This is a genomic window from uncultured Methanobrevibacter sp. (genome assembly GCF_934746965.1).
Classification (GTDB): Archaea; Methanobacteriota; Methanobacteria; order Methanobacteriales; family Methanobacteriaceae; genus Methanocatella.
Genome location: NZ_CAKVFS010000006.1, coordinates 57672 through 168407, shown reverse-complemented (window position 1 = coordinate 168407; position 110736 = coordinate 57672). Strand labels below are relative to the sequence as shown.

General features: G+C 28.5%; 117 protein-coding genes and 1 tRNA gene (1 of these 118 cut by a window edge). 41 read left to right on the top strand and 77 right to left on the bottom strand.

Features of this window, described 5'->3' with window-relative positions; translation table 11 throughout:
• Positions 1–568 precede the first annotated feature (568 nt).
• The 3 genes from Q0984_RS06615 to Q0984_RS06605 all read right to left on the bottom strand — a co-directional run bounded on the left by Q0984_RS06615 (position 569) and on the right by Q0984_RS06605 (position 4047).
• Positions 569–1606: a TIGR01177 family methyltransferase gene (locus tag Q0984_RS06615; RefSeq protein ID WP_299525397.1), complete on the bottom strand. Its 1038-nt coding sequence runs from the start codon at positions 1604–1606 to the stop codon at positions 569–571.
• 30 nt (positions 1607–1636) lie between these two features.
• A complete protein-coding gene (locus Q0984_RS06610) occupies positions 1637–2680 on the bottom strand; it encodes a PH domain-containing protein (protein WP_299525394.1) in 1044 nt (347 codons plus the stop codon).
• 131 nt (positions 2681–2811) lie between these two features.
• Entirely contained in the window at positions 2812–4047 is a 1236-nt protein-coding gene (locus Q0984_RS06605) for a proteasome-activating nucleotidase (protein ID WP_299525418.1), read from the bottom strand.
• 221 nt (positions 4048–4268) lie between these two features.
• Here Q0984_RS06605 and Q0984_RS06600 point away from each other — a divergent pair, with 221 nt between their 5' ends.
• Positions 4269–4748 (top strand): multiprotein bridging factor aMBF1, encoded by a 480-nt coding sequence (locus tag Q0984_RS06600; RefSeq protein WP_299525391.1) that lies wholly within the window; start codon positions 4269–4271, stop codon positions 4746–4748.
• Here the strand turns inward: Q0984_RS06600 and Q0984_RS06595 are convergent, their stop codons facing one another.
• From Q0984_RS06595 to Q0984_RS06540, 12 genes are all read right to left on the bottom strand, one after another.
• Positions 4749–5183 carry a DUF356 domain-containing protein gene (locus tag Q0984_RS06595; RefSeq protein ID WP_299525388.1) on the bottom strand — a complete coding sequence of 145 codons (435 nt, stop codon included), beginning with the start codon at positions 5181–5183 and terminating at the stop codon, positions 4749–4751. It lies immediately after the preceding gene.
• A 44-nt stretch (positions 5184–5227) separates the two neighbouring features.
• Positions 5228–6451, bottom strand: a complete 1224-nt coding sequence (locus tag Q0984_RS06590; protein WP_299525386.1) for a hypothetical protein — start codon at positions 6449–6451, stop codon at positions 5228–5230.
• Between the two features lie 56 nt (positions 6452–6507).
• Complete coding sequence (locus tag Q0984_RS06585; protein WP_299525384.1) at positions 6508–6942, bottom strand: hypothetical protein; 435 nt, start codon at positions 6940–6942, stop codon at positions 6508–6510.
• A gap of 84 nt (positions 6943–7026) precedes the next feature.
• The gene (locus Q0984_RS06580; RefSeq protein WP_299525382.1) at positions 7027–8463 is read right to left on the bottom strand and encodes a Mur ligase family protein; all 1437 of its coding nucleotides are present in this window, start codon (positions 8461–8463) and stop codon (positions 7027–7029) included.
• Between the two features lie 37 nt (positions 8464–8500).
• Positions 8501–9583, bottom strand: a complete 1083-nt coding sequence (locus Q0984_RS06575) for a glycosyltransferase family 4 protein (protein WP_299525415.1) — start codon at positions 9581–9583, stop codon at positions 8501–8503.
• A gap of 69 nt (positions 9584–9652) precedes the next feature.
• On the bottom strand, positions 9653–10756 hold the full coding sequence (locus Q0984_RS06570; RefSeq protein ID WP_299525379.1) for a carbamoyl-phosphate synthase: 1104 nt from the start codon (positions 10754–10756) through the stop codon (positions 9653–9655).
• Positions 10753–11172 (bottom strand): hydrogenase maturation peptidase HycI, encoded by a 420-nt coding sequence (hycI, locus tag Q0984_RS06565; RefSeq protein WP_365907166.1) that lies wholly within the window; start codon positions 11170–11172, stop codon positions 10753–10755. Before hycI ends, Q0984_RS06570 begins: the two co-directional genes overlap by 4 nt.
• A 62-nt stretch (positions 11173–11234) precedes the next feature.
• A complete protein-coding gene (locus Q0984_RS06560; RefSeq protein ID WP_299525376.1) occupies positions 11235–12002 on the bottom strand; it encodes a methyltransferase domain-containing protein in 768 nt (255 codons plus the stop codon).
• Positions 12003–12020: 18 nt separating this feature from the next.
• Positions 12021–12470 carry a nickel-responsive transcriptional regulator NikR gene (gene nikR / locus Q0984_RS06555; protein ID WP_299525373.1) on the bottom strand — a complete coding sequence of 150 codons (450 nt, stop codon included), beginning with the start codon at positions 12468–12470 and terminating at the stop codon, positions 12021–12023.
• A gap of 94 nt (positions 12471–12564) precedes the next feature.
• Positions 12565–13032, bottom strand: coding sequence for a hypothetical protein (locus Q0984_RS06550; protein ID WP_299525370.1), 468 nt, complete (start codon positions 13030–13032; stop codon positions 12565–12567).
• Positions 13033–13196: 164 nt separating this feature from the next.
• A complete protein-coding gene (locus Q0984_RS06545) occupies positions 13197–14990 on the bottom strand; it encodes a succinylglutamate desuccinylase/aspartoacylase family protein (RefSeq protein WP_299525368.1) in 1794 nt (597 codons plus the stop codon).
• Between the two features lie 163 nt (positions 14991–15153).
• On the bottom strand, positions 15154–15735 hold the full coding sequence (locus tag Q0984_RS06540) for a hypothetical protein (protein ID WP_299525365.1): 582 nt from the start codon (positions 15733–15735) through the stop codon (positions 15154–15156).
• Positions 15736–15968: 233 nt separating this feature from the next.
• Between Q0984_RS06540 and Q0984_RS06535 the strand changes: the two genes are divergently transcribed.
• Positions 15969–16520: a DUF2115 domain-containing protein gene (locus Q0984_RS06535; RefSeq protein ID WP_299525362.1), complete on the top strand. Its 552-nt coding sequence runs from the start codon at positions 15969–15971 to the stop codon at positions 16518–16520.
• Positions 16521–16522: 2 nt separating this feature from the next.
• Here the strand turns inward: Q0984_RS06535 and Q0984_RS06530 are convergent, their stop codons facing one another.
• The 5 genes from Q0984_RS06530 to Q0984_RS06510 form a co-directional block, all read right to left on the bottom strand.
• The gene (locus tag Q0984_RS06530) at positions 16523–18013 is read right to left on the bottom strand and encodes a glutamate synthase-related protein (protein WP_299525359.1); all 1491 of its coding nucleotides are present in this window, start codon (positions 18011–18013) and stop codon (positions 16523–16525) included.
• A gap of 19 nt (positions 18014–18032) precedes the next feature.
• Positions 18033–18707 carry a GXGXG domain-containing protein gene (locus Q0984_RS06525; RefSeq protein ID WP_299525356.1) on the bottom strand — a complete coding sequence of 225 codons (675 nt, stop codon included), beginning with the start codon at positions 18705–18707 and terminating at the stop codon, positions 18033–18035.
• Between the two features lie 9 nt (positions 18708–18716).
• The gene (locus tag Q0984_RS06520; protein ID WP_299525353.1) at positions 18717–19634 is read right to left on the bottom strand and encodes a glutamine amidotransferase; all 918 of its coding nucleotides are present in this window, start codon (positions 19632–19634) and stop codon (positions 18717–18719) included.
• Positions 19622–20209, bottom strand: a complete 588-nt coding sequence (gene pdxT / locus Q0984_RS06515; RefSeq protein ID WP_299525350.1) for a pyridoxal 5'-phosphate synthase glutaminase subunit PdxT — start codon at positions 20207–20209, stop codon at positions 19622–19624. The genes Q0984_RS06520 and pdxT overlap by 13 nt, the downstream gene beginning before the upstream one ends.
• Positions 20210–20460: 251 nt before the next feature.
• A complete protein-coding gene (locus Q0984_RS06510; protein ID WP_299525347.1) occupies positions 20461–20928 on the bottom strand; it encodes a HEAT repeat domain-containing protein in 468 nt (155 codons plus the stop codon).
• A 105-nt stretch (positions 20929–21033) separates the two neighbouring features.
• On the opposite strand from Q0984_RS06510, the gene aksF reads away from it, so the two are divergent.
• Both aksF and Q0984_RS06500 read left to right on the top strand, forming a co-directional pair.
• On the top strand, positions 21034–22032 hold the full coding sequence (gene aksF, locus Q0984_RS06505) for a homoisocitrate dehydrogenase (RefSeq protein WP_299525345.1): 999 nt from the start codon (positions 21034–21036) through the stop codon (positions 22030–22032).
• The gene (locus Q0984_RS06500) at positions 22033–23511 is read left to right on the top strand and encodes a class I adenylate-forming enzyme family protein (protein WP_299525342.1); all 1479 of its coding nucleotides are present in this window, start codon (positions 22033–22035) and stop codon (positions 23509–23511) included.
• A gap of 36 nt (positions 23512–23547) precedes the next feature.
• On the opposite strand, the gene argB is transcribed toward Q0984_RS06500, so the two are convergent.
• From argB to Q0984_RS06450, 10 genes are all read right to left on the bottom strand, one after another.
• A complete protein-coding gene (gene argB, locus Q0984_RS06495; protein ID WP_299525339.1) occupies positions 23548–24426 on the bottom strand; it encodes an acetylglutamate kinase in 879 nt (292 codons plus the stop codon).
• Positions 24427–24488: 62 nt separating this feature from the next.
• On the bottom strand, positions 24489–25511 hold the full coding sequence (locus Q0984_RS06490; protein WP_299525336.1) for a ribitol-5-phosphate dehydrogenase: 1023 nt from the start codon (positions 25509–25511) through the stop codon (positions 24489–24491).
• Positions 25508–26212, bottom strand: coding sequence for a 2-C-methyl-D-erythritol 4-phosphate cytidylyltransferase (locus Q0984_RS06485; RefSeq protein ID WP_299525333.1), 705 nt, complete (start codon positions 26210–26212; stop codon positions 25508–25510). Before Q0984_RS06485 ends, Q0984_RS06490 begins: the two co-directional genes overlap by 4 nt.
• Before the next feature lie 5 nt (positions 26213–26217).
• On the bottom strand, positions 26218–26832 hold the full coding sequence (locus tag Q0984_RS06480; protein WP_299525331.1) for a class I SAM-dependent methyltransferase: 615 nt from the start codon (positions 26830–26832) through the stop codon (positions 26218–26220).
• A 358-nt stretch (positions 26833–27190) separates the two neighbouring features.
• Complete coding sequence (gene argJ, locus Q0984_RS06475) at positions 27191–28411, bottom strand: bifunctional ornithine acetyltransferase/N-acetylglutamate synthase (RefSeq protein ID WP_299525328.1); 1221 nt, start codon at positions 28409–28411, stop codon at positions 27191–27193.
• Positions 28412–28426: 15 nt separating this feature from the next.
• Complete coding sequence (locus Q0984_RS06470; RefSeq protein ID WP_299525326.1) at positions 28427–28693, bottom strand: hypothetical protein; 267 nt, start codon at positions 28691–28693, stop codon at positions 28427–28429.
• Positions 28694–28716: 23 nt separating this feature from the next.
• Positions 28717–29919, bottom strand: coding sequence for a hypothetical protein (locus Q0984_RS06465; RefSeq protein WP_299525323.1), 1203 nt, complete (start codon positions 29917–29919; stop codon positions 28717–28719).
• Entirely contained in the window at positions 29912–30937 is a 1026-nt protein-coding gene (locus Q0984_RS06460; RefSeq protein WP_299525320.1) for a Zc3h12a-like ribonuclease, read from the bottom strand. Before Q0984_RS06460 ends, Q0984_RS06465 begins: the two co-directional genes overlap by 8 nt.
• A 79-nt stretch (positions 30938–31016) precedes the next feature.
• Positions 31017–31760: a metallophosphoesterase family protein gene (locus tag Q0984_RS06455; protein WP_299525317.1), complete on the bottom strand. Its 744-nt coding sequence runs from the start codon at positions 31758–31760 to the stop codon at positions 31017–31019.
• A 9-nt stretch (positions 31761–31769) separates the two neighbouring features.
• The gene (locus Q0984_RS06450) at positions 31770–32120 is read right to left on the bottom strand and encodes a nascent polypeptide-associated complex protein (RefSeq protein WP_299525314.1); all 351 of its coding nucleotides are present in this window, start codon (positions 32118–32120) and stop codon (positions 31770–31772) included.
• A 152-nt stretch (positions 32121–32272) separates the two neighbouring features.
• Here Q0984_RS06450 and Q0984_RS06445 point away from each other — a divergent pair, with 152 nt between their 5' ends.
• Positions 32273–33697, top strand: coding sequence for a B12-binding domain-containing radical SAM protein (locus tag Q0984_RS06445; RefSeq protein ID WP_299525311.1), 1425 nt, complete (start codon positions 32273–32275; stop codon positions 33695–33697).
• Between the two features lie 495 nt (positions 33698–34192).
• Here the strand turns inward: Q0984_RS06445 and Q0984_RS08895 are convergent, their stop codons facing one another.
• Both Q0984_RS08895 and Q0984_RS06440 read right to left on the bottom strand, forming a co-directional pair.
• Complete coding sequence (locus tag Q0984_RS08895) at positions 34193–34306, bottom strand: symporter small accessory protein (protein WP_365907151.1); 114 nt, start codon at positions 34304–34306, stop codon at positions 34193–34195.
• Positions 34303–35916 (bottom strand): sodium:solute symporter, encoded by a 1614-nt coding sequence (locus Q0984_RS06440; RefSeq protein WP_299525308.1) that lies wholly within the window; start codon positions 35914–35916, stop codon positions 34303–34305. Before Q0984_RS06440 ends, Q0984_RS08895 begins: the two co-directional genes overlap by 4 nt.
• Before the next feature lie 123 nt (positions 35917–36039).
• Here Q0984_RS06440 and Q0984_RS06435 point away from each other — a divergent pair, with 123 nt between their 5' ends.
• Positions 36040–37341 carry a phenylacetate--CoA ligase family protein gene (locus tag Q0984_RS06435; RefSeq protein ID WP_299525305.1) on the top strand — a complete coding sequence of 434 codons (1302 nt, stop codon included), beginning with the start codon at positions 36040–36042 and terminating at the stop codon, positions 37339–37341.
• Between the two features lie 9 nt (positions 37342–37350).
• The gene (locus tag Q0984_RS06430; protein ID WP_299525303.1) at positions 37351–37782 is read left to right on the top strand and encodes an amino acid-binding protein; all 432 of its coding nucleotides are present in this window, start codon (positions 37351–37353) and stop codon (positions 37780–37782) included.
• Positions 37783–37797: 15 nt separating this feature from the next.
• On the opposite strand, the gene Q0984_RS06425 is transcribed toward Q0984_RS06430, so the two are convergent.
• From Q0984_RS06425 to iorA, 4 genes are read right to left on the bottom strand one after another with little or no spacing between them, the layout of a single operon-like run.
• Positions 37798–38121 carry a hypothetical protein gene (locus Q0984_RS06425; protein ID WP_299525300.1) on the bottom strand — a complete coding sequence of 108 codons (324 nt, stop codon included), beginning with the start codon at positions 38119–38121 and terminating at the stop codon, positions 37798–37800.
• 23 nt (positions 38122–38144) lie between these two features.
• Positions 38145–38423, bottom strand: a complete 279-nt coding sequence (locus tag Q0984_RS06420) for a hypothetical protein (RefSeq protein ID WP_299525297.1) — start codon at positions 38421–38423, stop codon at positions 38145–38147.
• Between the two features lie 56 nt (positions 38424–38479).
• Positions 38480–39064 (bottom strand): indolepyruvate oxidoreductase subunit beta, encoded by a 585-nt coding sequence (locus Q0984_RS06415; protein ID WP_299525295.1) that lies wholly within the window; start codon positions 39062–39064, stop codon positions 38480–38482.
• Position 39065: 1 nt separating this feature from the next.
• Positions 39066–40964: an indolepyruvate ferredoxin oxidoreductase subunit alpha gene (gene iorA, locus Q0984_RS06410; RefSeq protein WP_299525292.1), complete on the bottom strand. Its 1899-nt coding sequence runs from the start codon at positions 40962–40964 to the stop codon at positions 39066–39068.
• 115 nt (positions 40965–41079) lie between these two features.
• Here iorA and tfrB point away from each other — a divergent pair, with 115 nt between their 5' ends.
• From tfrB to glyS, 7 genes are all read left to right on the top strand, one after another.
• The gene (tfrB, locus tag Q0984_RS06405; RefSeq protein WP_299525289.1) at positions 41080–42561 is read left to right on the top strand and encodes a fumarate reductase (CoM/CoB) subunit TfrB; all 1482 of its coding nucleotides are present in this window, start codon (positions 41080–41082) and stop codon (positions 42559–42561) included.
• An 11-nt stretch (positions 42562–42572) separates the two neighbouring features.
• Positions 42573–43478: a TrmJ/YjtD family RNA methyltransferase gene (locus tag Q0984_RS06400; RefSeq protein WP_299525286.1), complete on the top strand. Its 906-nt coding sequence runs from the start codon at positions 42573–42575 to the stop codon at positions 43476–43478.
• Complete coding sequence (locus Q0984_RS06395) at positions 43475–44296, top strand: ferredoxin (RefSeq protein ID WP_299525283.1); 822 nt, start codon at positions 43475–43477, stop codon at positions 44294–44296. Before Q0984_RS06400 ends, Q0984_RS06395 begins: the two co-directional genes overlap by 4 nt.
• Before the next feature lie 252 nt (positions 44297–44548).
• The gene (locus tag Q0984_RS06390; RefSeq protein ID WP_299525280.1) at positions 44549–45835 is read left to right on the top strand and encodes a uracil-xanthine permease family protein; all 1287 of its coding nucleotides are present in this window, start codon (positions 44549–44551) and stop codon (positions 45833–45835) included.
• Positions 45828–46454, top strand: a complete 627-nt coding sequence (upp, locus tag Q0984_RS06385; RefSeq protein WP_019264286.1) for a uracil phosphoribosyltransferase — start codon at positions 45828–45830, stop codon at positions 46452–46454. Before Q0984_RS06390 ends, upp begins: the two co-directional genes overlap by 8 nt.
• A gap of 102 nt (positions 46455–46556) precedes the next feature.
• Positions 46557–47141 (top strand): dCTP deaminase, encoded by a 585-nt coding sequence (dcd, locus tag Q0984_RS06380; RefSeq protein WP_299525276.1) that lies wholly within the window; start codon positions 46557–46559, stop codon positions 47139–47141.
• Positions 47142–47156: 15 nt separating this feature from the next.
• The gene (glyS, locus tag Q0984_RS06375) at positions 47157–48851 is read left to right on the top strand and encodes a glycine--tRNA ligase (RefSeq protein ID WP_299525273.1); all 1695 of its coding nucleotides are present in this window, start codon (positions 47157–47159) and stop codon (positions 48849–48851) included.
• Positions 48852–48863: 12 nt separating this feature from the next.
• Here glyS and Q0984_RS06370 read toward each other — a convergent pair whose 3' ends face one another.
• The gene (locus Q0984_RS06370; RefSeq protein ID WP_299525270.1) at positions 48864–49655 is read right to left on the bottom strand and encodes a winged helix-turn-helix domain-containing protein; all 792 of its coding nucleotides are present in this window, start codon (positions 49653–49655) and stop codon (positions 48864–48866) included.
• Positions 49656–49849: 194 nt separating this feature from the next.
• On the opposite strand from Q0984_RS06370, the gene Q0984_RS06365 reads away from it, so the two are divergent.
• The gene (locus Q0984_RS06365; RefSeq protein WP_299525267.1) at positions 49850–50605 is read left to right on the top strand and encodes a TatD family hydrolase; all 756 of its coding nucleotides are present in this window, start codon (positions 49850–49852) and stop codon (positions 50603–50605) included.
• 8 nt (positions 50606–50613) lie between these two features.
• Here the strand turns inward: Q0984_RS06365 and sepF are convergent, their stop codons facing one another.
• Together sepF and Q0984_RS06355 are read right to left on the bottom strand one after the other, a co-directional pair.
• Positions 50614–51063: a cell division protein SepF gene (gene sepF, locus Q0984_RS06360; protein WP_299525265.1), complete on the bottom strand. Its 450-nt coding sequence runs from the start codon at positions 51061–51063 to the stop codon at positions 50614–50616.
• Positions 51064–51068: 5 nt separating this feature from the next.
• On the bottom strand, positions 51069–52115 hold the full coding sequence (locus Q0984_RS06355; protein WP_299525262.1) for a DUF1611 domain-containing protein: 1047 nt from the start codon (positions 52113–52115) through the stop codon (positions 51069–51071).
• Positions 52116–52334: 219 nt separating this feature from the next.
• Between Q0984_RS06355 and Q0984_RS06350 the strand changes: the two genes are divergently transcribed.
• Positions 52335–53279, top strand: coding sequence for a 3H domain-containing protein (locus tag Q0984_RS06350; RefSeq protein WP_299525259.1), 945 nt, complete (start codon positions 52335–52337; stop codon positions 53277–53279).
• Entirely contained in the window at positions 53272–53853 is a 582-nt protein-coding gene (locus tag Q0984_RS06345; RefSeq protein WP_299525257.1) for a ZPR1 zinc finger domain-containing protein, read from the top strand. Before Q0984_RS06350 ends, Q0984_RS06345 begins: the two co-directional genes overlap by 8 nt.
• A gap of 11 nt (positions 53854–53864) precedes the next feature.
• Here the strand turns inward: Q0984_RS06345 and Q0984_RS06340 are convergent, their stop codons facing one another.
• Complete coding sequence (locus tag Q0984_RS06340) at positions 53865–54305, bottom strand: hypothetical protein (RefSeq protein ID WP_299525254.1); 441 nt, start codon at positions 54303–54305, stop codon at positions 53865–53867.
• A gap of 250 nt (positions 54306–54555) precedes the next feature.
• Positions 54556–58800 carry a hypothetical protein gene (locus tag Q0984_RS06335; protein ID WP_299525251.1) on the bottom strand — a complete coding sequence of 1415 codons (4245 nt, stop codon included), beginning with the start codon at positions 58798–58800 and terminating at the stop codon, positions 54556–54558.
• A 451-nt stretch (positions 58801–59251) separates the two neighbouring features.
• Between Q0984_RS06335 and Q0984_RS06330 the strand changes: the two genes are divergently transcribed.
• The 8 genes from Q0984_RS06330 to Q0984_RS06295 all read left to right on the top strand — a co-directional run bounded on the left by Q0984_RS06330 (position 59252) and on the right by Q0984_RS06295 (position 65543).
• Positions 59252–60382, top strand: coding sequence for an adhesin (locus tag Q0984_RS06330; protein WP_299525248.1), 1131 nt, complete (start codon positions 59252–59254; stop codon positions 60380–60382).
• Positions 60383–60545: 163 nt separating this feature from the next.
• Positions 60546–61025: a MarR family winged helix-turn-helix transcriptional regulator gene (locus Q0984_RS06325; RefSeq protein ID WP_299525245.1), complete on the top strand. Its 480-nt coding sequence runs from the start codon at positions 60546–60548 to the stop codon at positions 61023–61025.
• Positions 61018–62403, top strand: a complete 1386-nt coding sequence (locus Q0984_RS06320) for an MATE family efflux transporter (protein ID WP_299525242.1) — start codon at positions 61018–61020, stop codon at positions 62401–62403. Before Q0984_RS06325 ends, Q0984_RS06320 begins: the two co-directional genes overlap by 8 nt.
• 260 nt (positions 62404–62663) lie before the next feature.
• On the top strand, positions 62664–63341 hold the full coding sequence (gene pyrH, locus Q0984_RS06315) for a UMP kinase (RefSeq protein WP_299525239.1): 678 nt from the start codon (positions 62664–62666) through the stop codon (positions 63339–63341).
• 13 nt (positions 63342–63354) lie between these two features.
• Positions 63355–64146: a TatD family hydrolase gene (locus tag Q0984_RS06310; protein WP_299525236.1), complete on the top strand. Its 792-nt coding sequence runs from the start codon at positions 63355–63357 to the stop codon at positions 64144–64146.
• 16 nt (positions 64147–64162) lie between these two features.
• A complete protein-coding gene (locus Q0984_RS06305; RefSeq protein WP_299525233.1) occupies positions 64163–64354 on the top strand; it encodes a DUF2116 family Zn-ribbon domain-containing protein in 192 nt (63 codons plus the stop codon).
• 9 nt (positions 64355–64363) lie between these two features.
• Positions 64364–64687, top strand: coding sequence for a YbjQ family protein (locus tag Q0984_RS06300; protein ID WP_299525231.1), 324 nt, complete (start codon positions 64364–64366; stop codon positions 64685–64687).
• A 1-nt stretch (position 64688) separates the two neighbouring features.
• Positions 64689–65543, top strand: a complete 855-nt coding sequence (locus Q0984_RS06295) for a hypothetical protein (RefSeq protein ID WP_299525228.1) — start codon at positions 64689–64691, stop codon at positions 65541–65543.
• Positions 65544–65570: 27 nt separating this feature from the next.
• Here Q0984_RS06295 and Q0984_RS06290 read toward each other — a convergent pair whose 3' ends face one another.
• Positions 65571–66383, bottom strand: coding sequence for a sulfite exporter TauE/SafE family protein (locus Q0984_RS06290; protein WP_365907164.1), 813 nt, complete (start codon positions 66381–66383; stop codon positions 65571–65573).
• 164 nt (positions 66384–66547) lie between these two features.
• Between Q0984_RS06290 and Q0984_RS06285 the strand changes: the two genes are divergently transcribed.
• Together Q0984_RS06285 and Q0984_RS06280 are read left to right on the top strand one after the other, a co-directional pair.
• Positions 66548–67513, top strand: coding sequence for a hypothetical protein (locus Q0984_RS06285; RefSeq protein WP_299525409.1), 966 nt, complete (start codon positions 66548–66550; stop codon positions 67511–67513).
• A 40-nt stretch (positions 67514–67553) separates the two neighbouring features.
• Positions 67554–69458 carry an MJ1255/VC2487 family glycosyltransferase gene (locus Q0984_RS06280; RefSeq protein WP_299525222.1) on the top strand — a complete coding sequence of 635 codons (1905 nt, stop codon included), beginning with the start codon at positions 67554–67556 and terminating at the stop codon, positions 69456–69458.
• Between the two features lie 12 nt (positions 69459–69470).
• Here the strand turns inward: Q0984_RS06280 and Q0984_RS06275 are convergent, their stop codons facing one another.
• The 3 genes from Q0984_RS06275 to Q0984_RS06265 all read right to left on the bottom strand — a co-directional run bounded on the left by Q0984_RS06275 (position 69471) and on the right by Q0984_RS06265 (position 71606).
• Complete coding sequence (locus Q0984_RS06275) at positions 69471–70403, bottom strand: transcription initiation factor IIB (RefSeq protein WP_004032173.1); 933 nt, start codon at positions 70401–70403, stop codon at positions 69471–69473.
• A gap of 47 nt (positions 70404–70450) precedes the next feature.
• Positions 70451–70738 carry a Gar1/Naf1 family protein gene (locus Q0984_RS06270; RefSeq protein ID WP_299525219.1) on the bottom strand — a complete coding sequence of 96 codons (288 nt, stop codon included), beginning with the start codon at positions 70736–70738 and terminating at the stop codon, positions 70451–70453.
• 130 nt (positions 70739–70868) lie between these two features.
• Entirely contained in the window at positions 70869–71606 is a 738-nt protein-coding gene (locus tag Q0984_RS06265) for an RraA family protein (RefSeq protein ID WP_299525216.1), read from the bottom strand.
• Between the two features lie 430 nt (positions 71607–72036).
• Here Q0984_RS06265 and dnaG point away from each other — a divergent pair, with 430 nt between their 5' ends.
• From dnaG to Q0984_RS06235, 6 genes are all read left to right on the top strand, one after another.
• Entirely contained in the window at positions 72037–73296 is a 1260-nt protein-coding gene (dnaG, locus tag Q0984_RS06260) for a DNA primase DnaG (protein ID WP_299525213.1), read from the top strand.
• An 11-nt stretch (positions 73297–73307) separates the two neighbouring features.
• Positions 73308–74246: a site-specific tyrosine recombinase/integron integrase gene (gene xerA / locus Q0984_RS06255; RefSeq protein WP_299525210.1), complete on the top strand. Its 939-nt coding sequence runs from the start codon at positions 73308–73310 to the stop codon at positions 74244–74246.
• Between the two features lie 54 nt (positions 74247–74300).
• Complete coding sequence (locus tag Q0984_RS06250; RefSeq protein ID WP_299525207.1) at positions 74301–74906, top strand: biotin transporter BioY; 606 nt, start codon at positions 74301–74303, stop codon at positions 74904–74906.
• 42 nt (positions 74907–74948) lie between these two features.
• The gene (locus Q0984_RS06245; RefSeq protein WP_299525204.1) at positions 74949–75338 is read left to right on the top strand and encodes a DUF1284 domain-containing protein; all 390 of its coding nucleotides are present in this window, start codon (positions 74949–74951) and stop codon (positions 75336–75338) included.
• A gap of 70 nt (positions 75339–75408) precedes the next feature.
• A tRNA-Gln gene (locus Q0984_RS06240) sits at positions 75409–75480 on the top strand.
• A gap of 31 nt (positions 75481–75511) precedes the next feature.
• Complete coding sequence (locus tag Q0984_RS06235; protein ID WP_299525201.1) at positions 75512–76687, top strand: ATP-grasp domain-containing protein; 1176 nt, start codon at positions 75512–75514, stop codon at positions 76685–76687.
• On the opposite strand, the gene Q0984_RS06230 is transcribed toward Q0984_RS06235, so the two are convergent.
• From Q0984_RS06230 to Q0984_RS06180, 11 genes are all read right to left on the bottom strand, one after another.
• The gene (locus tag Q0984_RS06230; protein ID WP_299525198.1) at positions 76667–76819 is read right to left on the bottom strand and encodes a hypothetical protein; all 153 of its coding nucleotides are present in this window, start codon (positions 76817–76819) and stop codon (positions 76667–76669) included. The genes Q0984_RS06235 and Q0984_RS06230 overlap by 21 nt on opposite strands.
• Positions 76820–76967: 148 nt before the next feature.
• Positions 76968–77636: a V-type ATP synthase subunit D gene (locus Q0984_RS06225; RefSeq protein ID WP_299525196.1), complete on the bottom strand. Its 669-nt coding sequence runs from the start codon at positions 77634–77636 to the stop codon at positions 76968–76970.
• Between the two features lie 25 nt (positions 77637–77661).
• A complete protein-coding gene (locus Q0984_RS06220; RefSeq protein ID WP_299525193.1) occupies positions 77662–79050 on the bottom strand; it encodes a V-type ATP synthase subunit B in 1389 nt (462 codons plus the stop codon).
• Positions 79051–79052: 2 nt separating this feature from the next.
• Positions 79053–80807: an ATP synthase subunit A gene (locus Q0984_RS06215; RefSeq protein ID WP_299525190.1), complete on the bottom strand. Its 1755-nt coding sequence runs from the start codon at positions 80805–80807 to the stop codon at positions 79053–79055.
• On the bottom strand, positions 80804–81121 hold the full coding sequence (locus Q0984_RS06210; protein ID WP_299525188.1) for a V-type ATP synthase subunit F: 318 nt from the start codon (positions 81119–81121) through the stop codon (positions 80804–80806). Before Q0984_RS06210 ends, Q0984_RS06215 begins: the two co-directional genes overlap by 4 nt.
• Positions 81118–82272, bottom strand: a complete 1155-nt coding sequence (locus tag Q0984_RS06205; protein WP_299525185.1) for a V-type ATP synthase subunit C — start codon at positions 82270–82272, stop codon at positions 81118–81120. Before Q0984_RS06205 ends, Q0984_RS06210 begins: the two co-directional genes overlap by 4 nt.
• 11 nt (positions 82273–82283) lie before the next feature.
• Positions 82284–82910, bottom strand: coding sequence for a V-type proton ATPase subunit E (locus tag Q0984_RS06200; RefSeq protein ID WP_299525182.1), 627 nt, complete (start codon positions 82908–82910; stop codon positions 82284–82286).
• A gap of 12 nt (positions 82911–82922) precedes the next feature.
• Positions 82923–83408: a V-type ATP synthase subunit K gene (locus Q0984_RS06195; protein ID WP_299525179.1), complete on the bottom strand. Its 486-nt coding sequence runs from the start codon at positions 83406–83408 to the stop codon at positions 82923–82925.
• Between the two features lie 54 nt (positions 83409–83462).
• On the bottom strand, positions 83463–85466 hold the full coding sequence (locus Q0984_RS06190; RefSeq protein WP_299525176.1) for a V-type ATP synthase subunit I: 2004 nt from the start codon (positions 85464–85466) through the stop codon (positions 83463–83465).
• Between the two features lie 10 nt (positions 85467–85476).
• The gene (locus tag Q0984_RS06185; protein ID WP_299525173.1) at positions 85477–85791 is read right to left on the bottom strand and encodes a V-type ATP synthase subunit H; all 315 of its coding nucleotides are present in this window, start codon (positions 85789–85791) and stop codon (positions 85477–85479) included.
• A gap of 227 nt (positions 85792–86018) precedes the next feature.
• Positions 86019–86366, bottom strand: a complete 348-nt coding sequence (locus Q0984_RS06180; protein WP_299525170.1) for a hypothetical protein — start codon at positions 86364–86366, stop codon at positions 86019–86021.
• 71 nt (positions 86367–86437) lie between these two features.
• On the opposite strand from Q0984_RS06180, the gene Q0984_RS06175 reads away from it, so the two are divergent.
• On the top strand, positions 86438–86773 hold the full coding sequence (locus Q0984_RS06175; protein WP_299525167.1) for a hypothetical protein: 336 nt from the start codon (positions 86438–86440) through the stop codon (positions 86771–86773).
• A gap of 1 nt (position 86774) precedes the next feature.
• Here Q0984_RS06175 and Q0984_RS06170 read toward each other — a convergent pair whose 3' ends face one another.
• The 9 genes from Q0984_RS06170 to Q0984_RS06130 form a co-directional block, all read right to left on the bottom strand.
• Positions 86775–87113, bottom strand: coding sequence for a hypothetical protein (locus Q0984_RS06170; protein ID WP_299525164.1), 339 nt, complete (start codon positions 87111–87113; stop codon positions 86775–86777).
• Between the two features lie 6 nt (positions 87114–87119).
• Positions 87120–87626, bottom strand: coding sequence for a nitroreductase family protein (locus Q0984_RS06165; protein ID WP_299525406.1), 507 nt, complete (start codon positions 87624–87626; stop codon positions 87120–87122).
• 4 nt (positions 87627–87630) lie between these two features.
• Positions 87631–88434 (bottom strand): citryl-CoA lyase, encoded by an 804-nt coding sequence (locus tag Q0984_RS06160; RefSeq protein ID WP_299525161.1) that lies wholly within the window; start codon positions 88432–88434, stop codon positions 87631–87633.
• 46 nt (positions 88435–88480) lie between these two features.
• A complete protein-coding gene (locus tag Q0984_RS06155; protein ID WP_299525158.1) occupies positions 88481–89353 on the bottom strand; it encodes a fumarate hydratase in 873 nt (290 codons plus the stop codon).
• A gap of 4 nt (positions 89354–89357) precedes the next feature.
• Positions 89358–90260, bottom strand: coding sequence for a peptidase (locus Q0984_RS06150; RefSeq protein WP_299525155.1), 903 nt, complete (start codon positions 90258–90260; stop codon positions 89358–89360).
• Between the two features lie 5 nt (positions 90261–90265).
• Positions 90266–91660, bottom strand: a complete 1395-nt coding sequence (locus tag Q0984_RS06145; protein ID WP_299525152.1) for an MmgE/PrpD family protein — start codon at positions 91658–91660, stop codon at positions 90266–90268.
• Positions 91661–91724: 64 nt separating this feature from the next.
• Positions 91725–92216: a hypothetical protein gene (locus Q0984_RS06140; RefSeq protein WP_299525149.1), complete on the bottom strand. Its 492-nt coding sequence runs from the start codon at positions 92214–92216 to the stop codon at positions 91725–91727.
• Positions 92216–93127, bottom strand: a complete 912-nt coding sequence (locus Q0984_RS06135; protein ID WP_299525146.1) for a DUF3100 domain-containing protein — start codon at positions 93125–93127, stop codon at positions 92216–92218. The genes Q0984_RS06140 and Q0984_RS06135 overlap by 1 nt, the downstream gene beginning before the upstream one ends.
• A 208-nt stretch (positions 93128–93335) precedes the next feature.
• Positions 93336–94601, bottom strand: coding sequence for a tRNA(Ile)(2)-agmatinylcytidine synthase (locus Q0984_RS06130; protein ID WP_299525143.1), 1266 nt, complete (start codon positions 94599–94601; stop codon positions 93336–93338).
• Between the two features lie 61 nt (positions 94602–94662).
• Between Q0984_RS06130 and Q0984_RS06125 the strand changes: the two genes are divergently transcribed.
• Positions 94663–95601, top strand: coding sequence for a transcriptional regulator (locus Q0984_RS06125; RefSeq protein WP_299525140.1), 939 nt, complete (start codon positions 94663–94665; stop codon positions 95599–95601).
• A gap of 7 nt (positions 95602–95608) precedes the next feature.
• Positions 95609–96007: a hypothetical protein gene (locus tag Q0984_RS06120; RefSeq protein ID WP_299525137.1), complete on the top strand. Its 399-nt coding sequence runs from the start codon at positions 95609–95611 to the stop codon at positions 96005–96007.
• Here the strand turns inward: Q0984_RS06120 and Q0984_RS06115 are convergent.
• Both Q0984_RS06115 and Q0984_RS06110 read right to left on the bottom strand, forming a co-directional pair.
• The gene (locus Q0984_RS06115; protein WP_365907161.1) at positions 96004–96753 is read right to left on the bottom strand and encodes a hypothetical protein; all 750 of its coding nucleotides are present in this window, start codon (positions 96751–96753) and stop codon (positions 96004–96006) included. The two genes, Q0984_RS06120 and Q0984_RS06115, sit on opposite strands and share 4 nt — an antisense overlap.
• A gap of 61 nt (positions 96754–96814) precedes the next feature.
• Positions 96815–97156 (bottom strand): heavy metal-binding domain-containing protein, encoded by a 342-nt coding sequence (locus Q0984_RS06110; protein WP_299525131.1) that lies wholly within the window; start codon positions 97154–97156, stop codon positions 96815–96817.
• Between the two features lie 145 nt (positions 97157–97301).
• Between Q0984_RS06110 and serA the strand changes: the two genes are divergently transcribed.
• A complete protein-coding gene (gene serA, locus Q0984_RS06105; RefSeq protein WP_299525128.1) occupies positions 97302–98876 on the top strand; it encodes a phosphoglycerate dehydrogenase in 1575 nt (524 codons plus the stop codon).
• Between the two features lie 136 nt (positions 98877–99012).
• Here the strand turns inward: serA and Q0984_RS06100 are convergent, their stop codons facing one another.
• The 6 genes from Q0984_RS06100 to Q0984_RS06075 all read right to left on the bottom strand — a co-directional run bounded on the left by Q0984_RS06100 (position 99013) and on the right by Q0984_RS06075 (position 104189).
• Complete coding sequence (locus Q0984_RS06100; protein WP_299525125.1) at positions 99013–100155, bottom strand: aldo/keto reductase; 1143 nt, start codon at positions 100153–100155, stop codon at positions 99013–99015.
• Positions 100156–100800: 645 nt separating this feature from the next.
• The gene (locus Q0984_RS06095) at positions 100801–101133 is read right to left on the bottom strand and encodes a hypothetical protein (RefSeq protein ID WP_299525122.1); all 333 of its coding nucleotides are present in this window, start codon (positions 101131–101133) and stop codon (positions 100801–100803) included.
• A 365-nt stretch (positions 101134–101498) separates the two neighbouring features.
• Complete coding sequence (locus tag Q0984_RS06090) at positions 101499–102209, bottom strand: Mov34/MPN/PAD-1 family protein (protein ID WP_299525119.1); 711 nt, start codon at positions 102207–102209, stop codon at positions 101499–101501.
• Positions 102210–102219: 10 nt separating this feature from the next.
• Positions 102220–102939 carry a tRNA(His) guanylyltransferase Thg1 family protein gene (locus tag Q0984_RS06085; RefSeq protein ID WP_299525116.1) on the bottom strand — a complete coding sequence of 240 codons (720 nt, stop codon included), beginning with the start codon at positions 102937–102939 and terminating at the stop codon, positions 102220–102222.
• Positions 102940–102941: 2 nt separating this feature from the next.
• On the bottom strand, positions 102942–103706 hold the full coding sequence (locus Q0984_RS06080; RefSeq protein ID WP_299525113.1) for an aspartate dehydrogenase: 765 nt from the start codon (positions 103704–103706) through the stop codon (positions 102942–102944).
• A 75-nt stretch (positions 103707–103781) separates the two neighbouring features.
• Positions 103782–104189 (bottom strand): PRC-barrel domain-containing protein, encoded by a 408-nt coding sequence (locus Q0984_RS06075; RefSeq protein ID WP_299525111.1) that lies wholly within the window; start codon positions 104187–104189, stop codon positions 103782–103784.
• Positions 104190–104387: 198 nt separating this feature from the next.
• Here Q0984_RS06075 and Q0984_RS06070 point away from each other — a divergent pair, with 198 nt between their 5' ends.
• Entirely contained in the window at positions 104388–105110 is a 723-nt protein-coding gene (locus tag Q0984_RS06070) for a tRNA-binding protein (RefSeq protein ID WP_299525108.1), read from the top strand.
• 2 nt (positions 105111–105112) lie between these two features.
• On the opposite strand, the gene Q0984_RS06065 is transcribed toward Q0984_RS06070, so the two are convergent.
• Entirely contained in the window at positions 105113–106525 is a 1413-nt protein-coding gene (locus Q0984_RS06065) for a lactaldehyde dehydrogenase (RefSeq protein ID WP_299525105.1), read from the bottom strand.
• Between the two features lie 70 nt (positions 106526–106595).
• Here Q0984_RS06065 and Q0984_RS06060 point away from each other — a divergent pair, with 70 nt between their 5' ends.
• Positions 106596–107177 (top strand): TMEM175 family protein, encoded by a 582-nt coding sequence (locus Q0984_RS06060; RefSeq protein ID WP_299525103.1) that lies wholly within the window; start codon positions 106596–106598, stop codon positions 107175–107177.
• Positions 107167–107730, top strand: coding sequence for a TMEM175 family protein (locus Q0984_RS06055; RefSeq protein WP_299525100.1), 564 nt, complete (start codon positions 107167–107169; stop codon positions 107728–107730). The genes Q0984_RS06060 and Q0984_RS06055 overlap by 11 nt, the downstream gene beginning before the upstream one ends.
• Here Q0984_RS06055 and Q0984_RS06050 read toward each other — a convergent pair.
• The 3 genes from Q0984_RS06050 to Q0984_RS06040 all read right to left on the bottom strand — a co-directional run bounded on the left by Q0984_RS06050 (position 107723) and on the right by Q0984_RS06040 (position 109930).
• A complete protein-coding gene (locus tag Q0984_RS06050) occupies positions 107723–107908 on the bottom strand; it encodes a class III signal peptide-containing protein (RefSeq protein ID WP_299525097.1) in 186 nt (61 codons plus the stop codon). The two genes, Q0984_RS06055 and Q0984_RS06050, sit on opposite strands and share 8 nt — an antisense overlap.
• Before the next feature lie 8 nt (positions 107909–107916).
• The gene (locus Q0984_RS06045; protein ID WP_299525094.1) at positions 107917–108837 is read right to left on the bottom strand and encodes a type II secretion system F family protein; all 921 of its coding nucleotides are present in this window, start codon (positions 108835–108837) and stop codon (positions 107917–107919) included.
• Between the two features lie 64 nt (positions 108838–108901).
• Positions 108902–109930, bottom strand: coding sequence for an aminopeptidase P family protein (locus Q0984_RS06040; protein WP_299525091.1), 1029 nt, complete (start codon positions 109928–109930; stop codon positions 108902–108904).
• Positions 109931–110057: 127 nt separating this feature from the next.
• Here Q0984_RS06040 and Q0984_RS06035 point away from each other — a divergent pair, with 127 nt between their 5' ends.
• Positions 110058–110736, top strand: the 5' portion of a protein-coding gene (locus Q0984_RS06035) for a hypothetical protein (protein WP_299525089.1). The gene runs 74 nt beyond the window's last position; the window shows 679 of its 753 coding nt (coding positions 1–679); it begins with the start codon at positions 110058–110060; its stop codon lies beyond the right edge, outside the window.

Here is a 110736-nt window from a genome sequence, read left to right as displayed (position 1 = left end):
AACAGAATTGAATGATAAAAGCAGATATCATAAAAAAGCTAATTTATGAAGTACGCTAAAAAAATATAGACGAGTAAATACACTAATTTGATAACACTTATGAAATCAAATTCACCACATCTACAAAACCAACATCACACTCAAAAAACTCAAGTGCTCATTAAATATGTTTAGCTACATGTGGAAAAGCAGTCATCATAGTTATAATTGTCAATACAATGTAACTTAGACCAACGCCATATAACACATAGCACATCTAATAGACAGAGAAATTATATTAACAAAATTAATTAAAAACTATTGCAAAAATTAGTTAAATAGAATAATATTAATTAAAAAATTATAAAACAATAAAATAGAATAAATAATCTAATAATTGCTCTAAAAATAAAATTTAATTAAATATGAAATAGCAATTTTTGAAACCGAAAAACAAAACAAAAAAATTAAAGGAATAAATACAAAAAAAGAATTTATGAAAAAAAGAAATATTATTTATAAATAAACAAATTACATTAACAAACCAATATATAAATTTACTTATTTACTTATAAATTAAATAAAAAATCTAAATATTTTTCTTATGAATAACTGAAATCACTCTTGTTAAACTTCTATGCATTTTAATTTTATATTGCTCAACTAATTCAAATCCAACTTCAGCAATCATAGGATTTAAATCAACATAATGTGGACTTGCCATACACAAATATGCATCATCTTTCATATTATCATAAATAGAACGGAAAAATTCATTGAATATTTCATCTCCATTAACATCACCAGTTGAAGTAGAAATTCCATAAGGTGGATCTGTAACTACACTATCTACTTTTTCATACATTTTAAGTTCACGAACATCAACATTAAAAGTTCGATAATCAGTTATTCCACAATATTCTAAGTTAATTGCACTCCCATTTTTCATTTTCCAATTAACATCAGATCCCACAACTTTACATCCAATTAAACCAGCTTCAATAAGAATTCCTCCGGTTCCACAAAATGGATCTAAAACTAAATCTCCAGATTTCGCACGTGATAAGTTAACCATACATCTAGCTAATTTAGGACTCATTGAACCTGGATAAAAAAATGGTCTTTTATGAGGTTTTATTTCTTCAAAATGTTTTTTATTAAGTTTAAATTTTTCAATAGCTATATAAACAGTATTTTCATAAGCAATTAATCTTATTAATGAATCGGGTTTATTTAAATTTACTTTTATATTAGTAGATTTAGATAAAATTAATGATCCAACATTCCTTTCAGTAGCTACTGTGTCAATTGAAGAATTAAATCTTTTAACTCTTACTGCAAAAGTTTTAGATATATATTTGTTCCATTCAATAGATAAAATATCATCTTCTAAGGTATCTAAAGAAGATTTTAATATTATTTCATCAACCTCATGAGTGTATCCTAATCTTTTTACAAGTGTTTGATAATAATTATCTAAAGTTTCATTAGAAATATCAGTTAATAGAATTAAACCATCAGTTATTTTAGATATATCTAACTTCATATTTTCACATTTAACAACTGCATTTAATTCTGCAAGAGGTAATTCATCATGTTCCTGAGACTGTATACATAGTAATTCCATTAACTTCACCTAATACTTTTTTAAAAAAAATTACTTTTTAAATTTATCAAAATGTCTTCTAATAATAGTTTCCTTAGAATCATTTGCTTGGTGGTGGTGAGTTTCTTCAAGTTGAGTGTCTTGATTATCTGGATCATTATAATAAAGTTCACCTTCATTTTCAACATAATAATCTTCATCACCATAAGAATAATCATTCATAGTTTCATTATACTGGTTTCTATCTGGATAATCATTATCCAGATTATCAATAGCTTCCCCAATATTTCTTTCCAAATAGTCATCATGATAAGGTTCATATTCATAATTATGTCTTTTTTCTTCTTCAAAATTCAATTCTTCAGGATAATATTCATAATTTCTACTTGGTTCTTTTTCATAATAGTCATCATAAGATTCATAATTTTCATTATCATCCAAATAAAAGTTCTGAGAATAATCTTCTTTATAAGATTCATAATAATCATTATTAGGATGATACTCTCTTTTTTGAATATTATTATGTTTATATAATCTATCACGAGTAAAATTATTTGAATGATACTCCTGAGTGTGATTAGATATTCTTGAAAAAATTATATCTTCCACTTCACTAACATTAGAAATATTAGCTAATTTCATCTGATTATTATCATAAGCACTATAAACCGAAATTGTTCCAACATTTAATATTTTAGCCATAATACTTTGAGAACTACTTACATCCTGAATTGTTCCATAAGGCATGTAATTTTTTTTAGTATAAAGTACACCAGATTTAACAATAATTCTTGAATCTGTTAAAATATATTCCATATAATACCAGTTAATCAATTGTCCTATTATGTACAAAATAATAAAAAGAATAATTACAAAGAGTGCTATAGCAGCATATCTAGTTAAAGATAACTTAACATAAGATATTAAATACACTTGCATTTCACCAATGAAAGAAATAATTGGTGATGCAACAGATAAAACAACTATTAACAAAATAACCCCGAAAATAGCCTTTTTACATCCTAAAAGCATATTAGGTTTAGTTTGATAAATAATTTTTTCATTAGCTATTTTATCATTTTTATTGAACAACATATTATAATATTTGAATTTAATTTTAAATAAAGTTTTAGAAAAAAAATAAAATTTAAAAAGTAAGCCTCAGCTCGCCCATCATTCATCACATATCAGAGCTCATAGGGTTCATCATTGGCTTAGTAAATTATTTAAGCAAACATTACGCCTGCTTCTTTAGTAAATTCATCATCACGTTCTTTATCAAGAACTTTTTCTACAGCATCCATGAAATCAGTTACATTAACTTTATCTCTTTTTTCACGAATAGCAAACATACCTGCTTCAGTACAAACTGCTTTTAAGTCAGCTCCAGAAAGACCATCTGTTAACTCAGTAAGTAAATCAATGTCTGCTTCTTCGTCTAAAGACATATTTTTAGTATGGATTTTTAAGATTTGTTTTCTTCCATCATCATTAGGAAGTGGAACTTCTATAAATCTATCAAAACGACCTGGTCTTAATAATGCAGGATCTAATATATCTGGACGATTAGTTGCACCAATAATTCCAATATCTCCTCTAGATTCAAATCCATCAAGTTCTGCGAGTAATTGCATTAAAGTTCTTTGAACTTCCCTATCCCCACTAGTTGAACTTTTAAGTCTTTTAGCTGCAACAGCATCAAGTTCATCGATAAAGATAATAGCTGGTGCTTTTTCTTTAGCCAATTCAAATACTTCACGAACAAGTCTAGCTCCTTCACCAATGTATTTTTTAACAAATTCAGAGGCTACAATTTTAATAAAAGTTGCATTTGTTTCATTAGCTACTGCTTTTGCTAGTAAAGTTTTACCAGTTCCTGGAGGACCATATAATAATATTCCTTTAGGAGGATCAATACCTATTTTTTCAAATAATTCTGGTTCTTTTAAAGGAAGTTCAACAGTTTCTTTAACTTCAATTATTTGTTCTTCAAGACCACCAATTTTATCATAAGTAATATCAGGTTTTGCTTCAATTTCCATACCTGAAACATTAGCATCTTTTTCTGATGGTAAAACTTCTACAATACCAAATGTTTGTTGATTTAAAGCCACTCTGGAACCCGGCACCAATAATTTTTCATCTAAAAATTTTGAATAATTAACTAAAAAACTAGGACCAGTACTGCTTTTAACTGTCATTCTATGGTCATCTAAAACCTCAGTAATAGTAGCTAAAACTAATGGAGGGGATCTAAATCTTTCTACTTCAGAACGTAAGGATTTTGTTTCCCTCTCTAATCTAATTTTTTCATTTTCAATTAGGACTTTATCTTTTTCTAATTTCCTAACTTTCCACATTAAATTACTTTTAGCTCTGGAGTTTTCTTCTTTTAATGAATCTATTTCTTCTTGCATTGATTCAACTTTTTCAACTAACTGCTCTTTTGAAGAATTCTCCAAATCATTAATATTATCCATGTGATTCATCTCCAATAATATTGATTGAAAATTTTCATAATTTCGACATCTATGTTACTTTAATAACCATTAGTAACATTAACATATTTAAATGTATTTGTTATGGTATTTAATATATGATAATATTTAAAATTTATGGGAAATTAATTAATATATTAACCAATAAATACTAACTTAACTAAATTAGGAAAAAACTGATTAATATGGAATGCGAAATTTGTGGTAAACAAGTATCTGACAATCCAACAAAAGCAAAAATTGAAGGATCTGTTATGATTGTTTGTGAAGAATGTGCTAAACTTGGAAAAATACAAAAAGCACCTCCAAAACCAAAATTTAGAAAATCAAAAAAACCTAAAACTAAAAAAACTAAACAAAATTATTCTAAAGATGAACCAAAAGAAGAACTAGTTGAAGATTTCAACATAAAAATTAGAAAAGCTAGAGAGTCTAAAAACTTATCTAGAGAAGAATTAGGGCATGAAATTTATGAAAAAGTTTCAGTTATAAATAGAATTGAATCTGGTAAAATGATTCCAGATATAAGATTAACTAAAAAACTAGAAAATGCTTTAAATATTACATTAATTGAAAATGTGGAAGAATTAGACTTAAGCCAATATATGGGTAATTCATCACAAGGACGTACCCTTGGTAATGTTGTTAAAATTAAAAAAAGATAGCTATTTATTTGAATAGCTATTTATCTTCTTATTTTCAATATGTTTTACTTTTCCTTTTACTTTATAGTCTATTTTTCCACCATTTTTAGCTTTATGAGAATAATATCCTTTAAAATCAGAAGCATTATTTAATTTATTTTTTAATTGATTAAAAACATCATACTCATCACTAACAACCACAACATGAGCTGGAGGATGGATTTTTTTAATCTGCATAATACTTAATGTTATATCCTCTTTGACAAAAAATGCAGTAGCAACTTTAGAACTAGTTCTAAGTTTAGAGTTTAAAATTTTTTCAACTAAAGAATCTGCAAATTTTGAATCAATTACTTTTGGTTTAGTTGCTAAATTTAAATTTCCATGTCTTTCCATGTCTGCTATTGCATTTAGTAGTTTTGAATTGTTTTCTCCTCTTATTAAGACCAATGCCATATTATCACTGTTTTTTTAAAAAAATAATTAGTGGTGAAAAAATTTCACCTATTTTGGAACGATTTTAGTAGCCTACTTCTAAATACTACAAGTAATATTAAAATTACTCCTATTGCAGTTTGTACACTGCCTAAAATATTCAATACACTTGCATCAACTGGTAAATCCCATGATGGAGAAGATTTATCTCCATTTAAAGCTGTGAAATACACACCAACTGCTTTAGAATCTTTTTTAACATTAATATCTTTAGGTTCTACATGATCCACTCCAACTAAAAGACCATTATTAATACCTTTATTAATTGAAGTTGCAATGGCTGATGCATCATATCCATTTTTAGCAACAGATGCTTCAACAATTTGTTGAGTAGTTGATGCAAGTCCTTGTTTTTCACTTCCATATACTGAAACACTCACAGAATCCGAAGTAACAGTAATGGCATTTCCCAGCGCTTCATATGCATAAATTGTTGTTAATGGACCATTACAAACTGGACAAACTTCATAATTCTCAGATGATGGATAACCTACAGACCATCCACAATCATCACAAGACTTTGAATAAACTTCATTCATAGGATAACCAGATTCATTTAATTCTTTAGGAGTGAACATATCCCCAGTAGATAATCCTGATACAAGGTTTACTGCACCCCCACCATATTTTTCACCAGAATCATTAGCTACTTCACCCATAGCTTCAGAAACAATAGTAGTTGCAGGATATCCGTCCCTAATCATTTTTCCAATATTAATTGCAGTTTGTTTACGAACAGTAGCTGCAGTACCATATAATGGATTTCCTTCTGAATTTCTTAAGTGAATAATAGCTCCTTTTTGTCCAGGTTCTAAAGTAGCCATCCCACCAGAAGTTGAGGAATAAGGAGTTACAGTAATAGAACCATTACCATCTACAGTAACAACATATGCATCAAAAGAACCACCAATAGCAATACCTATATCAGGACCACCTACAATAAGACGAGCCCCCTGATATTTACCAGCAATTGATGCTGCAGAAGCTGCAGAAGCATTATTCTCCAAAGATGCTACAGCTTGAACAACTGAATCCAACCTAGAATCAGAACCACCAGTACCCCCTGAAAGAACTGCAAAATGATGTTCTTTAGACATTAAAAATGTTGACTGGAACATGTTATCTGCAAATGACATACTTCCAGCAGCAGCACCATTGGGATCCTTACCCGTAGGATCAGTAATAACCATTACATTACAAGTAGCAGCTACACTATTTATACACATCATAAATATTATAAAGAAAATTATTGGTATACTCTTTTTCAAACTATCCCTCTATTCTCTTAATTTGTTGTATTCGTTAATTCAACTGACGAGAAATCCTCTATAACCGTTACTGTAACAATACCTGTGTTTTTATCCACCTGAACATCTGCTGCAGAAATAGGTGCAACGGAAGTTCCTGGAACTGTTGACCGTTTTGCAAAATCTTGAGCCGTCTGTATCGAATCCTGCAACGAAACTTCTTTCTTAGAAGTTTGTAAAATATCTCCATGAATTACACTACCATCCCTTAAACCAGACTGCATAACATTAGATCTAATAACATCTACAGGCACAACATCATTACCTTTAACAATGATTCCAGAAATAGGAACACCATCCGTAACTTCATCAGAGGATGCATAAGCAACATAAGTTATTAAACGACCACAAAGAATCAAGATAAATGCTAATAATAAAATTATTAATGTATCTCTTCTTATCTTTATAAACATGTTTTTGTCCTCTAAATTTTTCCATTAGTATATAACTAGAAAAACAAATTACAATTAATATATTAAAATTTTGTAATATTTAAATTATTTCCTTAAAATATTTTCCAAAATACCGCTTGCAGGGTCCATTCCTTGAGCACCAATTAATAAAATAATATCTTCTGCATCAGCACAATCATAGGTATTTTTTAAACAATCATTTAAATTATCAAAATGAGTATAATCAATATTATTTTGATTTAATACTTTAAAGAAAATTTCACGTTCCTCATCTTCAACAAAATTTAAATTGTCTACAACATCATTACTTGAAGATAAAATTAATTTTATATTATCATTCATAGATTCTACTAATGCTTCAACATTTAACTTATTGATTTCAACACCCCTAGAACCTCTAATAGAACATACAACATATAAAATTTGGTTTTCATGAAGTAATTTAAGAGTTTCAGCAATTGTAGCTTTTATACCATCAGGATTATGTGCAAAATCATCCAGAATTAATGGATTATCATTAAGCTTTGAAAATCTTCTATTTAATGCTTTATAAGATTTAACACCCTCAATAATATCATCCATAGAAATATCTAAAGAAATACATGCTGCAACTGCAGATAATATATTTTGAACAAAATGATGAGAAGTAAAAGGCAAATCTTTATTTTCTAAAATTAATTCTCCACCATAAAATATTCCATTATCATAATAAATATTATTATTTTTTGAATCAAGTTTATTCATAGAACATAAAAATGGATGTTTCGGAGATAATTTCATCACTAATTCATCATCATAATTTAACACTGTAACTCCATCACCAATAGCTTTAGGAACTTGATTTATTTCATTGAAAACTTCACCAACAGAATTTACAAGACCAATATGATCCATAGCTATGTTTGTTATTACTCCAACACTAGGATTAACTGCATTAGCCATCAAATAAGCATGATGTTTCATTAAATTCCCTAACCATCCTTGAACTTCTGAAACTTCAATAACTAAATAATCCAATTTTCCATTAGATTTAACTTCATCAGAAATTAATTTAGAAACCATTGGATCAATTAAAGTATTAAATTCTGATTCACTATCAGTATTTGTAAGAACATGAAAACCTGCATTTTTTAAAATGTGATAAATTAAATGAGATGTTGTTGATTTTCCATTAGTTCCAGTTATAATAATATTTTTTGAATCTGGAGAAAAATTTTCAATAGTCCATTTAAGAGCAAATGCTGTAGCTAACTCAATTTTATCCACAATTATTAAAGGAAATTCCAATTCCCTTGCTTTATCACAAGCATCATCTTGTGGAGTCTGTGTAATCAAACATGCTGCCTTTTTATCAGCTGCAATTTCAACACCTTTACCATTAATTTTATGTCTTATTACAATATCTCCCTCTACAGCATCATTTAAAAATGTAAATCTTCCAGTAAATCCATTATTATCAAAAAAATCATTTTTTCCAATAATATTGCCATTAATAAAATTAGTTAAATCTTGAATAATCATTTGAAATCACCAAAAAAAGAAAAAAGAAAAAAAGTAATTAGAATATATACAATTTAGCAAGAATTCCAATTACACATAATAATATTGTAACGCCCCAATAGCTAAATACAATCTTACGTTCAGACATACCATAATGATTTAATGTATGATGTAATGGTTCAACAGGCAATTTAATAATATGTGCCCTATGTAACAAACTAACTACAACAGATGCTATTGGAACACCTAATGCAAGAACTCCAAAATAAGGAATATCTGCTATAAGAACAGCTGCTGCATAACCAGTACCTAACACAAATGATCCAGTATCTCCCATGAATATAGATGCTGGATATTTGTTAAATACTAAAAATCCTAAACATAATCCAGTTAAAATTAAAAATACCGGAATACTCCCAATGTCTCCAAATAAATATAAGTAACAACAGCAAGCAAATGAAGCAATAGCTACAATTCCTGCAGCTAAACCATCCATACCATCTATTAAATTCACACAATTAATACAACCTAAAATAGCTATAATAACTACTGGAAATGCTAAAATTCCCAAATTAAATCCACCAATAGTAGTTACAACACCAGTTATACCTAACAATACCCCTAAAAGAATTTGACAGATAATTTTTTCAAATTCTCCAGGTTCCGTCTTAATTGGAACTTCGCCAATAACTTTTACTTTACCATCTTTAAGTAATTTATCAACTTCTTTTTTAGCTTTTGGAGTAGCTACTCTAACTTCTTCATCAGGTTCAACATCAAGCCTACCTAAAGTAATTATTTCATCACAACAATTTACAACAATTTTCTGAATTTCTTTAACTTTAAGACCCATTAAATCATCTATTAAACCTACAATACCACCTGCAAGCATAATATAAGACATGATTAAAATTGGAGTATTATTATAGTAAATAGCAATAATCACTAATATTACAAATAAAAATGCAATACCTCCCATTGTTGGAGTACCGCTTTTATGTCTATGTTCACTTACAATTGGATTATCTGCTATCCTTGCTTTGAGTAATATTCTTTTAACACAATATGTAAAAATTATTGCACCACATACTGTTATTAAAAAAAGAACTAACATATCCCCATTATTCATTTTACCACATATAAAATTATATATCATATTAATTTTAGTGTTAATATTATATAAAATTAATTTAATAGTGTCAAGTTGTTATTAAATCAAATCTTTAACAAGATTATCTAATTCTTCTTTTGAATTCGCCCTAATTGTAATTCTTTGATATCCTTCAGGACCATGAACTACAAAATCATTATTTCTAAAAGATTTTAAAGGTTCATTTAAATCTGGACCATCATAATTTCCAATTGGAATTTCAGTAGCATAATAATAACCTAATTTATCCTGAACAGCTCCAATAGAAAATTTACCCATTGCCATATTTACTAATTCACATAATGAATTAACACCACATGTAGCAGTTGTTAAATATCTAGTTCCATTTGGTCTTGTGTTAACTTCAATTGCATATAATTTTTGTTCTGTTTTAGAAAACATAAAATCCATTTCAAAAATACCATCAGAATTTAAATTTTTAGCTACTTTATATGCTGTTCTTTGAATAAGATTATTATCTAATCCTTCAATCAAACAAGGAGCACATTTAACTTTATTTAAAGGATGTGTTCCTTCCAAAGTTGTTTCACCTTTATAAATCGGAGATAAAGGTATATATTCCCCATTATAACCTAATACTTCAATAGAAATTTCAGATCCTTCAATGAACTTTTCACATAATGCTTGATTAAATTCTTCAAAGTATTCATTAATATCATCTAGACATTTAGCTACTTTAATATCTTTTCCACCTTGTCCATAACCTTGTTTTAAGACAACCGGAAATTCAATATCCAATTCATCTTCAAAGTTATCTTTAGTTAAAATTTGATATTGAGGAGTATCAACACCAATTTCCCTGTAAAATTTCTTAGTTTGTATTTTATCAGAAGTTAAAGTAACTGCACGAACATTAGCTGCAATTACTGGAATATCAGTTTCATTTTCAAGTTCTTCTTTCATTTTAGCTACTTCTATCAAAGGTGGATCAATACCAATTAAAGGTACAATAGCATCTACATCCAAACTAATTGCTATTTGTTTTGGACTTTCCATACCTCTAGGAACAATAAAAACTTGATCAGGTAAATCTAAATTAATAGCGTCTTCATTAGATTCAGTAATTATACTTTCAACACCATTTTCTTTGACATAATAATCTATATCATCATACAATCTTGAACCAATAAATAAAATTTTCATAAAATCTCCCTTAAAATATTTATAAATTTATAAGCTCCATTTTGAACTATTTGTGTTAATTTATCAGAATAATCCATAGATTCAGGTTCAATACCCACAAATATTATTTTAAAATCATTATCCCGTTCTAAATATTTAACAAAATAAGATAAAGACATAGAATGAGTTGAAATTCCAATATTAACAAAATCATTCTTATTTACAATTTTAAATTCTCCAGGATTACAACCCATTAAACAAGCATCCACAAGAATTACATGGGTCGGTTGTTCTTTTCTAATTTTACCTGTAAAATTTTCAGGAACTGTTTGACCATTAATTATTATCAAATTAGGATTTGATAAATCTTTTAATTCATTAACTACAAAAGGACCAACCCCATCATCACATTTAAGTTCATTTCCAATCCCTAAAATAATTACTTTTTCACTATCTTTTAAAAATTCTTCTAATTGATTTTTAAATGAAATAAAATCACCTAATAATAATTTGCTTCAATAGTTCCAATTCCTTTTCCCATAATATATTTTAATTTAACCTTAATTAAATCATTGCATTTGACATTTTTTTCATCTAAAGGAATTAATAATGGTGGATTTAACATAGGTGTAGGTCCACAAACCAAATTATCATTTAATTTAGTGATTGTTGTAATTTTTATCCCATTAACTAAAGAATTTTTATTAGCTTTTAAAGTTATAACTTTTTCAAAATTAGGATTAATTTCATCTAAAAAATTAATTTCATCATAAATTACCGGATTTGACAGGATTTCACAATTAACATTTTCATCATAATGAATATAATTCCTTTCCAAACTTGCAAGTTCAACAATATTAATAATCCCTTCAGGAATTATTTTACCATCTTTTTTTAAGCATTTTCTTGCATGATTCAATACTGGAACTTCTTCTTCATCAATAAGTGCAGTATCTAACATTTCACAAACAATTAAATCAGCTTTTCTAGAAAAATCATGAGTTAAAACATCTTCATTTAATACATGAATATTATTAAATTGTTTTAAATTATCTTCAGCACAGATACTTGATTTAACATCTTGTTCAATAGCTATAATTTTATTAAAATAAGGGTTTAAGAAAAAAGATAAAATTCCACTCCCACACCCTAAATCATAAGCCAAATCATGATTATTTTCCAAAGCATTAATAGCTTCATAAAATGCAGAAATTCTTTCCCCATCTTTTAATAAATCAAAATGATAAGGAGTTGTTTTAAATTTCATGTTAAAAAAAAAATAAAATTAATGATGATGTGGATGATTATGATTATGATCAGGATCACTAAATTCTTCACCATTAGCAGTAGTTGTGAGTTTTACGTGTTCTACTCCTTTAAGTCTCATTATTTTATCGGTTAATTCACGAATTTCGCCAATATCTCCATTAACAACAACAATTTCCATACAATATTTTTCAGTCATATGAAGATGCATATTCATGTTAATTTCATTTCTGAAACTATGTTGAATATCTGCAAGATTTTCCATAACTCCAGTATAATGATGATCATAAATAATAGTGATGATTCCTATCCTTTCTCCTTCCATTTCATTCATCCATTGATGTCTTACAATATAATCTTGAAGTGCATCACGAATACCTTTTGAACGAGACTGGTACCCTCTTTCTTTTAAAACTTCATCAAAATCAGCCAATAATTTTTTTGGTAATGACATACTTATTCTCATCATATTAAAACCTTCACAATAAAGTGATTTAGATATAATATTAAATTTAACATATATAAATGTTATGAAAAAATAGAAAATTTATATTACTAAAATTTTATCCAACAAGCAAATAATAATCCCCATCATCCTTTTTAATAGGTTTTAAGAGATTTTTATTTTCTAAAGACAGAATAATATGATATACTTTAAAATTTGAAAGCTTTAAATCACCATATAATAAATGTCCTTCTAAAGAATACTTAGAAACTAAATTTTTATCATCAACTAGCTCTTTAATCAAATTATAAGATTCTTTTTCTTGGATATTTAATTCAATTTCTTCAACATCTTTTTTGGATTTAACTGCATTAATCTCCTTATCAGAAATAGTTAACTTAACTGCATTTTCATTAAATTCAACTAACTTTTTTTCAGTTAAAGTCTTTAAGATTTGAACTAAATCATACTCATGAAATCCCAATTCCTCTTTTAAAATCCTAATAGGAACTCCCTCTGAATACTCTTGATTAAATATCTCAACTTGATTTAAAACAACTTCCTCTTTTTTTGTAATTGCAATCATAAATAATCAATTATAATATAACAGTTATCATTTTTAAAATTTTTGACAAATATTTACAAAAATAATTACAATCCTTAAAAATGTTTAAGAGAGATTCTTCTTTTATTATCAATCAAAAAAAAGACTAACAAATCACATGAAAAAGAAAAAAGAAAAAATTATATTTAAATTAATTTATTATACTGTAATAATGATTTCATCATATTAAATGATTTATCCACACTACCACTATCTATTGTACCATGAGGAGTTACTACCTCACAAGTAACTGCAGGAATACCTCTTATATTAACTGTATCTTCCATAGCTCCAGAATATTCTTTTCCAGCAACATCATAAATTAATACATCATAGCCTGTTTTTTTAGAAATATAATTAGCTATTCTAGCACTTTCAGACAATGGATGATTTGAGCCCATAGCTACATTTTTACCAGGATCCCCTCCAGGCATAGTACAATGAAAATCACCATAAGAATCACATTTTAATGAAAAAATCAATTCAACTGCATTATTAGATATTGATCCTGGAACATTTGCTTTTGAATTTAAATTAATATCATTATAATTTCTTACGTTATTTGCAGTTGCTTTTGGCTGGATAACTGGAATAATATAGACTGTTCCTTTAATTGGAGTATTTTCTAAATAATTTATTAAATTCAATGCAGCCACTTGAGAGGATAATTCTGATCCATGAATACCTGCAGTTATAAATACTGTTTTTCCTTCCCCACCTTTAAAAGTTAGCATAGGAGTTCCAGACTTTGCTGCATTAATAATTTGGTTGATTAAATCAGATTTAGGCAAATTATTTTTTATCAATGAATTTTTAGTAATATCTGCACCAGTATTCCAATTTAAAGTAGTTAAAGAATAATAATTTTTAACACTATAACTATTACTATTAAAAATATCATCAACATAGTAAGTTATAATATAATTTCCTGCAGAATTATTTAAATTAATTGTAGCAATTCCATCATCATTAGTGTATGCTGTTACAATTTTTCCAGCAATATTAAAATTAATTAAATTATTGTCTGCAGGATTTCCTCTTGAATCAACAAGTTTAACTGAAAATTTAACTGAATTTCCATAAATTGATGAAATATCATTTCCAGATAATCTATTTAAAACATTTATTGTATAACCCATATCTAAATCATCATAATAAACAGTTATTATATATTTCCCCGGATTTAAACCAATATTTAACTTTGCTATTCCAGAACCATTTGAAACTCTATAATAAAAAACACCATTAATATTCATTTTAACAGTTTTGTTAACTAAAGTATTTCCAGATTTATCTAAAAGCTTAACTAAAAACTGAGAATCATTATGATAATATTTAACCAAATTATCACTCTGTAAAAAAGATAAAACTGTAATGTTATTACTAACTTCCAAATTATCATAAATTAATGTGATAATATACTTTCCAGGTCTTAAACCAATATTTAATTTACCAAAACCAGAATCATTTGTATTTCTATGATAAAAAACCCCATTAATATTCAAAGTTACACTAACATTAAGAACATTAAATCCTGTAGATTTATCAATAACTTTAAATATAAACTGAGAATCATTATGATAATATTTAACCAAATTATCACTTTGTAAAAAAGATAAAATAACAATATTATTTTTAACAGTGGTATTTTTATAAGAAGTAATAATTGAATAATTACCTGGCATTAAGTTAATATTCAATTTACCATTTCCATGATTATCTGTAACTCTTGTATAATTATTACCATTAATATTTAAATTAACATCAACACCACCTACTGGCAAACCATTTTCTTTTATATTAAATTCAAATTGAGAATCATTTTGATAATATTTAACCAAATCACAAGTCGTAATTTCAACATTATCATTTGAAATTATTTCATTTTCAGATATTGTAACATTATCTTCAGCAAAAACAACATTTAAACTAAATAACATTAAAATTAGAAAACTTAGAAAAAAATATCTCTTTTTCATTTTTATATAAATCCTCCTTTTATCAAAATAAATTAAAAAATATAATTCAATTAATTATATTCCTATTTTTATTAAAATATTTAAACACAAACTATTTCCATAGACAACTAAATAGAATTTTAAGTTAACCTATAGGACCATACTTTTCAAGTGCTTTTTGATTATAATAATTTACTTTGTTTTGATCAATATTATCATATTCATCCAATACTGATTTATCTGAATTAGGATCAGTTGAATACACAATTCCATCATCATAATCATTATTAATTGTTGATGAACTAGAATGATAACTTGATTCAGGACTATTTGTTTTTATAATTATTTCCTCAATAGTTAAATTTTGTAATGCAAATGAATATTTATAATCTTTATCACCACTAAAACTAACATTAACAGTATAATTATCTGGATTAAGGTTAATTGTAAAGTTACTTCCACCTTGAGAATCAGTAGTGATATTAAATGAGGTGGTCTTCTTATTAGAATCCGTTAAATTAATATTAATAACTTTATTCTCAATTCCATCACCACTTTCATTGGTTAATTTTACAGAAAATATATCTCCATTTGTTAAATTATTATCACTAACTATTGTCAAATTAGTTTTTTCACCAGAATCCACCATAAAATAACCATGACTAATTAAAATCACACTAATAATCATCAATACCATAACAATTATTACAAATTTTTTCATATCCATGAAAATAGTATGATTTAACTAGTCTTATAATTGATGGGAAAATTAAATTTTCATAATTTATTCAAATTCCAAAAAAAGAAGTTCTAGTAAAAAAATTAAATTAATGCCAATTCATTAAATTAGAATAAAACACGTTAATTTCATTAAAACATATAATCATTTAAATGCATATAATTTCAGTAGAAACTTAGATATAAAAAACTTATAATACTTTAACTATAAATTTAACATACATGAAAGCTACAGACATATTTCAAGATTTACGCAATATTTCATTAAAAGAAAAAATAACAAAAACCGAATTACTAAATCTTTTAAAAAAATATTGTAAAATAATATCACCTTATGATTTAATGCTTGCAACAGCTAGGATGAGGGAGGAAGGAAAATATGTTCAAGCTAATTATCGTGAGAAATACTTAAAAGTATATGTAAAATACTTTATCATGCGTGTAAAAGAAATACTTGATGATGAGAATTATCTAGATGACATTATTGATAAGGCAAGTTTTGATAAATCTTTTAGTTTATTAGAATACCAATTTGAAAAAGAAAGAAAATATAATGTTGAAGAAGATAAATTTCCTCTAATTTACATTATTGTTGCTCTTTACACAACTTTTATTTTAGAAGAACCTATACACCCTGTTGGAAGTGAATTCCCAGGAAATTTAAAAGTAGAAAAAAGAAATGGAGTGTTTTATTGTCCAGTTAAAGACAAACAAAAAGATAATAAAAATGCTATTTGCAATTTATGTCTAGCTGAACAAACTCCAGAGATTTAATTTTATTTGTTTTCAGAGCCAGCCATTGGAACACCAGTTAACATTGATGCCTCCATAGTTAAAGCTCTTAAATTTTGTTTTTCTAATTTTGTAATATGAGTATTACCTGCTTGTTGAACAAGCATACATGCTTCATCAGTCATTGCATTTATATAATTAGCTACTGATTTACCCATCTCTTTATAATCAAGTCTGTGTCTTAAAGATAAATCTTGAGTAGCTATTCCTTTACTACAATTACCTTTATAACACATTTGACAGACCCTACATCCTATTGAAATCAATGCTGCTGTTGCAATATATACTGCATCTGCTCCAAGAGCTAATGCTTTAGCTAAATCTGCACCAGAACGAATTCCTCCAGCTGCTACTAAACTCACATCTTCTCTTAAGTTAACTTCTTTTAATGCTTGATCTGCTTCTACAATAGCTGCAAGTGATGGAATACCTGAATGTTCCATGATAACATCTGGTCCTGCACCAGTTCCTCCTTGCATACCATCTACAACAATTATATCTGCTCCACCTTTAGCTGCAATTTTTACATCAGAAGCTACTTTACCTGAAGCAAATTTAACAATAATTGGAACTTTCCAATCAGTAATTTCACGTAATTGAGAAATTTTCATACTTAAATCTTCAGGTCCTACAATATCCATGTGTCTTGCAGGAGATAAAGCATCAGATCCAACTGGTATTTTCCTAATTCTAGATACTTCTGCAGTTACTTTTTCACCAAGTAAATGACCACCCATTCCAGATTTTGCTCCTTGACCTATCTTAATTTCTACTGCATCACCCTGTTTAAGATAATCTGCAGATACACCAAATCTTCCAGATGCATATTGAGCTATAAGTTTATCAGCTAGTTCCCTTTCTTCAGGAAGCATTCCTCCTTCCCCAGTGTTTGTTACAGTTCCTGCAAGTGAAGAACCAATAGCTAAAGCCATTTTGGCTTCCTTACTTAATGCACCGAAAGACATAGCCCCAATCATTACTGGAGTATCTAATTTTAAAGGATTTTCTGCATATCTATCACCTAATACAACATCAGTTCCACATGGTTCCCTATATTTATCAATAGGAGGTCTTGATACTTGTGCAGGGATTACAACTAAATCATCAAAGTCAGGGATTTTTCTTAAAGCACCAGTACTTCTAATTTTATATGATGCTGATTGAGCTTTTCTTACAATTTCAACAACATCTGGGAATCCCCATGCTTCTCTTGCATCTTGTGGAATTGCATTTACTTCAATAGCTCTACTTGGACACATTTCTAAACAAATTCTACAGCCAACACATTTTTCTTGGTTTAATGGATATGGATCTCCCTGAATAATTTCATAAACTCCATGAGGACAATTATTATAACATGAGAAACATTTTCCACAGATTTTTTCATCCCTGTCATCACATAAATACCAACAACAACCCGGTCTTCCAAAGTTTTTCTTACATAAATCTGGATTTCTCTCTACTCTATATGGCATATATTTACCTCCCATTCAATTAGTGACCGTAAAATGGTCTTGTACTTTCAGGAACTATTTTTTTAAATTCATCATATTCTTCATCTTTTAAATTAAAATCATATTTTTCCAATAATTCTCTTAACTCAAGTTTATCTTCCCAAGTTAATTCATCAATTTTAGCATTGTATCCTAAGCTTTTAACTTCTCCTTTAACATATATAACTCCACGAATAATAGATTCAGCTACATCTTCACCTACATCACCAAGAATAACAATACGTCCACCCATCATGAATATTCCAGTCATGAATCCAGAATTTCCACCAATAACAATAGTACCGTTTTTCATGATTTCTCCAGTTCTTGAACCTACTGATTTACGAACAACAACTGTTCCACCATATATTCCTTGTCCTGCACCATCACCTGCAGATCCTTCAACTATAACTTCACCATCAGTGAGATTATCTCCAACAAACCAACCAGCATTTCCTGTAATTTTAATCTTTGGACCATCACACATAGTTCCAGTAAAATAACCTACAGAACCATCTAATTCTATATCTACTTCATCAGTCACTCCTGCAACTAAATAATGCATTGCATTAGGATTTTTAATAAGTATTTTATCATATTCACTTGCAGAATCTTTAACTTGTGAATTTAATTCACGTGGAGAAAGTGATGCAGCATCTAACTCTTTTACTTTCATTAAATCACCTTAAATTTCATACACCATTACTTCACCAGGAGATATTTGTTCGATATTTTGAGTATCAACAACTTCTCTCAAGGACACTTCTTCAGATGCAATTGCAAAAACATCATCAGTTTCTGCCATTACTCCAGGACGTAAACCTAATTTATCTTTAGCTATTCCAATACCATTAGGAGTTCCTATAATATATGAAAATGGACCATCCATATCTTCTACAGATTGTTCTAATGCTTCTTCTAATGAATAGCCAGTATCTAATTTATCTGCAATATAATGAACTAAACATTCAGTATCATTAAATGTTTCAAAAACATGCCCTTTTCTTTCTAAAGGATCCCTAATATTCCAATAATTTGTAATTTGACCATTGTGAACAACAGAGACATCTTTAACAATGTAAGTTTCAAATGGGTGTGCATGATATCTATCTACACCACTTTCTGTTGAAAATCTTGTATGACCTATAGCATGAGTTCCTTTAACATCACGAACATCATATCTTTTTGCAATATCTAATACTGAACCTACATCTTTAATCATTTCAAAATCCTGACTTCCATTAATTACAATAACATCATCAATTGTATCAACAGTAGATATAAGTGGTTTAAGTTCTGAAAAATTATCTAATTTAACCTTACATTTGTAGATAAATGAATCCCCAACTGACGGAAGAACATCATCACTTTGAATTGGAGTAACAAAGTTTATTGTATCTTTTACTGTTTCAAGTAATCTTGGTTGTTCTTTTACTTGGATTTTTAATATATATTCATCATCTTTAAGACCTGTTCCTCCATAAATTGAATAACCTGCAGAATCAGGACCTCTATGCTGAAGTTGATGAAGCATATTAGTCATATCATTACCTGCGCAATGTAATTTTTTATCTTTATAAACTATACCTGCTATTCCACACAATTTAAAACCTCCTGTATAAAATATTCATGAATTCTAGTATCATCAGTTAATTCTGGATGAAATGCAATTGCAATATTTGATCCTTGCTGAATAGCTACTATTTCATCATCTAATTTTGATAAAATTTTAATATCATCTTTGGATTTATCATAATCATCAAGTGATGGAGCTCTAATAAAAACTCCTAAATAATCTTCACCCAAAATAGAAATCGGACTTTCAAATGAATCTACTTGTCTTCCAAATGCATTTCTTTTAACTGAAATGTCCATAATTCCTAATAATGGTTGGTCAAAATCAGTTTTTTTACCAAGCAAAACCATTCCTGCACAAGTTCCAAAAACAGGAATATTGTTATCTTTAATAACTTTATCTATCCCTCTTTCTTTTATGATTTTCCCTATTACTGTACTTTCACCACCGGAAATGATTACACCATCACAAATAGCTACCTCATCAGCATACCTTACAGAAATTGCTTCTGCTTCAATACCCATATTTTCAATAGCTTTTTTTGTAATGTCATAATGTTCACTTACGGCACCTTGTAAATTTAGTATTCCTATTGTAATCATATAACTCACTAACCATTGTAAAAATATTATTCTAAAAAATAGCAGTAATTCTAAAAGTTATAGTAAAAATTATTAAGATATAGAATATTTGCTAATATAATATTTATCCATTCATATTATATAAATGTAGTGGAAAAGTACTTCCGACTAAAAAAAATTCTGAAAAAAACTATGAATATATCAATAAAAATATATAATGTTCAAAAAAAATCTTAAAAAAAAGGAAAAAATGAAGAAAATAACAAATATAGTTATTCTTCTTTAATAGTATTTATTGCATTTAATGCACCAGCTTTAACATAACCACTTTCATCATTTAAAAGCGCTTTGAGTGGTTCAATAGCTGCTTTATCTTTTAAATTTCCTAAAGCCCAAGCAGCTGCACCTCTAACTCTCCAATCTTCATCATCCAAAATATCAATCAAAGGATCAACAGCTAATTGCCCCATACGACTTAAAGCAGTAGATGCTTCCCTTCTAACTAATTTATTACTATCTCTTAAAGTTAAAATTAAAGCATCAATAGCTTTAGGATTAGACATAATTCCTAAAATTTTTGCTGCATTTAAACGAACATTTTTTTTCCTGTGAGATAAAGCAGACATTAAAGCATCAACAGATTCTTCCCCCATTATTTCTAATTCACCAATAGCAGCTTCAACAACAAATTCATCTTGGTTATTTAAGTCTTCAATTAATTCTTCAACAGATTTTGACATAAACATCCCTCACTAATATTTAATAAACTGTAAACATATAATAATTATATCTAACTATATAAATATATTTCGAAAATATACGAACAAAATTAACTAAGTGAAATAATGTATAAAATTGCAATAATCCCCGGCGATGGAATTGGAAAAGAAGTAATGGAATCTGGTGAATATTTATTAGATAAACTAGATTTAAATTTTAGTTTTGAATATGGTGAAGCTGGTTTTGAATGTTTCAACAAGACTGGAACCACATTACCTGAAGAAACTATTAAAATAGCTAAAAATTCAGATGCAACATTATTTGGAGCAATTACAAGTACAGCTGGACAACCAAGCCCGATTATAAATCTTAGAAAAGAACTTGATGTATATGCAAATTTAAGACCCATAAAATCTTACAAAGGCGTTAAATCAATAGCCAAAGATATTGATTTTTTAATAGTTCGTGAAAACACCGAAGGTCTTTACAGTCAAATAGAATATGAACAAGACAACAAATTAATAGCTAATCGAGTTATTACCAAAAAAGCCAGCGAAAAAATATCCGAAGTTGCTTTTGAACAATGTAAATCTAAACAAAAACAAAAAGTAACATGCGTACATAAAAGCAATGTTTTGAAAAAAACAGACGGTGTATTTAAAGAAAGTTTTTATAAAATAGCTAAAAACTACCCACATATTAAAACTAATGATTTATATGTTGATGCAACAGCAATGTATCTTATTACACAACCACAATCATTTGATATAATTGTAACCAGCAATTTATTTGGAGACATATTATCTGATGAAAGTGCTGGACTTGTAGGTGGTCTTGGACTTGCACCATCAGGAAATATTGGAGATAAACATGGATTATTTGAACCAGTACATGGATCAGCACCAGATATTGCAGGTAAAGGTATAGCTAACCCTTGTTCTATGATTTTAACTATAGCCATGATGTTGGATTATCTAAAAGAATATGAATTAAGTAAAAAGATAAATAATGCTGTTGAAACTGTTGTAAACAACCAAAAAACATTAACTCCAGATTTAGGTGGAAACAGTACAACAATGGAACTTACCAAAACCATCACAAATGAAATACTTGAAGGTGACTAAATGCTCAATATAACTACATTTCTTGATGCTAATGCTTGTAGATTAGATAAAAATGTCTTATACAATCCAAAAACTAATGAAAAATATAATTCAAAAGAAATATTATCAATAACATCTGGAATTGCACGTGATTTAAAAAAATGCGGCATTAAAAAAGGAGACCGTGTTTTAATATATTTAAATAACTCTACAAGTTATTTATTCTCATTATTTGCAATCTGGAGGATTGGAGCAATAGCTATACCAACAAACAGAGTATTTACTCCACATGAACTTGAATATATTATTGGAGATTCTGAAGCTAAATTAATGATTACAGATGAGGAAGCTAAAAATATTGTAGAACTTGACAAATACATTCCAAAAAATATTAGCAATTATAAAAATGAAAAGATATTACCTATAGAACCTACCAACTGGGATGATTTATGTCAATTACAATATACTTCCGGAACAACAGGACAACCAAAAGGAGCTATGCTTACACATGGAAATTATTTTACAGCAATACACAATGAATGTGATGTATTAACCTTAAAACAAGACGATGTTTATATGGGAATTTATCCAATGGCTCATGTAGGATTATCTTGGGCAATAGCAGCACTTAGAGCTGGAGCTTATTACATTATGATAGAACAATTTAATTTAGACGAATATCTTAAATTATGTCAAAAAGAAAAAGTTACTATTTTAACAGGTATGCCTCCGGTAATCCATTCCTTAACAAGACTTGATAACAAAGCAAAAGAACAATTAAAAACCGTTCGTGAATTAATAAGTGGAGGAGGACCATTACACAAAAAAATTTGGAAACAATTCCATGAAAAATACAAAATTCCTATAATTAATGCTTATGGTTTATCTGAAACAATTGTAATTGGAACTGGAACAGTTATTAGACCTGAAGACTATAGAACAGCAGATAGATTTGAAAGTGTTGGGCATCCAGTTTGCTTTTCAGAAGTTAAAATTGTTGATGAACATGATTACACTAAAGAACTTGAAAAATATGAACATGGAGAAATTGCATTAAGAGGTCCTGCAGTAGCTAAAGGTTATTGGAAACGAGAAATAGCTACTAAAGAAGCATTTTTAGAAAATGGATGGTTTTTAACAGGAGATATTGGATATATTGATGAAGATAATCGTTTATTCATTACTGATCGTAAAAAAGACATGATTGTAATGAGTGGATGGAAAATTTATCCAACAGAAGTAGAAGAGGTATTAATAAAATATCCTGCAGTAAAAGAAATAGCTATTTTCAGTATCCCCGACTGTCATCGTGGAGAATTACCCGTAGCGGCAGTTGTTTGGGAAAACGAAACCGATGAAGAAGGTTTAATTAAATATGCTCGTGAAAATTTATCTAGATACAAAGTACCTCGAAAAATATTTAATTTAGATGAACTTCCAAGAGTTAACGGATGGAAGTTACTTAGAAGGAAATTAAGAGAAGAATATAATCAAATCTAATTTTTTTATATTCTCCTTTTTACATGTTAAAAAAAATTATTTATATATCATTGTTCCTATGCCATTTTTTGTGAAGATTTCAAGTAAAAGAGAATGTTTTTTACGTCCATCAATAATATGGCATGATTTAACACCATTTTCAATTGCTTTTACACAAGTTTCTATTTTTGGAATCATTCCTCCAGAAATAACCCCTTGTTCAATTAAATCTGGAATTTCATCTATTTTTATTCTTTGAATTAAAGAATTAGGATCATTAGGATCTCTTAAAACACCTGGAACATCAGTTAAAATTATTAATTTTTCAGCATCAACAGAACTAGCTATTTCACCAGCTGCTGTATCTGCATTTAAATTTAAACTTGTTCCATCATTAGCTATACCTACTGGAGATATAACTGGAATATAATTATTTTTTAAAAACATTTCAAGTAAATCTGTGTTAATGCAGTCAATTTCACCCACAAGTCCTAAATCAATTTCTTCTTCAGTTCCAGATTCATCAGTAACTTTACTAACTGGTTTTTTATGAGCAAAGATTAACCTACTATCTTTACCAGATAAACTAATACCTTTTCCATCATGATAAGAAATTTGAGAAACAATATCAGTACTTATTTTACCAACTAAAACCATTTCAATAATTTCCATTGTTTCCTCATCAGTAACTCTTAGTCCTTTAATAAATTTAGGTTCTTTACCTAACTTATCCATAGATCTAGATATTTCTGGACCTCCACCATGAACAATAATTGGTTCCATACCTACATATTTCAAAAGAACTGTGTCACGAACTGTAGAAGACATTGCTTCCTCATCAACCATAGCATGGCCACCATATTTAATTAGAATCTTTTTTTCATGGAATTTTTTAATATAAGGTAAAGCCTCAACTAAAATATTTACGTCCTTCATTTAATCACTACACTAACTATTTTACTTAATCATTTATTAAATCTTTGGGACATAATCTACTACTATTTATCCCATTTTAAAATTGTTTTTCCAAAACCTGAAATATAATCTTTATCAAAAGCTTCTTTTAAATCATTTAATGATTCAATAGATACAACATTATTTATTAAATTTTCTAATAAATTAAATAGTTTAGGATTATTTTTAAGTATTTCAACTACTTTTAAGAAATCTTTTCTTTCACTCCTACTTATCCCTTGAATAATTAATCCTTTTTCTAAAATTAATCTAGTATTAATTGGAATTGAATATTCACTTACTCCAAATAGAATTATTGATCCTTGAGGATTTATTACATTTATTATTTGGTCAATAGCTGCTTGTGATGCATTTGATCCAACACATTCAAAACCATGATCAACAGTTAAATCATTGGGAATTTCATGAAATTTATAAACTTTATCTGCAAATGAAAACAAGTTTAAATTTTCAGAATGTTTTCCAATGACAATTACTTCACTTTCAGGATAAAACTCATTAAGTAGTAATGCTGTAATATAACCTAAATTCCCATCTCCCCAAACACCAAATTTATTTTTACGTTTAATAGCTGATTTTTCAAATCTAAAAATACCATGACAAATTACTGATATTAATTCGATAAATGAAGAAACTTCTAAATTAAAATTATAAGGTAGTTTAACTAATCTATCATGATTTAATTTGATTAAATCACATGTAAATCCATCAAAACCACTACCTCTAAATTTAGATGATGACAAGTAATTAGCTGATACATATTCATCGTGTTCAGTTGGAGTATTTGGTATCATTACAACAATATCTCCTGCATTAAAATTCCCAGTACTATCAAAGATTACCTTTCCAATACCTTCATGAATTAATGCCATAGGTAACTTTTCTTCAAGAACATCACTAGCTCTTTTACCCTGATAATATCTTTGATCAGCTTGACAAATTGATAAATACATAGGTCTTACAATTACACCATCAGTAACATCAATTTCTTCAATTGCCTCTTCAAAGAATTTTGGAGCCACTAATCTATAAATAACATTAATCATTTTGATCGTAAAATTGTATTAGCTAATTTTAAATCGTAAGGATATGTAATTTTAATATTTGTTACATCTCCTTTAACTAAAGATACTTTTTCACCTTTTAAAACAAAAATTTTAGCAGCATCAGTAAGTATCTCTTTTTCATCTTCAGTTAAATCATTAATTAAAGAATTTAACTTGTTTATTTTAAATGTTTGTGGAGTTTGTCCTTGATAAAAATAATCTCTAATTGGAATATCTGTTATTACATTGCCATCTCTACTTTCAACAATAGTATCAGTAGCTGGAATTACAGTATCACAAGCCCCACACTGTTTTGCAGCTTTAATATTATCCTGAATAATTCTATGAGTTACAAATGGACGAACAGAATCATGAGTTATAATTAATGAATCATCATCAATATTATAATTTTCATTAATATAATCAATACTATTTTTTAAAGTATCATTTCTAGTTTCTCCACCTTCAATTACTACAATTTTATCATTATCTGAAATATAATCCTTAATTAATTGTTTAGTATGATTTATAAAATTTTGTGGAGTTAAAACTATTATTTTATCCATTTCATCATTAATCACAAATTTTTCGATAGTATGGATTAAAATAGGTTTATCACCTAAATTTAAAAATTGTTTAGGAGTGTCAGTATCACCCATTCTTGATCCAATTCCACCTGCTAAAATAGCTACAAAAATCATTTTAACTACTCTTTTTCAAATATTATTAAATAATGAGATTTACCTTCAGGAATATCTTCCCCAATTTCTTCATTTAAATAAGTCATTTTAAGACCATGTGCTGAGAATAATTCCTGCAAATCATCTGGAGAACTTCTGATAGCTGTTGGAGGACCATGTTTAACATCTTGTTTTTTATAATCCATTATAGCTATTCTTCCACCATCAGTTTTAATTACCCTAGACAATTCATTAACAGCTTCATCTAAAGTTCTTGTAGCTTTAAAACCATGGAAAACATTAACCATTAAAATAACATCTAACATTTCATCATCCAAATCAATATGTTCCGCAATATTAGATACTATTGGAATTAAATTATCCACATTGTTTTCTTCTTTATATTTAATCATATCTTCAATAGATGGTTCATAAATATCTAATGCATAAACAGACCCATCAGTAATGTACTCATTTAATGCTTTAATAGCCACATGACCATCACCACATCCAGCATCCATGAAATTTTCGCTACCTGTAAGATTTAATTCATCTAAAAATTCTGTAGCATCAAGGAACTTTTCACTAGTCATACCTTGAATTCTATGTCCATTTGCTGGCATCATCATTTTTTTACCCATAATACCACATCCTATAGTATATGAGTAATATTTTTTAAAAAATAGTATATAATTGTTTCTAAGTAAAAAAAGCTTTAAAAAAAGTTATAAAAAAGAGGATTATTTTTTCCAGGTTTGTTTAACTCCTCTTCCTCTTTTACTACCAGGTTTGGTATAACTTCTTTTTGCTCTTGTTCTTTTATTGGTTCCTTTAACTTTTGCCATAATCATATCCCCATTAAATTTAATTAATAAATTAAAATCAAATAATATAACTATAATAGTTAAAATTTGATTTAATATCAGTTTAATCGAAAATCAAAAATAGAATTTCTATAACATAAAAATATTTACTTTTTAAAGTATTTATATCTTTTCTTTAAGTAGTGTATTCTGCATTAATTTTGACATAATCATAACTTAAATCACAACCCCATGCAGTAGCTTCACTTCCACCTTTATTTAAATTCACATTTACAATAATTTCTTCACCAATCATTATTTTTTCAGCTCTTTCAAGATTAGTTGTTCCTTCAAAAGCAAGAATTTCCCCTTCTCTTACAAGATCAACATTATCATCATTATTAGCTATAGCTATGGTTACAGTATCTGCACTTACATCAGCTCCAGAATAACCAATTGCTGAAACTATTCTTCCCCAATTTGGATCACCACCAAATACTGCGGATTTAAATAATGGAGATGTTACAATTGATTTTGCTGCAAGTCTAGCTTCATCAATATTTTTAGCTCCATAAACATTAGCTTCTATGACCTTAGATGCTCCTTCACCATCTTTAACCATTTTTTTAGCCAGATTAATACAAAGATATTCTAATGCTTCCTGAAAATTAGGGTCGATTTCACCATCATTAATTATATTAACTCCTGATGCTCCATTTGCCATGAGTAAACAGGTATCATTAGTACTTTCATCACCATCAACAACAATCATGTTAAAACTTTTATCAACAGCTATTTTAAGAGATTTATTAATATTATTACTTTTCATCACTCCATCAGTTACAATAAATGACAACATTGTTCCCATATTTGGAGCAATCATCCCACTACCTTTAGTAATACCTGCAATTTTAACTTTTTCACCATTAGTTAATGTAACTTCCAAAGCACATTCCTTTGGAATTTTATCAGTAGTCATAATAGCTTTTGCAGCAGCCAATGAATTTTCAGGTTTATTACCTAATTTAGGAAATACTTCATAAGCAACTTTAGTAATAATATCCATAGGCATTTTACGACCAATGACTCCTGTTGAAGAAATAGCTATTTCATCTTTAGGAATCTTTAAATCTTTAGAAACTAATTCTACTAATTCTTCACAGTCCTTTATTCCTTGTTCACCTGTAAAACAATTAGCATTACCACTATTTACAAAAACTGCAGAAACTTTCCCTTTTTCAACTACCTTTTTAGTATAAATTACAGGAGCAGCCACTATTTTATTTGAAGTAAAAACTGCTGAAGCATCACTATTTTCACTTACAATAACTGCAACACCATATTTTCCTTCTTTAGCTCCAGCCACTTTAAGATTATCAATAACAGATAATCCCCCATTAATCTCTTTAAATATCATAATATTCCCTATAAATTAATTATTCGTATAATTTAAGTTTGTATCTCCTCTTTCAAGATAATTTGCTTGATCTATTTCTGAATCATAAACCACAACATTATTTTTATCAGTTAAATTTGTAGTCATTTCTTGAGTAACATTTTCAACATGTGTTGTATTATTTGCTACATCAGCACCATCATCAGACATAGACATGGAAACACCAATTCCAGCACCTACACAAAAAGCTATTAATGCTATAATCATGAACACAACTAGTGTTCCATCATTTTTAGACGCCACGTTTAACTCCCTTTTCAATTTAATTAAGATAATACTGCATAAACAAGTACCAAAATTATTCCAATAAAACTAAACATTCCTAAACCTAATACAGATAAAACATATGCAAATATAAACACAAATACAAATATTCCAATCAGTTTACCTTTCTGATTTTCAAATAAATCAATAATAGTTCTTGAAAATTCAGAAGGAATGTTATATGCATATAACCCATTAGCTAATTCAAATACAACTAATGAAAGTGGAGATGTTGAATTTAAACTATCAACTAATTGAGCCCTCTCACCAGCTTCTCTCCTACTCCTACCAATTCCTGCCCTAATTTTTGCACCATTATCCAATGCAAACCAAGCAGAATCCAATCCTGCACGAATAGCTAAATCTTTTGATGGGAATCTTGCTATAAAATCATCCCCACCTTCCCTATAACCTTCTAATTCACCTTCACACTCAGTTTCAATGAAATTTTTAATTCCAGTCATCAAGTCAACTAGTTTATTTCTACCATTTTTACTAATAAAACCTGTTGAATCTATTAAATCAATGAACAAATAATTTTGCAATTCTTTAGGTTCTGATTGCATTAATTTAAATGGTTCATCAAATACAAGTGCATATTCTCCACCTAATTTAGTAAATGCAACACCTGGAAAATTTCCAACATTCTGAGTATAATTAATTGAACGTTCAATAGAAGCAGCTCCAGTCATACCTACCGCTGAAACAATTGGAATACCTTTATCCAATCCGATTCCAATAATTTCAATAGCTACTCTTATCGCATCATTTTTACTTAACATTCTTGCAACAAGTTCTGTAGAACTCTTTTCAACTATAGCTCCTTTTTCATTTTCAATAATCTTTACAAAAATATTAATTAAATTAGATGGGCGGGGAAGCTCAATGTAAAAATAACGATCACTACCCATAATAATATTACTTACAAGAGCATATTCCTCAACTTTATTTTCAGCTGCTTTTAGTTCATAAAAATTATAATCCCCTGGAAGATTTTCAACACCAATATCCCGTTTAAGATTTTCTAAAATACTATCTGAAGTAATTTCTGCTTTTTCAAGTTCAAAAAGAATAGTATGAGTATAATTAAATAACTCTACATATTCAGTCTCAACAGAATTTGTTGGGAAAAACTTAGTCCCAATACTAATTGGATTAAGTTTTGTATATAGCTTAATAAGTTCTTTAGTTAAGCTATTAACCATCCAAACCTCCTCCTTTTTCTAGGTCAATCTCAAAATCCCCTGGCTTTTCTAAAAGCATGTCTGGTTTAACAGAAACAAATGGGAATTTCCAAGAGCCTAGCCTTCCAGCTATAGTACTAGCAATGTTTCTTGAATTTTTCTTAATGAAAACCTCATCATGAGTACTTACACGAACAAGTACATTATACGGAGCATGTTCTGTGACTTCATCAGCTAACATTATATTCAACTCAAAAGTACCTGGTTTTGTAAATAAATCATTACGAACAGCAATTAATGGTTTTTTTTCAAGTCTTAATCTATCTGCAACAGTAACTGAAATATTACCTGCATTTTTAACTGCTAATTTATAATCTTTTGGATGAACCAATACAAAAATAACATATGGAGCAGCCACTTCTACATCATCAACCATGTCAACAATCTTATTAAACATGGGTATTTTAGAAAAAACCTTTTCTAATTTAGAACTTGCATCATTATCACTATCTATACGAATAATTGCTTGTTTAGCAATATTTAAAGGAGAAATTTCCAATCCTTCTTTTCCAGTATATACTTCCCATCTTTTAAAGTTTAACTGTTTAATAATTTCATCAGATATATGCTGCAAAATGTTTTTATCCTTTTTAGGTGATTTAGGATTTCCAAATGCAAGTCTACCATTTTCTATTACAAAAGGAATTCTCATAGAATTAATATTTTTAAATTCCGCAGCATAATCCCTAAATTTATCATTAGATAAAATTTTAGCCCTTTCATTATTAGCTATATTAAGAATAAAATGATCTGCATCATTACCTGCTGGAACTTCTTCTACATTCTCACTTTCCAACAATTTTTCAAATTTTTCCTTATCATCAATATCATGACGAAGTGATGCATCAGCAATAATTACAAATTCATCGCCACTTTCTTCTAAAGATTTAACCGCAGCTAAAATATTAGACATTTGAGGTTGTGAGTTTTCATTTTTTGTACTATATGCAACATTTGAAGCATCAACAACAACTTTCACATTATCACCTAAAATCTATAAATTATTTATTATTATATAGTATATGTAAATTTTATATTTAAATTTAATTAAAAGTCAACTAAATACCATTTCTTGGATATTCTCCAAATAAAAACCTTTCTCCACCGACTTTATTAAGAAATATCCTAATTGTATCATTAGTAATTTCATACACATTATATGAATTTTTATCATTACCTCTAAGTTTATTAGAGGATAATGAACCAGCATTAACAAATAACGTATTATTCATTTTCCAAATATTCGGAACATGTTTATGTCCTGCAAGTACCAAATCAACTTCATGATCAGTTAATGTTTTAAGAACATCTCCAGCATCAGTTAAAACATTACGTTCTCTACCAGTCTTAGGAATAGAAATTACATGATGATGTAAAGCTACAATACTAAACAGTTCATCAACAACACATTTATCAAGTTGATGTTCCATCCAAAGATGCTGCGGCCTACCAATATTCCCACTAGAAAGATCTGGAGAACTACTATCTAAACCTATAACTACAAATTCATCATCTTTTGTAAGTTTCCAACTACATTCACCAATTAACTCTTCAAAAGTTTCATAACCTAAATTACGTGCATCATGATTTCCAGGCACTGCAAATAATGGTGCTTCAAACATACTTAAATATTTAGTAGCTTGAACAAATTCATTATAATAACCATTATTAGTTAAATCTCCAGTTAAAATTATCATATCCGGTTGGATATCATTTATTTCAGCCACTGCCTTTATAAAAACATCTTCATCAAAATCTAATTTACTAACATGTAAATCAGAAATATGTACAATAATAGTCATGTTTTTATCCTATTGGCTTAATTTTAAAATAGCTTCTGCAAGATCACCATTAGTTTCTTCTAAAGCTGCTTTTGCTTTATCTTCAGACACATTTGCTTGATTAGCTACCATTTCAATATCTTCATCAGGAATGACAATTTCTTCATCAATTGCTACTTCTTGTGCTTTACCTGTTACTTGGTAAGTTTCTTGACCCATGACATTCATCATACTAACTTCAGCATTAGATATAATTAATTCTTTATCTTCTAAACGGATAATAACCTCTTTGACTCCTTTAAGGTCTTTCATATCCATTCCCATTTTTTTCATTTGTCTTTCCATTTTTTTCATTTGTTTAGCATTCATACCAGGTATCATAATATTATCCTCATTAAATTTAATTATTAGAAAATAGTTATGTTTTTCAATACTATTAAAATTAATTATACCTACTTTAGGTAAACATAAACTTTATTTATATTAACACCTTAAGATAGTATGTTTAACGAAGTAAATAAAGGGGTAAAACAATGAAAGTTTTATTTATTAATCCTCCACAAACTGCATCAAAATATAAATTTATGGGAGTTATAGCTCCACCATTAGGAATTGCCTATATGGCTGCAGTTTTACAAGAAAATAATATTGATGTTGAAATATTAGATGCATCTGCAGAAGATATGAATTTTAAAGAAGTCAAAGATGAATTAATCATAAGAAAACCTGACTTAGTAGCTTTAACAGCACTTACACCAACAATAGGAAGAGCACTTGAAACAGCTCAAGTAGTTAAAAAAGCCCTTCCAAATTCAATTGTTGCAATTGGTGGTTACCATCCTACATTTAACTTTATAGAAACTCTGAAAGATGAAAATATAGATATTGTAATTAGAGGTGAGGGCGAATACATCATGTTAAATTTAGTGAATGCATTAGAAAATAATACTGATTTACAAGATGTTAAAGGAATTGTTTATGAAGACAAAAATTCCCATGAAGTCATAGTAACCCCAGAAGCACCTTTAATAAATGACTTAGATAGTCTACCATTTCCAGCTTTAAATTTATTGCCAATGAACAAATATAAATTATTAGACATGGACACCCATATGACAACCATGATTACAACAAGAGGTTGTCCAATGCAATGTTCTTTTTGCTCATCAGCTGCAATGCACGGTAGAAAAATTAGGCAAAGAAGTATAGAAAATATAGTTGACGAAATAGAACATTTAAAATCAAAATATAATATTGACACTATTGCATTTATGGATGATACATTCACTTTAAAAAAACAAAAAGTAATAGCTATTTGTGATGAAATAATAAAAAGAAACATAAATGTTATGTGGGGTTGTACATCACGTGTAGATACATTAGATGAAAAAATGCTAAGGAAAATGAAGGAAGCTGGATGTATCACAATATTTATTGGTGTTGAATCTGCAGATCAACAACAATTAAATCGCATGCAAAAAAACACTACAATTTCAAAAATTGAAAATGCATTTAAAATTGCTCGTAAACTAAAAATAAGAACAATAGCTTCTGTAGCTTTAGGTATGCCTGGAGATACTAAAGAAATCATGAATAAAACTATAAAATTTGTACATAAACTTAAACCAAACTATGCAATATATAGTTTAGCTACCCCTTATCCAGGAACAAAATTTTACAAAGAATCATTTGAAAAGAATCTTATAAAAATAAAAGATTGGTCAAAATATACTTTGATAACACCAATTTTAGAAACTGTTGATTGTTCTTTAAAAGATATGCGAAAAATACAAGCAAAAGCATTTATTAAATTTTATTTAAGACCCCATTACATTATAAAACAATTTTTACAAGATGGTCCCTATCTTTTAAAAACAATATTTGGAGTAATTAAAACAGCATTATCTAAAACTCCTACAAATACTAATTACAATAAAAGAGAATTGAAAAATATGTAATTTTTAAAAAAAAATATTTTGGTGAACACAAAAAATCAATTACATATTTTTTATACTAGTAATAAATAGTTTAAAGTATTAACGGAGATTTTTTTTAAGAGAAACGTGTTTCAATCCTTATTGGCAGATTAATTGGGAGGTAATGTTATATTATTGATTATATGCCAAATACTCAAACTATTTTTTTACTAGTGCCGCAAATGACAATTATTAAAATTAATTAACCAAATTTACACACAAAATGAATAAATATGTTTGTATTAGTTAAGGGGATTTTTCAATTTTTCATCAGAATGTAGTACAACAATTAATTTACATAAAACACTAAATAATTAGCAGAAATTTTTAAGTAAATATAGTTAACAATCTCAGAATAATCATCACTTACAAAACAATGTAATATATAACTTACACTGTGTAATCTATCCTTTACATTTTATGACATATATATTTTACTATTTTGAAAAATTAAAAAATAAAAAAAGAGAAAAAAAGCTAATAATCTTTATTCCAATACACAATACCATAAACAATGCATAATAAAGTGGATAAAATGATTAAGACATAAACACCCCATATCCACGGGTCTTCAATTCCTAAAACCATCATTGTACCTCACTTCCTTTTTTATCAATGTTTTCGAATGCTTTATCAATAACTTCTTTAGCAGGAGGTTTTGTAAGTAAACTAACAACAATTGTGAATACAGCAGAAATAGGAACAGCTATTAACATCACATCAATATAAGGCCATGGCATTGCAGACAATAAAGTTGAACAACCAAATATTGCCTTACATAATCCTAAACCTTTAGCTGTTTTTGCAAATACGAAAAGTAACCAAAACAAACTAACAAAAGTTCCGGAAACAATTCCTGCAATAGCTCCTTTAGTAGTAATTTTTTTCCAATAAAGAGCACCTAAAAATACAGGTAAAAATGCTGCAGCACATATTTCAAAGAACAAACTTGTTCCAAGAGCAATAATACTACCTGGAAGACAAAATGCCAATACAAGAGCTAAAATAATAGCTATTAATATACCAATACGTGTGATTGTAATTTGATCTAGTTTCTGTTTAGCTTTACTTCTTAAAGTACCATAAATATCTACACCAAATGCAGTTCCTTGAGTATGAAGTTGAGAACTAATTGTAGACATAGCTGCTGCCAATAAAGATAATAAAAATATATACACAAACCATTCCGGCAATGCCATTGTAATAAATGTTGGAATAATCTTATCAACATTTCCACCAACAACATCCACAGCTATTTTTCCTAATTTATCAAAGAAATAAACATTAGAAAGTGCTCCTACAATATAAGCTGTAGTAGGCATGATTGCAATAAATAATCCCCCAACAAGAACTGATCTGTTTAATTCCTTATCTGATTTAACAGTCATGAATCTAACAATTAATTGTGGTTGAGCTAAAACACCAATACCAACACCAATAAGAGTAGATGAAACTAAACTCCACCAGAATGGAGATCCCAATTCTGGAAATGTTGTCCACCCTGTTCCACCAGTAGCTGTAGCACTGGCAGGATATAAATTAACCATATTTGTTAAAGCAGAGTTAGCATGAGTTACACCACCTAATAACCAGTAAACAAATCCAAGTAAGAATACCATTGCACATACCATAATTACTCCCTGTAAAGCATCAGTGTACATTACACCTTTAATACCACCAAAGAATACATAAAATGTAATAATTAATGATAATATAAATAAAGATAATCCAAAATCAATCATTAAAGAAGATTCTAAGAATCTTGCAGCACCAATAAGAACTACTGCCGCATAAAGAGGCATAGCACAAAATATAATTAAACCTGAGAAATAATGAATGAATTTACTATTAAAACGTTTACCTAAAAACTCAGGAAATGTTAAAGAACCTAAACTGTGTCCCATCCTACGAGTTCTTTTACCTAAAAATACAAAAGCGACGAATATTCCAATAATAATATTTAAAAATGCTAACCATAGAACACTCATACCATATTCACCAGCAACTCCTCCAAAACCAACGATAGCTGCCGTAGAAATAAACGTTGCACCATAACTTAAAGCCATGATTGCAGGATGTGTATCCTTCCCACCTATCATGAAATCCTCAGAGGATTCTGTTCCTTTCCAAGCATAATAACCCACACATACTAAAGCAAAAATGTAGATTATAAATACTAATGCTAAAATCATAATGTCCATAATTTAAACTCCGAATATTAAAAAAAATAATTAATATACTATTAAATTTTTAATATGAATAGTTATATATAATTTTATATTAAAAAATTATGAACAAGAAAATATAATTTAATAAGTGATACTATGGTATGGAACAAAAAAGCCGAATGTATGAGTAAAGAAGAAAAAGAAAAATTACAGTTAGAAAGATTACAAAAAACTGTTAAATTAGCTTATAATAATGTTTCATTTTATAAACAAAAATTTGATGAAGCTGGTATCACCCCAGAAGATATAAAAACCTTGAAAGATATTGAAAAAATCCCATTTACAACAAAAAATGATTTAAGAGCAGCCTACCCATTTGGTTTATTTGCTGTTCCTTACGAAGAAATTGTAGAAATCCATGCATCCTCTGGAACAAGTGGAAAACCAACAGTTACAGGATACACTAAAAAAGATTTAGATATCTGGTCAGAATGTATTGCACGTGGCCTTGGAATGGTTGGTGTTGAAAAAGAATACATAATTCAAAATGCATTTGGTTACGGATTATTTACTGGAGGATTTGGTATCCACCATGGAGCGCAAAAATTTGGAGCAATAACCGTACCTATTTCTGCAGGAAACACCAAGAGACAGCTTGAAACTATGAAAGATTTCCAAAGTGATGTTATAACCTGTACTCCATCATATGCTATGTACCTTGGAGAAAGTCTTGAAAGCTCTGATATTAATCTAGAAGACATTAATTTAAAAATAGGAATTCATGGAGCTGAAATGTGGACTGAAGAAATGAGGCATAAAATCGAAGAATCATTAAACATTAAAGCATACAATATTTATGGTTTAACAGAAATTATGGGTCCTGGAGTAGCTCAAGAATGTACTAAACAAGAAGGAATGCATATTCAAGATGATCATTTCTATCCTGAAATTATTAATCCTGAAACTGGAGAAACATTGGAACCTGGACAAAAAGGAGAACTTGTATTAACTACACTTACTAAAACTGGAATTCCTATTTTAAGATTTAGAACAAAAGATTTAACTTCATTAATTGTTGATGAATGTGAATGTGGAAGAACTAGTGTAAGAATGAGTAGAATTACAGGTAGAAGCGATGACATGTTAAAAATTAGAGGAGTCATGGTCTTCCCATCACAAATTGAAAAAGCATTGCTCAAAATCAAAGGAGCAAGTCCAAATTACCTCATCAAAGTAACAAGACCGGATACTTTAGATGAAGTCGAAGTTAAAGTAGAAGCAACAAAAGAATTATTCTCAGATGAAATGAAAGAAATGGAAAAAACTGAGGCAATGATTATAAAATCCATTAAAAGTGAAACTGGATTAAGAGTTAATGTGACATTATGCGAACCTGAATCATTACCAAGAAGTGAAGGTAAATCTGTAAGAGTTATTGATGAAAGAAACTTTGAATAAGGTGAAACAATGGTAGTAAAACAAATATCAGTATTTATAGAAAATAAAGAAGGAAGGATGAAAAAAGCTATTAATGCATTAGCTCAAGAAAACATAAACATTCGTGCTCTTTCAATAGCTGATACAACCAAATATGGAATTTTAAGATTGATTGTTTCAGATAACAAAAAAGCTATTGAAACTTTAGAAAAAGATGGATTCATTGTAAAAGAAAATGATGTGATTATTGTAGCAGTTCCCGATGAACCAAACGGATTAAATTCCACATTAGCTATATTTGATGAAAAAGGTATAAACTTAGATTATCTTTATGCATTTGTAAGTTCAAAAACAGAAAAAGCTATTGTAGTAATGAGATTAAAAAATATGGATGATGCAATTGCTCTATTAAAAGACAGTGATGCAGATATTCTTGAAAAAGAAGACATAGAAGATTTATAAAAAGATTTAATCTTTTTAATCTTCTTCAGTTAAAATAATTTCAATAGATTCTTCTGCAAAATAATAAGAATCATTAACTTCTTTTAAAGTTTTAGCTTTATTAACTAAATCATCTGATTCCAATAAATGCATGAAATCATTGAAAAACAGATTCCATTCATTTTGTTCATCTTCATCACAATAACTAGCACTTAATCTAATTTCTGCAGGACTATTTGACCAGCCTACACCATTATAGAACTCCTGAGCTTCCACATTACCATTTTCATCATAATCAATAGCCATTAAAATCTCAAACTTCTTAGTTCCTGATTCTTTAGATAATTTGAATTCTGACATTTTGAAAACCTCAAATTTATAGTTTAAAATTCTTTTAATAATGATGCAATATCTGCTTTAGAATAACCTAAACGAACAAATAAACTTTTAACAGATTCATTTTCAGGAACCACTCCAAGTTCTTCCCACCTCTTAAAGTCATTGTGTAAAATACTGTTTATTAAAAGTTGAATGGTAATCAAATCATCACTTTTAATAGCTACAAAAGCATCCTCATCTTTAAAAATATTTTTTGGATCAATTAAAGTGATTCTTCCTGTTTTATCCTTTTTTAATATAGCATTATCAATTTCATAAGGCATGTACAAAACCTCTTTTTTATAATTAATTATAATTTAATTCCTAATTATTTAAATATTTAACCTTTAATCCAATTATAACCACTTTCAATAGCATTTAAGTTTAATTCATGGAATTTAGGTTTTAGATTATTTTTCATAGCCTCAATAACAGAGTCTTTGGAAAGTGGAAACTTATCATCAGCAGTTACTGCCCCCAATAAAACCATGTTCAATGATAAAACATTTCCAGCATTTAATGCTAATTCAGTCCCATCAATTGGAAGAACATGATTAAAATTTTCTTTTAAAATATTAGTAATATTATTTACACTTGGATAAGGTTTATCTGCTGAAGCAGGAACAATAGGATGTGTATTAAACACTATTTTTGTATCATCATTCACTTTGTCTAAACCTCTTATAGTTTCAATAGGTTCAAATGAAAGTAACATATCAGCACCATGTTCTGGAATAATTGAACTATTATAATCACCTATTTTTAATTCAGTAGACACAGAACCTCCTCTTTGAGACATACCATGAATTTCACTCATAACTACATTCAAACCTTGATTCATTGCAGCTTCACCAATAATTACAGAGGTTTTAATAATCCCTTGTCCTCCAACACCACAAATATAAATATTATAATGATTATCCATATTATTCACCTCTTCCAGCTTCTAGTGCACCATATTTACAAACTTGGATACAAACACCACAACCATCACACATTGATTTATCAACAGCGATTTTTCCACCATCTTTTGAAATAGCTGGACATGCAAGCTCATTTACACATTTATTACAACCATTACAATTAGAACTTATATAATTTATTGGTGGTTTTTTAGATTTGCCTTTAATTAAAGTACATGGTGCTTTAGCTATAATTACACATACTTCATCACGTTCTAAAGCTTCTTTATATGTTTTAATTACTTGGTCCAAGTTTAATGGATTAATTACCCTAACATATTTACATCCACAAGCTAATGCTAATTTACGTATGGATATTTCTGGTGCATCATCACCCATCCCATCAACTGGAATTCCAGGATTTGGTTGACCACCTGTCATTGCAGTAATTCTATTATCTAAAACAGTTAAAATAAAATTATTTTTATTATGAACTGCATTTATTAAAGGTGATATTCCACTGTGGAAAAATGTTGAATCCCCAATGAAGCTAATAACCTTTTGATTAGTAGCTATTGAAAATCCACAACCATCACCTACACTAGATCCCATAGATAATAAATAATCTGCTGCATTATATGGTGGATTGATTCCCAAAGTATAACATCCAATATCTGATGCAAATACAACATCTTTAAGTGGAATTCCTAATTCCTCTAAAGCTTTATTTACCCCATAATACATTGACCTATGTGGACAGCCTGCACAAAGCACTGGAGCTCTAGATGGAATATCTTCTTCTAATTTAAGTAAATTATCTAAATGAACATTATCTTTTTCATCAATAAAATTTAAATATTTATTAAAACCATTAGATACAATATCTGAATTAAATTCATGATACATAGGGAATGTTCCATCTAATTTACCATGAACCACAACATTTAAATTATTTTTACCAATAGCCACTAATGTATCTTTTTCTATAATTGGATCTACTTCCTCTACAATAAATACTTCATCCAAATTTCTTACAAATTCAGCTACTTTATCATAAGGGAAAGGATAAGAAAATCCAAGTTTTAAAACATCAACATCTAAATTATTATATCGAATTACATCATAAGCATAATTATAAGCACTGCTTGAAGCAATTACACCATATTTTTTATTTTGAGCAAATTCTGATTCAAAGTTAAATTTAGATTCATTGGTTATTTTATTAATTTTATCCATTTTTTCCACTAATTCCACATGCATATCTTTTGCAAATGCTGGAACTGGAACAAACTGTGATGGATTTTTCTTGAAAAATCCTTTTTTCCAATGAGTAACATCATCTGAAGAATTATCTGCAACATCACCAAATTCAACAACACCCCTCATATGAGATACACGAGTAGTTGTTCTTACAATAACTGGTAATTTAAATTGTTCAGACAAATCAAAAGCATATTTAACCATATCTTTAACTTCTTGACAATTAGAAGGTTCTAAAATAGGAACATTTGCTAAACGCCCATAATTACGAGTATCCTGTTCATTTTGAGATGAAAAAAGTGAAGGATCATCCGCAGATAAAATAACCATCCCACCATTTACTCCACTATATGCAGTTGTCATAAATGAATCACTAGCTACATTCATACCTACATGTTTCATGAAAGTAAATGAACGTAAACCAGATGCTGCTGCAGTAGCTGCAACCTCCATAGCAACTTTTTCATTTGTAGAAAACTCAAAATAAATATTAGCCTCTTTAGCCAATACAGATAAAACATTTCCAATTTCTGATGAAGGAGTACCTGGATAAGTAGCTGCAACAGAAACACCAGCTTCTATAACTCCCCTTACAGCTGCTTCATTACCTAATAAAAATTGTTTTTCACCAGGTTTACCTATTATTAATTCTTTTAAATTCATTATTTATTTCCTCAAATAATTTAAAAATCTAATAAAATATATAATATAATAGGTTTAGATATAATATAAATATTATACTTGTTTTTATATTTGATATAACTAAAGGGGTAAAGTAATGATTAAAGTATATATATCAAGGTTTGATAGAGAAGTAGATGAAAAACCACATTTAGAGTGTTATGAAATAGAAAAAACACCACAAATGAAAGTTTTAGATGCTATAAATGCAATTAATGAAAAATATGATGCAGATATCAGCATCAGAAGTTCCTGTAGAGCAGGACAATGTGGATCTTGTGGAATATTATTTAACGGGAATGGAGCTCTTGCTTGTCAAAAAGAAATAAAAGATGGTGCAATAATTGAGCCTCAAAATTTTCCAGTGATTAAAGATTTAATAGTAGACAAAAGCTCAATAGAAAAAGAAGTAAAAGAGTTACAACTTTCTTTAAATCCTGAACAAAACAATGATAAAATAAATGAAAATTTAACTCCTGAAAACATGAAAAATACTAAAAAAGTTAGAAGTTGTATTGAATGTTATTCTTGTCTTTCAACTTGCCCAGTTGTAAAATTCATTAAAACCAAATTTGGAGGACCTTATATAATGAGATATCTTTCTAAATTTGAATCTGATCCAAGAGATGAATTTAATAGACTTGATGAAAGTTTAAAAGAAGGATTATACAAATGTACCAGCTGTGGTAAATGTAAAGCTGTTTGTCCTAAAAATATCAACACATTTGGAGATGCAATCGAACGTTTAAGGGAAATTGCATGTAAAGAAAATAAAGGACCACTTCCAGAACATCTTGCATTTAAAGAAAACATTCAGGAAACTGGAAGATCCATTAAATCCAAAGGTCCAAGTTTTATCGAACAAGTTAAAAATGAAAATAATTCTAAAATAGCATTATTTACTGGATGTATGGTTGATAATAAATTACAACACATTGGTGAAGCTTTAATGGATGTACTTGATGCAAATGGAATTAAAATTGATATACCTGAAGGTCAGGTATGTTGTGGTTCCCCATTAATACGAACTGGACAAACAGACATTGTTCAAGAACTTGTTGATAAAAATAAAGAAGTATTTAAAAATTATGATACAGTAATTACCATATGTGCAGGATGTGGATCAACTCTTAAAAATAACCACCCAAAATACGGATCTAATTTAAATGTAATGGATATTAGTGAATTTTTAGTAGATAAATTAGATACTAATAAAATGAAAGAATTAAACACAAGTGTAACTTGGCACGATCCATGCCATTTAGGTAGAGGTCAAGGAATTAAAGATGCTCCACGAGATATATTAAATCAAATTAAAGGTATAGAATTTAAAGAAATGCAATACCCTTGTCAGTGTTGTGGTGCTGGTGGAGGAATAAAAGCAGGACACCCAGAAATTGCATCTACACTTGCAAAAGAAAAAGCAAAAATGATTGAAGAAACTGGTGCTGAATCTGTAATTACAATTTGCCCATTTTGCCAATACAATATTCAAGATGGATTAAATTCCATTAACCGTGAAGATATAAAGACTATGAATATAATTGAATTATTACAACTAGCTTACCAAAAAGACTAAAAAAATAAGGGTTGATTAAAATAGGAGATATAGCTATAAGTGAAGAAAAAATAGTGGAAACTAAACTAAATTCACCAGAAATAGATGAAAAAACTAAAAATGAACAAAAATCAACCTCCACTAAAAAATCAAAATCTAAAAAACAATCCCGAGGCATTAAGATAACTAAAAATCAGGAAGATGATGCAAAAAAAGAACTAGATAATTTTAAAAATAACATTTACATTGTTTTTGTAGAATGTGAAACTCCGGGAAATATAGGATTTCTTGCAAGAACTATGGCTAATTTCGGATTAAAAAATTTAGTTCTTATTAATCCACCTGATTTAACTCCTGAAGCATTTTACCAAGCAACACATGGAAAATACATTGTTGAAAATGCAAAAATATACAAAACACTTGAAGAATTTTATCAAAACCAAATAATTGATTTTAAAGTAGCTTCAACTGGTGTAGCTGGTGGAAGCTACAATTTATCAAGAATTCCTGTAAAACCTGAAAAACTTGGAGAAAATATTAATACAAATAATAATACAGCTATCTTGTTTGGGAGAGAAGGTAATGGATTAACAAATGAAGAAATTGAGGAATGTGATATTTGTGTTTCCATCCCAACAGATCCAACATACCCTATCCTAAACATATCTCATGCAGCAGCCATTATTTTTTATGAATTATTTAAAAACATACATGAATATCCTGTTGAAGGTTTAGAAGAAAGTACTGCTATTGAAAAAGAGTATGTGTTAAAAGATATGTATGATTTAATTGATAGTTTAGATATACCTGAGCATAAAAAGAAAAATGGATTAAAATCATTTAAAAATATTATAAATCGTGCATATATCACAGGTAGAGAAGCCCACACTTTAAAAGGCATTTTAAGACGTTTAAAAATGAAAATTGGTGAACAATGAGAAAAATCAGTTTTGCAGATATAAGTATTTTCATAGTGAATTATATATTTAATTGGAGATTTTGGATAGCTAAATTAACTAAACAATCAAAAATAATAAGAAAAATCATAGATAAAGCATTATTTGAAGATGATGACACTACATTTATTCCAAATACAATAAATATTAATAAAAAAATAAAATCTGAAAAATCTGAATTTTTACCTACAGATGTTTTAAAAGAAATTATTAAAAGAATCGATGACATTGTAATAATGGATAATTGTCTTTGTAGAACTTCCAATAATTGTAAAAATTATCCTCAAGATATAGGATGTATTTTTCTCGGACCCACAACTAAAAAAATTCCAAGAAATATCTGTCACGAAGCCAGTAAACAAGAAGCTCTAAATCATGTTGACAAAGCAGATGCTGCAGGTTTAACACATATTATAGGTAAAAATAAAATAGATTCAATTTGGATGAATGTCAGACCTAGAGATGGACTACTTACAATATGTAACTGTTGTCCTTGCTGTTGTTTATGGAAAGTAATACCTAAATTAGATGATAAAATAAGTGATAAAATTCACAAATTAGATGGTGTAGAAATAGCTATTGATAATTCCAAATGTATAAACTGTATGAAATGTTTAAATGGTGTATGTATGGCAGATGCTATTAATTTTGAAAATGATAAAATTCAAATTAACCAAGATACCTGCCGTTGTTGTGGACTTTGTGTTAATACATGTAATCAAAATGCCATTACTATAAACTATGATAGCTCTTCTATTAATTCAATTGTTGATGAATTATATAATTTAGTTGAACTTTAAAAACTAAATTTTAACTATTTTTAACATAATATAAACAAATTAAACGAAAATTTATTTTAAAAACATTTTTATAAGTGTAATTGAAGAAATATAAATGTATAATAAAAATTTGTGAATATTATTAAAAATGAAATAAAAAAATTCTTTTTATCAATGCTAAAATTCTAAATTGATATTTTAATTATTCAACGAAAAAGGAATATTATTAATATTGTTTAAAAATGATTTTTTTATATAGTTAAAGGAGATAAAATGAGTGAAAATAGTAATATGCTATTAGGCGTTAGAGACAAACCTCCAGTTGTAAACTGGATTTTACTTGCTATTCAACATGTATGTGCTATGTTTGGAGCTACTATTCTAGTACCAATTGTTGTAAATACTACTGTTGGATCAGATGTCTTATCAATACCTGTAGCTCTTGTTACATCTGGTATAGGTACTCTTATTTATATATTATGTACCAGAGGAAGAAGTCCTGTTTATCTAGGAAGTTCATTTGCATTTATTGCACCAATGGTGGCAGGATATGCAATAGCTGGAAAAGCAAGTGTCTTTACAGCTATCGTTTTTGTAGGATTAATGTATGTAATTATATCAACTATTATTAGAGTAGTTGGTAAAAAATGGATTGATAAAGTATTACCCCCAGTTGTTGTTGGGCCTATGATTATGATTATTGGTCTATCACTTGCACCAACGGCAATTGAAGAAATAGGAATAAATGCTGCTAGTGTTCCAATGACTAACATAATTATTGCATTTGTAGCATTTTTAAGTACAGCAATACTTGCAGTGAGAGGAAAAGGATTACTTAGAGTTATCCCATTTTTAATTGGAATTATAATAGGTTACGTTGCAGCAGCACTTCTTGGAGTAGTTGACTTTTCAGGAGTTACAAGTGCTCACATTATTGAAATGCCTGCATTTTACTTACCATTTATTGATTATAATTTTAATTTCGGAGCTATGCTCACTATTGTCCCAATTGCACTTGTAACTATGGTGGAACATGTTGGAGACCACAAAGTATTAAGTGAAATTATTGGAAGAGACCTCCTTCAAGACCCTGGTCTTGACAGAACTCTCTTAGGTGATGGTATAGCTACTACTGTTGCAGCACTTCTTGGTGGACCTGCAAACACAACCTACGGAGAAAATACTTCTGTTGTAGGTATGACTAGAGTTGCTTCTGTTTATGTAATTGGACTTGCAGCAATCATAGCTATTGTATTTGCATTCTCAGGACATTTAACTGCATTATTAACTGCAATCCCTTCACCAGTTCTTGGTGGTATTTCTATTCTTCTTTATGGATTCATTAGTGTAAATGGTCTTAAAATTTTAATCCACAACCATGTTGATTTTACAAACACTAAAAATGTAGTTGTTGCAGCTACAATGTTAGTTTTAGGTTTAGGTGGAGCTACACTCTCAATTACATATGGAGATTTATCCTTAGCTATTTCTGGTATGTCTTTAGCAGCAATCATTGGAATTATCCTTAACATATGTATTCCGGAGGAAAAACATGAATGAAATAGTTCTTAACCATCCATTAATAACCCATAAATTAGGTATTTTAAGAGATATACATACTGGAACTAAAGAATTTCGTGAATTAATTACAGAAATTTCCACACTTCTTTGTTATGAAGCAACTAAAGATGCGAAATTAGAAAAAACAACAATTGAAACCCCACTTGAAAAAATGGAAACTGGCAAATTAAATGAAGATAATTATGCCATAGTGCCAATTCTAAGAGCAGGAATGGGAATGCTTGATGGAATTATAAATGTAATTCCAAATGCAAAAGTTGGACATATCGGTCTTTACAGAGATGAAGAGACATTTCAACCTATTGAATACTACTTTAAAATGCCTGAAAATATTGAAGGCAGAGAAGTATTAATTATTGACCCAATGCTTGCAACAGGTGGAAGTGCATCTGCAACTATTTCAAGACTTAAAGAAGAAGGAGTTCAAAAAATCAAACTTTTATGTGTTGTTGCAGCTCCTGAAGGAATCAATTTAATTGAAAAAGACCATCCAGATGTTCAAATTTACTGTGCAACAGTTGATAGAACATTAAATGAAACCGCATACATATTACCAGGTCTTGGAGATGCTGGTGACAGAGTATACGGTACAAAATAATACTATGAATTACTCATAGTATTTTTACTTCTTTTTTTACATAATTATTTTAATAATAAGCCATAAAAATATAGTATATTAATTTTTGTTTGTGTGAAAAAAATGGCTATTTTAAGTGATAAAACCATAAAAGAATATCTTAAAGAAGGTAAAATTGTAATTGATTCTTTAAAGGACGAGCAGCAAATTCAACCTTCATCAGTTGATATGAGATTAGGTGATGAGTTTAAAGTGTTTAAAGTAATTAGAAAACCTTATATTGACCCAAAAGATGAAGAAGACATAGCAGATTATATGGAATCAAGTAAAGTTCCTGAAGGTGAAGCATTTATAATTCACCCAAATGAATTTGCACTAGCTACAACACAAGAGTATGTTAAAGTACCTGATAATTTAGTAGCTAGAGTTGAAGGTCGTTCTAGTATGGGTAGACTTGGTGTTACCATGCATGTTACCGCAGGTTATGTTGATCCTGGTTTTGAAGGTAGAATCACCTTAGAAATATCAAATATCGGAGCTATGCCTGTTGCACTTTACCCTGGTCAAAGAGTATGTCAATTAGTATTTGAAACTATGACTACTCCTGCAGAGTTACCTTATGGTCATCCAAAAAGAAATAGCAAATATATGAAGCAATTAAAACCTGAATCTAGTAGGGTTAAACTAGATTATGAATTAAAAAAATAATGGAAGTTAATACTTATGAATCATGACAAAATGACAAATATCAGTGCAAAAAGAGGATTTTTATGGCCATCTTTTGAAATATATTCAGGAGTTTCTGGATTTACAGATTATGGACCTCTTGGAGCTAGTTTAAAGAATAATATAATGCAAAAATGGAGAAAACAATATGTTTCCGGAGAAGGATTCTATGAAATAGAAGGTCCTACTGTAATGCCTAAAGAAGTTTTAAAAGCATCAGGACATGTTGATAACTTTACTGATCCAATGACTAAATGTGAAGAATGTGGAGAAGTATTCCGAGCAGATCATATTATTGAAGAAGTTATTGGTGAAGATGTGGAAAGTTTAGAAAATGAAGAACTTGATCAAATTGTTATTGACAACAATATTAAATGTCCGGAATGTGGTGGAAAACTTTCCAATATCTGGAATTATAATTTAATGTTTAAAACCATGATTGGAGCTAAAGGTGATAAAGTAGGTTACATGAGACCAGAAACCGCTCAAGGAATTTTTATATTATTTAAACGTCTTGAAAGATTCTTCAGAGGAAAACTTCCATTTGGAGTTGTTCAACTTGGAAAAGCTTACAGAAATGAAATTTCACCTAGACAAGGAGTTATTCGTCTAAGAGAATTCACACAAGCAGAAGCTGAAATATTTTTAAATCCTAAAGATAAGACTACTCCTAAATTTAGTCAGATAACTGATGAAGTATTATGTTTAAATTCCCAAGATGTTCAAATAAATAACACTGAACCTCTAGAAATTACTGCTCGTGAAGCACTTGATAAAGGAATTGTAGCTAATGAAATGTTAATTTACCAGTTATATTTAGCTAGGAAATTCTTAAATGAAATAGGTATTCCTAATGATGTTTTAAGATTTAGACAACATTTACCTGGAGAAATGGCCCATTATGCTCTTGATTGTTGGGATGTTGAAGTTAAGACTGATAAATATGGTTGGGTTGAAATAATTGGAATAGCTGATAGAGGAGCATATGATTTAACATCACACAGTAAATACAGTAACGATGATTTAAATGTGTTTATTGAATATGATGAACCTAAAAAAGTTAAAAAAACAATTGTAAAACCTAATTTATCTAAATTTGGACCTATTTTTAAAGGAGATTCTCCTAAAGTAAAACAAGCTATTGAAGAAGCAGATGTGGATACTATTAAACAAGCAATTGAAAATGATGGAAAATATGTTATTAATTTAGACAAAGATTATGAGTTAACACCTGATTTATTACTCTTTGAAGATATTGAAGAAGAAATTTCTGGTGAAAAAATAATCCCTCATGTAATTGAGCCATCTTTTGGTATCGATCGTATTCTTTATTCTGTTTTATTACATTCATTTAAAGAAACTGATAAAAAAGATTACTTTAAATTTGCACCATCTGTTGCACCTGTTCAAGTTGGAATTTATCCTCTCGTAAACAAGGAAGGTCCTCGTGAAATAGCTATTGAATTAACTGATAAATTAAGAGAATCTGGATTTAAAGTTGAATATGATATAAGTGGAACAATTGGTAAAAGATATGCTAGGGCAGACGAAATTGGTATTCCTCTTGCAATAACTGTTGATTTTGATAGTTTAGAAGATAATAAAGTAACTGTAAGAAACAGAGACAGCGAATCCCAAGAAAGAATAGCTATTGATAAAATAAAAGAATATTTAGAAGAATATTATAAATGAGTAATAGAATACTCATTTATTTATATTATTTTTAAAGTTTTCAAATAAATTTTCACCCCATTTAATACATTCCTCTTTTTTAGAAGTTATTATCCTATTTTGATCGAAATTCCCATCATTTCTAAAAAGACCAAGAATCATTACTTTATCTGTTACAACTAACAAAAAATTACATTCATTATTAAAAGTAGATAAATTTAGACAATCATTTCTCAAATTTAAAGCATCTTTGAAATTTTTTTCAATACTTTCTGGAACTAAAATATCAACACTATTTTTTGCATCAATTAAATTATTTATACATATATTAAATTCATCATGAACAAATGGCAAAACGGATTTTAAATAGCCTGCTTCTTTTAAAGAATGTTTAATTATATTATATGTTTTATAAATATCTTTTTCAGTTGATTCAATCAAGATAGCTTTACCAAGCAAATATAATTCTGCTACAGATTCTTCAGGAATCATATCTACAATATGTGCATCTAAAATATTAAAAAATTTGTTAAGCAGTTTTATTGTATTATTTAATTCCAAAATATTAGATATATAAAATTTAGCTACATTTGATATGAAATAGAAATTTCCTTCTCTATAAATATACTCTTCAAGTTCTAAACTAAACATATTACTAGATATTGAGCTATAACTTAAACCTGTGGTCTTATTAATATCTTTCATGTTAAGAGGTTGTTCGTATAAAGTTGCTAAGATTTTTAATCTCACTAAAGAGTTTGTTAAGTGTTTAATTTCTTCAGATATTGATTCATAATGGTTTATAGATTTTTGATTTTTATTCACAGATATCACCAAAAAGTATTACTAACAAATATATTTTTAATACTAAAAAATATAAAAACTCGGAAAGTGAGAATATATGCAAACTAACAGTTAAGCAAAATATAAAAATAATAACTTCCAACAAATAAATTTTTTAAGAGAGATAACTATAATATTAATCAGAAAAAAATCTATATTAAAAGAAAGTGATTAAAATGATTGACACACATATGCATGGAGATTCAAGAAGTAGTGAAGATTTTGGTGAAATGTATTTATCTGGAATAGACACTGCAATAACTTGTAGTTTTTACCCATACAAGTTAAATAATGAAAGCACTCTTTTAAATCATTTGGAGAGAATTCTTAACTACGATACATTAAGAGCTAAAGAATACGGACTTGATTTAAAAGTCGCATTAGGAATCCATCCAGCAAATACAAGTGTAAATCCCGAATTAATATATGAAAATCTATATAATTGGATTGAAAATAAACAAATAATAGCTATTGGTGAAATCGGACTTGAAGACTTAACTGATAATGAAATAACTATTTTTAAAAAACAATTAGATATTGGTGATGAAACCAAATCAAAAGTTATTGTTCACACACCACGTAAAAATAAAAAAGAAGTATTGGAAGTTATTCAAGATATAATCCACCAACACATTAACCCAAAATTAGTTGTTATCGACCATGTAAACCAAAATATAATTGAAGACGTTATTGACAAAGATTATACTTTAGGTTTGACAGTACAACCTCAAAAAATGGATAAAAAAGAAGCAATATCTATTTTAGACCAATATGGATTTGATAAATTCTTATTAAATAGTGATATTAGTAATAAACCATCTGATCCATTATCCGTTCCAAAAACTGTAAGAGAACTTGAAAAATTAGATTATAAAAAAACAGAAATAGAGAAAGTAGCATTTAAAAATGCTGAAAAATTCTTTAAAATATAAGAATTTTTCTATTTTCTCACTAATTTAACTCCTTTTGGAGATATAATAATTAAATTTTTATCATTACAACGAGAAAGTAAAAGTGCTTGTGCCCCATAACTATTTCTCATTTGTTTAATTTTATCACCAGCAAGTTTAAAATTAGCAGGACTTTCCTTTTCTAAAAAAGATAAATCTAAAATAACAGGATTACTTTCTTCAAGAACTTGATCAACTACATAATTAATATCATCAATAGTTTTTGGTCTTATTAACATTATTTCATAGAAAGATTGCTCTGGAGAAATAGAAACATCATCATAATATCCATGACCACCTAAATCAGAAGTAGCATTATTTGACATTCTAAAATCATTAGAATGAGAAGGTGCTCTTCTATAGTTATTTGAATGGTTATTATGTAAAGAGGTATCTTCTTCAAAACCTAAACTTCTTTTTAACGCATCAGTGAAACCCATTTAAATTACTCTCCTAAATAATCAAATATTGCATCTAATAATTTTGAAGCACCATTGTTATAAACATCTTCAACAGGTAAATTATATTTGTTTTCAAAGTATTCTATATCCAAATCATCAGCATTTCTAAGATTAATAGAAATTCCAACTACTTTTGTAGGTTCTACAGCCTCAATAGCTTTAATTTCTTCTTCAATACCACGAGGTTCTCTATATGGGTGATTTGGCCTATGTCCCATAATAACTGCATCAGGAGCAGCACCAATTAAAATAGCTGCAGATAAACCTCTTGGATGAGGATTTCCTTTTTCAGTTAAACTAGATTGACCTTCAATAAAAATAATATCTGGTTTTTTAGTTTCTTCAACATATTTGATTGCAGATAAAACAGCTGCAGGAACATCCATAGCAGATAAACTTCCTGCTCTGAAATTAAATTCAGTTGGTTCTTCAAGACCCATTTCATCAGTAGAAATAACTGCAGAAGTTAAACCTCTTTCACTAGCAGCAATTCCTAATTTTTTAGAAGTAGTTCTTTTACCACATTCCTGAGAAGTTCCTCCAACAAAAATTACTGGAGCTTTTGGTTCATAAGATATTTTTGGTAAAACTTCACATGATCTTTCAGGAGCTATTCCTGCTATTTTTTCAACAACATCTAATCTAGGACCGATTTCTTTGATAACTAAATTTTTTGAATCAGCAAATTTTTTTAAAGAAATATTATCTTTAATAGATAATGATCTAAAAGAAGTTATAACATTTAATCCAGCATCAATAGCTTGAACAGCATATTTAATAGCTGATCCTTCTGCACCAATAGGCAACATGATAACAAGAGATTTTGCAGAAGATTTGCTTAAGCATTCATTTAAACTTGCTGCAACAGTTTTACCGCAAAACTGAGTTCCTTGTTTATTAACATCATCATCTATAAAGCCAACTGCTTCAATGCCCTCAAGATTGGAGAATTTTTCACCTCCACCTCCACAACCAACAACAATAAAGGGATTTAAATCTTGAAGTTCTTTAACTGAATCTACTGAATACAAAAATATCACTCCTATAACTTATAATTTATAACAACTGTGTAACAAAATAATCTTAATTTTTTATAAAAACTTTAAATAAAAAAAGATTTTCAAAAAATTCTAATCTATTTATTAATTATTAGTTTTCTTATTATTAAAATATAATGTTTTTAAAAACAAATATTTTAATTAAGAAGAATCATTATATAAATATTTAAAAATAGTTAGGAGACAACTAGCATGAGAAAACCTTATGTTATACTAATTGGAAGTGCTTCTGGAATTGGAAAATCAACAATAGCTGCAGAATTAGCTAAACAACTAAACATAAAACATTTAATTGAAAGTGATTTTATAAGAGCAGTTGTTAGAGGAATTATTGGAAAAGAATATGCTCCTGCACTCCATAACTCATCTTATGAAGCTTATAAAAGCTTAAGAAATAAATTTAAATATGATAATTATGATGAATTAGTATCGGCAGGATTCGATGAACATGCATCATATGTAATTCCAGCAATAGAAAAAATAATTCAAAGAGCAATCACTGATTTTGATGATATTATAATTGAAGGAGTGCATTTGGTTCCTGGATTAATTGATATTAAGAAATTTCAAGAAGATGCTAATATTTATTTCTTTATTTTATCATCTGATGAAGAAGCCCACAAAGAAAGATTTGTTAAAAGAGCAATTCAGATACATAGAGGTGGAAAACAACTAGATTTCTTTAAAGAAAATAGAATAATCCATGACCATTTAATATCTCAAGCAAAAAAATTCAATGCAACAATATTAGAAACTGGAAATATTGAAAATACATTAAGCAAACTGCTTAAAACAATAAATCAAACCTGTAAAACTATTCGTTTAACTAACACTATTGATGATTTGGAAAATGTTATTGATATTATTATAAAAAAGAATAACAGTAGTATAATTAAAATAGTTTACAAATTAGATGAATTTAAAGATTCATTAGTCAGAGATGTTAATATCACAGATACAAACGAAGCCAGTAAATTTATTAAAAACTTAAATGAAAATAAAGATAAAAAAGAAGATTTGAATAAATTATATACATTATCAAAATACAGAGAATTTACCATCTGTGCACCTAATGAAGATAAATTAAATAATATAATTAATGAATTAACAAAAAGAGGATTTGTTTATAATGAATGAAGAAGAAATTAACGAAATGATTATTAAATGTCCTGCATGTAACACTGAAGGAGTAGCTAAATCAATAATGAGAGAAATTGAAATACCTCATTTTGGAAAAGTTTTAGAAACAACAATTCTTTGTGATTCCTGTGGATTTAAACATAGTGATATTATAGCACTTGAACAAAATGATCCTGCAAAATATATTTTAGAAATAAATAAAGATAATCTATCTACTCGAATTGTCAGATCACAATCTGCTACCGTTTCTATTCCTGAACTTGGTGTTAAAGTAGAACCTGGACCAAAATCAGAAGGATATGTTACTAATGTTGAAGGTGTAATCACAAGATTCGAAGATGCAGTAAAACAAGCACTTCATTTATTTAATGATAACACTTCTCAAAAAAATGCACAGATAGTTTTAAAAGATTTAAAAAGTCTCATTAATGGAGATAAAACTGCTACATTAATTATTGAAGACCCATTTGGTCAAAGTAATATTGTAAGTGATGATGTTGAAATTTTAGATATCCCTGAAGAAGAATTAAAATTATTAAAAACAGGTTTTAGTATTATTGAAGATAATTAAAAAAGAAGAGATTATTCTTCTTCCTCATCTTCATCATCATGTGCTAAAAAGCTACTTAAATCATCTTCTTCAGCAACATCTTTTAATTTTAAGGTTCTTTGAACATCCATAGCTAATGCATTACAATCTGCTTTAATAGCTTCTAAATGTAATAATATTCTTTCTTTTTCTTGATTGATTCTTGTAATATTAGTGTATGGGTAAGTAGATTCTTTAAGCATCTCATATTCGATAGTTGTATAAGGATAGTCATTTAATTGTTTACATACGTTTTTAAGAACTTCCCCTAAAAATTTATTCATTTCTACTTTTACTCTTTCCCTGATCATTTTGTCATCATCAAGGTTTTCTTTCATTAAACGAACAACTTCAGCTTTAGCAAAAGGTAATTTTTCTTCATCTTCTTCTGCAAATTCTTCTGTTGTTTCTTCAATCATTTCTTCATCAGACATAATATAACCCCATTATTAATTAATTAGATAAAAAATGTAATTTAATATAATTACACCAATATCTAAATAAATATTTGTTAAAAGTTCTATTTAAAACTATTGAATATATAAAAATTTTGAATTATTTTTTTAATAGTTGTATTGATAAATATAGAAATAATTGATGCAAAAATTAATAATTTTAGTACTTTAAAAATTTAAAAAAGCGGTTGAAAAAAATAAAAATTAGTAGCTAAATAGCTACTTTAAATTATCTCTTCTTTGAAATTTTAATAGGTGAAAATCCAATGCAAATTCCTGAAACTAAAAGTAATAAAAATATTGGTAATCCAGTTTTTTGCAAACCAACATGTGTTAAAGCAGATAATGGAGTTATAGTTTCCAACTTAGAAGTTAAAGCTTTATAAAATGGATTATTTAACTTTTTATCCAATATTAAAGATTTTACATTATCTTCAATTTCTTTAACTAATTCATCCAAAACAAGAACATTAACTTCATCATGATTATTAGATTCATTATAATCATAAGTATCAGATAAAACATTTACTTTATTTTCAAATTGACCAGAAGTTAATGCAATAGCTTTAACAGTCAAAATAACTTTTTCACCAACACCCATAGAACCGATAGTTAAAATATTATTTTTACTATCAAAAATACCCTTAGTAGATTCTGCAGACAGCAATTTTAAATTATTATTTAATATTTCTATTACTTTAACATTTTCTGCAGTGTCTGGACCATTATTAATAATCTCAATTAAATATTCAATCAAATCATCAACATAAAACTCTTGTTTTGATACTGATTTTACAATAGACAAGTCTGCAGATGATTTAACTTGAATTGATTTTTCAAAATGATTATTAGTTAAATTATTATCTTTTTCATTACCTTTAACTTTAACAAAGTTTGTAATGTTTCCTGTTTTAACTATCCTAGAAATAATATCTAACCTTAACTCTTCACCAACATCTAAATTTCCAATATTCCACACACCACTTATTGGATCATAAACACCTTTAAGTGAATTAAATGAAATATATTCTAAAGAGTTTGGGAGCAAATCATTAACTATAACACCAGTCGCAGAATTTGGCCCAATATTTTTAACAATTATTGACCATGTAACTAAATCATTATAATTAGGATTTGAATTATTAATTAATTTAACAACAGCCAAATCAGCTACTTTAACTACATCAATAGATTCATTATCCACATTATTAGATTTGTTCCAATCATATTCATTAGAACTAGCACTAGCTACATTCAAAATGTTACCTAATTTATTCACCTTACAATAAATATCCAATGTTTCATTAATTCCAGATTTTAATGAACTGATAAACCATATTCCAGATTTTACATCATAATGACCATTTGTTAATTTAGATTTTACAAATATTAACCCCTCATCTAATAAGTCCTTAATTTGAACATTAGTTGCAGTATCTGGACCATTATTTGAAACAATAATTGACCATTTAATCATTTCACCAAAATCAGGATCAATATTGTTTACATATTTTTTAACAGAAAGATCAACACTTGAATTAACATCAATACTGTTATTTGCAAAATTATTTTTTAGATTCCAATCATATTCATTTCCAGAGACATTTGCAATATTAACTATTTTACCAGTTTTATTAACTAAACAAATTATTTCTAATTCTTTTGTTTGATTAACAAGCAAATTACCAACTTTCCAAATACCTTTAAATGAATCATCCAAACAAATTAATCCTTCAGGCAAAATATCTTGGACAATAACGCCTGTTGCATTATTTGGACCCTTATTAGTAACTTTCAAAATCCATTTAACTAAACTATTAAATTTAGGATTAATATCATTAACAAATTTTTCAATAACTAAATCTGCACACACATCAACATCAATAGAACTATTATCATAATTATTACTTAAATTCCAATCATATTCATTTCCAGACACATTAGCCTCATTAACTATTTTACCAGTTTTATTAACTAATGTGATAATATCAATGGAAATAGATTTACCACTTTCCAAAGTTCCAATATTCCATATCCCAGATTTAAAATCATAGTTACCATTACCGGAAATATAAATCAATCCTTTAGAAAGTAAATCTTTAACAAAAACTCCAGTTGATTTATTTGGACCATTATTAGTAACTTTTAAAGTCCATTTAACTAAACTGTTAAATTTAGGATTAGTATCATTAACAAATTTTTCAATAACTAAATCTGCAGATGAGTTAACTTTAATACTTGCAGAATCATTATTATTTTTTAAATTCCAATCATATTCATTTCCTTGGACACTAGCATTATTTATAAAAGTTCCTGTTTTATTAACTAATGTTGTGATTGTTATGATTTTAGATTCACCAATATTAAGTGAAGCAATATTTAAAATACCTGTTTTTTGGTTGTAATTTTTATCATTGCAACTTAAAATAAACAAACCTTCCGGAATTAAGTCTTTTAATTTAATTCCAGTTGCTTTATTAGGTCCATTATTTGTAATTTTTAAAGTCCATATTACTACATCACCATAATTAGCATCTATTAAATTAGAATTTTTATTTACTTGAAGATCTGCTTTTGGATACACATTAAAAAAGGTGACATTTGTAATATATTTATAATAAGTATCTTCAAAGTGAGTTGCACTAACTTTATATTTTCCAGGTTTTACATTTTTTAAAACATTTGAAACATAACCTTTAAAATCTGATTTTAAAGTTTTATTAAAAACTACAGAACCATCTTCATGAACCACAGTTAACAAAACATCCATATTGTACTCTCTACTATCCTGATACAATTTCCCATTATTACTAGCTCCTAAAATTGGAGTTTCACCATTTACTTTGATTTTATCTTGTTTTGCACAATTATAAATTGCATTTGAAACAGATAAATCCCCATATTTAGCTATATTATTTCCTCCAAATATAGTAGCTGAAATTTCACAAATATCCCCATAATAAATATTTTTAGCATGAATTGGTAATGCATATACCCATGCTTGATTTTCAGCCATTATATTGTCTGAAATAATACAATTCAAACCAGATTTATCATAGTAAATAGCACTACCATTTCTTGCAACATTATTATTAAAAGTGTTTTTACTAATAGTAGCTGAAGAGCTATTTATATAAATAGCACCACCTAAACCATCATCTAATTTTTTAACATCTGGAATTGCCTCATTAGCTACAAATGAAGAATCCTCAACAGTTGTTTTATCACCATTAATATAAACAGCACCACCATTTACATTAGCTATGTTACCATTAAACTCAACATTATTAATTTTAACTGTTTTAGCCACAATATTTACAGCACCACCATTTATTGCTGCAACATTCTTTTTAAATACTGAACTTTGAATTTCTATATTTTTACCTTTTAATTGAATAGCACCACCATAAAGAGCCTTATTTTGATCAAATTTACAATCAACAACCTTCAAATCCATATTCATATTTGCATAACCTGTACTTAATGCACCACCATAAAGTTTTGCATAATTATTACTAAAATTACAATTTTTAATAATACCTGATGCATGATAAGTTAACGCACCACCCTGATTTGCAGAATTATTAATAAACTTACAATTTTGATAAGTTATTCCATTTCTAACACAACCTGCACCCCCATGAGAAGTATTTAAATTATGTGCAATAGCTTGATTATTAATAAAATTACAATTTATAATATCTGAGTGTAAATCATACTCATCACGACCAACCTGAATCGCACCACCATATGCTTCATGATTTATTCTTGGTTTAACTTTATTAGCTATAAAATTACAACCCACAATTTTAGTATTATTTCCATACGCACCTACAGCCCCTGCAGCTATTTGTGCAAAGTTATTTGTGAAATTACAATTTTGTATAAATAAATTATTTCCATTAATTGGATAGTTACCACTTTTATCAAAAATTGAAAGAGTATATATTGCACCACCAGAATGATCTGCATAATTATCTTCAAAAACTGAATTTTTAATAGTTACATCTTTTCCAAGAATTATCATAGCTCCTCCCTGTCCAGAGTTACCATTGATAAATTTTAAATTATTTATCGTAGATTTTGATCCAGATTCCTGAATTGAAAAAATACAAGAAATATTTTTTCCATCTAAAATCGTATTAGAACCTCCAATAATTTCAAGATTTTTATTTATAAATACTACCGAATTACTGTTATCTGCACTATAATAACCATTTAAATAAATTTTTCCCCCATCATCTACTTTATCAATTGATTTTTGAATATCACTAAATTTTCCACCATTAAGAGTTATTTCATTAGTTTGTACAATATCATTTTGAGAATTTTCCAAATTATCTTTATCCAGATTTATTTCATGAGTTTCAAAAGTTTCATTTAAATCAGCACCAAATGACATACCCATAGTTGCCAATACTAAAATTAATGAAACTAAAGAAACAATGAAATGTTTTCCTTTACTTTCAAACATTTAAATCTCCTATCTTGAGGACATTTTTTAACTACTATTAATTAACTTCAAATCAGCTACTAATTAGCAATTAAACTTTTTATTTTCAGTTTACATTTTAAAAATAACAATTATCAAATGTTAAAATTTAAACAAACTATAAAATTAATATCAAACTATTAAACATAGACAAATAACACCAAATATTTTAAAATAAATACTTAGATATAATTTTATAAAGTCAATCCAATTTAACACACCAACTATTATTTTTTAAAATAACAACATTACAGAACTTAAAATAAAAGATAATCTTCTTTAAATCCTCAAAAAGGCTATTAAACTTTAATTTATTTAAATTTTTTCTAAAAAACAAATACAAATCATCAAATATGAAAAATAATCCATTTAATAAATAATTTAACAAAGTAACATACAAAAGTTATTATATTATAAAAAGTGAAATAAGCTTATGAAAAAACAAATTGTAATTATCTTACTAGCTATCCTATTATTAACTAGCATAATTCAAGAAGTATCTGCAACTACAACTGTTTTTTTAACCTCAGACAACATCATGGGGACAAATGAGGATGCAGATATGCTAAATTCCATAAAAACATACATTGAAGACATGAGTAATGGAAAAATCAAAGTAATAGTTGATAGTCAAGCTCCAGGACCTGGTGAGGGAACACGAGCTATTGAAGCAAATGCAAATGTTAGTGTGGCACTAGCTGCAGTAGATCCTGGTAATTTTTTAGTTTTAAGCAAATACTCTTCATCAACTCCAAATAAACAAATAATCTTCGTAAATACTGGAGATTATGATTTAGATAATGCAAATTCACTAAGAAGAGCATGGGACGATAATTATTCAAAATCAATTTTTGCAGGAATTAATCAACCAGGAACCTTTCTTAATGATTCAGGAGTTAACTACATCCAACCATTAAAGGAATATCCTGATAAAGGTTCTGACGGTCATTTAAGCCAAAATAATGATGAAGCTAATAAATATATTGCTCAAGAAATCATTAATAAAATAAATAATTACAACAGCACCAAACATTATAACAATGATTTAGTAATAACTCATAAATTAGCACCTTCAAGTATGGCCCAAGCTAGTCAAAGTCTTTTAAATAATAGAAACAATGAAATGAATGATACATATAATAATTATTCTGCAGAACAGCTATTATATTTAACTAGTTCATATTTAAATGGAAATGGTTTAGAAAGTCCTAAAGATTATAAAGCTCCAAATTCCCCATTAAAATATTCAATATTGACTAAAGACTCATATTCAATTTACGATTATATAAAAATGGGAGGAATTGTTAAAAACTACATGGATGAACATGAGCAAGCACCAGATTATATATGTTATGACGGAGCATACATTAGCTATTATGATTTACAATACAATTTTGCTAAAATAACTGCTAACCATACTGATGCTTCACAAATGGACTTTAATAGAGAATATCATTTTGATAAAGTTAATGATACAATTTTATTAAGTATACTGCCAGTTGTACTAGTAATTTTAGTAATAATGTTTATTTATGTAGTATTTAAAAGATTATTACGCAAATAATATTAAATTAACCTCATTTTTTATTTTTTTACTTAACTAATTATTGTTGTAATTATCAATTATTGTTATAACAATTGTTGTCATACCAACTGTTTTATATAGTATAAAATCATAATATTAAAATTGTAAATTTTCAAAATAAAATTTATAAAAAATGATTTTTATGAAATGTGACATGAATCTGTTTAAAGATGAACATAATAAATTTATTACATTTATTTCTATAATACATAGGCAATACTTAATATACTTAAACAATTGTCTTAAAAACGAAGAAATAACCTCATCACATGCACCCATACTTGCATATCTACTATACAAAGGAACTTCCTGCCAAGAAGACATTGTAAATCATTTTAAGATAGATAAAGGAAGTATAGCTAGATCAATACAAAAATTACAAGAAAAACAACTTATAAACAAAGAAATAAATGAAAATAATAGGCGAAAATACCAATTATCTTTAACTGAAAAAGGGAGAGAAGTTGCTTTAAAAATCATGAATTTAAATAATGAATGGGAAAACCAAATATATTCAACATGCAATACTAACGAAAAGCAAATAGTTGAATTAATGAGGAAAATGACCATCTCATCAATAAACATTCAAAAAAACACACAAAAGGAGGAAGAAAATGGCTGATATGACCAAAGGAAAACACGCGAACATTGAATTAATAACTGGAGATCCAAAAAAAGCTATTAACAAATTAGCTTGGCCAATGATGTTATCTATGCTTCTCATAATGCTTTATAATTTAGCAGATAGTGTATGGGTATCAGGACTTGGAGCAGATGCTTTAGCAGCACTAGGTTTTATAACACCACTATTTATGATTATTGTTGGACTTGGAAACGGAGTAGGTGCAGGTGCAAACTCATTAATTGCAAGAGCATTTGGAGCTAAAAAAGACCATGTAGCAAACAATGCTGCATTACATGCAGTAATATTAACCATAATCATAGGTATTGTAATTCCAATAATATTGCTCCCATTAATCCCAGAAATAGTCGTAATCATGGGAGGGGCTAGTGTTACTGACTTATGTATGGATTACAGTGTAGTTACATTTGGATTATTAATAGTATTCTTATTCTCAGCAGTACTTTCATCAATATTAAGATCAGAAGGAGATGTAAACAGAGCTACAATAGCAATAGCCATTACAGCTGTATTAAATATTATTATTGACCCAATTTTTATATACACATTAAATATGGGAATAAGTGGAGCTGCTTGGGCAACTGTAATTTCTGCAGGAATATCCTGCATTGTAATGGCATACTGGATATGGATTAAAAAAGACACATACATGAATTTAAGTTTTAATCAATTCAAAAAAAGCAAAGGAATTATAATTGAAATCATGAAAGTAGCTATACCATCTACAGCAGAACAATTAATTATCTCAGGACTTACCATGGCAATAAATGCAATGCTCGTTATTGTTTCAACAACAACTGCAGTAGCAGTATATACTGCAAGTATGAGAATTGTATCCATGGCTATGATTCCATTAATGGGTATAGCTACTGCACTTTTAACAGTAGCAGGAGCAGCATATGGTGCTCGTAACTATGAAAAATTAAAAATTAGTTTCACATACAGTATCAAATTTGGATTAGTAATTTCATTGATTTTAGGAGTACTAACATTTATATTTGCACCGCAAATCGCATTGTTATTCTCTTACTCAGCAGCAACAGCATATTTAACATCACAAATAGCATTCGCACTTAGAATATTCTGTTTCTTCTTAATATTCGTACCATTTGGTATTGCAGGATCATTTGTATTCCAAGGAATTGGAAAAGGAACATCTTCATTAATAATAACTATTGTAAGATCATTATTTGCTGAAGTAGTCTTTGCATACATATTTGGAATAATATTAGGCTATGGAGAAATGGGTGTCTTTGCAGGAGTAATTATAGGAAGCTTCATAGGTTCCATGTTTGGTTACACTTGGGCTAGAATATTTATTAAAAAACTTAAAATTAAATTTGGTCATGCTGACTAAATTTAATTCTTTTTCTTATTTTAAAAATTTAAATAAACATACATCTAATTTTCAGTTAAATTAACTCACTATTCAACATGAATATAACATGACTAAAAATAAAAGAATAATTAAAATAATAGTTAAAACTAGCTATTTTTAAAACAAATATTTCTGAATTTAATATGTAAAAAAGATAAAAAATTATTCTCCTTTTTAAAACACAAGTAATTTAAAATTTAAATAATATCATTTGAATAAATAATAGTTAAGGTGAATATATGAAAATAGTCGTAGCAATTGGAGGATCAATTTTATTAAAAGAATATGATTGTAAAAAATTCCAAGAATATAGTGAAATATTAAAATCACTAGCTAATGAACATGAAATATTTGTAGTTGTTGGTGGGGGAAAACCTGCTAGAGAATATATTGGAGTTGTTCGTGACCTTGGAGCTGGTGAAGCTCAATGTGATGATATTGGAATTGAAGTTACAAGAATTAATGCTAAATTATTATTATCTGCACTTGGTGATGCTGCTTACCAAAAAGTACCACATAACTTCCAGGAAGCTCTTGAATATTCAGCTACTGGTAAAATAATTGTAATGGGTGGAACAGAACCTGCTCATAGTACTGATGCAGTTTCAGCTATTTTAGCAGAATATATTCATGCAGATAAACTTATTAACTTAACATCTGTTGATGGAATGTATAATAAGGATCCTAATAAATATGATGATGCTGAATTAATTAAAGAAATTACAGCTAGTGAAATGATTGATTTTATTAGTGGCAAAGATAATAAAGCTGGAACCTATGAATTCTTTGATATGACTGCTATTCAAATGATTAAAAGATCTTCCCTTGAAACTATAATAGCTAGTGGTTATGAAGTCGAAAACTTAGTTAAAGCTATTAATGGGGAAGAAGTAGGGACCAAAGTTATCAACAAATAAATTAGGTGATTAAGTGGAAAATCTTATTGATATTGGTCTTAATTTAATGCATCCCTCTTTTAAAAAGAATAAACAGGAAATAATTGAAGATGCAAATAATGTTGGAGTTTCTCAATTTATAATTACTGGAACCAATGTCAAATCAAGTGAAATAGCTTGTGATTATGCATCTAATTATCCTGGAATTTTATATTCTACTTCTGGAATTCATCCTCATGATGCAAAAACATGTGATGAAAATACTCTTTTTGAATTAGAAAAAATAGCTGAAAATAATTGTGTTGTAGCTATTGGAGAATGTGGTCTTGATTATAACCGTGATTTTTCTCCAAGAGATATTCAAAGAAAATGGTTTGAAAAACAAGTTGAACTAGCTGAAAATTTAGATATGCCTTTATTTTTACATGAAAGAGAATCACATGAAGATTTATATAATATCTTAAAAAAACATGAAGATATCTGTGAAAAAGCAGTAGTTCATTGTTTTACAGGAACCAAACAAGAAGCTCAAAATTATATTGAGTTAGGATGTTGCATTGGTGTTACTGGATGGATTTGTGATATGAAAAGAGGTAAAGACTTGCAGGATGCTGTGAGTGTGATTCCAGGAAATAAATTAATGATTGAAACTGATGCTCCATTTTTAATACCTAAAAATTTTGATAAAAAACCTAAAAGTAATAAAAATGAACCTAAATATTTACCTCATATACTAAAAACAATTGCTCATTATAAAAACGATTATAATGTAGAAAAACTTGCGAAAGAAGTTACAAAAACTACTAAAAACTTTTTTAAAATATAAAAAATATGGTGATAATATGGCTGTAGAACCTCATAAACATTGCCCAATTTGTGGAACCCCAATACCTTTAAATGAACTTGTATGCTCTCCAGACTGTCAAAAAGTTTGGGATCAAAGAATTAATCAACAAAAGAAAAGTAGATATGCATTAACTGGAGTTATTATAATTTTCTTAGCTGTTTGGGCAGTAATGACATTTATGAAATAAGTGATGAACATGATATTAACATCTGCAAATACCCTGGAAAACAAAGAAATTATCGAATATAAAGGTTTAGTAACTGGAGAATCATTAATTGGAGCTAATATTTATAAAGATTTGTTTTCAGGTGTTCGTGATGTTGTAGGTGGAAGAACATCAAGATACGAAGAAGAAATTCAAAAAGCACGTGACATTGCACTAAACAGTATGGAAGAAAAAGCTAAATATTTAGATGCTAATGCTATAATCGGGCTTAAAATTTCTTATGATAATTTAGGAGGTACCATGGGTAACACAATACTTGTAACAGCTTATGGTACTGCTATAAAATACGAGTAACATGAATTTTAAAGAAATAATAGAAAAAACAGATAATTTAAAAGAAGCAATTATCTGCATTTCTTTTGGAACAGTTATTGGTATTTTAACCTATTATATTTTTTTATATTTCCATATTGATATTTATGGATGGAACTTTGGACTTGTATTTGCACCATTAGCTGCAGGATATGCTGAAACAATATTAGCTAAAAAAATTATTGGTGAAGATATTGGAGCAATAAGTGCATTTATTTTATTCCTCGTAACTGTAATTTATGGTTTTATTATTGCAAATCCTACATTAGGAGTAAATGCAATCACACTTGGATCAATAGTTGTAATATTACAGGCAGCTATTCCAACAGTTATTAATTACTTCTTTTTAGTAGTTATTATTGGAATAATTTCTTATTTCTTTGGATTCTTTAAAAAGATTACTGATTATTGTTATTCCAAAATATATGATTCATATTACAAAATAACTGGAAAAGAAAAACCAGTGCGAACTATAAATACAAACATAGTTGAGAATGAACTCGAAAGTAATAAAAAAATCAATGATTTGAATTTTATATTTATAACAAGTTCCCATCCAATCAATAAAAAAATTGAAATTATAGATCAATTCCATGCTACAGTTATCTTAGAAAGAGATAAACGATTAATACAGACAGACCCTGAAAAAAATGAAAAAGATACTTTGAAAATGCTTAAAAAAGCTAAAGATAATGTTCTAATCCAAATAGCTACTGACATTAAAGCTAATGGAGGAAATGGAATATTAGATTTAAAAATAGAATATAGTTTAATTGGTATTGGTGGAGATAGTTTCCAAATTACTGCAATGGGTATGGGAGTAAAATTTAAAGATTAAATTTAGTTATATCCTTACTCCATACTCTCATGGTAAAATTCCTAACATTTTAAGTGAAATATACAACACAACTAAACCAAATACTTGTTTTAATCTTTTTTCAGGTAATTTATGTGCTATTTTAGCACCATAATAAGCTAATGGTACTGAAAACATTGCAATAACTATAAAATTAACTAGACTTATATATCCTAAAGAAAATGGAAATGGATTAATTCCCCAACCGGAAATTATATATGATACTGTTCCTCCAATAGCTGTTAAACTAATAAATATTGAAGAAATTCCAATTGATTTAATCATAGAAAATCCAAATATTGAAGTTAAAAGCACCATTAAAAATATTCCACCACCAATTCCTAAAAGACCAGAAGAAATTCCAACTAGGATACCAATGACTGCAATATTAATTATATTAAATTGAATTCTGGCTTTTGAATCTTTTTTATTAGCTAATACCAAATTACGAATAGCTACAAATAATAATAAACATCCAAAGATGATTTTTAATATCTGAGTAGGTAATATTGATGCTATTAAACCACCGATAACCCCTCCAACAATACCAAACAATCCTAATTTTATTCCAGGTTCTAAAATATCATCCATAACTTTTAAATGTCTATATGCACCACTAGATGCCGTTGGAATAATAATTGCCAAGCTAGTTCCAAGAGATATGAGCATTGCTAAAGAAGGATTAAGGCCTAAGTATTCCAATAAGAAATACTGAAATGGGACAATTAAAAATCCACCACCCACACCTAAAAGACCAGATGCAAATCCAGCAACAACACCAATTAAAATTAAACCAATAAAATATTCTAATGTAAACATTATAAAATCTCTTTAGTAAATCTTTTAAATCATTAAAACTTAAATTAATCTTAATGAAAAGGAATAATATAATATTGGTAGGAATTATATTTATACTATTTGCAGGAGTGCTTTTTGTAACTGACATTTTTAATTCAGTAATAAGACCAATAACTCGCATATTCTTAATGGGTTCTTCTAAAGGAAAAGATATCCTATTTTTTGGACTGTTTGGAGTATTTTTAATATTAAGTCAAATATTTACCTTAAAAAACAGAGATATAAATTCTGACAAATACTTGAAAATTGCAGTTTGCATAGGAAGTATCTTATTAATTTCCGGAATTATTGTTGAAATTATTTTTAGACAGAACTTAGGAATTCCATTAAATGTTACTTTTATGAGTGAAAATACTCAAGCAGCCAGTACAAGTATTTTACACACCCATTTACTTAAATCCATATTTGGAGAATTTATAACTTCCCTAATTGGACCATTTATTGAAAGTGAAATCAATACAGGAGTAGGATTATACACTTATGTTCCGAATATGGCAAAAATAGTAATTATATTATTCCCAATACTGTTTATATTTGAAATATTAGGTAATCAAAAAAGATTAGCTCCAACAACTATACTCTTAAGTTTTTTTTCAGCATGTTTACTTATAGGTGGATTAGATGGAGGTATGTTTTCTACACCTTCAATGTTAGGTATTTGTGGACTTTATTTAATATACAGAAATCATTATTACTTTGATTACATTTGTGGAGTTATTTTAAAAAATAAAAACATATTAAAGCAAGTCAAAAATGAAAAACCATCCTACAAAGATGTAGGACTAAGTGAATTAAAATTTTATTTAAATAGATTATTGCCATACATAATAGCCATACTTTTTATAAGTTTAAGGCTTTCAATAGCTATTTTTGGAGCAAATAGTGAATATTATACTTTGGAAGTTGTAAATCCTACAGACAATATTGAATTAAATGATTTTCCAGTAGAAAGTGTTCAGCATGAAGGAAATAAACTTGTTTACACTATTAACCACAATTATAATGAAATGGAATTAATAAAAGACTTAAAAATTCCTTTAAACAATAAATGTGATTATTATACTATTTCATGGAATATTTATTCATATATTTAATTAATAAAAATTTATAAGTTCAAAAATGTAATATTAATATATGATTTTAAGCATTATTATACCTACATATAATGAAGAAGAATATCTTCCAATACTTTTAGAAAGTATTAAACAGCAAGATTTTAATGATTATGAAATAATTGTTGCTGATGCAAATTCTAAAGATAATACTGTTAAAATAGCTGAAGAATATGGGTGTGTTGTAGTTGAAGGAGGTATGCCTGCTGTAGGTAGAAATAATGGTGCTAAAGTAGCTAAAGGAGAATATTTATTATTTTTAGATTCTGATTTAAAACTTACTGAAGATTATCTTGCAAAAGTTATTTATGAATTTAAAATGGAAAGATTAGGAATAGCAATTACACAAATGAAACCTCTTTCTAAAAAAACAGAAGATAAAATATTACATGATTTAGCTAATTTATTCATGATTAGTGTTGAAAAAATTAAACCCCATGGTGCAGGTTGTTATGGGATAATAACTAAACGAAAGTTACATGAGCGTTGCAATGGATTTAATGAAGAATTAACATTTGGTGAAGACACTGAATATATTGAAAGATTAGCTAAAAAAGAAAAATTTAAAGTTTTAAGAAATGCTAAAATTGGAGTTTCTACAAGACGTCTTGAAGAAGAAGGTTTAACAACACTAGCTAAACAGTATGGTAAAAGTACTGTAAATGACTTTTTAGGTATCCGAACAGATGCATCAGATTTAAATTATGGTTTTAATCATGAAAAAGAACATATAAGCAAACATAAACTTGATAAAATTGCCATAGAATCTGAAAAATTAACTCAATTAAAAAATAATTATGATGAATCTATGCAAAAATTAAACTCTGCAAAAACCTATTTTAAGAATTCCAACAAATCAGACAATAGAAATAAAAAAATAATATTCTATTGCATTTGTGGTGAAGGAATGGGCCATGCTATTAGAAGTAGTGTAATAATTGATAGGATAAAAGAAAAATATGATATATACATATTCAGTAGTGACAGAGCATACAATTACTTAAATAAAAAATTTGATAATGTTTACAAAATAGGTGGATTTAATACTGTTTATATAAATAACAAAGTTAGCAACATAAAAACACTAATTAATGCAATTAAACGTAACCCACTTAATATTAAAGAAGGATATGAAGAATTATATAAAAAAGCAAGAAAACTATCTCCAGATATTATTGTTACTGATTTTGAAATTTATGCAACAATAGTTTCTAAACTTCTTAACATACCTTTAATTAGCTTAGATAATATCCATATGATTACACAAACTGCAATAGACTATCCTCCAAAACATCAAGGCGAAATGCTAAAAGCAAAAGGAGTTATTAAATCATATGTAATAAAACCTAAAATACATATTTTAACTAGTTTTTTTTATCCTAAAATTAGACCTAAAAAAAGAGCAGTACTTTATCCTCCAGTAATTCGTGAGGATATTTTAAAATTAAAACCTACCACTGAAGACCATATTGTTGTTTATCAAACAAGTAAAGAAAGTGGAAAACTAGTTGAACAATTAAAATCTCTTAATGAACAGTTCATTGTCTATGGGTTCAATAAGGATAAAATAGATGAAAATTTAAGATATAAATTATTTAATGAAGATGAATTTTATAATGATTTAGCTAGTGCAAAAGCAGTTATATGTAATGGAGGATTTACATTTATATCCGAAGCAATCTGTCTTAAAAAACCTATATATAGTGTTCCAGCTATTGGAAACTTTGAACAAACATTAAATGGATTTTATGTTGAAAAATTAGGCTACGGAGAATATCACGAGCAAATGAATCCTCAAAAAGTAGAAAAATTCTTAAAAAGACTTCCAAAATATCAAAGTAACTTATCTAAAGTTAAAAAAACAAATAATGATGGTATCATTAATGAGTTAATATACCGTATAGAAAAATATAGTAAAAAAAGTTAAATGAAATGGTGTTTATAATGTTACACCCATTTCAAGTTGTTCAGTTAATTCTTTGTACCTATTTCTTATAGTTACTTCAGTAACTCCAGCAATATCTGCTACATCTCTTTGAGTTTTTCTTTCACCTAATAAAACAGATGCAATATACAAAGCAGCAGCAGCCACACCAGTTGGACCTCTTCCAGAAGTTAAACCTTTTTCCATAGCTTTTTCAATAATTTCAATAGCTCTGGATTGTGCTTCACCAGATAATCCTAATTCACTAGCGAATCTTGGCACATAATCTACTGGAGAAGTTGGTGGTAATTTAATATTTAATTCCCGTGTAAGGAACCTGTAAGTTCTACCTACTTCTTTTTTAGTAACTCTTGATACTTCAGCTATTTCATCTAAAGTACGGGGAACATTACAACGTCTACAAGCAGCATATAAAGAAGCAGCAACTACTCCTTCAATACTCCTTCCACGAATAAGTTTATTATCTACTGCACTTCTATATACTACAGATGCAGCTTCCCTCACACTTCTTGGAAGACCTAATCTTGAAGAATCTCTGTCTAATTCACTTAATGCAAATGCTAAATTACGTTCAGTAGCACCAGAAATCCTAATTTTTCTTTGCCATTTCCTTAATCTATACCATTGTGCTCTGTTTCTTGCAGGAATATCACGACCATAAATATCTTTATTCCTCCAATCAATCATAGTACTTAAACCTTTATCGTGAATGGTGTAAGTAATTGGAGCCCCAACTCTAGTACGTTTATCTCTTTGTTCGTGGTCAAATGCCCTCCATTCAGGACCCATGTCCACTAAATTTTCATCAATAACTAATCCACAGTGAGCACAAACAACTTCAGCCCTTTCATAATCACCAATTAATTCTGTGGATCCACATTCTGGACATACGGTTTGTTTATCTTTATCATAAACATCCCCTTGCATGATTTCTTTTTCAGTTCTTTTATGTCCAACTTCTCTAGGGATTTCATTTACTTTTTGTTTCGTGTTTTCACCTTCCTCTTCCTAGGTTTTTTAGATTTTGGTCTTGATACAAACAGTTTTTCACCATAGTTTTTCTTAATTTTATTTAAATTAGCAGATCTAAATAACTTAATTGAAACATATGGATTCTTAGTAGGTCCAAAAACATAGCTAACCTTACCTATTTTAGTTTTATCGCTATTAAAAACAATACCACCAGGACTAGGTGTTTTAGATGATCTAGCTATTAATTTTCCAGAATTTGCAATGTGCAAACTATTTCCTAAAACTTTCATAAAAAATCAATCATAAAATAATCTGTATCACTTAATAGATATGCATAAACTAATATATAAATGTATAGATATATTTATATATCAATAAAATTTGCTATTTAAATGTTTTACTATTTGATTGTCTTAAACACTATTTTAACCCAACTACCTGAGATAATGTTTTTCCCTGATTTATATCTTCAATAATATTAGACTCCTTCAATTTAACAGCTAATGTTTGTATCATGACTTTTTTAAATAATTTTTGAGGAATAACAACAACACCAGTTTCATCCCCATAAAAAAAATCTCCCGGACAAACAGTCATGCCATTTATATCAACATCAACATTGATTTCACCCAAACCCAATGCAGAACCTGCATTCGGAGCATAATCACATGCAAAAATAGGATAATCCATATAATAAAGAGCATCTAAATCTCTAACAGAACCATAAATCACAGTAGATTTAATTCCATTCTTTTTAGCACAAGTTGATGCTAATTCTCCCCACACAGACATGTCTGAATTATTAGTTTTAATAAATAATACATCACCATAATTAGATTCATCAATAGCTAATGCAGAGGTTCCCCAATCATCAGAATTTGTTACACAAGTAGTAATTCTACCCCAAACTCTTAATTTATTAATAGGTTTTAATTCCTTAATAACACCAGATCTTCTTGAAATTCCATTATACGCATCAGAAATTTGACAAGTAGAAACACAGTCAAGTAAAGATTTCAAGTTAATATAATTTTCATAATTTTTCTTATTATACACCAAATCATCAATAGATACTTCACTTAAATCTATATTTTCTACAGCAATATTTTTATTTAAATCTTTTTTATTATGTAATAAATCTTTAGGGGTTATTGACATTGAATCACTTCTCTTAATTAAATATTATTTATATATGTAAACACTATCTAAAAAGATTTTTCAAAATTTTTGATATGACTAATAATTATATATATTAGTATTTTCAAAATTAGTTAATGAAGTATTAAAAAATACTCAATATTATACTTATAAAGAGTTTATTTACATTTATTATTACAATTTATTTATTATTCAATTTTAAAAACAAAAAGGAGCAGTTAAAATTACTAACTAAAATATAATTTTAAAATTCAAAACAAACTATGGAAAAATTAGTAATATGCTCAGTAGATTCTAACTCTTTTTAGTGTATATAAGATATCTTAATTAAAGATATAAAATATGTTTATCAATTGATTATTTTCTTAAAATACCCAATTTTTAAAAAAGATGAGAAAAATAAGCCAATAAAATAAAAGGAGGCTTAACAATGGGAAAAGGAGAAGAATTAACTACAACAAAATACTTAATTCACGCACAAATTAATGCAAATGGAATTGTAGAAAAACCAGATGTTGTCGGTGCAGTATTTGGACAAACAGAAGGATTATTAAGTAATGATTTAGATTTAAGAGAACTTCAAAGAACTGGAAGAATTGGTAGAATCCAAGTAACCATACATTCCAACAGTGGAAGAGCAAAAGGAGAAATTGTAATTCCATCCAGTTTAGATAGAGTTGAAACAGCTATCCTAGCAGCATCACTTGAAACAATCAATCGTGTAGGACCTTGTGAAGCAGAAATTCACACAATAAAAGTTGAAGATGTTAGAGCAGTAAAAAGAGAACAAGTTGTAAATCGTGCAAAAGAAATTTACAAAAACATGATTGAAAGTGCTAGTCCAGCTAGTACAAGAATGATTGAAGAAGTAAGAGAAGCAATGCGTATCCATGAAATTTCAGAATATGGAGACGATAAATTACCTGCAGGTCCAAGTATACACACTTCAGATGCAATTATAGTTGTAGAAGGCCGTAGTGATGTTTTAAATTTACTTAAATATGGAATTAAAAATACAGTAGCAGTTGAAGGAGTAAGTGTTCCACAATCAATAGGTGATTTAAGTAAAAAAAGAACCACAACTGCATTTGTAGATGGTGATCGTGGTGGAGAACTTATCTTAAAAGAACTATTGCAAATAGGAGATGTTGATTATATTACACGCGCTCCAAAAGGTAAAGAAGTTGAAGATCTTGAAAAAGACGAAGTATTAATTGCACTAAGAGATAAAGTTCCTACAGCACAGTTCTTAGCTACCAACAACATATTAAATGAATCCAATAGCAAATCAAATCATAAAAAACATAGTAACAAACACAACAAACATACAACTACAAAACACCAACAATTTGAAAATAAAACCAAACAAGAAACAGATATGATTGAAGAGATTCCTATTGAAGATGATGAAACTAAATTAATGAAAGATATGTTAAAAGAATTTGAAGGTAGTGGGTGTGGAGCTATATTAGATGAAGCTTTAAACATGACCCAAGAAGTAGAAGTTGAAAATATCTATGAAGAAATTAAAAATATAGAAAACAGTGCAGATACTGTTATTTTTGATGGAGTTATAAGTCAAAGACTTGTAGATGTTGCTTCATTAAAAGGAATAAAAAGATTAGTAGCATTCAAATCTATGAACATAGTTAAAAAACCTAATAATTTAAAAATAATAACCATAGATTAATAAGGTGGCCTATGGAAACATATGATTTTAAAAATGAAATTATAGACAATAACGGGAATAAAATTAATATTCTCGATGTTTATAATTTTAATAAAATAAAAGAAAATTATATAAATTCTTTAAAAACTAATAATTACTCGCAAAACACCATTAAAACTTACTCATCAATAATTCAAAAATTTACAAATTACTTAAAACAACAAATAGCTATTTATAATGAAAAAGAATTTGTAAACTATTTTAATAAATATATCAACGACTTAAAAATAGTTAAAAATGTTAGTCAAAATTACATATATTTAGTTACAGTAGTAGTTAAAAAATTTCTTGAATTCAATAATATTCATTTTTTAGATTCAATAATCATCCCAAAAAGAACCAAATCAATTCCTAACTTCTTAACAGAATCTGAAGTAAAAATATTATTAAACAGCATCACATGGGATGAAAATTCTGATTCAAACTTTCGCATTATTACAAAATTAAGAGATAAATTAATAGTAACCTTACTCTATTCCTCAGGATTAAGAGTATCTGAACTTATTAACTTAAAAATTAATGATATAAATTTTAACGAAAAAAAGATGACAGTTAAAGGAAAAGACAATAATAGAATCATATTACTTAATAAATCATCTATTTTATTATTGAAAAAATATTTACAAAAAAGAACACAACAAAGTGAATATTTATTTGTTAATAAAAGTGGGAATCAATTAACTTCACGTTATGTTCAATTAATGATTAAAAAATATGGTGAAGAATCAAAACTTGATAAAAAAATAACTCCCCATGTTTTACGTCACTCCTATGCTACTAATTTGCTTAAACAAGGTGTGAATATCAAAATAATCCAACAATTACTTGGACACACTAATATATCCACTACACAAATTTATACCCAATACGAAACAATTCATTTTCAGAATTTTCAACAAATAATTAAATAGTAAAACTAACAAATATATTAAAGTATTATGATTTAAAATCAAGGAGGAAAAACTATGAATATAAATAGTTATTATAATGCTAGGAAAACTATTTTTGAAGGAATACGTGAATCTAGCACTGTTACTAAAATATTAATGTCATTATTAATGGCTTGTTTCACAGGTTTAATGGCTCAAATTATTATTCCACTCCCATGGACTCCAGTACCTATAACTGCACAAACATTCGCAGTATTATGTTCTGGTTTAATATTAGGAAAAAAATACGGCTGTTTAAGTCAAATTTTATATATTATTCTTGGTGTTGCATGCGTTCCATGGTTTGCTGATATGAGTGGTGGAATAGATGTACTTCTTGGATCCAATTGCGGGTACTTTGTAGGATTTATTCTTGCATCATACTTCATTGGTGCTATAACTGACAAATATGCAGACGCACGTAATTTTACCAAAATGGCTACAGTTATTGGAATAGCTAACTTTGCAATAATTTACATTCCTGGACTTATAGGATTAGCTTTATGGACTTATGCAACACAAGGCACTATGTTAGGAATATCTGAATTATTAATAATGGGACTCATTCCATTTATCGTTGGAGATATTGTAAAAATATTAAGTGCAGCTTCCATATCAAAAGTATTTTTACCAAAAGAATAAAATATAAGGTTTTTTAACCTTATTTCTTTTTTTATAGATAATATGAAACTTATTTTAAGAGGGCATCACCTATTATGCCTCCAAGGATTTCAAGGTTATGGATATAGTGATAATTTTATTAAAAATATGAATTATATAAATAATTTAAGAAAATCCAAAAACACAATTATTTCAATTACTAATAAAGCAGATGATATTTGCAAATGTTGTCCAAATTTAAAAAATAATCTTTGTGAAAACGAAAAACAAAATGCAAAAATTACAAAAATGGACAATGAAATCATATCAAAATTAGATACTAGTAAAAAATATGATGCACAAGAGTTATTTAATAAAATAACAACTATTTTTAATAGTAAAGAAAGTGTCAAGTATATATGTGGAAGTTGTGGATGGCATGAGAAATGCCTATTTTATAAAAAGTTAAAATAAAACCGATACATTTATATAGTACTTATCAAATAAATATAGAATGTTGTACTACTAGTACAATCAAATGTATAGTCCCGTAGGGTAGTGGTAATCCTTCTAGGCTTTGGACCCGGAGACGGCGGTTCGACTCCGCTCGGGACTATTTTTAATAAACTTTTTTTACTTGATAATTTATGGAAAAATTACTACTTATCGGAATAAATACTCGTAGTATGATTGAAAGTGCATTAAAATTAGATTATACTGTTTATTCTACTAGCTATTTTTCAACATCTGATGTTCCAGTTATTAAAAACCAAAAAATAATATTAAATGAAACTGAAGACAAAAACTGTGGTGTTTTTGAAGATAAATTCAATAGCAGAAATATTTTAGATATTTCTAAAGATTATTTTGATGAAGTTGATTATATTATTCCAGTATCAGGAATCTCACCAAATGACTTTAAAAAAAAATACCAAAAAAAGATTTTAGGAAATAAAGATGTTAATGAAGTTGAAGATAAATACCAATTCTATAAAAAAATAAAAAATAAATTTTTAACTCCTGAAACATTTTGTGTTAATGATATAGATGAAGCTATTGAAATTCAGAAAAATAATCCTAATGTTAAATATATTGTAAAACCTCGTAGTGGATCTGGAGGATATAATACAAAAGTATTGAATAATTCATCACAATTGCAATTAAATGAAGATGAAAAACTAATTGTTCAAGAATATATTAATGGAATAAATTTAAGTTCATCAGTACTAGCCAGTAAAAAAGAAGCTAAAACCATCATAAATTCTAGATTATTAACCCAGCACGACTTTAAAAACAATAATCAATTTAAATATATTGGAAATATCCTCCCATTAACTAAAAAATCCATATTAACAAAAGTAAAAAATATTGATGAAATAAACAAAAAAATGGAAACTATCTCTGAAAAATTAATTCAAAAATTTAAATTAATAGGATCAAATGGAGTAGACTATATTTTAAACAAAAACGGATTATATGCTCTTGAAATAAATCCAAGAATACAAGGAACATTTGAATGCTGTCAACAATCTTTAGGAATCAACATGCTTGAAGCTCACATTAAAGCCTGTCAAAATAAGATAATAGATATTAATAAACCTAAATTTTACAGTTATAAAAAAATAATATATTCTCCACAAACAACAATATATGAAAAAATAAATTTAAATAACATTTATGATACACCACATTTAGGATCAATCACACAAAAAGATGAACCTTTACTTACAATAATAGACAAAGATAAAGATTTTAATAAATTATATGAAAAAGTAGAAAAAGCTAGTCAAATTGTAAATAAACTAGCTAAAAAATCCAAGTAAGTGTAAAATAAATATAATCAAACCAATAGTTATCATAAATGTAACTATCACCATTGATTTAGTTAACCAGACAAATACTTTTGCTTTATTATCAGGGTCCTTCAAAAATTGGTCTATTGGATTACGTTGCATATTTACTCCTCTTTCTAGAATTTTCTAGTAAATAAAAAAAATTACAATAACAAATATAAAACTCTTTTTTTAAACAAAAAACATTAAAAATAACCTTAAAATAAAAATAAATAAAAAATAGATAGAAAATGAGAAGATTAAGTAAAACTTAAGCTTCTACTTCTTTAGATTCATTATCTTTTTTCTCGATAGTGGACCTAATCATTTTCAATCTAACAAAGTTTTCCCTTTCCATTTCCTGGAGTCTCATATCAATATATTTTTCAGTATTTTCGAATCTAGGAATCATAATATGCTCTAAAGCATTTACCCTACGTTTTGTAGCTTCAATTTCTTCAGCAAGTAAGAAAATAGTTTTTTCTACTTCACCAAGTTCAATTAAAAACTTAATAGAGTCTTCAAATTTTTTAGCAGCTTCATCTAATTGTATAGTAGTATCAGCTAAACTGTAACCTCTATCAATAATGGATCTTTCTTCCATTTTAACATTAGTTACTGGAACTGATACTCCCATAACACTTCTAGATTTTATATCAACATCAATAGATTCTTTAACTGATAAAGATGCTTTTCTAACAGCTAAGTCACCCATAGCTATCTGAGCTTCAAGTAAAGCTTCATTAGCTTCTTTTAAGCTTTTTTCAGCAGCTTCACGAACACCTTTGACACGATCCAAAATATCAAAAAACTCTTTAATTAAAGCATCCCTTTTCTCTTTGAGTAAACCATGTCCTTTAACAGCGAGTTTAGTTCTATTTTTAAGAGATAATAATTCCATCCTTGTTGGATTTATTCCATCTATAATATCTTGTGCCATTTAATCACCCGTTATATGAATGAGCTTATTCTTTTGGAAGGTATTGTTCAATGAATTCTTCTTTAACACGTTTAAGTTCAGATTTAGGTAAGATTTTAAGTAAGTCCCAACCAAGATCTAAAGTTTCAATAATAGATCTGTCTTCATCTTTACTTTGAGTAATAAACCTGTTTTCAAATTCTTCAGCGAATTCTAAGAATTTTTGATCCCTTTCAGTAAGAGCTTCTTCCCCTACAACAGCAACTAAGTCTCTTAATTCACGACCACTTGCATATGCAGAATAAAGTTGGTCAGATACACCACTGTGATCATCACGAGTTTTGTCTCCACCAATACCACCACTCATTAAACGAGAAAGTGAAGGAAGTACATCTACAGGAGGATAAATACCTTTCCTACTGAGTTCCCTACTTAATACAATTTGCCCTTCAGTAATATAACCAGTTAAATCTGGAATTGGGTGAGTAATATCATCTTGAGGCATTACTAAAATAGGCATTTGAGTAATAGAACCTTCTTTACCATCAATACGTCCTGCTCTTTCATATATGTTAGCTAAATCAGTATACATGTATCCAGGATAACCTCTTCTTCCAGGTACTTCATCCCTAGCTGCAGAAATTTCCCTTAATGCTTCACAATAGTTAGTCATATCAGTTAAAATTACTAATACTTGCATACCTAAAGTAAATGCAAAATATTCAGCAGTAGTTAAAGCCATTTTAGGAGTTAAGATTCTTTCAATAGCTGGATCATCAGCTAAGTTCATGAATACAGTTACTTTTTCAAGAGCTCCAGTACGTTCGAAATCTCTCATAAAGAAGTTTGCTTCTTCGTGAGTAATACCCATAGCAGCAAATATTACTGCAAATTCAGCATCGTCCCCAAGTACTTTAGCTTGTCTTGCAATTTGAGCTGCTAATTCATTGTGAGGTAAACCAGATCCTGAGAAAATAGGAAGTTTTTGACCTCTTACTAAAGTGTTCATACCATCAATGGTAGAGATACCAGTTTGAATAAACTCTTCAGGGAATTCACGAGAAGCTGGGTTCATTGGACTTCCATTAATATCTAATTCTTCATCAGGAATTATTTCTGGTCCTCCGTCAATAGGTTTACCAATACCATTGAACATACGACCCATCATATCCCTAGATACACCGATTTTAGCAGTTTGACCAGTGAATCTAGCTTTAGTATCTTTAGTGTTTAAGTCAGTTGTTCCTTCGAACACTTGAATAACTGCAACATCATCAGTTACTTCAAGAACTTGTCCACTTCTTTTTTCACCATTAGGTGTTTCAATATCTACAATTTCATTGTAACCTACGCCTTCAACACCTTCAACAACCATTAAAGGACCTGAGACTTCGGAGATTGTAGTATATTCTCTTGTTTTAATATTTGTATTCATATTTAAGCCTCACTGCATTGTTTAGTAATAGCTGCTTGAATTTCTTCACATTTAGCTGCAAATTCATCTTGTGGAATATATTTCATTTTACCAATTTCTTCTTTAACAGGTAATGCTACAATGTTTTGAATAGGAACTCCCCTGCTAACAGCTGCAAGAGATTCTTTATGGAATAATAAAATAGTTTTTAACATATTGTACTGTTTTTCAGGTGGACAATATGTATCAATATCATCAAATGCATTTTGTTGTAAGAAATCTTCTCTTAACATACGAGTAGTTTCTAAAGTAGCTTGATCAGCTTCTGGTAATGCATCTGGACCAACTAATTGTACAATTTCTTGAAGCTCTGCTTCTTTTTGTAATAAAATCATAGCTTGATCACGAGTTTCTCTCCAATCAGCAGCTACATTATCAGCCCACCAACCTTCAATACTGTCTACATATAAAGAATAACTTTGTAACCAGTCAATTGAAGGGAAGTGACGTTTATCTGCAAGAGATGCATCTAAAGCCCAAAATACTTTACAGATACGTAAAGTGTTTTGAGTAACAGGTTCAGATAAATCTCCACCAGGAGGTGATACAGCACCAACAACAGTAATAGAAGCTACATCAGAAGTAGTACCAATAGTATTTACCCTTCCAGCTCTTTCATAGAATTGAGCAAGCCTAGATGCTAAGTATGCAGGATAACCTTCTTCCCCAGGCATTTCTTCAAGTCTTCCAGAAATCTCCCTCATAGCTTCAGCCCATCTTGAAGTTGAATCAGCCATAAGTGCTACATCATAACCTTGGTCACGATAGTATTCTGCAATAGTAATACCAGTATATACACATGCTTCACGAGCTGCTACTGGCATGTTAGAAGTATTTGCAATAAGAACTGTCCTATCCATTAATGGGTTTCCAGTTTTAGGGTCATCAAGGTATGGGAATTCAGTAAGTACTTCAGTCATTTCGTTACCACGTTCTCCACATCCAATATAGATAACAATATCTGCATCTGCCCATTTAGCTAATTGTTGTTGAGTAACAGTTTTACCAGATCCAAAAGGACCGGGAATAGCAGCTGCTCCACCTTTAGCTACAGAGAAGAAAGTATCTTGTGCTCTTTGACCAGTTACAAGAGGTATATCAGGATCTAATTTATCCAAATATGGACGTCCTTTTCTTACAGGCCATTTTTGGAGCATTTGGATTTTTTCATCACCTTTACCAGTTGCAACTTCAGCAATATCTTCTAATACAGTATATTCTCCTTCAGAAGCAATGCTTGTTAATTCTCCTTCAATCATTGGAGGAACTAATATTTTTTGTAAAACTGCAGAAGTTTCTTGTACTTCACCAAGAACATCTCCACCTTTAACTTTATCTCCAACTTTAGCTACTGGTTTAAATGTCCATTTTTTCTCTTTACTGATAGATTCTGCATCTACTCCCCTAGCAATGAAATCACCAGATTCTTCTCTGATGAGTTCTAAAGGTCTTTGGATACCATCAAAAATGGAACCCATTACACCAGGACCAAGTTCTACAGATAATGGACCTCCAGTACTTTCAACTACTTCACCTGGCTGAATACCAGCTGTTTCTTCATATACTTGAATGGTAGCAGTGTCGCCTTCAAGCTCAATAATTTCCCCAATGAGCTTTTGTTCACCTACTCTAACCATTTCAAACATCTGAGCTCCTCTCATACCATCCGCGATAATAACAGGCCCAGCAATTTTAATAATTTTTCCTTCGATAATCATTTAACCATCTCTACCCCAATAACTCTTTTGATGAGATCTGCCATTTGATCAGAAGATCCTTCTGAGGACCCGTCTTTATCAGGTATCTCAATTATCATTGGTAATACACTAGAACCAATTTTCCTATTAATATGATCTCTAATTTCATTAGCTAATACTTGGGTAATAATTATAATTGAAATTTCTTCATCTAAAAGTTTGTCAAAAGCTGTTTCAGCTTCTTCAGCAGAATTAGCTATTTCTGCTCTTTTAACTCCACCAAGTCTAAAACCTGATACAATATCAATATCTCCAATAACTGCTACAGAACTCATATTAACATCTCCATAATTTTAGAGTTAGGGAATCCAGCTTCTCTTTTTGCTCTTGCAATAATTTTTAAATTTTTAATTTCAGTTTCTTTTTGACTTACATAACCAATAATTGGACCAATACCTAATGGTTTTTTCATAGATAAAGATTTTGCACTTTTTGATAAATAAATGTCTAAAGCTTTTTCAAATACTGCAACTGAACCAGTTTCATTGTATTTTGCCATAGCATCAGTTAATACATCAGAATATTTAGTGCCTTCTAAACCAGATATTACATTTGTAACATCAGGAGATTCCATTAAATCTTTAAGTTTCCATTCACGTAATTGGTAACCATCTTCTAATATATAAGAAGCAATATCATCAAAAGATAAACCATCTTTTTTTGCCCTTATAATTAATTTAAGATTAGCTATATCTACTTGAGTTCCAACATATGAGAATAAAATTTGTTTATTTTCATCAGCAGGAACATTGGAAGAACGTAATAAACTTTCTAAATAATATTTATCTAAAGCAGATTCTAATGCAAGAATCATACCTGTTTCTTCGTATTTTGGAAGAGCATCTTCTAATACAGTAGCATATTCAGTGCCATCTAAACTTGTAACTATGTCAGAAACATTATCTGCATCAACTAAAGAACGTAAATCTTCATATAAAACTCCACGTGGAATTAATAATTCTTCAGTTTCTTCAGCAGTAAGACCGACTTCCTTAGCAGTTAAAAGACTTTTAATATTATTAATATCAGTTTTTTTAGACATTATAACAAAAGAACTTTTAATTTCCTTAGGAGCAATTCTTGCTACAAATTCATAAGTATCTGCACATTGAATATCTAATGCTTTATCCATAGGATATTCTTCTAATACGTCAGCATAATCAGGAACACCTTTAAGATAATTTTCAAATTCATGAACATTGTTTGTTTCAACAATTTCAGATAATTGTTTTTCATCAAATAATCTTCCTTTTCTTGCACGTACGCTTGCACTAGGAGTAAGATACGGATAAATATCCAATATTGGTCTAGATGTAATGATTACGACTATTGCACCTATAACGATAACAGCAATTACACATAAAACCAAAAAAGTTTCATTTGTAAGTCCAGCTGAACTAATAAGTGTTGCAATTTCATCAGCCATAATTTATCCTCCTAATTTTTAAATAAAACATTAGCAACTTCACTACGTAATAATCCTTTAAATCTATCTAATCTAGATTCGATAGTGTTATTTACTTCAATGTCACCATTTTTAGTTTTGAGTATAGCTCCACCAATAGCATTAATAGGTTCTCCCATTACTAAAGTTGTGCTTACACCAAGTTTAGTTGAAAGATCTGCAGATAAACTTTTTAATTGACCTTCAACTTTCGCAATATCAGATTCTTTAACTTGAACAATTAAATCTCCACCGCCAAGTTCCTCAACAGCTTCTTTAACCATGTCAATTAAAGATTCTGAATATTCATTATCATCATTAGAAGCTTTAGCTTTTAAGTCTTCAGTAGCTTTAGCAAAAGCTGCTTCAATTACTTCTTCTTTAGCTCCTAATTCAGCTCTACGAGCATTCATCTTTGCTTCGGAAATAATTTGCTGATATTTCATATCAGATTGTTTTTTACCATTATCTAAAATTTTATTCTTTTCTGCTTCAGCAGCTTTTTCAGCATCACTATTGATAACTGCTACTTTTGCTTCAGCTTCTTGAATAATTTTATCAGCTTTCTCCTGGGCTTCAGACTTAATGCTTTCAACAATTTTATCTGTGCCTGAGCTCATTTAGATTGCCTCCTAACCTAATATTCCACCGAATACCATGAGTAAGATCGCAATCAAGAAACCATAAATAGCCTGAGTCTCTGGTAATGCAGAGAAGATAATACCTCTAGCAAACATGTCATTGTCTTCTACAATAGCTCCTACAGATGAGGATGCTGCGATACCTTGTCCCATACCGGAACCTAAACCTGCGAAACCAATAGATGCACCTACACCAATAGCTACAACACCTGCTTCAACAGATAAACCTTCGCCTCCACCTAATAAACCAGAGAATACTAATAATAAGATTGCAATTAAGAAACCATAAATAGCCTGAGTCTCTGGTAATGCAGAGAAGATAATACCTCTAGCAAACATGTCATTGTCTTCTGCAACTGCACCAACAGATCCAGCTGCTGCCATTCCTTGCCCTAAACCGGAACCTAATCCAGCGAAACCAATTGCTACTCCAGCACCAATAGCTGCTAAAGCAGTACCTAAAGCAATTTCCACCATATTTAATTCACCTTTTGAATAATAATTAATTTTAATATATTTAAATAAAAAATTTTAATTTTTAATTTTTGTAAATGTTCTGCTTGCTTTAAAAGCTTTGAACTTATTTTTACCTTCCATAAAGAACTGTGAAAAGAACTCTACATAATGAAGACGTAAAGAGTTAATAAATGCACCTAAAATTTGGAACAAGAAGTTTGCAATATGACCAAATATAAATATGACAATTGCAAGAACAATACCAATAACTGGAATCATATCATTACATAAATTAGTTAAAATATTTACAGTCATAGCAATACCACCTGTAGCTAAACATAATGCTAAAAGACGAGCATAAGATAAGATATCTCCCATGAATCCGAAAACATCCATAACTCCATAAAAACCATTAGCATATATTAACATAACGAGACATACAACTATTAAAATAGCACCAATAACCATTCCAATAGTACCAATTGCAGGCATCATTAATCCAAGTGCTAAAAAGATAATACCAGCTTCTAAAACAAACCAACAGAGTTGAGATCCAATAGCTTTTTTTACTTCACCATATCTGAAGTTATTGATAGCACCAATAACAAAAGCAATATTAGTGTAAATAATACCAATAATAATAGCTATTATTAAAATAGTATCTGGGTGTACAAAAGATTCAATAGCAGGTATAACAGTAGGTAAACGGAATCTTAAGATTCTTTCTGGGAAATCCCCTAAAAGACCATTAGTAACTAAACCTAACAGTACAGACCATAAACCACAAGCTATGAAAATATATCCAAATGATTTCATAGATTCTTTAATTTTACCCATACCACGTACTAAAATTACTCCTATTATAGCTACAATAGCCCCATAAAATGCATCAGTTAAACAGTACCCAAATAAGAATGGGAACATGACTGCTACAAAGAATGTTGGGTCTATAGCATTGTATCTTACTGGAGAATACATATCTACAAGATATTCATAAGGTTTTACATAACCTTTGTTAGTTTGTAAAATAGGTACATCCTCATCATCTGTACCTTCGACTTCAACTAATTCAAAGGCACAGTGTCCATTAGAACTTTCTTCTACTAATTGTTCAACTTTATCAGTATCTTTTACAGGTACCCATGCTTCTAACATGTAAGTATCCTTTGTTTGAACAAAAGCAGCAAGTATTTCATTTTTTTCTTTTTCATTTTCTAATTCTTCTTTAAGAGATAAAATATCATCATCCCACTTTTCAGCAATAGCTCTTAAATCTGTTTTAGCTGAATTACGTTCTGATTCAATTGTTGCTAATCTGGAATCAGCGCCGGAAATAATTTGTTGTGGAGTTCCCTCAACTTTATTAACCTCAATTCTCTCAAAGTCAAATTTACGAAGTGTTGCATAAACATCTTCGCCGAATTCTTTTAAAGTCACTACGACAATATTTGCAGTTGTTTTATCATCATTAGGGACTATAAAAACATCTAATTCATCAGTCAATTTACTTAAGTTACTTTCAATTTCTGAAGCAGACTCAGCATTAATCCTACCAACAGTTATAGAAGTGTACTTAGAATCTCTTAAAAGAGCCAAGTCCATATTTAAATTATATAAACGATTAGCTAAACTTTTATTAGAAGTTAGCACACTTGTTTCAGAGTCGAGTGCGGAAAATTTACCTTCAATAACTTTTGTCTCACTTTCAACCTGAGCTAATATATCTTCAGCTTTATTTAATAAAGCTTCAGTATCTAAATCTTCAACTTCTTTTTGAATCGGCATTTCTGGACTAATAAAAGACTTTAATGTGTCTTTAATCCCATGGCCTTCGGATAAAGAATTTCCTAATAGTTCAGAAATAGCACTTGTTTTCATCAAAAGTGAAGATATTTTACCAGTAAAAGCAGATGCTTTTGAAGGAGTTACTAACTCCGCTAATTCAGGATCTTGCTGAACACTATCAGAAATATCTCTTATTTGTATTAATCCCTGTTCGTGGAGAGCACTAACAGTAGGGGATATATACTCATCAAGAGTAACAATTCTAATTTTACGCATTCTAGCTGTCTTGAACATTAATCTCACACTATAAAACATTTTTGACAATAATAGAAGCAGCATCATCTACATTTGCCATAGCTTTATTCTTTAATGAAGCTACATTAGCTTCCCCATCTTTAGCAATAGATTGTGCTTCTTTTTTAGCTTTGTCTTCTGCATCAAAAACAGTATTTTTAGCTTCCTCTTCTGCTACTTTTTTTGCCTCATTTATAATATTTTCAGCATTTATTTTTGATTCATTAACCATGTCCACAGATTTGGATTCTGAATCAAGAATAAGTTGTTCAGCATCAGATTCAGCGTTTTTTATCATTGCGATAGCTTCTGATATCTCTGCCATAATTAATCACCATGGTATATTAATCTTTATTCAGAAACATATATATGTTTTACTATTTGTCTTTAGCAACACCTAATTTTTGATTTTAAGGAAAAAATAAATGAATAAAGATACATAAAAATAATAAACAAGAAAAACACAAGGAATATATAAATTGTTCAAAATTTTTAAAGCAATTAATATATACCTTAAACAATTACCATATAATCCAATGAAAAAAAGAAAATTTACCTATAAAAATATTTTAAAATAGACATAGGTAACTTTTGTAAATATGCCAAAATAGCTATTGCAACAATTATAAGGCCAACAATACCAAGCAAATAATTATATGGAATTGCAAGTAATGAATATCCACTTACTCCAATAATAATACCTTCAAAAAAGAAAACTGCTTTAGCCCATTCAGGTTTAGCTACAATAATAATATAAGCAATTCCAATTAAAACCAGAATAATTGCACTAGCAATATTATCATTAGTTATTTCCTGAGTAAACAAAGAACGAATCCCCAAAAATATTAACAAAATAGCTAATAAAATTCCTAATAATTTAATATTTTTAACTTTAATCATGATTATTCATTTTAAACTTTATGGTATTTATATATTTAATAATAAATACTTTAGATAAGAGATGATGAAAAATGGATAGAAGTGTATGGACTATAAACAACAAACATTTTACATTAATTTTAGATGCTGAAACCAAAAATAGAAAAATTAATGATAAAAAATTTAGTCTTGGAGAGGATATCTGGACTAATGAAATACCCCAACTTAAATTTAATGATTTAACCCTTCAAGAAGAATATAATCAATTCATATCTGATTTACTTATATTTTTATCAGAACCTACTGCTAATCAAGTACTAATCGAAGCAAAAATAGGTGAAGAATCAGAATATAATCCTATATCCACTTATGAACCAATAATAATAAGAAAAATAGAAGATTATACTGTAGAAAAAATTATTAAATAATTTAAAACATAGCATTAGCTTTTTCCAATAAATCTTCCATTGTATCAAATTCCAAAGATTCTCCAGATTCAGCAGCAGTTTCAGTAGTTATTAAAACATTAGGACTTGTCCAAAGTAAACTATATGCAAAATAGACAACATTAGCTATAAGTAAAGGCATGAATACAAACAATCCGAAAAATAAGAAAAACATATGTGCAGCATAATTCCCATATCTTTTCCTTTTCATTAAAATATAATGTTTTTCCTGTTGGACTAATTTAAATTTATTTTGATATAATTCTTCAGAAATTTTATCCATGTCTTTAGAATTTTCTGCTTTTAATATAAATAATTTCATTTAAATCTAAATATATTCTACAAATTCATCAAGTTTCTTTCTTGGAGTTTCTCTAGGTTCTGCATTTGCATAACCTAATGGAGTAAATAAAACAGGTATTTCATCATCACTTAAATTTAAGAAGATTCTAGCCTTATCCTCCTTAAATGCCCCAATATAACAAGTTCCAAGACCCACATCTGTAGCTGCTAAAATAATATGATCCATCACAATTGTTGCATCAATATCAGCTATATTTTTTCCATCCCATGGTCTTGTCCAAGATTCTTTAACATTAGCAACAACACATAAAACATAAGGTGCCTCTACAAACCATCCAGCCCCATAAATTTCAGATAATGCTTCTTTATTCTTTTTAGTATCAATTACAAATACTTTGAACGGTTGTAAATTTTTTCCAGTAGGTGCAATAGTAGCTGCATTTAATACATATTCAAGTTTTTCTTGTTCAACTTCTTTATCTAAATATCCTCTTACACTATATCTTTTATCAATTACATCTTTAAATTCCATATTCTCACTTTCCATGCCCTTCATAAATAATATCTTCAATGTCACAAAAACGTCTAAATTCATCCTCATCAAGATTTTCCTCATGAATATGTGCAATAATTCCAGGAACACGACCTATAATAAAAACACCTAAACCTAATGATGGGTCAAAACCTAAATCAGATAGTATTGCTGCATTTGCCCCATCAACATTTAAATGAATATGTTTCTTTTGATAAAGCAAATCTTCAATAGCTAATGCTAATTTAACATGAGGACCAACACAACCTTCTTTTATAACAATATCCATTAATTTATCTGCCCTTGGATCAATATCATGATATCTATGACCAAAACCAGGAATTTTAGTATTTTTCCCAACATATTCATTGTAAATATCAATAGCTAAACTAGCTATCTGTTTATTGTCAATATCCACATCACCAGTTAACATTAAAGAGTTAATTTTAGATTGATATAATTCCATGGTTTTTTCAATAGCTCCTGCATGTTTATGTCCAAAAGATAATAATGCTCCTGCTACAGCAACATTTAATGGAGATCCTGAAGAAGTAACTAATCTTGCAGTTTGAGTACTTGGTGGAGTAACCCCATGATCACAAAAAGAAACTAAAACATGATTAAATAATTTTCCTTCTTTTATTGAAGGCAATCTCCCTTTTAAAAGAAGAAAAACCATGTCACTATATCTAATTTTTTCAATCAAATCTCTTTGATTATATCCTCTAGTAACAAGTTTATTAGGCTCTACATTAGAAATAGCTGTTCTTAACAAATGCTCATTAATTTTAAAATTATTATCTGACATTGTTTTAATTTCCTTAATTTAATAATTTAACTATAATTATAATATATTATAAATTTAATGTTGCAACTCTAGGTTCTACAAAACAAGAAGGTCTAACTGAAACAATCCTAACTCCACTTGCCCTTTGATTACCCACATTGACAAATGAACCTAAAACAGTTGTTTTTCCACCAAAACCTAAAGGACCGATATTTGTTTTATTTAATTCCTGAGTTACATATTGTTCCAAATCACTTTGAGAATTTAAATTACCATAAACAAGTGATTTTAACAATAATGATGATGCTTCATAATGCGTACGTCCAATCCCAATAACTGGAATTGATGGTGTACATCCCAACATTTTAAGTGAATCACCCAACCATTTAACAGCAGTATTAATTACATTTTTAGAAGATCTCTTATGATATACCCTATATGTCTTTGCCCTTATTTCTGGACCTCCACCTTCTAAAATAAAATGAATATTCAATGTGTCAGAATCAATATTTTGTTTATATGTTGAATCATCCTCAAATGAATCTATTAAAAAAGAAGGTGGTTTCATTTTACCCGGAGCATCATACAATCCACTAGACTGTTCAATTCTTTCAATATCATTACCTTTAACTGCCATAGGACGAGCAGGTAACTTATTTAAACCTTTTTCTATCCCTTCATTAATTTGAGCTATTAATTCACCAGTAATTTCTCTTTTTTCACCAATTTCAATTATTACATGAGGAATTCCAGTATCATCACATAAAGGAAATTTAGTTTTAGTAGCTACATTATAATTTTCCAGAATTTGATTTAAAGCCCATAATGCATTTTCATTATCTTCAATAGAAATAGCTTTTTTTAAAGCATCATGTTTATCTTTAGATAAATTTGTACTGGCTTTAATTATTGTATTTGAAACATCATCTATTATGTCCATACAATCACTCAGGAATAGATAAATCTTTAGAGCCTTTAGGTGAAGCTATTGCATCACAATAATATCGATCAATCATTCTTTTAACTAATTTGACCTGTTTTATACGAGCAATAGCTTCTTTTTCAGAAGTATTCCAATTATGAGATGCTGCTACTGAACCTCCTGTTTTTAAATATACTGGAGAAGCTACTTTAATAATATTTGGAACTTCATAATGTCTAATAAATCCACCAGTAGATTTTGGATTTTCAGTATGTAAATCTAAAGGCATGTAAATTGCTTTTCTAATAGCTGCAATCATAGGTATTTGCAAGTCTCTAACTGGATTAAATGAATTTAACCCATTTTCTTCAAGTAGTTTTGCAGATGCAGGATTTCCATGACCAGTATGTGCAGACATTTTAAAGTGTAATGATTTCGGAAGTTCATCTGCTTTTCTCATTTGATTTAAAACCCACAATAAACCTTCATCATACAATAATATTCCACGAACTCCTAAATTAACTGCTCTTTTAACATCTTCAATAGCATAAACTAAATTATCATAACCTCTTAATCTGTAACCAATTCTGCTTCCTTCTTTAGTGTGAACTGTAGCACTAGTATCATAAGTAGCTCTTGGACCAACAGATAAAAAAAGTTCACATTCATATTTTTTAGCTAAATCAACCATTTCCAAAATTTCTTCATCAGTTAACAACATTATTCCTTTAGTTTGAGTAATACGATGAATAGTTATATCATTTTTAGAAGCTTCTTTAAGTAATGTTTCCATTATCTTTGGAGATTGAATTCCTGGAACTTCAAAACGATATTGTCCACCATCATTAAAACGTTTAAATGATTCGAAATCTGTGAAAGGTTGTTTAATTCCCAATTGTTCTAAAAATTCTTTAGTTTCTTTCATAATATCTACTCATTTAATGTTTCAATAATTTGTTTAATAGAATATTCTTCAATATTATCAATAACAAGTAATTTATTTAAATCAAAATTTGGATTAAGACTTCTGAATTTATCAATTAATTCATTCAATTGGTATGGATTTTCAAAATCTCCTTTAGGCAATAAAGCAATATTTTGAAATATTCCCCCTCTAAAATGGTCATCTAACTTTATAATAATATTTGAAGGTCTTTTATCTGGATATAAATCATCCAATCCACTATCAGAAACAATAATTATTTTATTTGCCAATTCTTTAATACTGTTAACTTTATCAACTGTTGAATAACTATCAAGTAATCCAAATTCAATTAATTGATTCAAATCATCTAAATTAATTTCACCACAAACCAGCATAATAGCTACAGCATAAGGCAAACTTTGTTTTAATTCTTCAACATTTTTTGGATTATAATTATCATGTTGAGCAGCTATATCATATGTCTTTATAATTACATTTTTAATATGGCTATACTCTTCACCAATACTTGATTTTAACTTTAAAATAGTATCTATTGATGAATGTAAATGCCTACAAAATGGATATTTCTTAAAATAGATATCCCTAACATTGACTTCACCAATATTCTTTAAAGCAATATCTAAAGAAAATTCTCCTCCAGAAACCATTGTTTTAAAAAATCCTTCATCACCCTCAAAAATTGTTTCACTACCAGTAAAACCATTTAAAGCTAGAAAAGCAGATAAAATCCCATTATATGCTGCTTTACCAACATGAAGTACTTTACCCATACTTCCACCATGATCAGATTCCAAAAGACCTGCTGCTTGGGTTCCACATAAACCTAAAGTATTTAAAATTTGTTTTTCATCAAGATTTAATAATTTAGAAGCAACTGCACCTGCAACAAAAGTTCCAATTGTTCCCGTCGTGTGAAATCCATTGTTCCTATGTTCAGGATTAACAATCTTACCTAACATTATTCCTACTTCATAACCAACAATGACTGCTTCTAAAAAACGTACACCATCTAAATCATAAGCTTCACTAATAGCTACAGCAGTTGGAAAAACAACAGCACCTAAATGAAGTTGAGCTCCCCTATGACCATCATCCAATTCTAAAGTATGAGCTGAAATACCATTTAAAAAAGCAGCATTTAATAAATTCGTTTTAAAATTTGGCATTCCAAGAACAGATGCCTCTAACTCAAAAGTCATATTTCCAAAAAATAATTCCGTCATGGTATTGAAAGCAATGTTAGAAGAGTTTTCTTTTGAACCTCTATAAGTAACTCCTAAAAAATCAATAAAAGCAGCTTTAACAACATTAATGGTTTCTTTAGAGGCTTGTTCATAATGATAATTTGATATAAACTTGGAAATATTTTGTAAAAACATAAAACACCTTAATAATAAGTAGTAAAAATAATCTTAAATAGTTAACTTAATTGGTGTTAAAAATTTAACACCAAGGAGTACCAGACATAACTAAAACAATATGAGCAATAAATGCTGATCCAAGGTAAGTTCCAGTAATGATACAAATAGTTACTATCATTCCTCTCCAACCCATAGTCTTAAATTGTTCCCAATTTTTACCAACACCAATACCAACATATGCTAAAAATACAGTTACAATAGATAATAACTCTACTTGACCTACATATTTAACTACAAATGCTGATGTCGGCATCATAGGTACTGAAACCGCAATACCAATAAGACTTATGTAAATAATTGAAGAAATATTAAAAGGCAAATATCTCTCAAGCAATAATCCTGCCAAAGTTATAAGAGATAAAATTAACATTCCAACAAGTGAATCTGTAATAGGATGTTTATAACCTACCCAATTCCCAATGACTGTAATTATTGAGAATATGAGCAGTAATAAAATCCAGTTAGTTATACCATGAGTTGAAACTGTTTCACTACCATCAATTATATCAACCATTATTCATCCTCCCCCATATATGAAACAGAAGTTTCTCTTCCAATTTTAGGTTCAAGTAAATTGTATAATTTTTCAGCTAATGGAATAGCTAAAAATATACAGAAATAAATTCCAATACAAAATGAAATCAAATTACTGAAACCTGCAAATGCTTCAATATTTGTACTCATACTAGCTGGGAAAGCACTTAATAATGGAGCTAATGCTGCTGCATTCATACTTGCACTACCTACACCAGTACCCATAGCAAACGCATAAGGGTGAAGTGGTAAAACTGACACGCATAAACAAGACAAGAAACTAATATAAACAGTTCCAATAACAGTTCCAATGATAAATACTGTTAAAACTCCTCTTGTTTCAGCAGAATCAAAACCAAATTTATCAATTACAATTGCAACATTTGTTTCACGACCAATAGAATTAGTCATACCAATTGCTTCTCTTTTAAATCCTAAAAGTAATGCTACTGGAAGTGCTAAAAATACAGTTCCTAAATTACCAAATTCCTGTAATATTAATGCTGGACCTACATCAAGTAAAATATGGAATGACTGACCACTAGCTACTGCTAATTTTGCAATCAACGGTCCAATAAACAATAACATGGCACTCTCTGCAATTTTAGCTTGTTTTTTACCAATCCATTTAACAGGTTTTAATAAAAACAAAGCTAAACCTAAAACCATAGCATATAACAATGGCATAATAATAACACAAATATCTTTTGTAATATTAAATTTAATAGGACCAATAATTTCAGAAATAATAACTAAAGCCACTACAGTAAGATGCAATCTGTAATCTTTCCAAGGAGCTTTACGTAAAATTGTTTTATCAGTCTTATCTCTATATATATGTTCTGTCTCCCCAACTTTTTTATCTTTATCACTAATCTGTGCCCACTCCATCCATTTATAAAATTGTATTAATACAATACTTATTATTTATTACATAAATCAACATATTATATAAATTAATACTATTTAACGCTCAATAATTCCTCCAATAGGAACAAAAACCCCTAAAAAATTAAAATAAAATTCACCAAATAAGAACAACAAAATAAGAACAAATACTGATTAAAAATTAAAAATAAGAAAGTAGATAAATTTATAACTACAAATCCATTCTACAAATAGGTTTTGATAAATGACGCCTTGCAGAAACCGGTGTTTCATAGAATTGAGTATTTTTTAAATTTCTGAAAATTTTAATAGGAACTTTTTTATTGGACTTAATTTTATTTCCACATTTTTTACACTTAAATCCTTTATTTTTCCCAGCAGAAGTCATTCTTTTTCCACATTTACAAACAGGATTTTTATATTCAATATCCTTTAATTTAATCACTTGAAACTTTTCAATATTGAAAGTATTTTGTTCTCCAATCCCACCAAATACTCTAATAACATCTCCAGGCATTAAATCAGAGACAATCTTTCTAAAATTTTTAGTTGGTTCATAAGCCCCACATTCAATCTCTCCAGATTCATCGAAGATATAAAAAAACATGTGCCCCCCATCAATAACAGTTGGTCTATTTTTTACAGTTCCAACTACCTCATAACAACCAAATTGGTTCATAGAACTTATATTATCCACTTTTTGAATATGCATATCAGTATGTTGATTTGTTTTAAAAATACAATAATTTTCAACAGTTTCTTCAACTTTAACTATGTCTTTAGCTTTTTTAAGTGCTTCAACTGTGTTTGATCTAATACCATATAAAACCGGACATGGTGTTTTTGGTTCGATAGCTATATAATCTTCATTATAATCAATATTTTCAAAAGTTTCAGGAAATGTTTCTTTATCCATCAAATAAACAGAATCATAATCAATGTGTCTTTTAGTACCCTGATTTTCAGGTATTCTATATGCCAATAATTCATATGTAAAATCATCTAAAGGTAAACCAATAGCTGCAATAGATCCAATAATCCCTCTGCCTTTTTTAAATTTATGAATTTCACAACCAATAGAATTACCAAAAGCTTCAGCTTCTTCAATAGCAATAAATGAATAAATTGCCTTAAAAGAATAATCAACCATTTCCTTAGTTATTTCACCATCATAAAAAATAACCCCTGGATTTGTATTGTCACAATCAAACATAGCTAATTTTTCTACCTCATCTAAAACTATTTTTTTAGCTAAATCTACTTTTTCATCATTCAAGATTTTAAAAGAGACTCCGCCATTTCCACGTGTTTTAAATCTTGCAAATGGATTCAACCTAATTAAACGTGGAAAACCTACAATATCAATACCTGCTTTTTTTAATTCATCAATAATATGGCAGGCCAAATAAGTAGTACACATACCCTCTGGAGAGTCTGTATCATCAATTCCAATATGCAAATATTTAATTAAAATCACCTATTTTATAATATATAAAAAACTATAATATAAACATATATTTAGACCGAGGGATTAAGTTATGTTAAATCGAAGTAAAATGCTACAAGAAATAGATAATTTATTAACCTCCGAAGGTTATAAAACATCTAACATTTACGATCAAGGTTCTTTTGACCTTGTAGCACGTAAAAACTTATTAATTTTACTTTTAAAAACTTTTTTAAATATAGACAGCATTAATGAAGCAAATGCTCATGAAATGAAACAATTAGCTAATATTTTTCTTGCTTCACCCATCATAATTGGTGAAAAGTCAAGAAATGGAATATTGGAAGACGGAGTAATCTACGAAAGATATGACATTCCAGCAATCAGTTTTGAAACCTTAAAAAACATGATAATTTACAAAGAATATCCTGAAATTCTCGCAGACAGGGGAGGATACTTTGTTAAAGTAGATGGAAATATTATAAAACAATATCGTGAAGAATATTCTCTTTCATTAAAAGATTTAGCAGATTTAGCTCACGTATCACGAGCAACCATGTATAAATATGAAAATGAAATTGTAAGAGCAAACACAGAAACAGCGATGATTCTTGAGGAAATATTAAATACAAAAGTAACTTTAGATATTGATTTACTAAAACCAACTATAAAAGAAGATATTGAATATAGCAATATTGAAGGCGCAGATGAACTATCCAAACTCGGTTATGGAATATTATCTACAAATAAAAGTCCTTTTGATGCTGTAGCAAAAATGAAAGAATCTAAAAACAAAACATCATTATTAACTAACGTTGAAAAAAATAGAAGTGAAAAAACATTGAAAAGAATGGCTATTCCATTAAAAGATTTATCAATGATTACCTCATCAGAACCAGTGTTTATAATAAATAATGATAAAATAAAAGATTCACTTGGAACAATACCAGTAATTAAATCTTGGGAATTAAAAGAATTTGAAAATCCTGCAGAATTATTAAAAATGATTAAAGAAAGAAAAGATAATTAGTGATAATATGGTGGAAAATTTAAAAATTGAAGGAATTAAAGATTATCCGATTAAATGGATTTGTAACTTTAGAGGGCAAAAAGCTATTGGGATTTGTGGATATTCTCAAAAAATAGCTATGTTCGCATCAGATTCAAGAGTTTCTAGGATTCTTGAAGATATTGTAATTGGAACTCAAGAAGACCAAGAAGGATATGGCTGCGAAGAAAAAGATAGATGCTGTAATTTTAAATGTGAATTTTGTGAAATTAACCCAAGACAATATTTACAGATTACAGGAAAAAAACCTTCAAATAAGAATATTAAAGAATTAGAATTAGGTTTAGAAAGTCTAAACCTTGAACTTAAGCAAAAAAACTTAGTTCCATTCGAAAATTATGAAATAATAGATTTTGAAGAAGATTAAATATTTTTCAATATTGTAAAATCTTCTTTTGCTTCTTCTTTACTGGCTACACCTACAGTTACCAAATCAACATAATTTAATGTGTTTAAAAAATCAAAAGCTTCATCTGGTTTTAAAATTCCTGCTGCTAAAACACGAGTAGCAATTATTTTTTTATTTAATTTATTAACTTTATTTTTAAATTCTTCCCTTTCTTTAGGCAAAAATGAAGGAATATCCATCATATAAGCTAATTTATTAATTGGAAGCATATAATAATCAAACAAATCTAAAATAGGATTATCAATCAATAAATCAGTGGTTTTATTTGGAAACGCTGTTATTAAACCTGATGCAGATTGTACATTATTAATTTGAGATAAAATATCAGCAGTTAAATTCCAGTCATAACCATCGACAATAAACTCATCAACAAGCATTAAAGGACAATCATAATTACTAAACAACCCAATATCATCATCCCAATCCACTTCTTTAGCCACATCATAATTAGGATTCATATAATCCACATCAGATTTACCAATAGTAGCTACAACTTTCATTTCACAGCCATCATCTAAAGCAATTTCAAATCCTTCAATTAATACAGCATCGTTAACTAAATTAATAGATTTAACACCATTATTATAAGCTTCAACAATTACATCAGCTATTGCATTAGGATTCCTATGTAAATCCAAATCATATAACCTAGCCCTATGACCAAAATATGGTTCTGCAATAAATGGAGCATTACCTAAAATCATTTTAGGAATAGATTTATTTTTAAATTTAAAATCATCTTGAAAAATAAAATCACAACCAGATTTACTCATCTTTTTCAACTACAACTGCAGTTCCATAAGCCAAAATCTCTTGCATAACATTAGATATATCGTTTGAATCAAAACGAACTGCAACAATAGCATTACCGCCTAACTGTTTAGCATGTTCAATTAATCTAAGTAATGCTTCATCTCTAGAATCCTCCATCATAGAAACATATTCTTTAATTTCCCCACCAACTAAAGAGCGTAAACCTGCAGATACCTGACCACCTACACCTCTACTTCTAACAGTTAAACCATACACAAAACCTTTTGTTTCAATAATCTTAAAACCAGGTATTTCATTTGCAGTTGCTATTGGAAATTCATTAATAGACACCATGATAAGAAACCTCCTAAATTTAAGTAAAATAATTAAAATTTTAAATATAAAGAAATATAAAATTTTAATCAGTATTTATTTTATTAATATCATAAATTAATAAATTTTTCTAATATAAATAAAATTAAATCAAAATGGTGAAATAATGAAAGTACTTATTGCAGATGCAATTAATGAAAAAGGTATTGAAAATTTGAAGGAGGCAGCAGAAGTCGTTGTAGACACTACAATTACTCCTGAAGAATTAGCAAATACAATTCATGAATATGAAGGAATTATTGTAAGAAGTAGAACTAAACTTACCAAAGAAATTATTGACAAAGCAGATAATCTTAAAATAATTGCTAGAGCAGGTGTTGGAGTAGATAACATAGACTTAAATGCAGCTACTGAAAAAGGTATTATGGTAGTTAATTCTCCTGAATCAACATCAATTACTGTAGCAGAACATACCATGGGATTATTACTTAGTCTTGCTCGTAAATCAGCAATTGCTGATAAATCTGTAAAAGATGGTAAATGGGAAAAGAAAAAATTCATGGGTGTAGAACTTAGAAACAAAACTCTTGGTGTAATCGGAATGGGTAGAATTGGTTCCCAAGTAGTAAACAGATGCAAAGCATTTGAAATGGATGCTGTTGCATATGATCCATACTTACCTGAAGAAGTAGCTACACAAATGGGTGTAGAATTAACTGATTTAGAAACCGTTCTTAAAAAAGCTGATTTCATTACAATCCACGTACCTCTTACTCCAGAAACCAAACACTTAATTTCAACAAAAGAATTTGAAATAATGAAAGATACTGCATTTATTGCAAACTGTGCACGTGGTGGAATCATAGATGAAGATGCATTATACGAAGCATTATCCAACAACAAAATCGGTGGAGCTGCTTTAGATGTATATGAACAAGAACCACCTGCTGAAGACTGCAAATTATTTGAACTTGACAATATTGTTTTAACACCCCACATTGCAGCTTCAACTAAAGAAGCACAAAGAGATGCAGCTATTATCGTAGCTGATGAAATTATCGATTTAATTAATGGAGGAACACCGCAAAATGTATTAAACCTCCCACGTATTGATAGAAACACCTATCAAGAAGTAACTCCTTACTTAGAATTATGTGAAAAATTAGGTAGTTTCATCTCACAAGCAGTAAATGGAAAAATCAAAGAAATTGAAGTTATTTACTCTGGAGAATTATCCAAAATTGACAACCTTGAAATGTTAACTAGAACTGTGCTTCAAGGAGCAGTAAATCCATTTTTAAGCTCACCAGTTACTGCAGTAAATGCATCACTTGTAGCTAAAAACAGAGGAATCATTGTAACAGAAGGTAAAACTGAAAATTCAAAAGGATATGATTCTTTAATTAAAGTAACTGCTAAAAGTGAAGACGATGAATTCTCTGCAGAAGGTACCACATTACATGACCCTAAAATCTTAAAAGTAAATGATTACTGGGTAGATGTAAAACCAGAAGGCCACATGTTCATAGCTAAATATGAAGATGTCCCTGGAAGCATCGGTAAAATTGGCACCGCATTAGGAGAATACGGAATTAATATTGGAATTATGCAAGTAGGAAGAGATGAAAAAGGCGGTAGAGCAATTATGATCTTAACCCTCGATAAAGAAATTCCAAAAGAAATAATCAAAAAAATCCAAGACTTAGACAATGTCTATGATGCAATTGGATTAGAATTATAATAAAAAACAATTATTTCACCATATTGTTTTTTATTTTCCATTCTTTAAAATAATCTTAAATGATTATTTTACTAATTTTTTAAAAAAAAATAAAGATATCATAGATATCTTAATATTTTAATTATAAAATCAAATTTTATCTACTATAAGGATTAAAACCTTCTTTAAAAATTTCATCCACATTCTTTAGTTCATCAGGAATATTTATTTTTTGAGTACAATAATCTATACACGTTTGACAATAAGTACAATTGCTAGCTGGAACTTTTTCATTAGCTAGTTTATGATAATATGCAGTATAGATATCTGAATCTTCCTGTTGTTTTTTAGTATTGTAAATATTAAAGAAATCAGGAATCGGAATTTCTTCAGGACAATGTTCAACACAATAATTACATCCACTACACGGAATAGCTACACTTAACCTTAATTTTTCAGCTTCAATAGCTAAAAACTCAAATTCATCATCATTTAATTTTTTAAAGTTTTTAAAAGTATCACAGTTTTCAATAGTATTTTCCATGTTACTCATACCACTTAAAACTACTTTTACATTATCTAAAGATGCACAAAATCTTAAAGCAAAACTAGCTATACTTTCATTAGGATTGAATTTTTTAAAATCATCTTTAATTTCATCAGTAGTGTTTATTATAACCCCTCCTTTAAGAGGTTCCATTACATAAACATCCAATCCATATTGTCCACATAATTCATAGCATTTACGAGCCTCAATAATTGGATCTTCCCAATCTAAATAATTAAGTTCCAATTGTGCAAAATCAAAAATATCACCATATTCTTCTAAAAATTGTTTGAGTAATTTTGAATCATCATGAAAACTAAAACCTATTTCTCTTGCAATACCCTCTTTTTTCATGTTTTTAATATATTCAAATGAATTTGCATTCTCTGCTTTTGGAAGCCATGCTGCATTAATATTATGTATGAAAAATTTATCAAAATAATCAATTCCCAATCGCTCAAGCATTTCATTAACAAACTTTTCATTATCCTCTTCTTTTGTAAGTAACCATGTTGGCATTTTATCTGCTATTTGATAAGATTCACGAGGATACCTATCAACTACTGCTTTTTTAATAGCTATCTCTGAGTATCCATTATGATATGCATAAGAAGTATCAAAATAATTAAATCCATTTTCCATATAATAATCAACCATTTTATTAAATGTTTCTTGATCTACACTTGTTGGATCATTTTCATCTGTTTGTGGAAGTCTCATACATCCAAAACCAAATATTACATCATTAACCATTTTACTTTCAACCCCAATTGATTTTATTGATATAAATATTTTATAAAAATCCACATATAAATGTTGTTATCTGCAACAGTTTTGAAGTTAAAATAAGAATTCACGTAAAAAGTACATAGCATATTATTAATTTAAAAATAAGTTAATTCTGATTTTTAACAAAATCAACAGTTTCAGAAGACATCTTAATACTTCTTCTACAGATAAGTTCTTACCAATTTTGTACATTATAGTTTTTCAGAAGACAAACAATGCATTTCTCCATTAACTCATCCTTTTTTATGACTCTTAATAAAGTCATGTAATTCCACGTCAAAAGTATAAGGCATAAATTTATGCCTCCTCTTTTGATGTAGTTAATCCACCATGATAAGGCATAGCCTCACATATTCAAGCAGATAATCTACTTCAAGGAGGCAAATTCCCCCCCCCCAATTTCTTTCAAAGAATGACCCCCTTCCTTTTGCACATCAGAGTCTTGAAAATTCCACCAATATAAAAACCTATCCTAAGACTTAATAGATTTCATGGGTTTGACTAAGAATATGGCAAATCATCCCACTCACCTGAACAATGAGTGAAACTCATTTTAAGTCTTTGATTTCTAACTCACCCATAATTCATCCTCCCACAATAAATAAATCATTAGTATGGTAAATGGCTGTTTGCGGGAGTGGATGATACAAATTCATTCCTCACAATGAACAAATCATTAGAAATCATTAATTCATCTTCATCCATACTATCCACTAATTTAAGTAAATCTAATTTTTCAATTCGTTCATCAAATTCTGTGAATACTTTATCCATGTACTCATCTGAATAAGTCCATTCTGCCCTCCCTGATTGAACTGGAGATGGTTCCCCATCCCCATCAATCCACATCAATTTACCATTTTCTATCTGAAACTGCTCACATGTCTCAGATAATTCTCCTTCTTTATTAGTATATTTCATTATAATATCATAAACATACATCTATATCTCCCCAATTTTTGCGAAATTGATAGTAACATCCACAGACCTTACATCTACAAAATAATCCCCTGAACATCCACATCATTAAATTAAATTTTAAAAGTATCTTCCTATAAGAAGCGTACATTGTTTTTTTTATTTTCTTTTTCATACTATTTAAACACATTAGATTTTTTTTCTTTTAATGAATTTAAAAAGTATTATGAACTGATGATGAAAATTTCCTAAAATTACTAATTTGATAAATAAGTCATAACACTTTTTTCTAAATCTGAAGTGAGTACGTATACTTCTTATAGAAAGATACTAAAAAAATTCAAAAATTAGTAAAATTAGGTTTTAAAAATAAATAAAAAATTATAGATTTATTCGTCTTTTGGAATTTTATAAATACGTTTAATATTTCCGTTTTCGTCTAGTTCTATTTGTATATTATCACCATCAGAAAGCTGAGGTAATTCAATATTAGATATTATTGTAGGATTACTGTTTTGAGTTCTGTTTTCATATTCCCTATATTCTTGGCCTATATCTTCATCTTCCAAATCAAAATCATCTTCGTCATCAAAAAATCCTGGTTTTAATTCTTCACCATCTTTTAAGATATCATCTTCATCAAAAAATTCACTAATGTCTCCATCAATTTCATCACTATAATCCCCTACAGTATAATTCATAGGTTCCCCATATTTATCATAAGCCATAAATGTTTCTAAACTATATGGTAGACAAACAATCATGTGAAATAAGCCATTTTTTGAGAATGTTTTCAAATCAGCTCCTGATGGATGTGCGCTAGGTCCTGGGTGTGAGTGAACTGAACCCCAATACTTTAAATTAGGTGGTAACATTTCTGTATGCACTACTGCTCCAACATCACAAGTTTCTCCAGGTACAAAAATTAAACTAGTAATATAAAGTACTTTATCTTTGATTTTACCATCAAAAAAAGCTAAAAACTCATTAGGATAAGCTTTCTTAGCATAATAAATTACAGACTCAAGGACTTCTTTATCAACCTTAACTTCATTAAATTCATCATTATCTGTATTAAATAATTTTGAAAGAAAACTCATAATATCACAATTAAATTATATTTATATCCTTAAAAAAGTTTTCGTTGAAAATTGGGATTTCCAAATCAACAAATAAACAGTTACGATAAGACACCTGGTTTTTATTTTTCTTTTTATTATAACCTACAATCTTTTTATGTTTTTTATAAATAGCTATTCCTCTTTTTTTCCAATTATTAATATTATTTAAATTAATTCCTTCATTAAATAAAAGTTCATGAATATCCCTTGATTTCAATCCATTTATTTTTTCATTAGCTACTTTATCATTATATTTTGATTTTAGAGTGTGTATACCATATGCATTTATACAATTTCTCCAGGATTCATCTTGTCTCCATTTAAAATATTTTGGAATATCTGTATCTACTATAGGAATAATTCTACTATCAAAAGCAATGGGTTTAGTAATATGTTTATTTAAGTTATAGGTAAATGAACTAGCTGCAAAACTAGCTATTACTGAATTTATTTTTTCAATTCTACCATTAAAGGGAATACTATCTAAAAGAATACTTATTTCATCAGAAAAAGTGTAAATAAAAAGAGGAGCAAACTCATTAAATAAATCCTTAGAAACATCAACCATTAATTTTGCAAAATTTTCATCATAGGGTTTTTTAAGATTTAAATTTCTGGACAATGAATGGAAGCTCCTCCCATCTAATCTTAAAATAATTTTTGAGTTTATTGGAACTTTTAAATCCCTATAAACTTCATGTTCTTTCATAATTACATTCCTACAGTAATAGTTTCATTAAAACTTCTAAGTAATTTAATGGCAGAAAGTGCTGCTAACATACTTGTTTTTGGGTTTGCACTACATGGGAAATTTTTAGTAGTTGTTTTAAATTCTCCAAAGTCTCCTTTTGCAGTAATTTCATGAACATTTCTATCCACATTTGGATCGACGATTATTTTTACATTAATATCCTGATTACAAGCTAAACTTATAGTTGCAGCTACATTAATATTAAGTGGGAATTCTTTAACCGCTTCGGATGCTTTACCTTCAAATAAAACTTCTTCTTTATCAATATTTTTACCTAAAGATCTTGGAGATTTACGAGTTACTAAATTAACTTCATCTAAATTAAAATTAGCAACTGCTTTAATACCATCTAATCCTACAACTGCACCAGAAGGTAGATGTATTCTTGTACCTTTCTTTTTACAGATATCATTTACTTTAGTATAAAAAGATTTATCCATAAATGCCCCAATACTCATAATAATCATGTCAACACCATGAGATAAAACTTTTGGAGCATATTCTTTAACAGAATCTGGAGAAGCACATTCTAAAACTAAATCCACTTTATCCAACATGTCATCTAAATTTAAAATAGCTACACCATTAGCAAATGATGCTAAATTTTCTGCTCTTTCAACGTCATTATCATAAAAATATTCAATATCAATATTATTATCTTCTGGAACAATGCTACTAGCTATAATATTAGCTATAGCACCACAACCTATAATTCCTACTTTCATAAAATCACAATAAAAAGAATAAATTAATTAAAAATATAAAAAAATATAAAAATAAAAAAAAGATGAAAAACTAACCTAGAATTTTTCAAATTCTGCTTGTGCTTTGTGTTCTGCTGGTTTTGGAACTTGAGCTTGTTGATTAGGTGAAATAGTTTCAGTCATTGGTGGTTCATGCCTTACTTTTTTCATGTCCCTTGGATTAATTAACATGATATCGCCAATAGCTTGAACTTTATCAAAATCAATAGTTAATAAATCATTTTTAAAAGATTTTGCATCGTGTTCTTCTTCTGGAGAAACTTGAAAACTTCTCCTCATAATATCTCTAAATCCTACTTGTTTTTTTTCTGGTTCAATAGCCCTTACTTGTAATTTAGAAATTGTTCCTAACCTAATATTAAGAATTACATCAGCCACTCTTCCGACATAATGTCCTGTTACTGTATAAATATCTAATTCTTTTAAACTTGAAACTTCTACCATTTAATACACCACAACAATGAATCTAATTCGTGTTATATTTAAAGTAAAATAATAACATTAACTTATTTTAAATTTATTAATTTGTTAATATAAATAGTTTATGATAATCAAATTTTTAAGCGAAATAAAGCAAACAGGGACAAAATATAATAATCTATTAAAATAAATATCTTAATAGAATAAAAAGGAGACTATAAATTGTGGGACACAAGTAAAGATTATAGAATTTTAGTAGCAAACCAAGCAAGAGAACAGTGTTTAAATATTATTCAAACTGCATCATTTAGAGGAAATTGGAATAAAAAATTAGCTATTGAAACTGTTAAAAATATGAACAGTGATTTTCAGTCATTAAGTTATTCTTATCTTGAAGGAAATGACCTCGTTAACTCACCAGATGTTACATCAATAATCAAGAAAGGTGAAAAAATTGTTGAATGTTTAGGTGGAGATGGTTGGAATAAAACATTTATAAGTAATGCTCCTAAAGAAGAAAAAGAAAAAACAATAGAAAATGTTGCTAAAGTAAGATTTTTTATAGATTCTATTTTAGGCCTTAAAGAACGTTTAGCATTAGGCCCTATTAATGATCCAATTATTGGAATAGATATAAAAGTTGGAGAAATAATGAGTGTTACAAAACATCCAAATGCAGATTCATTAATGATTTGTAATGTTAATTTAGGAAAAAGAGCTATAACTGTTGTTACTAATGATTTAAATGTGAAAGAAGGTAATAATGTTGGTGTTTCATTACTTCCACCACAATCATTTATGGAAACTACAAGTGAAGGAATGTTCCTTGGAATGAATGGAAATATTTTAAAAGAAGTTGAAGGAGAACTCGGACAAATGCCAAAAGGAATTCCTATGGACTCCCTCAATGAAACACGTAATTTAGTAGAAGCATTTTTAAAATAAATCTATCTCAAATTTAATCCAATTAATTTTGATTTAGTCATTTCTTCCACAGCATATTTCACTCCTTCTTTTCCTGTTCCACTATTTTTAAAACCACCAAATGGCATGTTATCTGTTCTAAATGTAGATTGTTTATTTACAAAAACAGTACCTGCCTCAATTTCATTTGCACATCTTAAACCATCTCTAAAACTTTCAGTAAACACTCCTGCCTGAAGACCATATTCTGTATTGTTAGCTACATCAATAGCTTCATCAACAGATTTTACCCTGATTATTGGTGCTACTGGCCCAAAGGTTTCATTTACAACAACGTCCATATCATAAGTAACATTATCTAAAACTGTAGCTTCATAAAAAGCACCATTTCTTTTCCCACCAGTTAATAGTTTAGCTCCAGATTCAATTGCATTATTAACAGATTGTTCAACCATACATGCAGCATTTTCATCAATAAGAGGCCCTAAAATAGTATTCTTATCCATAGGATCACCCATTTTGATTTTTTTAGTTTCCAATACTAATTTTTTTGTGAATTCATCAGCTATGGATTCATCAACAATGATTCTTTTAACACCCATACACACCTGTCCTGCATTTAAATAAACACCATTCATTACTCCTTTAACTGCTTTATCAATATCAGCATCTTTTAAGACAATAAGTGGATCATTGCCCCCTAATTCCAAAGTAATTTTTTTCATTCCTGCTCTTGAAGCTATAAGTAAACCTGTAGCCACACTTCCAGTAAATGATATTTTATCTACTTTCGGAGATGTTACTAATGCATCACCTACTTCAGAACCATATCCAGTTATTGTATTAATAACACCATCTGGAAACTCTTCATTTACCAATTCTGCAAATTTCATTACAGTTAATGGTGCATTTAATGGAGGTTTAATAATTACAGTATTTTTACATGCTATAGCAGGAGCTATTTTATGAATTGATAAATTTAATGGATAATTAAATGGAGTTATAGCTGCTACAACACCTAATGGAACTCTTTGAGTAAATGCAAAAAAACCTTTACCATTTATCCCGCCATCTAATGGAACACTTTCACCATAAATTCTTTTAGCTTCTTCTGCTGAAAGCCTTAATGTTTCAATTGAACGATTTATTTCACCAATAGATTCATTAATAGGTTTACCTACTTCTTTTGTAAGTAATATAGCTAATTCTTCTTTGACATCTTTTAATTTTTCATAAACTGCATATAATTTATTTGAAACTTTAAATGCAGACATTTCTTGAATTGAATTTTTAGCATTAACTGCTGCATCAATAGCTAAATCCACATTATTTAAATGAGAAATGGGTACTGTATCTATAACTTCACCAGAATATGGATTTTTAACTTCTGCCAAATCATCACCTGAAACATGTTTACCATTTATTAACATATCCATCTTATCACCTTATTTAATTATATTTAAAAAACATATATTTAAAGTAATTAATAAAACAAATATTAATATTATGGAAACTGCTAGATTTGAAACATTTGCTGATGCAATAATTGCAATAGCTATGACAGTACTTGTTCTTAAAATACCCCAACCAGAAAATGCAACAATCGGGGCTTTTTTGGCATTAAAAACATATTATATCGCTTATTTTATAAGTTTTTTAACATTATTTAATATTTGGTACAGTAATCATAATTTATTTCAAATTGTAGAAAATATTGATAATACTGCATTAATATTAAATGGAATTCTGATTTTTGAAATAACATTGATTCCTTATTTTACATTATGGTTAACACAGGATGCATATTCCATAGCTAGTGAAACCATGTTTGGATTACTGTTTATTTCAGTAAATATTGTTTATAATTTAGCAGTAAAAGCGGTTCATAGAAGTGATCCATATAATGACAAATTAATAAAAGCAAATTATGATGCTCTAAATCCTATCCCATTAATAATAATTTTAATTGGATTTGCATTAAGTTACACAGTTTTTATTCCTGGAATTTACATTAGCTGTTTACTTGCAGTTATAATGTGGATAATTATATCCAGAATTCATAGAAAAGGTGTTGAAAATGGAAAGTGAAAGATTTGAAGCATTAATCGATGCGATTCTTGCAATTATAATAACAATTATTGTTTTAGAAATTCCAACACCTATAAACGGAAGTTGGGAAGCTTTTGGAGAATTACATTTAGAATTCATTGTTTATTTAGTTAGTTTTATCGTCTGTTTTAACTATTGGAACTACCATAACAATTTATTCAACATTGTAAATCATATTGATTACAAAGTTATATGGTCAAGTGGATTATCTATATTTATACTATCATTACTCCCCTATTTAACAAGTTTTGTAGCTAATAACTTTAATTCATTCTTTGCGCAATCAATATATGGATTAGATTTCATATTAGTTAATTTAATATATATTTATACTTCAGAAAGCTTGAAAAAAGCAGATAAAGGAAATATTGCACTTCAGTTAACATTAGATAAAAATTATGAATTTATTGCAACTATAGCCATAATTATAATTGGATACATAATTGGTTATTTATTCTATCCTCCAGCAATAGTTAGTTCTTGTTTAATTGCAATAATCATTATTTGGTCCATACCTTATATTACTAAGTAAAATACTTTGATAAAGAATCTAACTTATTATTAAAGTTAGAAACTTCTTTACCTCCAATTTCACCAGATAAACCAGCAATATATTTCCTATAAAAAGTCAAAGTTAACAAAACAACTACCATAATTCCACCAATCAATAAAATAAACTCTGCTGAAGTTTGGCCTTTATTATCCACCATATTATCACCTAATTTAAAAACATAGCTCCTGCAAAATTAGAAATTAAATAAAATATCAAATAAGCTCCAAAAGCTAAAGGTATAGAAAATTTAATTCCTTTTTTAACATCACCATACATAATTATACTTATTATCAATCCAACTAAAACAGAATGAATTACCAGATAAATTTGTCCTGCAAAAGGAGCAATCATGATTAACTGAGTTTGTTTTCCAAAACTCTGCATAAACTGAGAATAAACACTAACCATTCCTAAAGCAAAAGGACTAGCAATTACTGCAGAAATCACTAAAAACATTACTGCCATCATAACCGACGATTTTCTCTCCCTTTTTAATGCTAAAATATCCCTTAAATTATTTGAAACATCGAAAATAACATTTGAAATACTTGATCCACTTTTACGACCATCCAATATTATTGTAAAAATCCTTTCAAGTTCTCTTGATTTTAATCTTTGAGCCATAGCCATCCAAGCATCATCAAAGTTTCTACCAACACTTATTTCAGCAATTGCCCTTCGTGTTTCATCATATAATGGCCCTTCACCATATTTAGATAAATCCTCCATAGCACTCTCAAAACTCAAACCAACTTTTAACATAGCTGAAAGCTGTCTTAAAAAATCAGGAGCTGATTTTTCAATTTCTGCAGCTCTTTTTTCTTGTTTTATAAAAACATATGTAACCAATATAGGAATAATTAAAAATGGTAAAAATAAAGATAAATCAGGTATTTTTAAAATTACAATGAAAATTCCAATTACAATATCTACAAATAAAATAAAAAATATTAGAATAGCTAAAAATTTAGATGCAACTATCTCAATACCACCACTTAATAAAAATTCCTGGATATTAGATAATTGCTTTTCAGAAAGATTATTTTCCAAAAATAAAGATAATAAATAGATAATTTTAGATTCCATACACTAAAATACTATTTTAAAATATATAAAATATTAGTTATAAATTAAATCAATTTTAAAAGGATTATTCAATAATTAATGGCAAATCACCTATGATTTTTCCCTTATTTTTTTCAACAGAAATTGTATCTTCAAGTCTAACACCAAAATTATCTTCCAAATAAATTCCAGGTTCAACTGTAATAACCATACCTTCCTCAATTACTGTTTTATCCCTAGTTGAAAATGTGGGTATCTCATGAATATCCAAACCTACACTATGTCCTGTTGAGTGGATATACTTATCCCCATAACCATATTCACTTATAATATCACGAGCCACTTTATCAATTTCACAACATTTAAGACCAGGTTTAATAGCTTTTATAGATTTATCATGAGCTTCAGCTACAATATCACAAATTTCATTTTGTTTTTCTGTATAAACCATAGTCCTAGTATTATCTGAACAATAACCTTGATATTTTGCTCCCCAATCAATTAATATTGGACGTTCTAATGATTTATTTTGAGGAACTGCATGAGGCAAACTTGAATTTGATCCACTTGTTACAATAGTATCAAAAGAATTATTTTCAGCACCATATTTTCTCATTAAATTATCCAAATCCAAAGCAACAATATTTTCAGAATTTGTATTATTTAAAATATCCAAATCAATAAATGCTTTTTGAGCAATTTCTGTTGCTTTTTGAATTTTAGATATTTCTTCAGGAGTTTTAATTTGTCTTTGAGTATCAATAAATGTCTCTGAATTTATATTAAATGAATCTTTAAACTTTTCATAAGTACTATAAACTAAACTTGGCTCAATAGCTAAATTAGAAATTCCATCTTTCTTAAGTTCATCAACCATATTTGAAAATGAAACGAATTCTTTAACCTCAATAGTAGATGTTTTATTAGCTATTTCCATATCCATTTTTGATGCATAAATAATTGGATTTTCTTTTATAACACAAAACGCAAAACTAGTTGGTTTATAATTTGAAATATATTGAACATTCGTAAATTGTGCAAGTAAATAACCTTGATAATCCTTCTTTTCCATATCTTTTAAAATATTGTTAATATGAAATTCATTTATTTCCATCTTTTTACACCTTCTACAGATAATTATATGTTCCAGTTAATATAAAACCCTATATAATTAATTATTTTTATATACTTACAAAGATATTGTTTATTAAATTACAAATAGGCATTTACTCTGTGATTCTATGACAAAATTATTTAATTTATTTACTATTAGTGAAAAATATTTTTCAGATAAAAAAACCGTAAAAAAAAGATTTATAAAATTATTCGGAGGATTTTTATTAATAGCAATTCTAATATCACCATTTACATGGATTGGATTTTTATTATTCTTGTTATTATTATTTGCATTAGGAGGAATATTCTTAATAGAATATTATAGTGATGAATTAGATGAAAAATATCACCTATACAATTTTAACAATTTTAGAGGATATTCTTATCAAATATTTGCATTTACTATTTTAGGATTTTCAACCACATCTTTATCTATACTTATGATATGTTTGTGTGCTGAAATAAATATTATAAAATCCATTTTAATAGCAACAATATTTGCACTACCATTTTTAGGAATAGGACTTAAATTTAAAACATTTAACGATTCCAGTTTAGAAGAAAATGGAGAAATTGTCTATGAAGCTGGTTACGAACCAAATTACTATTTCCCAGTACTAGCTATCTGCTGCTATTTAGGATACACACAAGGACTCTACGAAACATCCCCAATAAACATAATAGGACTACTAATATCCACAACAGCCTGCTTCATATGGCTAATATACCCAAACAAAATCAACAAATACTTACCATTTGAAAATAGAAATAAAAAAGGAGAAATATTATACTTAGCAATAGCAT

What these genes read in the sequence shown, in the direction of transcription:
- Q0984_RS06090 (WP_299525119.1), bottom strand. Translation starts at nt 102,209, where the DNA reads ATGAGTTTTCTTTCAAAATTATTTAATACAGATAATGATGAATTTAAT.
- Q0984_RS06275 (WP_004032173.1), bottom strand. Translation starts at nt 70,403, where the DNA reads ATGCAAGGGGATGTTTATGATAAAGATAAACAAACCGTATGTCCAGAA.
- Q0984_RS06435 (WP_299525305.1), top strand. Translation starts at nt 36,040, where the DNA reads ATGGTATGGAACAAAAAAGCCGAATGTATGAGTAAAGAAGAAAAAGAA.
- Q0984_RS06610 (WP_299525394.1), bottom strand. Translation starts at nt 2,680, where the DNA reads ATGTTGTTCAATAAAAATGATAAAATAGCTAATGAAAAAATTATTTAT.
- xerA (WP_299525210.1), top strand. Translation starts at nt 73,308, where the DNA reads ATGGAAACATATGATTTTAAAAATGAAATTATAGACAATAACGGGAAT.
- Q0984_RS06285 (WP_299525409.1), top strand. Translation starts at nt 66,548, where the DNA reads ATGGGTTCTTCTAAAGGAAAAGATATCCTATTTTTTGGACTGTTTGGA.
- Q0984_RS06215 (WP_299525190.1), bottom strand. Translation starts at nt 80,807, where the DNA reads ATGATTATCGAAGGAAAAATTATTAAAATTGCTGGGCCTGTTATTATC.
- Q0984_RS06535 (WP_299525362.1), top strand. Translation starts at nt 15,969, where the DNA reads ATGAAAGCTACAGACATATTTCAAGATTTACGCAATATTTCATTAAAA.
- Q0984_RS06440 (WP_299525308.1), bottom strand. Translation starts at nt 35,916, where the DNA reads ATGGACATTATGATTTTAGCATTAGTATTTATAATCTACATTTTTGCT.
- Q0984_RS06480 (WP_299525331.1), bottom strand. Translation starts at nt 26,832, where the DNA reads ATGGGTAAAAAAATGATGATGCCAGCAAATGGACATAGAATTCAAGGT.
- Q0984_RS06585 (WP_299525384.1), bottom strand. Translation starts at nt 6,942, where the DNA reads ATGTTTATAAAGATAAGAAGAGATACATTAATAATTTTATTATTAGCA.
- Q0984_RS06545 (WP_299525368.1), bottom strand. Translation starts at nt 14,990, where the DNA reads ATGTTATTTAGTTTAAATGTTGTTTTTGCTGAAGATAATGTTACAATA.
- Q0984_RS06190 (WP_299525176.1), bottom strand. Translation starts at nt 85,466, where the DNA reads ATGTTCAAGACAGCTAGAATGCGTAAAATTAGAATTGTTACTCTTGAT.
- Q0984_RS06445 (WP_299525311.1), top strand. Translation starts at nt 32,273, where the DNA reads ATGAAAGTTTTATTTATTAATCCTCCACAAACTGCATCAAAATATAAA.
- glyS (WP_299525273.1), top strand. Translation starts at nt 47,157, where the DNA reads ATGAATCATGACAAAATGACAAATATCAGTGCAAAAAGAGGATTTTTA.
- Q0984_RS06365 (WP_299525267.1), top strand. Translation starts at nt 49,850, where the DNA reads ATGATTGACACACATATGCATGGAGATTCAAGAAGTAGTGAAGATTTT.
- argB (WP_299525339.1), bottom strand. Translation starts at nt 24,426, where the DNA reads ATGAAGGACGTAAATATTTTAGTTGAGGCTTTACCTTATATTAAAAAA.
- Q0984_RS06490 (WP_299525336.1), bottom strand. Translation starts at nt 25,511, where the DNA reads ATGATTAATGTTATTTATAGATTAGTGGCTCCAAAATTCTTTGAAGAG.
- Q0984_RS06220 (WP_299525193.1), bottom strand. Translation starts at nt 79,050, where the DNA reads ATGAATACAAATATTAAAACAAGAGAATATACTACAATCTCCGAAGTC.
- Q0984_RS06155 (WP_299525158.1), bottom strand. Translation starts at nt 89,353, where the DNA reads ATGGACATAATAGATGATGTTTCAAATACAATAATTAAAGCCAGTACA.
- Q0984_RS06600 (WP_299525391.1), top strand. Translation starts at nt 4,269, where the DNA reads ATGGAATGCGAAATTTGTGGTAAACAAGTATCTGACAATCCAACAAAA.
- Q0984_RS06270 (WP_299525219.1), bottom strand. Translation starts at nt 70,738, where the DNA reads ATGAAAGTTTTAGGAAATAGTTTGCACATTGCAAATTCTGGAAAATTA.
- argJ (WP_299525328.1), bottom strand. Translation starts at nt 28,411, where the DNA reads ATGATATTTAAAGAGATTAATGGGGGATTATCTGTTATTGATAATCTT.
- Q0984_RS06265 (WP_299525216.1), bottom strand. Translation starts at nt 71,606, where the DNA reads ATGTCAATAACCCCTAAAGATTTATTACATAATAAAAAAGATTTAAAT.
- Q0984_RS06570 (WP_299525379.1), bottom strand. Translation starts at nt 10,756, where the DNA reads ATGAAAATTTTATTTATTGGTTCAAGATTGTATGATGATATAGATTAT.
- Q0984_RS06095 (WP_299525122.1), bottom strand. Translation starts at nt 101,133, where the DNA reads ATGTATGTTTATGATATTATAATGAAATATACTAATAAAGAAGGAGAA.
- Q0984_RS06390 (WP_299525280.1), top strand. Translation starts at nt 44,549, where the DNA reads ATGAGTGAAAATAGTAATATGCTATTAGGCGTTAGAGACAAACCTCCA.
- Q0984_RS06455 (WP_299525317.1), bottom strand. Translation starts at nt 31,760, where the DNA reads ATGACTATTATTGTACATATTTCTGATTTACATGTTAGTAAATTAGAT.
- Q0984_RS06055 (WP_299525100.1), top strand. Translation starts at nt 107,167, where the DNA reads ATGGAAAGTGAAAGATTTGAAGCATTAATCGATGCGATTCTTGCAATT.
- Q0984_RS06245 (WP_299525204.1), top strand. Translation starts at nt 74,949, where the DNA reads ATGAAACTTATTTTAAGAGGGCATCACCTATTATGCCTCCAAGGATTT.
- Q0984_RS06210 (WP_299525188.1), bottom strand. Translation starts at nt 81,121, where the DNA reads ATGAGTTCTGTAGCAGTTATTGGAGATATTGATATTGTATCAGGTTTT.
- Q0984_RS06580 (WP_299525382.1), bottom strand. Translation starts at nt 8,463, where the DNA reads ATGATTATTCAAGATTTAACTAATTTTATTAATGGCAATATTATTGGA.
- Q0984_RS06540 (WP_299525365.1), bottom strand. Translation starts at nt 15,735, where the DNA reads ATGGATATGAAAAAATTTGTAATAATTGTTATGGTATTGATGATTATT.
- Q0984_RS06420 (WP_299525297.1), bottom strand. Translation starts at nt 38,423, where the DNA reads ATGCCTTATGAAATTGATAATGCTATATTAAAAAAGGATAAAACAGGA.
- Q0984_RS06080 (WP_299525113.1), bottom strand. Translation starts at nt 103,706, where the DNA reads ATGAAAGTAGGAATTATAGGTTGTGGTGCTATAGCTAATATTATAGCT.
- tfrB (WP_299525289.1), top strand. Translation starts at nt 41,080, where the DNA reads ATGATTAAAGTATATATATCAAGGTTTGATAGAGAAGTAGATGAAAAA.
- Q0984_RS06175 (WP_299525167.1), top strand. Translation starts at nt 86,438, where the DNA reads ATGGATAGAAGTGTATGGACTATAAACAACAAACATTTTACATTAATT.
- Q0984_RS06345 (WP_299525257.1), top strand. Translation starts at nt 53,272, where the DNA reads ATGAATGAAGAAGAAATTAACGAAATGATTATTAAATGTCCTGCATGT.
- Q0984_RS06150 (WP_299525155.1), bottom strand. Translation starts at nt 90,260, where the DNA reads ATGAAAGAAACTAAAGAATTTTTAGAACAATTGGGAATTAAACAACCT.
- Q0984_RS06225 (WP_299525196.1), bottom strand. Translation starts at nt 77,636, where the DNA reads ATGGCACAAGATATTATAGATGGAATAAATCCAACAAGGATGGAATTA.
- Q0984_RS06560 (WP_299525376.1), bottom strand. Translation starts at nt 12,002, where the DNA reads ATGAAATTTAAAACAACTCCTTATCATTTTGATTTATTAAAAGATGGG.
- Q0984_RS06160 (WP_299525161.1), bottom strand. Translation starts at nt 88,434, where the DNA reads ATGTCAGATAATAATTTTAAAATTAATGAGCATTTGTTAAGAACAGCT.
- Q0984_RS06395 (WP_299525283.1), top strand. Translation starts at nt 43,475, where the DNA reads ATGAGAAAAATCAGTTTTGCAGATATAAGTATTTTCATAGTGAATTAT.
- Q0984_RS06145 (WP_299525152.1), bottom strand. Translation starts at nt 91,660, where the DNA reads ATGTTTTTACAAAATATTTCCAAGTTTATATCAAATTATCATTATGAA.
- Q0984_RS06465 (WP_299525323.1), bottom strand. Translation starts at nt 29,919, where the DNA reads ATGGTTAATAGCTTAACTAAAGAACTTATTAAGCTATATACAAAACTT.
- Q0984_RS06230 (WP_299525198.1), bottom strand. Translation starts at nt 76,819, where the DNA reads ATGCAACGTAATCCAATAGACCAATTTTTGAAGGACCCTGATAATAAA.
- Q0984_RS06530 (WP_299525359.1), bottom strand. Translation starts at nt 18,013, where the DNA reads ATGCCATATAGAGTAGAGAGAAATCCAGATTTATGTAAGAAAAACTTT.
- nikR (WP_299525373.1), bottom strand. Translation starts at nt 12,470, where the DNA reads ATGATGAGAATAAGTATGTCATTACCAAAAAAATTATTGGCTGATTTT.
- Q0984_RS06415 (WP_299525295.1), bottom strand. Translation starts at nt 39,064, where the DNA reads ATGGATAATCATTATAATATTTATATTTGTGGTGTTGGAGGACAAGGG.
- Q0984_RS06060 (WP_299525103.1), top strand. Translation starts at nt 106,596, where the DNA reads ATGGAAACTGCTAGATTTGAAACATTTGCTGATGCAATAATTGCAATA.
- Q0984_RS06195 (WP_299525179.1), bottom strand. Translation starts at nt 83,408, where the DNA reads ATGGTGGAAATTGCTTTAGGTACTGCTTTAGCAGCTATTGGTGCTGGA.
- sepF (WP_299525265.1), bottom strand. Translation starts at nt 51,063, where the DNA reads ATGGGTTTCACTGATGCGTTAAAAAGAAGTTTAGGTTTTGAAGAAGAT.
- Q0984_RS06205 (WP_299525185.1), bottom strand. Translation starts at nt 82,272, where the DNA reads ATGGCTGATGAAATTGCAACACTTATTAGTTCAGCTGGACTTACAAAT.
- Q0984_RS06120 (WP_299525137.1), top strand. Translation starts at nt 95,609, where the DNA reads ATGGTGGAAAATTTAAAAATTGAAGGAATTAAAGATTATCCGATTAAA.
- Q0984_RS06595 (WP_299525388.1), bottom strand. Translation starts at nt 5,183, where the DNA reads ATGGCATTGGTCTTAATAAGAGGAGAAAACAATTCAAAACTACTAAAT.
- Q0984_RS06325 (WP_299525245.1), top strand. Translation starts at nt 60,546, where the DNA reads ATGAAATGTGACATGAATCTGTTTAAAGATGAACATAATAAATTTATT.
- Q0984_RS06100 (WP_299525125.1), bottom strand. Translation starts at nt 100,155, where the DNA reads ATGGTTAATGATGTAATATTTGGTTTTGGATGTATGAGACTTCCACAA.
- Q0984_RS06115 (WP_365907161.1), bottom strand. Translation starts at nt 96,753, where the DNA reads ATGATTTTAGGTAATGCTCCATTTATTGCAGAACCATATTTTGGTCAT.
- Q0984_RS06500 (WP_299525342.1), top strand. Translation starts at nt 22,033, where the DNA reads ATGCTCAATATAACTACATTTCTTGATGCTAATGCTTGTAGATTAGAT.
- Q0984_RS06320 (WP_299525242.1), top strand. Translation starts at nt 61,018, where the DNA reads ATGGCTGATATGACCAAAGGAAAACACGCGAACATTGAATTAATAACT.
- Q0984_RS06170 (WP_299525164.1), bottom strand. Translation starts at nt 87,113, where the DNA reads ATGAAATTATTTATATTAAAAGCAGAAAATTCTAAAGACATGGATAAA.
- Q0984_RS06125 (WP_299525140.1), top strand. Translation starts at nt 94,663, where the DNA reads ATGTTAAATCGAAGTAAAATGCTACAAGAAATAGATAATTTATTAACC.
- serA (WP_299525128.1), top strand. Translation starts at nt 97,302, where the DNA reads ATGAAAGTACTTATTGCAGATGCAATTAATGAAAAAGGTATTGAAAAT.
- Q0984_RS06590 (WP_299525386.1), bottom strand. Translation starts at nt 6,451, where the DNA reads ATGATGTGTATAAATAGTGTAGCTGCTACTTGTAATGTAATGGTTATT.
- Q0984_RS06075 (WP_299525111.1), bottom strand. Translation starts at nt 104,189, where the DNA reads ATGGTAGAAGTTTCAAGTTTAAAAGAATTAGATATTTATACAGTAACA.
- Q0984_RS06085 (WP_299525116.1), bottom strand. Translation starts at nt 102,939, where the DNA reads ATGAAAGAACATGAAGTTTATAGGGATTTAAAAGTTCCAATAAACTCA.
- Q0984_RS06165 (WP_299525406.1), bottom strand. Translation starts at nt 87,626, where the DNA reads ATGGAATTTAAAGATGTAATTGATAAAAGATATAGTGTAAGAGGATAT.
- Q0984_RS06050 (WP_299525097.1), bottom strand. Translation starts at nt 107,908, where the DNA reads ATGGTGGATAATAAAGGCCAAACTTCAGCAGAGTTTATTTTATTGATT.
- upp (WP_019264286.1), top strand. Translation starts at nt 45,828, where the DNA reads ATGAATGAAATAGTTCTTAACCATCCATTAATAACCCATAAATTAGGT.
- iorA (WP_299525292.1), bottom strand. Translation starts at nt 40,964, where the DNA reads ATGAATTTAAAAGAATTAATAATAGGTAAACCTGGTGAAAAACAATTT.
- dnaG (WP_299525213.1), top strand. Translation starts at nt 72,037, where the DNA reads ATGGGAAAAGGAGAAGAATTAACTACAACAAAATACTTAATTCACGCA.
- Q0984_RS06065 (WP_299525105.1), bottom strand. Translation starts at nt 106,525, where the DNA reads ATGGATATGTTAATAAATGGTAAACATGTTTCAGGTGATGATTTGGCA.
- Q0984_RS06485 (WP_299525333.1), bottom strand. Translation starts at nt 26,212, where the DNA reads ATGATTTTTGTAGCTATTTTAGCAGGTGGAATTGGATCAAGAATGGGT.
- Q0984_RS06180 (WP_299525170.1), bottom strand. Translation starts at nt 86,366, where the DNA reads ATGATTAAAGTTAAAAATATTAAATTATTAGGAATTTTATTAGCTATT.
- pyrH (WP_299525239.1), top strand. Translation starts at nt 62,664, where the DNA reads ATGAAAATAGTCGTAGCAATTGGAGGATCAATTTTATTAAAAGAATAT.
- pdxT (WP_299525350.1), bottom strand. Translation starts at nt 20,209, where the DNA reads ATGATTACAATAGGAATACTAAATTTACAAGGTGCCGTAAGTGAACAT.
- Q0984_RS06140 (WP_299525149.1), bottom strand. Translation starts at nt 92,216, where the DNA reads ATGGTTGATATAATTGATGGTAGTGAAACAGTTTCAACTCATGGTATA.
- Q0984_RS06185 (WP_299525173.1), bottom strand. Translation starts at nt 85,791, where the DNA reads ATGGCAGAGATATCAGAAGCTATCGCAATGATAAAAAACGCTGAATCT.
- Q0984_RS06450 (WP_299525314.1), bottom strand. Translation starts at nt 32,120, where the DNA reads ATGATACCTGGTATGAATGCTAAACAAATGAAAAAAATGGAAAGACAA.
- Q0984_RS06330 (WP_299525248.1), top strand. Translation starts at nt 59,252, where the DNA reads ATGAAAAAACAAATTGTAATTATCTTACTAGCTATCCTATTATTAACT.
- Q0984_RS06200 (WP_299525182.1), bottom strand. Translation starts at nt 82,910, where the DNA reads ATGAGCTCAGGCACAGATAAAATTGTTGAAAGCATTAAGTCTGAAGCC.
- Q0984_RS06550 (WP_299525370.1), bottom strand. Translation starts at nt 13,032, where the DNA reads ATGATTGCAATTACAAAAAAAGAGGAAGTTGTTTTAAATCAAGTTGAG.
- Q0984_RS06040 (WP_299525091.1), bottom strand. Translation starts at nt 109,930, where the DNA reads ATGGAAATAAATGAATTTCATATTAACAATATTTTAAAAGATATGGAA.
- Q0984_RS06045 (WP_299525094.1), bottom strand. Translation starts at nt 108,837, where the DNA reads ATGGAATCTAAAATTATCTATTTATTATCTTTATTTTTGGAAAATAAT.
- Q0984_RS06525 (WP_299525356.1), bottom strand. Translation starts at nt 18,707, where the DNA reads ATGAAAGTAAAAGAGTTAGATGCTGCATCACTTTCTCCACGTGAATTA.
- Q0984_RS06305 (WP_299525233.1), top strand. Translation starts at nt 64,163, where the DNA reads ATGGCTGTAGAACCTCATAAACATTGCCCAATTTGTGGAACCCCAATA.
- Q0984_RS06430 (WP_299525303.1), top strand. Translation starts at nt 37,351, where the DNA reads ATGGTAGTAAAACAAATATCAGTATTTATAGAAAATAAAGAAGGAAGG.
- Q0984_RS06300 (WP_299525231.1), top strand. Translation starts at nt 64,364, where the DNA reads ATGATATTAACATCTGCAAATACCCTGGAAAACAAAGAAATTATCGAA.
- Q0984_RS06135 (WP_299525146.1), bottom strand. Translation starts at nt 93,127, where the DNA reads ATGGAGTGGGCACAGATTAGTGATAAAGATAAAAAAGTTGGGGAGACA.
- Q0984_RS06250 (WP_299525207.1), top strand. Translation starts at nt 74,301, where the DNA reads ATGAATATAAATAGTTATTATAATGCTAGGAAAACTATTTTTGAAGGA.
- Q0984_RS06615 (WP_299525397.1), bottom strand. Translation starts at nt 1,606, where the DNA reads ATGGAATTACTATGTATACAGTCTCAGGAACATGATGAATTACCTCTT.
- Q0984_RS06340 (WP_299525254.1), bottom strand. Translation starts at nt 54,305, where the DNA reads ATGTCTGATGAAGAAATGATTGAAGAAACAACAGAAGAATTTGCAGAA.
- Q0984_RS06280 (WP_299525222.1), top strand. Translation starts at nt 67,554, where the DNA reads ATGATTTTAAGCATTATTATACCTACATATAATGAAGAAGAATATCTT.
- Q0984_RS06510 (WP_299525347.1), bottom strand. Translation starts at nt 20,928, where the DNA reads ATGTCAAAATCTGTTGAAGAATTAATTGAAGACTTAAATAACCAAGAT.
- Q0984_RS06425 (WP_299525300.1), bottom strand. Translation starts at nt 38,121, where the DNA reads ATGTCAGAATTCAAATTATCTAAAGAATCAGGAACTAAGAAGTTTGAG.
- Q0984_RS06350 (WP_299525259.1), top strand. Translation starts at nt 52,335, where the DNA reads ATGAGAAAACCTTATGTTATACTAATTGGAAGTGCTTCTGGAATTGGA.
- dcd (WP_299525276.1), top strand. Translation starts at nt 46,557, where the DNA reads ATGGCTATTTTAAGTGATAAAACCATAAAAGAATATCTTAAAGAAGGT.
- Q0984_RS08895 (WP_365907151.1), bottom strand. Translation starts at nt 34,306, where the DNA reads ATGATGGTTTTAGGAATTGAAGACCCGTGGATATGGGGTGTTTATGTC.
- aksF (WP_299525345.1), top strand. Translation starts at nt 21,034, where the DNA reads ATGTATAAAATTGCAATAATCCCCGGCGATGGAATTGGAAAAGAAGTA.
- Q0984_RS06110 (WP_299525131.1), bottom strand. Translation starts at nt 97,156, where the DNA reads ATGGTGTCTATTAATGAATTTCCAATAGCAACTGCAAATGAAATACCT.
- Q0984_RS06235 (WP_299525201.1), top strand. Translation starts at nt 75,512, where the DNA reads ATGGAAAAATTACTACTTATCGGAATAAATACTCGTAGTATGATTGAA.
- Q0984_RS06295 (WP_299525228.1), top strand. Translation starts at nt 64,689, where the DNA reads ATGAATTTTAAAGAAATAATAGAAAAAACAGATAATTTAAAAGAAGCA.
- Q0984_RS06335 (WP_299525251.1), bottom strand. Translation starts at nt 58,800, where the DNA reads ATGTTTGAAAGTAAAGGAAAACATTTCATTGTTTCTTTAGTTTCATTA.